This is a genomic window from Flavobacterium sp. 2755 (assembly GCF_031455715.1).
Taxonomy (GTDB): Bacteria; Bacteroidota; Bacteroidia; order Flavobacteriales; family Flavobacteriaceae; genus Flavobacterium.
The window spans coordinates 57,672-173,014 of the sequence record NZ_JAVDTG010000006.1 but is presented as its reverse complement, the minus strand read 5'-3'; the positions used below and the strand labels follow the sequence as shown (position 1 = coordinate 173,014).

Sequence of the window (115,343 nt, the reverse complement as noted above, 5' to 3'; positions counted from 1 at the left end):
AAACTAAAACCAACTCCGTTTACGGTGCTGCCGATTTTGATTATAAAAACATTGTATTTTTAAATGTAACAGGTCGTCAGGATTGGTTTTCTACTCTTTCAAAAGAAAACAATACGGTATTTTATCCTTCTATTGGAACAAGTATAATTGTTTCGGATATTATAACACTGCCGGAATTTGTTTCGTTTGCTAAACTAAGAAGTTCATGGGCAGAAGTGGGAGGCGCAACGCCAGATCCTTATGCATTGAACCAATCGTACTCAATGATTCAGGGCGGACATAACGGCCAGCAGGTTCAGGGACCAACAAGTTCAAGAGTTCCAAATGCAACTTTAAGTCCGTTGACTTCTACAACATTTGAGATTGGAACTGATTTAGGATTTTTCAACAATCGTTTAAATCTTGATTTTGCGTGGTACAACCGTGCTACTACAAATGATATTGTTGAAACTACAATTTCAACAGCTTCCGGAGCCAATACTGCTTTATTGAATTTAGGAAAAATGAGAAACAGAGGGGTTGAGTTTTTATTAAGCGGTAAAATCATCAATTCTGATAAGTTTTCTTGGGATGCAAGTTTCAACGGATCTTACAACGAAAATAAAGTTGAAGCACTTACAGATCAGTTAAACTCGATTACAATGGCAACTTCTGTAAACGGATATGTAACGATTACAAGTGATGTTGGACGTCCGTACAGCATTATAAAAGGTTACAGACCTCGTAAAGATGCTAACGGAAATACGGTTTATAATGTAAGCGGCGGATCTGCAACTATTGCACAGGGACCGCTTGAAGAATTAGGTCAGGGTGTTCATCCTTGGGCTGCGGGACTTAGCAATGAATTCAAATACAAAAATATTTCATTAAGCTTTTTGATCGATGGTAAATTTGGCGGAAGCTTATATTCTGGAACTAACTTGTACGGAACTCGTATGGGATTGACAAAATTGACGCTTGAAGGTCGTGAAAGCGGTTTGCCAATTAAAGGTGTTGACGTTAACGGAAATCCGGTTGATATGGTAATTGCTCCGGAAAACCTAAGAACGTATTATGATGGTTTAAGAAACATTTCTTCGGAATTTGTTTATGATGCAAGTTTCATCAAATTAAGACAAGTAATTCTGGGTTACGATTTACCTATTGAAAAAATAAAAGGATTATCAAAACTTCAGGGTGCTTCAATTTCATTTGTGGCAAGAAACTTATTCATTCTTTACAAGAAAACACCAAACGTAGATCCTGAATCTGTATTTAGTGCCGGAAATGCTCAGGGTGTAGAACAATTTGGAGTACCAAAAACAAGAAGTTTCGGTTTAAACTTAAATGTCAAATTTTAAGCTTGCTTTATTTCTAATAATTAAATTAAAAGACATGAAAAAGATAACCCTTTTATATATCGCAGGCTTACTTTTAGGAAGTATGACAGCTTGTACCGATGATTTTGAAGAAATCAATACGAACCCCAATTCAGTTGAAAAACCAGATCCGAATTTTATTTTCAGTAAAGCACAGCTTGACGGTTTAAACAACAATTATTTTGCAACTAATATTTTAGAATGCGGCGGAATGCTGCAGCATTATGCAACTTACAAAGAAGCATCTGGAGCTGGTGACAAATATTTGAGTAATGAAGTTTATTATTCTGCTTATTTTAATCAGGCTTATCCAACCGCTTTAAATGAAACGGAAGTTGTAATAAATGAGGTAAAAAACAATCCTAACGACAGTAATAAATTGAATATTGCGAGAATCTGGAAAGCGTATTTATACCACAGAATTACAGATTTATACGGAGATATTCCTTATTCTGAAGCTGCAAAAGCAAACAGCACACAAATCTTTCTTCCTAAATATGATTCTCAGGAATTTATTTATAAAGATTTATTGAAAGAACTAGACGAAGCGGCAGCGGCATTAGATCCGGCAAAACCAAGTTTCGGTAAATCTGATTTTATTTATGACGGAGATGTTGCGAAATGGAAAAAGTTCTCTTACTCGTTAATGCTTCGTTTAGGTTTAAGATTAACAAAAGTTGATGCTGCATTGGCACAAACATGGGTAAAAAAAGCGATTGCAGGCGGTGTAATTTTGAACACAGCCGACAATGCGATCATGAAATATACAGACGGGCCAAATGATTTTAATAGAAATCCTGTTGGTTTCGATTCAAGAAAACAGGATTTTACAGCAGGTTCTTACGGTACAAAAAATGTAGAAGGCGGAAAATTAGCTAAAACATTTATCGATTTATTACAATCAACTGCCGATCCTAGAATAAGTGTTTATGCGGGAGTTTGGCAGGGAACAACTCAAAATACAGCGCTTGCCGTTCAAAAAGGTTTCCCTAACGGAACTAAAATTGCCCCAACTCCTACTGAACAAGCAACGTATTCTGAACCTAACCAAAGTACTGTTTTTAAATACGATGCCCCGCTTGTTTTAATCAGCAATGCTGAGACTAATTTATATTTAGCCGAAGCCGCTGCAAGAGGCTGGTACGCCGCATCTGATAAAGATTTATATGAAAAAGGGGTTCAGGCTTCTTTCTTAAACATGGGAATTTATGGAGTAGCTTACACTATTCCAGATGCAACGCCATATTTAACAGCAAATCCGTATAATGCAGCAGGATCTTTTGAGGCTAAAATGAATCAAATTCATACTCAGGTTTATATTGCTTTATTTGTAGACGAGCAGGAAGTTTACGCCAACTGGAGAAGAACAGGTTATCCGGTTTTAATTCCGGTAAACTTTCCAGGTAACGTTACAAACGGCACAATACCAAGACGTTTCAAATATCCAACCAGCGAATATTCAGTGAATTCAACTAACTTAGCAGAAGCGGTTAAACGACAAGGTCAAGACCTTTTTACAACAAAAATCTGGTGGGATAAATAAAAATAATAACCGTTGGTATAATTAATTTAAACACATAGAGACATAGTTTTTGAAAGTCTTTAGAAAGGCGTTTCACTTGCATTAACAAACATAGTTACTATGTGTTAAAAGCTAGCTTTTTTTAACTCCTAATTCAAGTAAAAAAATCTATGTTTCTATGTGTTTAATAAAAAATTACTCTCAACGGAATTAATAATAAAAGATAAATGAGCATTTTAATTCTTACGGCATGCATTGCGTTTTTAATCATACAAATAGCTTGGCTTAAAATCAATCCGTTTATTGCCTTTATCATAACAGCTTTATTAGCAGGTCTATTTTTAGGCCTGCCCATAAGTACCTTGTCACAAACCGTTCAAAAAGGTTTAGGCGAAATGTTAGGATCTATTACGCTGATTATTGTTTTCGGAACCTGTATTGGGAAACTTACCGTTTCATCAGGCGCCGCCAATGTCATTGCCAAAACAGTCATGGGATGGACGGGCAGAAAATACGTTCGACTCGGCTTAATGATTACCGGATTTATTGTTGGGATACCTCTATTTTATAGTGTTGGATTTGTTTTGTTAGTACCTCTAATCTTTTCAGTAGCCCATCAATTTAAACTATCAAAAGTATATCTGGGAATCCCAATGCTGGCGTCGCTTTCAGTAGCACACGGTTTTTTGCCCCCACATCCGTCACCAATGGCTTTGAGCAGTATTTTAAATGCTGATATTGGACTCGTTTTAGTTTACGGAATTATAATTGCAATTCCGACTATTTTTATCGCCGGATTATTATTTTCCAATTTCCTTAAAAACATCAAAACCGAATCGGATCATGAAATTTTAAATGTTGAAGAAGTCGTAAACCACGGTAAACTTCCGAGTTTTTCCCTGAGTTTATTTTCGGCCTTATTTCCGGTTTTTGGTTTAACTATAACTTCAATATTACCTTTAATTTCAACTAATGAAACGTTGATTGAAGTTTGCAAAACAGTAGGAGAACCAAGTATGATTATGCTTATTTCTTTATTGCTCTGCACGTACACTTTAGGAATAAGAATGAACCGAAGTATCACATCTATAATGGACGATTACGCCGTTGCTATAAAAGATGTCGCTTTGATTGTTTTAATTGTAGGCGGTGCCGGAAGTTTGAAAGAAGTTATGATTGTAAGCGGAGTAAATGAAACTATTGTTGCGGCCTTAACACAAATAAACATTCATCCGTATTTATTGGCCTGGATGATGGCAGCGATTATTCGCGTTTGTGTAGGTTCTGCAACCGCAGCCGGATTAATGACTGCAAGTGTTTTATTACCTTTGTTACAAACTACCGGTCTCGATCCCAATCTATTAGTTTTATCTGTTGGAGCCGGAAGCTTAATGTGCTCGCATGTAAACGATCCAGGTTTTTGGATGTTCAAAGAATATTTTAATATCAGCCTGAAAGACACGTTCAAATCATGGACGGTTATGGAATCTTTAGTATCTGTTTTAGGAATTGTTTTCGTATTTATTTTAAACTCAATTATACATTAATATCATGAATTTATTACCACAAGAAAAATTTGAAACCCTTGGCCTTTCATTACCGCCAGCACCTCAACCTCTTGGTATATATAAACCTTATTTAGTCGACGGAAAATACTTGTATCTTTCTGGTCACGGTCCAGTTCGCGACGATAAATCTTTAATCATTGGCCGAATTGGCGATGACATGGATATCGAAGAGGGAAAACTGGCTGCAAGACAAGTTGGCTTAACGATGCTTTCAACAATTGTAACCAATTTTGGAAGTCTGAACAAAGTAAAACGAGTGATAAAAGTTCTTGGAATGGTGAATTGCAATGGCGATTTCCTAAGACATCCGTATGTAATAAACGGCTGCAGCGAATTGTTTGCTGAAGTTTGGGGACAGGAAAACGGAATTGGAGTAAGAAGTGCCGTAGGAATGGGTTCTTTACCGGACAATATTCCTGTTGAAGTTGAAGCTGTTTTCGAATTATTCTAAAAAATTAGGCCACAGACGATAAAGATTAAAGAGCAATCTGAATTGGTTAAGAAAATACTTTAGTCGTAAGTCTGTGGTTATGTAAAAATATATAGGCCACAGATTTCATAGATTAAAAAGGATTATTTTTTTGCCACGAATTACACGAATTTGCACTAATTTTTATATGCTTGACGTAAAAATTAATTCGTGAAAATTCGTGTAATTCGTGGCAAAAAGATTTAAGCATTATCCAAAAAAAAATCATTTTAATCTGTATAATCTGTGGCTAAAAAAAATTAAACATGAATACAAATATCCCACAAACAAGAATAGCAACATTTGGAGAATTATTACTTCGGATGAATGTTGCCAATGGAAACCGGTTTACACAAGCAGATGAAATAAAAATTCATGTGGGCGGTGCCGAAGCCAATGTTTGTGTTTTACTTTCCCAACTCGGAATCCAAACCGATTATATTTCCCGATTACCCGAAAATGATTTGGCACAACTGGCTTTAAACGAACTTCAGAAATACAAAGTAAATACTTCAAAATGTGTTTATGGCGGAGAACGTTTGGGCTTATATTTTGTTGAATCCGGAAATCAAATCAGACAATCGCAGGTTATTTATGACCGAAGCAATTCTTCATTTGCAACCATTCAAAAAGATCAAATTAACTGGGATAAAGTTTTAGAAGATGTTACGCATTTTCACTGGTCAGGAATAAGCCCGGGAGTTTCTCATGAAGCAAGTTTAGCTTGTAAAGAAGCAATTTTGACAGCGCATAAAAAAGGCTTACCCATTTCTTCTGATTTTAATTACAGATCGAAATTATGGCTGTACGGAAAACATCCGTCGGAAATTATGCCAGATTTATTACAATACAGCACGATAAACGTTGCCGATTTAGATGCGATTGAAATTTATTTCGGAATCAAAACCGATAAAAACGAATCCGATGAAAATCGCTTTCAAAAAACCTTCGAATTATTAAAAGTAAAAATGCCTTTTCTAAAAACATTGGCAATGAGTTTTAGAAAATCAGAGGGGCCGGCGCATTTGTACAAAGGTTTATTGCTGCATGAAGGTAATTTTTATCAAACGCCAGAACACAAAATACATATTGTAACCGACCAAATTGGTTCAGGAGACGCTTTCAATGCCGGATTATTATACGGATTATCCAACAAATTATCCGGACAGGAATGTATTGAATGGGCAATAGCCTGCGGCGTAATCAAACAAAGTATCCACGGAGATTTTGCCATAAGCAATCTCAACGAGATAAGTCATTTTATTAAAAACGGCTCAAGTAATAGAATTAATAGATAAATAAAGAATATGTACAGCATTTTAAAAACGCAAGGTGTACTTCCGTTAGTAACCCAAATCAACATTGAAACAGCCCAAATAGTATTGCAATCAGCGGCTGATGCTGGCATAAAAATTATCGAGTTTGCTGCTCGCGCCAATGATGCAAAAGAAGTTTTTACTCAAATGACAGCCTTTAAAAAAGCAAACAATCTGGATGTTAAAATAGCCGTTGGCTCTATTTTGTCTGTTGATGAAGCAGCAATATACCATCAATTAGGAGCAGACTGCATCGTTTGTCCGCATACTGATCCGGAAATTGGAGCGTATTGCCTTAAGAATAATATTTACTGGATTCCCGGGGCTGCTACTTTAAATGAAATATTACACGCCAATAAATTAGGTGCCGAGGTTGTAAAACTTTTTCCGGCTGATAAAATCGGTGGTCCCGGATATGTAAAAGCGATAAGAGCACCTTTCCCTAGTTTAAAAATAATGCCAACCGGAGGTGTAACGCTCGAAGAAAGTAATTTAAAATCGTGGTTTAAATCTGGAGTTGTCTGCGTGGGAATTGGTTCAAATTTATTTTCGAAAGAAATGCTTTTGAATTTAAATTATGAGCAGGCATTGCAGGCTTTTCAAAATTTAATTGAAGTTGTAGAAAAAACAAGAAACTAAATTATGCAGGAAAATTGGTGGAAAATTAAATCTGATATCAACATTGATACGCCATTTTTAGCCGCTTACGAAGATCGTATCCGGTTTAATCTTGAACGCCTTATTGGTTCAGTAAATGGTGACACACAAAAATTAAGGCCTCATATTAAAACCCATAAAATTGGCGAAATTTTGGAGTTGTTTAAAATTTACAACATCAAAAAAATAAAATGCGCCACAATTGCCGAAGCTGAACTAGGAGCAATTCATGAAATTCCAGATGTTCTTCTCGCCTATCAGCCTATTGGAATTAAAAAAGAAAGATGGATTTCGTTAATACAAAAATATCCTGATACGTCTTTTTCGACTATTGTTGACAATCTGGATTCGGCGAAAGCCTTAAATGAAATTGCTAAAGAAAATGATTTAAAACTGCATGTTTATCTGGATTTAAATACCGGAATGAACAGAACCGGATTTTCGATTTCAGAAGATTGGACGGCTTTAGTCGATAAAATTGTTAAGCTAAAAAACCTTCATTTTGAAGGTATTCATATTTACGACGGCCATTTAAAAGGAAGTGCCGAAGAACGAACGAATGTGGCTTCAAATTCATTTTCTGAAATAAAAGAAAAAACAGAAGCAATCAAACAAAAACTGGGTTATGAATTAAAAATTGTTGCCGGCGGTTCTAATACTTTTCCCTTTTATGCCACACAGGAAAATGTAGAATGCAGTCCGGGAACTTTTGTTTTTTGGGATTCCAATTATCAGATTCATTTGCCCGAACAAAAATTCAAACCTGCTTTGGTTATCGTTGGAACCATAATTTCAAAACCAACAAATGCAACGCTTTGTATTGATATTGGCTACAAAGCGGTTGCTTCAGAAAATCCAATTGAGAAACGATTAGTGATTTTAAATGATGAAAATCTAATCCCGACAGCACATTCTGAAGAACATTTGATTTTAGAAAATCGAGGAAAAAACGAGTATAAAATTGGCGACACTATTTATGCACTTCCTTATCACGTTTGCCCTACCTGCGCGCTTTATGATACGGTTCAGGTTGTAAATAAAGGACATCAAATTTGTGATCAATGGAAGGTTGCCGCCCGAAGCAGAGAAATTAATATATAAAATTTAAGTCAAAATATATGTTTATAATAGACGCCCATTTAGACCTGAGCATGAATGCGATGGAATGGAATCGTGATTTAAGAAATGATGTTCCCACTCTGCGCAGTTTAGAAAAAGGAATGACGGACAAACCTGATCGCGAACGCGCTACAGTTTCATTTCCTGATTTACGACGCGGCAATATCGGAATTGTTGTGGCAACGCAAATTGCAAGATTTGTAAAACCCGGCAGTATTATTCCGGGTTGGAATTCTCCTGAACAAGCCTGGGCGCAAACGCAAGGGCAATTGACCTGGTACAAAGCCATGGAAGAAGCGGGAGAAATAACGCCAATTACGGATAAAAAATCACTCCAGAAACAACTTGATGTATGGAACGACGGAACTCCAAACGATAAAAAACCTATTGGGTATATTTTGAGTTTAGAAGGCGCTGACTCTATAATTGATATTTCTTATTTAGAAAAAGCATACAATTACGGTTTACGAGCGATTGGTCCTGCGCATTACGGTCCAGGACGTTACGCAAACGGAACGGATGCAACGGGAAAAATGAATCAAAACGGAATTGATTTATTAAAAGAAATGGAACGTTTGAATATTATTCTGGATGCAACGCATTTGTGCGACGATGCTTTTTGGCAGGCTTTAGATCATTATAACGGGCCGGTTTGGGCAAGTCATAATAATTGCAGAAGTTTAGTTGATCACAATCGTCAATACAGTGATGAAATGATAAAAGCTTTAATTTCGAGAGGAGCTGTTATTGGCGGCGCATTAGATGCCTGGATGTTGGTTCCGAATTGGCAGAGAGGCGTTTCGATGCCTTTAGAAATGAATTGTGATTTAGAAACGGTTTTCAAACACATGGATCATATTTGTCAATTGGCCGGAAACGCAAATCACATTGGTGTAGGTTCAGATTTAGACGGTGCTTTTGGTACAGAACAATCTCCGTATGATTTAAATACGATTGCTGATTTACAAAAATTGGTTCTGATATTTAAAAACCACGGCTATTCTGATGAAGATTTAAATAAAATCTTTCACCAAAACTGGATCAACTTTTTAATGAAAAATTGGGATTAAATAAAAACTAAACTTGGAACTGCCTTCTTATACGATTGTAATTTTTCGTCGCTTGGATCAACTTCCGTCACAACATAATCTACCTCAGATAAGTTGGCAATTTTCATTTTTAGAACCGTATCCAGTTTTTCAGAAATCGTAAGAATCGCTGTTTTTTCTGAAGCCTGAATCATTGCTTTTTTTACCTGAACTGTTTCCCAGTCAGAATCTGAGAAACCGCCTTCAATATCTAAAGCGTTGGTTCCTAATATTAATAAATCGACTTTAATATTAGCAAGCTGATTATAAACATCGCCGCTCACACACATTTGGCTGTACGACGAAATGCTGCCGCCAATCATGATAATTTTAACGTTGGGTTTATCCAGAAGTTCAACCGCAGATAAAACGGTAACCGTAAAAATAGTTAAACTTAAATCGTTAGGAATTAAACGAATGAATTCACGAATTGTCGTTCCACCGCCAATTAATAAAACCATTCCGTCATGAAGAAGACCTAACGTTTTTTGCGCAATAATTTGTTTGGATTCGCCCGCATAAGTTTGATTAGAGGAAGAATGGTGATACGCTTTTGTCATCGCGCCGCCTTTCACTTTAATCAATAAAGATTCTGACTCAAGTTCATTTATATCACGTCTTACAGTATCTTCTGAAACAAATAATTTAGCCGAAAGGGTTTCAAAACTTACACGAGTATGCAAGTTAATCTCTTTTAAAATAAGATTTTTACGTTCTTCTTTAGTGTAATTAACCACTTCATTATCATTATTCATGCAAATTCGTTTTTGTAAGGACAAATGTAAACAATAAATGCAATATTCTTGCGAAACAAATTATAACACAACGTAATTAAAAAGTTAATTACGCTATTTTAAAGACATTTAAACGCTAATACCTTTTGCAAAAAAAATGCAGACTAATTTTACAAACCTTAAATTTGCTTAACAAAACAAAAAAGTAACCATGCAAAAAAGTATATTTCTCTTTTTGATTTTCTGTTTTTCTTTCGGAAATGCGCAAAGTACTTCAGATAATATTTCGATTATTCCCGCTCCAAATTTTTATAAAACAACCGGAGACAGCATTCGCATAAGCGGAAAAATTAAAATTGTATTTGATAAAAATAAATACAGCGCAAAAGAATTGAAAACAGCGCAGATTTTTGAGTCGGCTGTAAACTCGAATACGTCAAATAAAAAAAGCAATATTGAAGTTTTGTTTATTGCCGAAAAACCATCTTCAGCTTCAAAAAAAGAGGTTTATAAAATCAATATTTCTTCCAAAAAAATAACCGTAACCGGAAGTGAAGAAGGATTATTTTATGCTGTTCAGAGTTTATTGCAGCTTTTGCCGAATCAACCCAAAAATCAGGAAGTAAAATTACCTTGCATTTCTGTTGAAGACCAGCCCAGATATGACTACCGCGGGCTTCACCTCGATGTTTGCCGTCATTTTTTCTCGGTTGATGTTATAAAAGATTTTATTGCACAAATGTCTTATTATAAATTAAATAATTTCCACTGGCATTTAACCGACGATCAGGGCTGGAGAATTGAGATAAAAAAATATCCAAAACTGACCGAAGTTGGTTCGAAAAGAGCACAGACTTTAGTGGGCAATAAATTTGAAAGATTCCCTTATTTTTTTGACGGAAATCCATATGGCGGTTTTTATACTCAGGAAGAAATTAAGGACGTTGTGAAATTTGCCGAAGACCATTATGTAAATATTATTCCCGAAATCGAAATGCCGGGTCATGCAACTGCGGCGGTAACGGCTTACCCAAATTTATCTTGTTTTCCCGATCGAAATTATAAAGTTGTCGAATCATGGGGCGTTTTTGAAGATATTTTTTGTGCCGGAAAAGAGGAAACTTTTACTTTTTTGGAAGATGTTTTAACCGAAGTTATGGCTTTATTTCCGAGTAAATATATTCATATTGGCGGAGACGAATGCCCAAAAGCAAGATGGAAAGAATGTCCGAATTGTCAAAAGAGAATTAAGGACCTAGGTTTAAAAAACGAACATGAATTACAAAGTTACCTCACAACCCGAATTGAGAAATTCTTAAACGCAAACGGAAGACAAATTCTGGGCTGGGACGAAATGCTCGAAGGCGGACTTGCTCCAAATGCAGCTGTGATGTCATGGCGAGGCGAATCTGGCGGAATCAGCGCTGCAAGACAAAAACATTTTGTAATCATGAATCCGGAACAAGTTCTTTATTTAGATTATAATCAGGGTTATTCTCCTCAGGAACCTTTAACGATTGGACGATTAACAACGGTTGAAAAAATATACAAGTACAACCCAACGCCAGTAGACAGTTTAACGGTTGAGGAGCAAAAATATATTATGGGAGTTCAGTCTAATCTTTGGTCTGAATATTTGACAAGTCCGGCGAAATTAAATTATATGATTTATCCGAGAGTTTTTTCTTTAGCAGAAATTGCCTGGACAGAACCTCAGAATAAAAACTACAACAATTTTATTTTGAACAGAATTCCGCATCATTTACAAAAACTGGAAGCGCAAAAAAGAATGTATAAAGTTCCAATTCCTTTTGGAGCTGAAGAAACCGCTTTAATCGCATCAAAATATATTCTGGACTTAAAACCAACAATTAAAAACGGGCAGATTTTCTATACGATTGATGGTTACAATCCAGATGAAACGGCAGAACTTTATACTAAACCTGTAACGATAAATATTCCAAAAGGTGAATTCCGAATTATAAAAACGGTTCAGATTAGCCCGAGCGGCAGGAAAAGTTCTATCAGTAAAATATTGGTCAGAAACCCAGAGTTGAAATCAGCTTTAGCTGTAAAGCCAACCAAGAAAGGATTAAAATTCGATTATTTTACGGGAACATTATTTCAGCAAGTTCAGGATTTAGAATTGGCAAAACCTATTAATTCGGGCATTTTTGAAGGCAAAATAAGCAGTGAAAAATGGAAATCGAAAATCGAGCGTTATATCGGCTTAAAATTCGATGGATATATCTTTATTCCAGAAACTGCAAATTATACAATTTCGACCCTTTCAGACGACGGATCGAAGCTTTTTATAGATAATGAATTAGTTGTAAACAACGATGGCATTCATTGGCTCAACGAAGCTTTCGGAGTTGTTAAACTTGAAAAAGGGTTTCATAAAATCAATATTAGTTATTTTGACCAAATTGGAGGAACAACTTTAACTTGTTTTATTCAGCAGGAAGGAAAAGAAAAACAGGAAATTAGTGAATCACAATTGTATTACGAATAAAACATAAAAAACGCATTCACTAACCAAATGAATGCGTTTTTACTTTCTACTATTTATTAACTATTACTCTTTATTTTTAGTGTTCAGTTTTGTCTTTATTCTTTTCTCTTTACTCTCTCATTTCAAAACATCAAAAGCAACATTGTAAGTTTTACCTTCAAAAACTTCTTTCATTTCAAGTTTTCCAGTATTTAAACCACTTATTTCAAACTCTACTTCCTCATCTTTATCCAAAACCCACTCTGGAGATTTTATTTGGGTGATTATTATTTTAGTTTCGCTGGCATCCTGCCATTGCCATTTACCAAATTCTAAGTAACTTCCTTTTTCTTGAGATGTAATACTAAAATTCGTAAAACAAGTTCCGGCTTTAGAAAAATTTACTAAACTAACCGTATCTATAATAGTTTCTTTTTTGGTGAATTTCCAAGTATTATCGCATAACAAATCTGTTTTAGGCGTACTAGTAAACTCTGTTGCTTTAGTAACTTTTAGCTGATAAGTATACGTATCAGATCCTTCGTATTTAATTGAAAACGTAATATTATCAGGATCACTATCATCCACTTTCATGGAACCGAAATTAGAAAGGAGCAAAATATCTGTATCTAAAACTTCATAAGTACCAGAAACAATAATTTCGGCGTTCTTTTTTGAAGTTTTACTGGTTTCGTTTTTTATGATGATATAGTTTCCGTTTGTATCAAACTCAACCGATTCAAATTCTGTTGAATTTTGCACTATCCATTTTTTATTAATGTTTACTTTTTCTGTATTTTCTTTATTATTTTCATCCTGAGAACAGGAAAACAAACTAATTAACAGCAATAAAGAAACTATTATCTGACTGACTTTGTGCATTATTTGGGGTTTATTAATTGAATCCAAATTTATTGTCTTTGTTTTTAGCCTGCATCACTATTTATAGTGATTTAATATTTTCGAACCTTCAAGACGCAAGACATTTATCTGCTAAAATTTCTGGATTATAATTCTTAGCACTTTTATTAAGATGGAAACAAATATTAAAAAAGGCAAAAAATAACCGGGAAGTAAAAGGATTATCCAGCCGTCTCCGTTATGGGGTTTTCCATAATGTCCACAAATAAAAATCAGCAAGGCCCAAAAAAGAAATTGAACTATCGAAAGCAAAAACCAATGCAGTATAAACTGCCAGTAATGATCTATAAAAAATGAAATCAAAAAACTTATAATAATGCTAACTGCAAACACATAAGAGCCATATTCAATTACAAAAGATTCTGAAAAGCCTCCAATAAAAAACAACAGCAAAAACAAAATACAAGTAAACAGTAATTGATAATACAAATAATTATCATTAGTAAAAAAAGGCATATTGATCGTAAACATATTTGTTCCTTTTACTGCTTTAAGAACAGTTGTTATAATGGAATCAAATTTATTTTGAACGCTTTAATTACACATCACTATTTATAATGAAATAAAAAAAAAAACGCATCCAAATTAATGAATGCGTTCTTCTTGTATTTTAAAAAACTATTTACCGCTAATGGCTTTGCTGATTTTTTCAAAGTCATTATCCTTTAAATTATAGCTTGCTACTCCATAAAAATAATATACCGGATCGCCTGTTTTAGCATTAACAACCTGCAGATATTTATTTGCATTCATGCTTACATATCTTAAATAGTAAATCTCTTCATTATTTAAAATCTTCTTTTCTAAATCTTCATCTGTTATAAATTCATACTTATATTTATAATCTTCTAAAAGTTCTTTAAGATCTTTTTCGTCTCTTTCTTTTTCTGATATTCTCCAAGGGCTAAACTCCAGTTTATAAGCTTCAGGAATATATAGCGTATTATCTTTTAGATTTTTAATTTCGGGAGTTACAAAATCGTCATAAAGTCCGATGTTTTCTCCTTTAGTAAGCATTTTATTTATTTGCTGAAAATAGTTTTTCAGCATTCCTAAATTGGTATTTGTAAAAGATTTTTCGGTATACATTCTATCATAAAGAAGACCTGCTTTTTCATCTGATCTTGCTACCATTGCATCTGCTAAAAATTTAGAATTAACAGAAAGCGGGGCTCTTGCAACAAAAGATAAATTTTCATTAAAAAGACTTTTCAGTTTTCTGGTATATTTTTTATCATCTGATTTAAGCTTTGCAAAACCTTTATCAAATTTTTCCTGATCTAAAAGTTGTATTCCAAAGTTAGTATGAACATAAACAGTACCTTTTCCTGTTACCCTAATATCTCCAAAAAGCTCTGCAAATGAATAGGCATCGTCAGCATAACCTGTTATATTAAAATCTTTAAACTCAACCAATTTGTAAGGAGTTACAGTCCAGACTTCTTTTAAAATTTTTTCGTAATCTTCTTTTTGATTTATTTGAGGCAGTACAAAAATGGTAGTTGTAGCCTTAAACTTTTCTAACTCTCCTTTTTCAAATTTTTCGTTTGCTCCTCTATCAGACGGAGAAACCGAAACCTGAGAATAGTTTTTAATACTGAAAACCAGCATCATAACAAGTAAAATTCTTTTCATTAAATGATTTTGTTTTTGGTTATTATATCTGCAATAAATGTAGTACAAAAAAAACGCATTCAAATTAATGAATGCGTTTTTTAAATATACTAAATTGTTGTATTATCCTTTCAAGCTTGCTGCTAAATACTCACGGTTCATACGTGCGATATTTTCAAGCGAAATTCCTTTTGGACATTCGATTTCACAAGCTCCTGTATTTGTACAGTTACCAAAACCTTCTAAATCCATTTGGTGAACCATGTTTAATACACGGTCAACTGCCTCAACTTTACCTTGCGGTAATAATGCATATTGAGAAACTTTTGCAGAAACGAATAACATTGCAGATGAGTTTTTACAAGTTGCAACACAAGCCCCACAGCCAATACAAGCTGCAGCATCAAAAGATTTATCTGCATCGTGTTTGTTAATTGGAATAGTATTCGCATCAATTGTATTTCCTGAAGTATTTACAGAGATAAATCCTCCTGCGTGTTGAATTCTGTCAAAAGAACTTCTGTCAACAACTAAATCTTTAATTACAGGGAAAGCTTTTGCTCTAAATGGCTCGATAAAAATCGTATCACCATCTTTAAACATACGCATGTGTAACTGACAAGTTGTAACACCTCTGTCCGGTCCGTGTGCTTCACCGTTGATGAATAAAGAACACATTCCGCAGATTCCCTCACGACAATCGTGATCAAATGCTACAGGCTCTTCTCCTCTATTGATTAATTGTTCGTTAAGAACATCAAGCATTTCAAGGAAAGACATATCTGGTTCAATTCCATCAATAGGATATTCTACAATCCCTCCTTTATCTTGAGCGTTTTTTTGACGCCATATTTTTAATGTAAGTTTCATACCTTTTTCGTTTGAAAGTCATAAAGTCGAAAGTCGAAAGTCGCTTGGCACATTTTGCCTTTTGACTTTAAGACTTTGGGCTTTCGACCAAATTCTTATTTATAACTTCTTTGAACTAATTTAATGTTTTCGTAATTAAGAGGTTCTTTGTGTAATACTGCATCACTTGGTTTTCCTTTGTATTCCCAAGCTGCAACGTATGCAAAGTTATCATCATCACGAAGTGCTTCTCCTTCTTCTGTTTGGTACTCCTCACGGAAGTGACCTCCACAAGATTCATTACGGTGTAAAGCATCTTTCGCAAACAATTCTCCTAATTCTAAGAAATCGGCAACACGAGTTGCTTTTTCTAATTCCTGATTAAATTCGTAAGCGCTTCCAGGAACTTTTACATCTTTATAAAACTCTTCACGTAAAGCAGCAATTTCTTCGATAGCTTCAGTTAAGCCTTTAGCGTTACGAGCCATACCTACTTTATTCCACATGATTTTTCCTAATTTTTTGTGGAAATAATCTACAGAATGAGTTCCGTTATTATTGATAAATTTATTAATTTGATCAACAACCGCTTTTTCAGCTTCAACGAATTCTGGTAAGTCTGTAGAAATTTCTCCCATTTTAATATCCGGAGCTAAATAATCTCCAATAGTATAAGGAAGTACGAAATATCCATCAGCTAAACCTTGCATCAAAGCAGAAGCTCCAAGTCTGTTTGCTCCGTGATCAGAGAAGTTAGATTCTCCAATTGAGAAACATCCAGGAATTGTAGTCATTAAGTTATAATCAACCCAAGTTCCACCCATTGTGTAGTGAACCGCTGGGTAAATCATCATTGGTGTTGTATAAGGATCTTCGTCAACGATTTTGTAATACATCTGGAATAAGTTTCCGTATTTACTTTTCACGATTGCAGCTCCTAATTTAGTTACCAAAGCAGCATCTTTATCATCTAAACCTTTTACATAAGCATCTTCAGTTCCGTAACGTTTAATTGCTGCTGCGAAATCCAAGTAAACTGCTTCTCCAGTTTTGTTAACTCCAAAACCAGCATCACATCTTTCTTTAGCCGCACGAGACGCAACGTCACGAGGTACTAAGTTACCAAACGCCGGGTATCTTCTTTCTAAGAAATAATCTCTTTCTTCTTCAGATAAATCAGTTGCTTTTTTCTTTCCTTCACGAATTGCCTGAGCATCTTCTAATTTTGCAGGAACCCAAATACGACCGTCATTACGTAAAGACTCAGACATCAAAGTCAGTTTTGACTGGTGATCTCCTGAAACCGGGATACATGTTGGGTGAATTTGTGTATAACAAGGATTTGCGAAAAACGCTCCTTTTTTATGAATTTTCCAAGCTGCTGTTGCGTTACTTCCCATAGCATTTGTTGAAAGGAAAAACACGTTTCCGTATCCTCCAGAACCAATTACTACCGCGTGAGCAGAATGTCTTTCGATTTCTCCGGTGATTAAGTTACGAGCAATAATACCTCTCGCTTTTCCGTCAACGATTACAATGTCAAGCATTTCGTGACGGTTGTACATTTTAATTTTTCCACGACCAATTTGACGGTTCATTGCAGAATAAGCTCCTAACAATAATTGTTGTCCTGTTTGCCCTTGTGCATAAAATGTACGAGAAACCAAAGTTCCTCCAAAAGAACGGTTATCAAGAAGTCCTCCATATTCACGAGCCAATGGCACCCCTTGAGCCACACACTGGTCAATAATATTTGCAGAAACTTCAGCCAAACGGTGAACGTTTGCTTCACGTGCACGGTAGTCACCACCTTTTACAGTATCGTAGAACAATCTGTAAACTGAGTCACCGTCACCTTTATAATTTTTTGCAGCATTGATACCTCCTTGTGCAGCAATAGAGTGCGCACGACGAGGTGAATCCTGAAAACAAAATGCTTTTACGTTATACCCTAACTCAGCCAAAGTAGCCGCAGCAGAACCTCCGGCTAAACCTGTACCAACTACAATAATATCTAAATTACGTTTGTTAGCAGGGTTTACTAAATTAATATGATCTTTATAATTTGTCCATTTGTCCGCTATAGGACCATTTGGAATTTTTGAATCTAATGCCATTATAATTGATATTAATTATTGAAATGATGAAATAATGCGATAATTACGAAAGCGGCTGGTACCACAACTGCAAACCATAAACCAACTTTGCTTAAGAATCGAGAATATTTGTTGTGCATTCCCACTGATTGAAGTGAAGAAGCAAATCCGTGCCATAAGTGAAATCCTAAAAGGATAAAAGAAACACAGTACAATCCTGTACGTACCGGACTATGAAATTTATGAACTAACTCTCCGTAATACCTCGTAGCATCTGGAGCTGTTCCTGCAATATATTTATAGCCTAGTTCAGGAAACCAGAAATCATAAAAATGCAATCCTAAGAAAGCCAAAATAACCAATCCAGAAATAATCATATTTCTAGAACTCCAAGAAGCATTTGCAGCTCCGTTGTATTTCGCATAAGCAATTGGTCTTGCTGCGCTGTTTTGAGCAGTAAGAATGAATCCCATTACGAAGTGCAAAATTACTCCGAATGCCAAAACTGGCTGCATTACATATTGTATCAACGGATTGTAACCCATAAAATGAGAGACTTCGTTGAAAACGTTTTCACTCAAAATAGAAATAAAATTTAGGGTAACATGCAGCGCTAAAAACGTGATTAAGAATATTCCCGAAAGAGCCATAGCCACTTTCTTTAAGATGGAAGCATTCAACTGTGCAGATTGTGCCATAAGTGTTTAAGTAGTTTGTTTTAAAAAATTAGACAAAAATAACTCAATTACAAAAGAACTACAACCATTTCGTTGTTATTTATAATGATTTTAAAATAGGCTACGTATACGTATTTTTACGTATAAATTTATTTTTAATAATAAATAATTTAGTATGAAAAAGTATAAAAAACTGCTTTAGAGCGATTTCAGCCTAATTTCCATACTTATTAGATTCTTAAAAATTATCATATTGATATTTTATTCAAAGTTTTAATTTGTTTTCTTCAAAAGTGCCAGATCCATATAATTTTATCTAAGCAAAAAATTGTCATTCCATAACATAGTTTTACCTTTAGCGGCTCAAAAAAATAAGAATGAAAACAGGAATTGATGCTATCTCTTTTGATGTAGCAAACATACATTTACCCATAAAAACTTTGGCTGTTGCCAGAAATATTGAACCAGAAAAATTAGAAAAAGGTCTTGGATTACTAAAAATGACTTTTCCGGACGTTCATCAGGACGCAGTTGTTTTTGGAGCAAACGCTTTAACCAAGCTTATCTCTGACAATAAAATCAACCTAAACGAAATAAGCCGAATCTATGTTGGTACCGAAAGCGGAATCGACAGTTCAAAACCCATTGCTTCTTATTTAATTAATTTGATGGAGCAAAAATTTGGCGAAGATTCTTTGGCAGAATGTGATGTTGTCGATTTTACTTTTGCCTGTATTGGCGGAGTTGACGCTTTGCAAAACTGTCTTGATTTTGTAAAATTAAATCCGACTAAAAAAGCAATCGTAGTTACTTCTGATTTTGCAAAATACGATTTAAATTCGGGCGGAGAATACACACAAGGCGCCGGAGCGGTTGCAATGTTAATTTCTGCGGATCCAAAAATTATTGCTTTTGACGATAATTGGGCAACAAGCACAAAGGGCGTTTTTGACTTCTTTAAACCGTACAGAACTATCTCAAAAGAGGAAATTACAAAAAACACCAACAATGATTCCTGGTTTGACAATTTAGAAGCCGAAATCGAAATTCACAAAGACCAGCCGGTTTTTGACGGACAATATTCGAATCAATGTTATATGGATCGTACGCGAAATGCTTACTTTTCATTTAAAAAATTAAAAAACACTACTGAAACGTTATACAACACTTGGCATAGTATTGTAATGCACTTGCCGTATTCTTTCCAAGGAAGAAGAATGCTTTCTGAAATCTATGCTTTAGATAGTGCCGAAAAAATTATTGCCGATGATATTGCACCAGCAGATTATCAAACAAAAATTAAAGAAGTAGCAAAATCTGATGATTACAGAAGTTTTGTAACCGAGAAATTACAGCCTGCAGAATTAGCTTCTTCCTTAATTGGAAATCTTTACACAGGTTCCATTTTCATGGGATTGTTATCGACTTTGGCTCATTTTTATGATACAAATAAAGAAGTTGCGGGAACTAAATTTGGTTTCCTGGCTTACGGAAGCGGATCGAAATCGAAAGTTTTTGAAGGAACAATTCAACCAGAATGGAAATCGGCTTTAGAAAATGTGAAACTTTTTGAAAATTTGGCCGAAAGCGTAGAAATTGATTTCAACACTTATGAAAGTCTTCATAAAAAAGAACAAAAACAAAGTGTAAGAACTCCGAAAAACGAATGGGCTTTAGACCGAATTGAAAAAGAGATTCCAGTTTTGATTGGAGCGAGATATTATAAATGGGTGGATTAAAATTTCAATTTTTGAAATCCCAAATTCCAATAAAAAACCGAAGCTATTGCTTCGGTTTTTTGTTTTTATAACACAACGTTTGTCATCCTGAGCGAAGTCGAAGGACACGTTAGTAGCTCTACAAAGATTGTCGATTTTGCAAGCGGAGCTCCTTGCGTGTCCTTCGACTTCGCTCAGGATGACAAGATTGCGCCAAAAAAAACCTTTGTCAAAGTTTTAAACTTTGACAAAGGTCGTCACACATAAATTAAATTGCCTCCAGCTTTTGCTGGAGATTTAAGAAAGTTCAATATAAATGGCTTTAGCCTAAATATTTATTTTTGGCTAAAGCCTTCTCTTTTGTCTCAATGATTCCCCTAGTTAAAACTGGGGGCTATTGAAATATTTAATTACTTATAAATAGTAAACTTATTATGACTCAAAGTAAAACCCAGATTTTCATAAACCGCCACGTTTTCTAATCGTTTTTTATTTGTAGTTACTTCAATACTTTTTAAATTATTTTTATCTGCAAAATTTAAAATCTCATTTATTAATAATCTTCCAACACCTTGACCACGATGTTTTTGATGGATAAAAAATTCTTGGATTTCACCAACCAATCCGCAATGATGGAGAAGATTTTGGGTGTGAAAACTAATAAATCCTAAACCTTCATTTTCGTTTTCGGCAATTAGATACAGATTTTTTGGGTTTGAAATATTTTCATTGAAAATTTCTTCGAAAATTTTAAGATCTAAAGCTTCATTTTCGAGTTCGCAGATTGCTTTGTAGACGAAGTTTAGGTCTTGATTTTTTATTTTTCTGATTTTAATGTCTGAGTTCATAAAACTTATTGTTTCTAACACATATTTAAATCCCTTAATCGATCACCTTAATTAAACAATTTATCTATTATATAAGTAAGCAAATTTCTACGAATTTTTTTAGTTCTTTGTTCTCCTCTTTTAATTTCCCTCTTTTGTTCAGCAAATTTTTCTCTTTTAATTTGATCTAATCTTTTTATTTCGAGTTCTTTATTTTGTTGGTCAATTTTATCTTGTTTAACTCTTTCCTCCTCCTTAATTCTATTCTCACATTCAACTCTTTGATTATGAATTATAACATTTCTATTAACGGATTCTAATAACCAATCGGAAAAGGAAAAACGAGGTTTATTCTTTTTAGAATCGAACTCAGGATATACTTCATTATTTGAAGAAAAATCATCGACCCAAACATTACCATATTCATTTCCATTAATCACAATAAATGCAGTTGTACCACAACCATAACCTGCTATATGAATTTGTCCATTTGAATATCCTTTGTCAAAAATATCATAGTCTTCATCAAAAGTTATTTCATAAGGATAGGCTTCTTTATAATCAGAACCACTACTAAATACAACCTTATTGGTTAATTCAAAAGGAATTGAAGGATTGAATTCATTATCTTTATAAAAGAATTCTATAAAATCTATTTTTTCAATTAAATTAAAACCCCATTGATTTTTATTCACAATACCATTTGCAACATTCAATAAAAACCATCTATAATCTTCTGGTATTGTAACATTAAATTTACTCTCAAATATTTGAATGTCCTTTTCCAATGCAACAGGTAAAAACAAGTAATCCTCTTCTAAATTTTTTCTCGCATTCCCAATTATACCTAATATCTCGTCATGTAGATTATCCATACAATCTTATTCCCTTAAATTATTGCTATTATTTTCAGCAATATACAAAATCCGCGACTTTATGGCTTGTTTCTTTTTTCTAAAAACAGTAAACTTCTTCTGAAACCGTAAGCGTGAGGGATAGAGGCGGTATCCTTTTATGAAGCGGAGCGGAATAAAAGATATAGCCGAAAGCCCGACCCAGAGGGACACGCCCATATTAAGATTCTGAGATGCTAAGGTTCTAAGTTGCTGAGATTTTCTCAATATTGTCATTTCGACGAAAGGAGAAATCGTACCCGGGAATCTACAAAGATTGACGATTTTGATTGCGGAGTTTCTAGTGCGATTTCTCGTTCCTCGAAATGACAAGACTTTGAGGTTATTGATCTTTTTCGAGTTACAAAAAACCCAAAGTATAATTTTATACTTCGGGTTTTTATATTATTCTTTACCTTCTAATTCGATATTAAAGTGCCATGGGTGTGGGTTCCAAACCGATGCGTTTTTTACATCTTCCAGAGTAGTATTAGCACTAATCTTAGATTGTCCGGAATAGCCAGTATTAAAGCAAAATCCAGATCCGTTATTCGTATTACCTGAACTACCAGAATCAATACCTAATTTTTCTCCATCTACTAAATACCAATAAAAAACATATGTTTTACCAGCTTCAAGATAAAGATTTAATTTTTGCAGATCAAACGGAACAAAACCTCCATCAAATCCTCCTGAAACCTCTGTTGTTGTTGTCGCTAAAACATTAAGTTTTGGGTCTTTTATTATTAGTTTTAACGTTACTGATGAATAATATCGCTGGTTGTTTTCGGAATATCTAAATCCATCACTAAGATGAATACCAAAAGTATAAGGAACAAGATTTTTATCGACTACAATTGCTTGTCCGGTTCCTATATTTCTATCGTATGGCAAAATATCCGGAACATTAATTCTGTCATCTCCCCCAAACCATTTCCAGGCATTTGCTTCAGAACATGATCTTGATCTATAAGTATCCATATGCTCTAATTTTACTTGATAAATCTTTTCTGTACCAGATTCAGACGTAACAGCAAAACTTACTGGGGAAGAATAATCTTTTATTGTTTTAGGATCGGGCGTTATTGTAGCTTCTTCTGAAATTTTTAATTCGACATCTAGATTTTCAAGATCGTTACTTTCCGGCAGTCTTTTAGTTATTAATGCTGTTTGGTTATCAATATCACCACTTAGTAATAGATTTGGGGTTTTAATATTTAATTCTAAAATAAAATTATCGGTACTATCTGGCTCATTTTCTTCTGATGCACAAGATATCATCAGAACAGAAATGAAGAAAAAAATTGCAAATCGATTGATTTTTGCTTTCATAATTTTGGGTTAGTTTATCGGGCGCAAATATTGTTATTTCTAAAACAATTTCTTTACGGGAAACCTCATTTTTTTTATAAAATTTCAAATTAAAAAATACCAAATTCCAATTTATTCCTAATCTTGTGATTGCGTTGAAATGACAGAAACTTTGAGGTTATCAATTTTTGTCGAGTTACTTACGATCCTTCTACTTCGCTCAGAAAAACAAAATCAAATGTAAACTTTGTGTCTTAGCGCCTTCGTGGCAAACTCAAAACAAATAAGAAAACTTTAATAAATCAATTATACGCCACTTATTCAAAAATCACTAATTTTGAAATTCGAAGTTCAAAAACAATACAATTATGAAATATCATCAAATAAATAGCGCTCTTTTTGTAAAAAACCGCAAAAAATTCACGGCAGAAATGAAACCTAATTCAGTTGCCGTTTTTAACTCAAATGACATTTACCCAATTAGTGCCGACAGTACTTTACCGTTTGCGCAACACAGAGATATTTTTTATCTAAGCGGTGTAGATCAGGAAGAAAGTGTTTTGCTTTTGTTTCCGGATGCGCCTTATGAGCACCAAAGAGAAATTCTTTTTCTAAGAGAAACTAATGATCATATCGCAGTTTGGGAAGGTGAAAAATTGACTAAAGAACGTGCTTTTCAGGTTTCGGGAATTAGAACGGTTTATTGGTTACAGGATTTTCATAAAGTTTTGAACGAAATGATGACGTATGCCGATACGATGTACATCAATACAAACGAACATTATCGCGCAACTGTTGAAGTAGAAACTCGCGAAGCTCGTTTTGTAAAATGGTGGAAAGAACGTTATCCAGCGCATAATGTTGCGAAAAGCAATCCAATTTTACAGCGTATTCGTTCTGTAAAAGAAAGTGAAGAAATCGATTTGATTCAGCAGGCTTGTGATATTACGGAGAAAGGTTTCCGCAGATTGCTTTCGTTTGTAAAACCAAATGTTACAGAATATGAAATCGAAGCAGAATTAGCTCACGAATTTATCCGTAACCGTTCTAAAGGTTTTGCTTACACGCCAATTATTGCTTCTGGAAACAATGCTAATGTTTTACATTACATCGAAAACAATCAGCAATGTAAAGCCGGAGATTTAATTTTATTAGACGTTGCAGCAGAATATGCAAATTATTCAAGCGATATGACCAGAACGATTCCAGTTTCGGGACGTTTTTCTGATCGTCAAAAAGCGGTTTACAATGCTGTTTTAAGAGTTAAAAATGAAGCTACAAAAATGCTGACTCCGGGAACACTTTGGAAACAATATCATGTTGAAGTTGGTAAAATTATGACTTCGGAATTAATTGGTTTAGGTTTAATTTCTAAAGCCGATGTTCAAAACGAAAATCCAGAATGGCCTGCTTACAAAAAATATTTCATGCACGGAACTTCTCACCATTTAGGACTTGACACGCATGATTATGGTTTGCTTCACGAACCAATGAAAGCAAATATGGTTTTTACAGTTGAACCTGGAATCTATATTCCAAATGAAAAATTCGGAATTCGTCTTGAAGATAATGTTGTGGTTCAGGAAAAAGGAGAACCTTTTAACTTAATGCGCAATATTCCGGTTGAAGTTGATGAAATCGAAACTTTGATGAATTCTTAATTCACGATGAAAAAGATTTTTCTACTTGGATTTTTATTGTTTTTGGGAAACATTTTTGCCCAGACAGAAGGCTATGCAGTTAACGCTGACGGAAGTAAAACCTATTACAAAACTTTCGGAAAAGGCGAGCCGCTTTTAATTATAAACGGCGGGCCGGGAATGAACAGCAATGGTTTTGAAGATATGGCGAAAACTTTAGGCGAAAATCAACAAACGATTATTTACGATCAAAGAGGTACTGGAAAATCGAAACTCTCAAAATTAGATGCTAAGACCATTTCGATGAAAATAATGGCCGATGATATTGAATCGTTACGAAAACATCTTAAAATCAAAAAATGGAATATTCTGGGGCATTCTTTTGGAGGAATGTTAGGTTCATACTATGCAACGGTTTATCCTAATAGTATCAATAAATTGATTTTATCATCATCTGGCGGCGTAGATTTGACTTTATTAAAAAGTCCGAATTTGATTGAAGCTGGTTTAAGCAAAGCTGAAAAAGATTCTCTGGATTACTGGAATGATAAAATCGAAAAAGGCGATACGTCTCACAAAGCAAGACTAGGACGCGGAAGAGCAATGGCTCCGGCTTATGTTTACGACCGAAAATTTGTTCCAATAATTGCTGAAAGGTTAACGCAGGGAAATTCGACAATAAATGGTTTATTATGGTCTGATATGCAGAAAATGAATTTTGACTGCAAAGACAAACTAAAAACCTTCAAAAATCCGGTTTTGATTATTCAGGGAAAAGAAGATATTATTAGCAATGAAATTGGAGAATTGGCACATCGAACTTTTCCAAATTCTAAACTGATTTTATTAGAACATTCAAAACATTACGGATGGCTTGATGCGAGAGAAAAATACTTCTCGGATATTAATTCATTTTTAAAATCATAAAAATAAAAAAGCCCTTAATGTTATTAAGGGCTTTTTTATTTTATAAACGTTTATTATCCGATTTTTGAAATCTGAAGATCTAATTGAAATTTGCCATCAGCTTCGTTTCCGTTGATCAGTTCAAAAAGTTCTAAAGCTCTTCTTGCGTTTTTCTCCTCTTCTCTTTGCTCAGCCACATACCACATCATAAAATCCTCTGTAGCATAATCATTTTCAGCTCTACATTTTGCAATTACTTTATTGATTGCCTGAGTAACTGCAATTTCGTTTTGCAAAGCAATTTCAAATACTTCTTTAAAAGAAGCAAATTCCTGCTGCACTTCTGGAACAGATGGCGTAACTGCAATCCCTCCCATGTCTGTAATATATTTGAAAACTTTTAGAAAATGCTCTCTTTCTTCTTCGGCTTGCTTGTACATGTAAGATGCTGTATGTGCATAACCGTTTCTATCTAACCATGCAGCCATAGCTAAATATTTATTAGAAGCGTCGCTTTCTATTTTTGCCTGTAAGTTCAATATATTTTCTATTCCTTCAACTAATGAAGTACTTGTTCTTAGTAAATCTTTCATAACCTTTAATTTTTAGTATGTGTAAAATTACTAAAATTAAAGGAGGCAACCCTAAATGCCTGAAAATTTGGATTTAATCTAAGTAAGAATCTAAATAAGCTCTACGTTAACCGTATTACAAAGCATAGAATGTAAAGTGAGGGTAAATTTTGTTCCGTTTAATAAATCTCTTAACTGCACTATTTCGCAGATAGTAAGATTTCTGGAAAAATTTCTTTTAGTAGTTTCAATCAGCTGTGCATCTGACTGATCAGATAAATCATAAAGCATATTGAGAATGTCAACGCTATTAACCTTTCTTTGAAAAATCAAAAAATCATGAATTTTATAACTTGACACAGTATCAACAAAATTGATAATTATACTATTGGTCGAATCACATTGATAACTGTATCCTTTTTCGGTTTCAAATAATACTTTGGTGGTCAAATCACTAACTAATGCCATTTTGATAAAATATAATAACGGAGCAAAAATATAGAATTTAAAGCAATAAAAAACATAATTAAGACTAATTTAAAATAACAAACTCATTTAATGTTCTTAAAAACAGCTCAAGTGCACTCAAAGACTCCAATATTCTACATTATTATATATCTAATTTTAAAAACAAAAACGGCTTTCAAAAATGAAAGCCGTTTCTTTTTATCGCTTGTAAATATTATTGTTTTAAGACTTTAAAAGTTTGTGTTTTATTACCTGCTTTAATTTTTACAAAATACAATCCCTGACTGCCATTTATTGTTAAATCAAATTTTGATAAATCAACTGCTTTTTCTTCGCTTATTTTTTTTCCGTTTGCATCGTAGATCTGTACGCTTGCATTTCCGTCATAATTTTTTAAATCGACTGAAATCTTACCCGAAGTTGGATTAGGATATATAACAGCATTTGAAGTTTTTGTAAAATCCTCTGTTGATAATGTATTTTCATATTTAAGAATTCCGCAATCTTCATCAAAATGAACTACTGTTCCATCGATACCATTTGTAGTTAATTTACTGGCGAAAATGCTGTAATTATTTCCTCTAAAATTACTTGATAAATAAAACGATCCGTCTTCGGCTTTGAAAAAATCAAATTTTTCCATGTAAGGCACATTAACATGGTTTTTGTTATCTCCATTTGCTGTTATCTTTTTTAAATTACCTGATAAGTCATAAGTTGCTAAAAAGAAATCATAATTGCTAATCAATAAATTATAATACTTCCCATCGGCTGTAATAAAATTACCTCCATCTGCAGCATCACCAATAATATGCAATCTATCTTTGTCTTTAATTATTTTAGCTCCCCCGCCGCCGGTATATTGAGTTCCTGTTATCCACTCACATTTTCCAAGCGAATTAACTTTTGCTAAATAAAAGCTTCCAATACTTTTTTGTGTTATTGTTCCATCACTATTTTCAAAAAAATGAATCGCTTTTGGTTCATCGCACCCATTGCTTCCTGTAATATAACTGTCACCGTTTTCATCTGTAACCATTGATTTTATGGAAACGCCATTAAAAAAAGCATCTTTAGTATTACTTCTTACTTTCCATTGAAAAATTCCATCTTTATTATATTTTGCTAAAAAACCTCTGCTTCCGTAACCGCCATCTCCTTCTAGCGTTTGTACCGGAGCAGCATTTCCTGCTGAATAGAAACTAACGAACATTTCGTAATTACCTCCTAAATAAATATTATTATCGCGATCAAAACCAACATCCGTAAGTCCGCCTGCATTAACATATGAAATACTAATTTCATCGAACCATTTAACAGCTCCAGTTGGAGCTATTTTCATCATCATAAAACCACCAGCTAAAAGTTTTATGACCTCAGTTTTAACTCCGTTCAAATACAATTGGCCTCCGCTATATTGTGAATCAAAAGGACCTATTGTAACTAAGTTATTCTCTTTGTCTATATATAGTTTTTCTGCTACATAACCCAAAGTACTAAAAGATAATGTCCAGATAATTTTCCCTTTTTTGTCCATTTTCATCACATAGCCAGTATTTCGGTTTTCGCCAATTATTGGTTCTATTTTAATTCTATTGCCTGTGTTGTCTATAAAAATACCCTGATGTGTACCGCTTATGTATATATTACCATCATGATCTACTACAGAACAAAATATTTTATCTCTGTCACGAACCACTGGTTCATGTTCTGTACTAACCATCCATTTTACTACTCCATTTCGATCGTATTTGGTTAGAAAGCTCCCTTTTTTATTTTTAAAATTTGGTTTTATTCCAATTTTCGAATCAAATATCTGATCATTAAATCCTCCTGCAACCAAAAAACCGTCTTCTGTTTTAGTTAAACCATAATTACCTTCGTATTCATATCCATTCCAGTCAGAATCAACTCCATCATTAATTAGTGCCCAGCAATTATCAGAATTTTCAGGATCATTATAAATAAAAGGCCCTTCTTTCTCTATTTTATTATAGCAATCATTATCAGACCAAACTTCGAGGTCAATTTTTGTATCGCCTTCTTTTGAAAAACTAGTTTCTACTACTGCATCTGTTGAATTTGTTGTTGAAGCATTAGGACTAAAATTCCATTTATAATGTTGCGCCTCAATTGCTTTTTGATAAAATGATGTAGTTTCATTAGGCTTGGCATTTACTAAATCTTTATAAAATTCTGCTTTTGTATGCTCAACATCAATATGGAATGTATTTGTAAAACTAACTGTACAATTCGCATTTATATTTTTAGCTTCAAAATAATAATCTCCAGATTCGCTAATTAAATCACTTGTAAAAGAAAGTGTTTGTCCATTTCCTGCTTCACTCGTCCCAAATGTTGAAGAGCCTTTTCTCAATGTATAAACAACATCGATTTCAGAATTTTGAATTTGAACTGTTACAGGTTCGCTTTTACAAAGAATATTATCATTTATAATTACCGGTAAATTAATTTTTGGAATTGGGCTGACATAAATAGTTTTAGAATCTGTAGATTCAACACCAAAACTATTTGTAACCGTGTATCTAATATCATAATTTCCTGGTGTTTTAAAATTATACGTTAAATTTCCGCACACAGAATTAACCTGCACATCATTTACAAACCATTTACAACTTGAAACCCCGCCTACAAGAGGTTTTAGAGTTACATTACTTCCGGCGCAGCCGCCTGCCAATCTTGAAATGTTTACATAAGGAATTCTTGTACCTCCTCCATTTGTAGTTTTTAATATAACTCCCGAATTCCCACAGGCATAAAAAGCCGTATTAGCCATTTGTTTCCAAAAACAATTAATCCCATAATTCAAAGATGTTGACTGCCACTCTAATGCCTGACTACTGGCAACAAAATAAACTCCATGATCTGTTCCCACATATTCGCCTGTTGAGTTAGCCGAAATACATTTTGCGTTTAAAGGTCCATTATAAAAATTGGCATGATCATTATTTAGTGAATTATTAACGCTATAGTATGCGAATCTATTTCCTGCACAAAAAGTTACTCCGGTGCTAAATGTTCCATACCCATAAGTTATAGCCTTAATATCTGAACCAGGTGTTAAAACTGGCACAAAATTATATCCTAGATCAAAGTACTCAAAATAAAGTATTTTACCAGTCGTTGCTATTTTACACCTACTATGATAAAAAGCAACAGACAAAAAATTATCGGTACCGAGATTTTTAGTTCTTTGAACGCCCTCTGATGTAAAAGTAACAATTAGTCCATTTTCGCCTACTGCAAAATAGGATCTATTATACTCTGAATATGTAATCTGGTTTAAATTTGAGTTTTCCTCACCTTTATATATAATTTGATAGTTAAGCGATGGCAGTTCAATTTTCATTATAATAGCCTGTTTTGTCAATGCATTCTGTCCGCAGGCAAAAACAACTCCTTCAGAAGGCGAACCTGTTATATCTGAATAGCAATGACTAAAAACTGTATTATTATAGATATTAGCATTTTCACTTCCATCTGTTATCTCAAATCTTTTCCAGCTTGATGCTCCTTCTCCTCCATTTGAAGTATAGTAAAGTCCTTTTTTTCCAGAAACTAAACCATTATTACCAAAAAAAACAACACCAGTCAAATCGTCTGTCAAACCAGTATTTAAGTTCTCCCATTGACAAAAGGCAAACTGAACATTAAGTAAAAATAAAACATAGAGTAAAGTTGATCTCATATAATTTAATAGGTTAATTATTAAAAATTGTAGTAAAACTAGTCATTTTTTAACACTTTGCACGTCGATAAAAATGTTTTGTTAAAAACTGTAAAACAATTTATTAGAGAACCTGATCAACGCTTAAAATTACGAGCGTATTCACCCCCTTCTTTCACTCAAAAAATCCTATTGAAACAACTATTGGTCAATTAAAATTCAAAAGGTTATTTTTGTAAAAATTATAATGATGAAAAATATTCTATATAAAAACACCAAAATATCTTTTACTGACTCTGGAGAAGGAAATGCAATTGTATTACTTCACGGCTTTTTGGAAAACAAAAAAATGTGGACAGAATACGTTAATTTGTTTTCAGAAAAACATCGTGTTATTACAATCGATTTATTAGGTCACGGAGAATCTGATTCTTTAGGTTACGTTCATGAAATGGAAGAGAATGCAAGTGCTGTTTATGAAGTTTTGCAATCTTTAAAAATTGAAAAAGCAACAATTCTGGGGCATTCTATGGGCGGTTATATTGCTTTGGCTTTCGCCGAATTATTCCCGGAAAACATTAAAAAATTGGTTTTGCTAAATTCAACATCTAAAGAAGACAGTGCCGAAAAAAAACTAAACAGAACACGCGCCATTAAAGCCGTAAAACAAAACTATGTAAACTTTGTAAGCTTGGCGATTGCGAATTTATTCAGCGAAAATAACAGAACTCGCTTAGCTGCCGAAATTGAAAAAGTAAAAGAACAGGCTCTTAAAACACCTTTACAGGGAATTGTAGCTTCGCTTGAAGGAATGAAAATTCGAAAAGACCGCGAATGTCTTTTACACGAAAACAGATTTCCCGTTTTATTGATTTTAGGTAAAAAAGATCCCGTTTTAAACTACGAAGAAAGTCTTGCTCAAATTGAAGACACAACGGCAGAATTAATTTCGTTTGAAGACGGACACATGAGCCATATTGAAAATAAAGAAGAACTAAAACCAATCTTGTTGGATTTCTTTAACTAAAATAAAAGGTATTAAAAGCAAAAAAGGCCATTCGAAATTTCGAAATGGCCTTTTCTATATTTTAGCATCAAAACTTATAATTTTGAAATGATGTCTTTTTTGAATTTCCCTAAAGTCGCTCTTGTTAATCCAAGATTAGCTTTTTTAGCATCAACAGCTAAGTAAATAAAATACTGTCCGTCTTCAGAAACATCTATAATATGTATCTGATCAGTTAATGTAATTAAAATATCGTTTATTTTTTGATCTAATCCTAAAGCTTTAATGGCGTTTAATTTTGCTTTTACAACTTCTAGATTATAAGCAGATGCTAATTCCGGATCGAAATCTGGATTTACAGAAAGTGAGCAATAAGACATTCCTGTCTCAACCTCAGTTACTGAAACTGCAATAAATCCGCTAACATTCTCTCTTAAATCATTTTGAAAATTCTGTAAAAAATCTGACATGTTTATATATATTGGTTTAAATTAATTATTGAAAACGGTATCCATTCTTCTAAGCAGCAGACCCATTTTACTTATGTCTTTAGAAAGTAAGGCAACACAATTATCGTCCTGATCTTTATTTGCAACCACGATACCATCATTGTTTTTAATCATAACTTGTTTTAAGTCGCCATTATTAACATCTTCAGACATTTCTAAACACATTTTCAAAATCATTCCAATCATTGCGGCAACATTTCCGTCATATTCAAGGTTAACAGATTCTAATAAAATTCCGTCAATATTAAAGGTAATTCCAGACTCAGCGCCGGTTTCTTCAACCAATGTATTTAAATCAATCATAATGTTAAAATGTTTAAGAATGTCAAAGTTATTTTTAATAAATAGAATTGTTTGATGAACACTTGTTAAAAAAATAGAACACTCAACTACCTGACTCACTTTTATTTATACTATAATTTAACTCGATCTTTAAAAGAAAATCTTCAAAAATATTTAACAGAAAAAAGAGATTTACTCAAAATTGAAACATTTTAGTTCAAAAAATTCAAAACATAGGTTTGATAAGTACAGATAATCAGTTTAATAGAAGTTTTTCTTAAATTTGCTAAAAATTATTCCAATGAAAACAGTTGACGAATTACGCTTTGATTTAAATGTAAAACTGATGAAGTTTAGAAGATTTCGCTTTGAAAACGGACCAGTAAATACTCCGAATTCAAAAGAATCTGAAAAGAAAGGCTTCTTCAAAAAGATATTTAGTTAAAAACTACTTACAAAAAGCCGCAATAATTATTTAATAATTATCGCGGCTTTTTCCTTTATGCTGTGAAGCTTACATTTTGTTTGTAAAAAACAATCCTTTTTCATCAGGATTACATTTTCAAAATTGTCCTAAATAAGACTTATTCTTCCCTTTTCAATTTTTAGGCTCTTAAATTTAATCTCCAAATTTCAAACAATTTGCTTGGGAAATTCTTTCACGAAGCCAATTTAAAAGTATTGAAAAACGAATTTTTAATTGGTGATAAAGTTTTTTTATTCTGAAATCTTATTTTCACTTTTGATTTCAAATTACCCCAACAAACCGGCAAATGTTAAAAACAAGGTAATTTTGTTTAGCGATAGATAATTTGAGATTTTCTGAACAATCAAGTTATTGAGAATAAATTAATTTTGAGGCTAAAAACATTGTAAGTAACCAGTTACACTTTTTCTTCAAAAGGAATATTGCTATCAAATATTTCATTTAGCAATACAACTATTTCTTCTACATAACTATTTAAAATTGCCTTGCTTACTGTTATATCCAGATCTTTTTCTTCTTTAAATCCAAAAGGTAAAAACCCTGATTTCAAATTTTTAAAAGAAATAATTCCAACTTCTATTGGAGTATTTCCGGCATTTTCTTCAAACATAAATGCATAAGCTAAAACCTGAATAATTTTATCGTTTTTAAGCTCTTGAGTTAATCCGTTCCACGATTTAAGGATAACGTTTGTTTTTTCAACTTTTCCGGTCTTATAATCAATGATTCTTATTTTTCCGTTACGAAGTTCAATTCTGTCAACATTTCCTTTAATTAACACCGGAAATGATAAACGAGGATGAATAAGATTTCGTTGAAAAGTTTGTTCCAAAGCAATAATCTTAACCGCATCTCCATTTTTGATCGATTCCAATTCCATTTTCAAGAAATTAGACACATTTCGTTTTGCAACTTCAAAAGCTAAAAGATTACGCCCTTTTTTAATTTCACCTTCTTTATAAACAAGCTTAAATTGTTTCAATACTTCATCATCTAACAGTTTAAAACAGTTTAACAAATCAGCTTCTGAAATAAACTTTCCAATAAAAGGTTCGTAAAGTGTTTTTAATGTTTCGTGAATAATTGTTCCGAGTGTATTTAAAGCAATATTTTCCTCTACTTCTTCAACTTCACGAATACGCAGAATTTTTTGAAAATAAAATTCAATTGGATTTCTAATATAACTTGTCAATGCAGAAGGAGAAAAACCAACAGCTGCAATTTCTTTTAAACGCTCCATAACCGCTTCTGATTTCGGAATTACCATTGGCTGATATGCAGTAGTTGGTAATACTGGATTATAGATATCAAAAGTTAGGTTATGCTTTGATTTTTTTTCAACTTCAAGCTGAGTTATAAAACGGCTGCGTTCGCCAGCATCTAATCCGTCGTTTTCTGTATTATAAATTAGATAGATATTTTTTGCGCGCTGTAATAAATGGTAAAAGTGATAGGTATAAATAGCATCTTTTTCTTTAAAAGTCGGCAGACCTAATTCTTTTTTTACATCATAAGGAATAAATGAATTCTGAGATTTTCCTGCTGGAAATTTACCCTCATTCATCGAAGTCACAATTACGGTTTCAAAATCAAGAACACGGCTTTCAAGAACTCCCATAATTTGCAATCCTCGCAAAGGTTCACCTTCAAAAGAAACTTCAGCTACATCAATAATTTGTTTATAAATGGCGTGAAGTGTATCAATATTATCAATGTGCTTATGCTGCGAATAATAATTTATAAGTTTATTAATCACTTTAAAAACAGCATATACGAAAGTTTTAGCAATTTTTTCTTCCTCATTGTCATTGCTGAAATTCTGTTTTATCAAAAGTAATATTGTCGAAATATTTTCAAGAACCGCTACAGATCCGTTTTCCCATTTCTGAAACAATAAAGAAAATAATTCAGATGGATTTTGATTAAGTTCTAAAATCTTATTGAGAGTAATAAAAGTATAGTTATTCTCTTTGATTATTCTAACAATATGGTTCGTCTTTGCATACGGCTCAACTAAAGGATGTGTCAGAATATCCAGAACATCTTTATAATAAAAAACATAACTGCCGCCAACACGAGAAAGTGCATTAGTATGCATTTTGAAAAACTTAGCTACCAATATCTGCGATGGATTATTCTTTCCTGAATATCCCATTGTAATATTTAAAGCCCCAACCGAAGAAGGAAGAGAATATAGAACTGGAATTAAAAGATTTTCTTCTCCCAGCACTACTGCAACCTTATCCAGGGAAGCTGCTGGATTTTCATTAATCAAATTCTCGATAATGCTTCCGGCCAGTTTAGCCTGTCCAATTGTTTTTGGCGTACCAATTACCTGAATGTTTTTCGTTTGAGAAAAATCATCTACAATCCATTCAAAAGGATGAAATTTATAATGCTTCCAACTTTCTTTAAAACGACGAACAAAAAGTCCTGCATCATGAAAAGGGTCATTTAAAAATGCCTGATCTACATCCCAATAAATTTTAGCCTGATCTAAAGCCAAAAGATGCTGCACAATTTTTTCTTCCGCTGCATTTAAGGCATTGAATCCGGCAAAAATAAAATTACGATTTGAAATAGTATTTGAAAAATGATTCAGATTATTTACCGCTTCTCTATAAATCAAACCTTGATATCCAATTGATTTATTTAAGAGGTGATTGTATAATGAATCATAATACAGAGGCAGAAGTTTCCAAAAGTCGATATAATTTTCTAGAAGCTTAGTTTTATTTTCGACTTCTATTCCCCATTTTTTGATGTCCTCGATATCTTTTAAATAAGATAAGACGTGATTGGACTCCAGAAGATAACGATCAATTTCATTAAAGTCCTGCAAGAGTGTTTTTGCCCAATTAGCAAACAACTCAAAAGATTGCTGGTGCTGCTTTTCAGTAACAGATAAATAAACTTCGTAAAACTCAAACAGCAGCTCAATTGAATCTATAGATCTAATTGAAGCAACATCCTGCACAAAATCTTCAATGCTTATAATTTCAGGAGAAAGGAGTGTTTTTGAGGTTTCTTTTTTAAGCGCTTCAATTAAAAAAACCTTAGCTCTTTTGTTCGGTAAAACAATAGTAGTTTCTGCAAGTTTATCTGAATAATCCTGAATTACAACAGCTGCAATTTTCTCTAAGAAAGAAATATTTATCATTGTATAAAAATAAAAAAAGCCATTCAATTAAGAATGGCTTTTCAATATTATTTACAAAAGTAAATTATAGTTTACCTTGGTATTTAGAACCTACGTGTTTAATTTCAGTTCTTCTGTTTTGTGCTTTACCTGCAGCAGTTTTGTTACTTGCAACTGGTTGAGAAGATCCAAATCCTTTAGCTTCTAAGTTTTCAGCGTTAACTCCTCTTTCAACTAAAGCGTTTAATACCGCATTAGCTCTGTCTTGAGAAAGTTTATCGTTTACTTTAGCAGAACCTGTACTATCTGTGTGTCCTTCAATAGAGAATTTCGCATTTGGATAGTTTTTAAGGATTTCTTTAATAGCGTCTAATCTAGCTGGAGTTTCTTTGTCACCAGTTTTGAAAGTAGCTTTTCCTGAGTTAAAGTAGATTGCTCTAGCTTGAACTTTAAGATCTTCTAAAGCTTGAGAAGATACTTCAGGACATCCTCTGTTACTAGCTGGACCAGCAACTGTAGGACAATCGTCATCTTTATCTAATACACCATCTTTATCAGCGTCTAAGAAAGGACAACCACCATTTTCTTTAGGACCTGCAACTGTAGGACATTTATCGTCTTTATCAGCGATTCCGTCTCCGTCAGTATCAGGACAACCTTTTAATGCAGCTAAACCAGCAGTATCTGGACAAGCGTCATCTTTGTCAGCAACACCGTCTCCGTCTCTATCAGGACATCCGTTTAATGCAGCTAAACCAAATTCGTTTGGACAAGCATCAGAAGCATCAACGATTCCGTCTCCGTCAGTATCAGGACATCCGTTGAATTGTTTTAAACCAGCAACATCTGGACAAGCATCATCTTTATCGTAGATACCATCACCGTCTGTGTCTTTTCCACCAAATTTGAATACAAGACCAGCAGTGTGTTGGAAGTGAGAAGGAGCATCTGGAGTAACACCATCAGCTTCATCTCTATCACCGCTTACAGACCATTTGTATCTTGTAGCTAACTCAAGACCAATAGCATCAGTAAACCAGAAAGTAATACCAGCACCTGGGTTTACAGTTCCGTAGCTGCTATCTCCGAAGAAAGTATAACCTCCACCAACAGATAACGAAGGATCAATCACTTTAGATTTGATTAATTCCTGGAAGCTGTATTTAATAGTAGCATCAATTCCGTAGTACATTAAATCACCAGGATTAATTGTTTTATTACCTCTAGAATCAGAATCTGAAAATCGATTAAAAACAACGTATTTATCAATTTTGTTTACAGAACCCTGTAAACCAACAGAGAATCCACTACCAACATATCTTGACACACCAATGTAAGATAAAGAAGGAAGAATATTCCAGTTGTCTTTCACTTCAAATGGTTGCGAAAAGTGTTGATCAAAGAATCCACTTCCTGAACCAGAACTAGTTCTAGTATCAACGGCATTAACTCCAAAAGAGATAGCCCATGGATTGTTACTGTCTTGTGCGTGAGAACTTAAACCCATCACCATCATCACAGCAACTAAAAGTTTGTTAAGATGTTTCATACTTAATTTTTTTAATTACAATTTAGTTAATTACAAGCAAAAGTAACACCAAATTTTTTAAATACAAAATCAAATGTTAAAAAAAACCTACAAAAATTACTCGAATGTGGTAATTATATAACTTTTAACATTTTACCTGTTAATTTAAAAGCTTCTATTGCCTTGTCTAGGTGCTCTTTAGTATGCGCAGCGGAAAGCTGCACTCTAATTCTGGCTTTATCTTTTGGAACTACCGGAAAGAAAAATCCTATAACATAAATGCCTTGTTTTAAAAGTTCATTAGCCATAGTCTGCGATAATTTCGCATCATATAACATAACAGGTACAATTGCCGAATCACCATCAATTATATCAAATCCTGCTTTTTTCATTCCTTCCTTAAAGTAATTAGTATTCCATTCTAATTTATCTCTAAGCGTTGTATCTTTTTCTAATAATTCGAAAACCTTAATGGAAGCCCCTACAATTGATGGCGCTAATGAATTTGAAAACAAATAAGGTCTTGAACGCTGACGTAAAATTTCTATTATTTCTTTTTTAGCAGTCGTATATCCGCCCATTGCTCCACCCAATGCTTTTCCTAATGTCCCTGTTATAATATCAACACGTCCCATTACTCCTTTTGCTTCAAGCGTACCTTTTCCAGTTGCTCCAATAAATCCGGCAGCATGGCATTCATCCACCATAACTAGTGCATCGTATTTATCAGCCAGGTCGCAAATCTTATCTAGCGGAGCAACTAATCCATCCATAGAAAAAACACCATCGGTTACAATTAGTTTAAAACGTGTTCCCGCTTCGGCAGCTTTAATTAATTGCTGCTCCAGATCTTCCATGTTGCTGTTTTCATAGCGATAACGAGCTGCTTTACACAAACGAACTCCATCTATAATAGAAGCATGATTTAAACTGTCTGAAATAATTGCATCGTTTTCTCCTAACAAAGGTTCAAAAACCCCACCGTTTGCATCAAAAGCTGCAGCATATAATATGGTATCTTCTGTACCATAAAAATCTGCAATCTTTTTTTCCAGTGTTTTATGAATATCCTGAGTTCCGCAAATAAAACGTACAGACGACATTCCGAAACCGTGTGTATCCATTGCGTCTTTTGCAGCCTGAACCACTTCCGGATGTGACGAAAGACCTAAATAATTATTGGCACAAAAATTTAAAACTGTCTCTCCTGTCGAAATTGTAATCTCTGCGCCTTGAGCAGAAGTTATAATTCGCTCCTTTTTAAAAATTCCATTCTCTTCGATTGTCTGCAGCTCACTTTGCAGAAACTCTTTAATTTTACCGTACATTTTTATCCATTTAAAACGTTAAAAATTAACAACTTAACCCGTAAAAAGAGAAGTTATTTCTTTAACACCTGATTAATATTTTCACAAATTTACCACTTCAATTTCCGATCCTATATATACTAAAACCTTTTTTAACACTTTGTATCCTAAATCTTCAATAGCATCTTGATATTCTTGAATTTGTTGCTGATATTTTGAATTAATTGCTCCAGTTTTATAATCCAGCAAATAAGCTTCCTTATTATGAGTTAATACAACCCGGTCCGGTTTTAAAATTTTTCCTTCTTTTTGAACTATCGTCTGCTCATTTAAAACTTTATAATTACCATCAAAACAGATACTTAATTCTTCATGATTTACAATTTCATTAAGCGTTCTTAAAACCATTTCAGATTGATCAATCGTAATTAAACCATTTTCAAGTGCTTTTACAACCGCAAGATCTACATCTGACTTATCTTTTATAAAAGCTAAAATTTCGTGTACAATATTCCCATACGAAATCGCTTCCTGCTGGTGCGTTCCCCACATTAAGGCTTCACGCTGTGCTATTTTAATATTTTTAGGATTTAAAACTTCTTTTACAATTGGAATTACCTTTAATGTATTGACAGATTCTTCAGATTTAGAAAGTTTAGTTTTATTTCCAAATTCATATTCCAGCTTTTCAGGATCAAAAACTCCTTCATACATCAAAAATTTAATAAAATACGAAGCCATATTATTTGGAAATTCACCATCTTTCCTTTCTTTTAAAGATTGGGAAATAATATACAATTGTTCTTCTGCACGTGTTAAGGCAACATATAGAACATTAATATTATCCAGTAATTCTTCTTGTTTTTTTAAATTAAAAACTACCGAAGCACTTTCACCAAAACCTTCAACTGCACTACTATTATCAATTAAGGCTTTTGGCACTCCTAAATCAGACTCTTCAGTATCGAGCCATAATTTATCTTTTGGCTTTCTGTTATAATCTTCTTCTGCAAAAGGCATAATCACAACCGGAAATTCCAATCCTTTTGATTTATGAATGGTCATGATTCGAACTGCATTGTTTCCTTCCGGTGACGGAATACTGAATTTCTCAGCATTTTTATCCCAATAATTCAGAAAATCAGCTATTCCAGCCTGGTTTCGAATATCTCTTTCTAAAACAATATCCAGAAAAAACTGCACATAAGCATTTCCTTCTGACGGAGGTATAAATTTTGAAATGATTATTTCTACAGCTTCATAAAGCGATTTTTTTCGAACATTTTCAAAAGAAAGCGAAACATCAAATGTCAAAAGCCATTTTTCAAAATCTTCTTCAAATTTCTGTGCCATTCCCTGAGCAATAAAATCATGAATGGGCATTTCGATTTCTTTATTTTCTGCTAAAAAATGAAGAAAATAAGCTTTCGATTCTAAATCGGCATTATTGTTTAAATATCTCAAAAGATTAATTATCAAACGAACTTCTGTTGCATTTTGAATCATTAATGTTTCTGATGATAAAAGCGGAATATTTTGCTCTGTCAGATAATTTGCAATTGCAATTCCCTGATCTCTTTTTCTAGTTAAAACAACAATGTCTTTGTATTTAAAACCTTCCCCAAGTACTTTTTGAATTGTATTTAAAGTCGCTAAAACATATAAATCTGATTTTTCAACGACTTCTTCTTCATCGGCAAAATCATTTTTTTCGATTATTGGAAGAAAAGAAATATTTACATAACCGCCTTTTTTTGAATTTGTATTTTGAAAACTATGATTTTCATATAAATCTTTATAATCTTCATTTATAAATTCAGAAGAAATCAATTTAAAAAAGGCGTTATTAAAATTAATAACCTCGCTATAACTTCTGTAGTTTGTATCTAAATGTTTCAGCACTTTTTCATGACTAAAAAAAGAAACTTCTTCTTTTCCCAGTTCAATAAACTGCTCCGCTTTTCCTCCTCTCCATCTGTAAATAGATTGTTTTGGATCGCCCACAATCATCAACGTTCCTTTATTACCATAATCATCTTCACCAGAAAGCGAGTTATGGATTAATGGAATCAAATTCTGCCATTGCATTTCTGAGGTATCCTGAAATTCGTCAATAAAAAAATGACGATATCGCTCCCCTAAGCGCTCATAAATAAATGGCGCCGGCTGATTCTGAATTTCGCGATGAATTATCGCATTGAATTCTGAAATGGATAAAACATTTTGTTCTGATTGAATTTTTGCCAATTCATTACTGACTGTATTTAGCAAAGAAAGCGGTGTAATGTTTTTTAGAAAGGCTTTATAAAAATCTCGTTTTTCAAAATTCTTGTAAACCTTAACCAAAATTTGAAGTAATTCCGGAATTATATTTTCAATTAATGATTTGTCTTTTGCTGTTTTATTAATGGCAATATCATCAAATTCATGAAAAGTTTTATTTCGCGGATTAAATTTTCCGTCCCGAATATTTTCTAAGTGATTTGGAAATGTTCCTCTTGAAAATGACTTTAAATCAATTCCGTTTTTATCAATTAAGGAAAGTGCTTCTATTGCAAATTGCTCGTTTTCTGATTCCAGTTCTTTGCACAACGCGAGCATTTTCTTTTTAATCTCAATAAACTCTTCTATTGTTTTATCATTAAAATGAAGAATTTCATTTCGATTATTTTCATTCAAAACCAAGCGCCCGGTTTCAAGAATTTCTCTGGAAATATCCCAACTTTTATCATCGTCGGTTTTTTCCATTGTAAAATCGATCAGTAATTTGGTCAGCGTTTCGTCCTGACCGGCTTGTGCAATAATAGCATCAACGGCTTCTACCAATAAATTTTCGGTATCCAGAGTGACTTCAAAAGTCATTGGAAGATTTAAATCGTGTGCAAAAGCACGAATTACTTTGTGCGTAAATTTGTCAATGGTAGAAATATCAAAAGCAGCATAATTATGAATTAAATGCTTGATGATACTTTGCGCTTTTACTTTAATCTGAATAAGTGAAAGTCCAATATCTCGGGACAAATCTTCCATTAAATCGACGGCTTTTGCAGAAGGTTCGTCTTTTGCAAATTCAGATAAACTTCCCACAATACGGCTTTTCATTTCATGAACTGCCTTGTTTGTAAAAGTTATGGCTAATATATTACGGTAAGCATCGGGAGTTTTTGATGAAAGAATAATTTTTAAATATTCTTTGACCAAAGTATACGTCTTTCCTGATCCTGCAGAAGCATCATAAATAGAAAAAGACGGACTTTGCATAGGTTTGGTTTTTTGTATTGTAAAAATAGTACAATAATATCAAACCTCAATAATGAAAAATTCCAAATTCCAATATCTGCATACAATGAACGCTTCAAATATTGGAATTTGGAATTTTGCCCCGATGCTTCGGAATTGAAATTTTAAAAATTATTAGTGTTTTGGAAATGCTCTTTTATTAAAGACCAACAAAATTCCAACACCTGTAGAAATCGCCATATCGGCAACATTAAAAATAGCATTGAAGAACATAAAATGTTTTCCTCCAAAGATTGGAAGCCAACTTGGAAGATCACCTTCCCAAATAGGAAAGTAAAACATATCTACCACTAAACCATGAAACCAGGTTCCGTATGGATGCGGCGAGAAAAGTGTTGCCAGATTATGCGTGCTGTCATCAAAAATTACTCCGTAAAAAACAGAATCAATAATATTACCTGCGGCTCCGGCAAAAATTAAAGCTATTGAAACGATCAAATAAGTGGAGTGACGTTTCTTAACAGCGTCTGCAAGCCAGTATCCAATTCCGAATACGGCAAAAATCCTAAAAACGGTTAGAATCAACTTTCCGTATTCTCCTGGTATTTTTGTTCCCCACGCCATTCCTTCATTTTCAATAAAATGAATTCTAAACCAGTCAAAAAGCACCACTTCTTCACCCAGAACGAAGTTTGTTTTTACATAGATTTTAGAAAGCTGATCGACAATTAGAACTAAAAATATAAGGAAATACGCTTTTCTTAATGACATTTTATGATTTTTTGATGCGCAAAAATAACAATTAAATCAAAAAAAACGCTCCCTTGGGAACGTTAATTGTTTCGTAATAAAACTTAAACAAAATAATTTGCTTCTATTTTAGTTTTGGATCTATCTTTTTGCAACAGCATTTGCCGGGCTGTCTGTAAAGAATTCTGTGATAGATTTAAAAATACCTTTACTGGGCTTTCCAGCGGCAGCTCTCTTGGCTTCTGCTTTTTTTACTTCTGCCTTAAATTTAACGCGTAATTTTTCAAATTCCTTCATTCTGTGCTCAACATCGGAATTTACATCTTTGAATTTCAATACTTTAGCCATAGTGTAAGTTTTTTAAGTAAAAAAATAAAATATTTAACGATTTGGTTTTACAATAATACATAATTTAATTTATATTTGTTAAAAAGAATTAACAATTGTTTAGGAAGATTCACAACTACATTTGATAATATATACTAAAAACGAATTAATTTTAACTCTTTCCTCAAATCTTACAAAACTATGAATGAAATAACTACTATTCTAAACAAATTCTTGGTCGATACAAAAGCCAGTGCAGCATTAATTTTAAACGGAAAAGGAAAACTAATCACTTCTCTTAATCTGGATTACAGCGACAGTATTGCTGCAATGAGCGCAGGAATTTTATCTATGAGCGAAAAATTTCTAATTGACCTGGAAAAAGGCTCTTTAAAACAACTTTACTTAAAAAGTTCTGATGGGGTTGTCGTCGGAAATAAGATCAGCGGTTCAAACTTCGTGATTGCATTTTCACGAGAAGGAAGCAACCTTGGTATCTTAATGCATTCTACTGATGAATTATCTGTAGAATTAAGCAAAAATTCTCTATTAAAATAAACATACATCTATTAACCACAAACCCCAAGAACTATGAGTAACGATTTTTTAAACGTGTTTTTAAATGAAATGAAAACTAACGTAAACGGCTTTATAGCTGTAGCTGTAACAGAAATTGAAACAGGATTAAGCTTTGGTAATATTACCGTAGATTCAGCTTTTGATCCTGAATTGGCTGCCGCTTATAACCTGGAAGTTGTAAAAGCAAAATTGAATGCCGTAAAAGCGTTAGGTTTAAATCAGGATATCGAAGATATTTTGATTACTCTTTCAAACCAAATTCACATTATCGACATTTCGCCAAACAAAAAATTTATGATTTATCTTGCCGCAGATGCAACTAAGGCAAATCTTGGAATGACAAGAGCGGTGTTAAGAAAACACAAAGCAGATTTAGAAAAAAATCTAGCGTAACAATTCTACTTTAAAAAACCGCACCAAAAAGGGCGGTTTTTTTTGGGGTTTATTCCAAAACTTCTTAGGTAATTACACCTATTTTATTCTTACAAAATAAATTGTTTTTAAATCAATTTATTTTGACTAATTATAAATAATTTCTTTCAACCTATTATTCCTTCAGCGTAAACAAAAAAGGATAAACATTAAACAAAAAAAACGCTCCTAAAAGGAGCGCTTATTTCATTGTGTATTTTTATTATCTCTGCAAATTTTTAGCTTCGATACTCATTGTTGCATGAGGAACGATTTTAAGCCTTTCTTTGCTGATTAATTTACCTGTTACTTTGCAAATACCGTATGTTTTGTTTTCAACACGGAAAAGCGCGTTTTTTAGATCGCGAATAAACTTCTCTTGTCTAATAGCTAACTGAGAGTTTGCTTCTTTCGACATTGTCTCACTTCCTTCTTCAAAAGCTTTAAAAGTTGGAGAAGTATCGTCAGTTCCGTTATTCAAATCATTCATATAAGCACTCTTAATTAAATCAAGATCTGCTTGTGCTTTTTGTATTTTGCTTTGGATTATTTCTTTGAACTCTGCCAAATCAGCGTCAGAGTATCTTGTAATTTCATCTATCATGGTATTATACTTATTTTGAAATTAATATCAATGTTTTAATATCATCAAACTCAATTTCTGTGCCGTTTTCTAAAGCGTCAACAAAAACCAAATTATCTGTTAGTGTCTCAGACTTAATATAGTCTTCATTTTTAGAAACCGCTTCCTCTAATGGGCCGTTTCTTTTTATTTGTACTTTGATCTTATCAGTAACTTCAAATCCTGAATCTTTACGGATATTCTGAATTCTGTTTACTAATTCTCTCGCGATACCTTCGTTTTTCAATTCTTCAGATATTGTGATGTCAAGCGCTACTGTAATTCCGTTTGAATTTGCAACCAGCCATCCTTCGATATCCTGCGATGTTATTTCGACGTCTTCTAGTGATAAAGTTACATTATTTCCAGCAATAACAATATCTAACGTTCCCTGCTTGTCTAATTGATTGATCTGATCTGCAGAAAAAGCTTGTATTTCCTTAGAAATCAATCCCATATCTTTTCCAAAGCGTGGTCCAAGAGCCTTAAAATTAGGCTTAATCTGCTTAACTAAAATGCCCGAATCATCGTCTAAAAGTGCAATTTCTTTCACGTTTACTTCGGCTTTTACCAAGTCAGAAATCGCTTCGATTTCAGCTCTCTGATTCTCGTCAAGTACCGGAATCATTACCTTTTGCAGAGGCTGGCGTACTTTTATCATCTCTTTTTTACGTAATGATAAAACCAAAGATGAGATCGTTTGCGCCTTCTGCATTTTGCTTTCCAACGTTTTATTAACAAAGTTTTCGACAAATTTTGGGAATTCAGCCAAGTGAACACTGCTAAATTGCTCGGTTTGCGTTGAACTCGTTAAATCCCTGTATAATTTATCCATGAAAAAAGGAGCTACGGGAGCGCTTAATTTACTGATTGTTAACAAACAAGTATAAAGCGTTTGGTAAGCGGCAATTTTATCATGAGCATATTCACCTTTCCAGAAACGACGACGACATAAACGAACGTACCAGTTACTTAAGTTTTCCTGAACGAAATCAGAAATTGCTCTTGTTGCTTTTGTTGGTTCGTAATCTTCATAACATTCATCTACAAATTTGATTAATGAATGTAATTCAGAAATGATCCATTGGTCGATTTCCGGTCTTTCGTTTAACGGAATTTCTGCTTCAGCGTATTTAAACCCATCGATATTAGCATATAACGAGAAGAATGAATACGTGTTGTATAATGTTCCGAAGAATTTACGGCGAACCTCAGCAATTCCTTCAATGTCAAACTTTAAGTTATCCCAAGGATTTGCATTTGAAATCATGTACCAACGTGTGGCATCCGGGCCGTATTCTGCAATTGTTTCAAAAGGATCTGTTGCATTTCCTAGACGTTTAGACATTTTTTGTCCGTTTTTGTCCAGAACCAAACCATTCGAAACTACGTTTTTATACGCTACTTTATCAAAAACCAATGTTCCGATTGCATGTAAGGTATAAAACCATCCGCGAGTTTGATCTACTCCCTCTGCAATGAAATTTGCCGGGAAATCTTTATTCTCGTCAATTTTATCTTTGTTTTCAAAAGGATAATGCCATTGTGCATACGGCATTGCTCCAGAATCAAACCAAACGTCAATTAAATCACTTTCGCGTTTCATTGGCTTACCTGAAGCCGAAACTAAAGTAATTTGATCAACTACATTTTTGTGCAAATCAATTAAATCATAATTTGATTCAGACATGTTTCCGATTTCGAAACCTTTAAATGGGTTTTCTTTTTGAAAACCAGCTTCGATCGATTTTTCGATCGCATTGTATAATTCTTCAACAGAACCAATCAGAACTTCTTCTTTTTTGTCTTCCGTTCTCCAGATTGGCAATGGAATTCCCCAATATCTAGAACGAGATAAGTTCCAGTCGTTGGCATTTTTCAACCAATTTCCAAAACGTCCTTCACCAGTAGATTTAGGTTTCCAGTTGATAGTTTCGTTCAGGTCGAACATTCTATCTTTTACATCGGTTACTTTTATGAACCAAGAATCTAGTGGATAATATAACAACGGCTCATCAGTTCTCCAACTGTGTGGATAACTATGTACGTATTTTTCAACCTTAAAGGCTTTATTTTCTTCTTTTAATCGAATAGCAATTTCAACATCTACTGATTTCTCTGGGGCTTCGCCGGCATTGTAATATTCGTTTTTAACGTATTTACCTGCTAAATCTCCTAAATGTGATGTGAATTTCCCTTGTAAATCTACTAAAGGAACTGCTGTTCCGTTTTCGTCTAAAACCAACATTGGCGGAACTTCCGGTTTTGCTTCTTTTGCTACTTTAGCATCATCTGCACCAAAAGTAGGTGCTGTATGCACTACTCCCGTTCCATCTTCTGTAGTAACGAAATCTCCGGCAATTACTCTAAATGCATTTTCAGCATTTTCATATGGCAATACATAAGGCAATAATTGTTCGTAACGAATTTCTACTAAATCAACACCTTTTGCTTCGGTTAAGATTTTATACGGAAGTTTTTTGTCGCCGTTTTTAACGTTGTCAAAATCAGCATCGTCTTCACTTAAGAAAAATCCTTTTCCAAATTGTTTTCCAACTAAGTTTTTAGCTAAAACAACATTAATTGGCTCAAAAGTATATTGATTGAATGTTTTTACTAAAACATAATCGATTTTTGGACCAACTGTTAAAGCCGTATTTGATGGCAATGTCCAAGGCGTTGTCGTCCAAGCCAAAATGTGAATATCTCCAAAACCTTGTAAAAAGCTTGGAAGCGTTTCCGGCAAAGTTTTAAACTGCGCTACAATTGTAGTATCTGTAACATCTCTGTAAGCGCCCGGCTGATTTACTTCGTGAGAAGACAATCCAGTTCCTGCTTTTGGAGAGTATGGCTGAATCGTGTAACCTTTGTACAACAAGCCTTTATCGTAGATTTGTTTTAAAAGCCACCAAACAGATTCCATGTATTTTGGTTTATAAGTTACATATGGATCTTCCATATCTACCCAATATCCCATTTTTTCGGTCAAATCATTCCATACGTCGGTATAACGCATTACGGTTTTTTTACACGCTTCGTTATATTCTTCGATAGAAATTGTTTTACCAATATCTTCTTTTGTAATTCCTAATTCTTTTTCGGTTCCTAATTCTACAGGCAAACCGTGAGTATCCCAGCCTGCTTTTCTTTTAACCTGAAAGCCTTTTTGAGTTTTATATCTGCAAAAAATATCTTTAATCGCACGCGCCATCACGTGGTGAATTCCTGGTAATCCGTTTGCTGAAGGCGGACCTTCAAAAAATACGTAAGGCTCTGCACCTTCGCGAGTAGTTACACTCTTTTCAAATATATTTTCTTTCTTCCAAAAATCAAGAACTTCCGACGCTACAGTTGGCAAGTCAAGTCCTTTGTACTCAGTAAATTTTGTACTCATTTTATCCTTTTCTTAAACGAGGTGCGAAAGTAAGGAATTTTGAATTATTGTCCATCAATTTCTTTAAATTTCACAAACTTTTGTTGAGATAATGGGTACAAAAACAAAAGAATTGGTCAATTTTTGGCAGTAATCTCAAAATTTTGAGGCAGCATTCCAAAAATTAACCAATTCTAATTATTTTCTTTAGAAGAATAAAATCTTATTTAAATCCTCCGAAATAGACTTCTTTCATGAAAATTCTATTTCCAAAAACAGGATTTATTTCTACTTTTTCACGTACTTCCTGATAAATGGTTTCTCCGTTAAAATCTTCAATTTCGTAATTAATTTTATACGGGATTTTTCCTGAATTCAAAGCAGCTGTTGGGCGGTAATCGCCATAAAGTCTTTTTTCAAAAAAGCTTTTATTTCCGTTGTCAAATTCTGTTTTTTCTGTTGAAACGATATTGTAGTTTTCTTTATCAATAAAAACATGATAATCAGTTTTAGGAATTGTTCTGTTTCCTGTACTTAAGGTTTTTTCAAAATAGTTCAAGTGATAACATAGTTTTCCATCGTACATTTCATCTTGCAAAACCTCAAAATTATTCCACAAATCCAATCTTAAATCTGTAAGGAAATTAATTAAATCAACGTTTTTAGATAAGTTGTTGTAATCGTAAGTTGTCGATTTTGCCCATTTGGCATTTAAACCGCTTTCGCGATCGTCGTGACTCCAGGCTTCGGCACCATTTACAATTTCATAATAGGTTTCGGGCATTTTTTTCTTCAAAAGATAATTTGTGCTTGTAGCCCACTTTTCTTCCGTTTGAGGAATATTATTTCCTTCTATTGAAAGTTTAGAAAAATAATGTGCTTTTTCTACTTTTTTCAAAGCCTGGCTTCCGCCTAAATTATCTACTACTTTTGCCAGTAAATTAGCATTTGACTGATACGGAATAGAATCCAAAAGATTAAATCTTTGGTTTTTTGCTTTTTCTAAATAAGCCTCACGGCGTGCTTTTTCACTTTCCCATTCGGCATCTTGCTGCTGAATTTTTTCAAAAAAGGCTAATCTTTTTTCTTCTTTTTCTTCCGCAATTTTAAGCCCTAATTTTTGAAGATCGGCAAAACGTGTGGTGTGGCTTCTTATTTTTTTATCGACAAAAAAACCTCTATTTACACTTTTAACTATAGAAGTTCCTCTGGAATCCTGTTTGTCATTCTCAATAAGTAAATTGGCGTACAATAATGCTTTTTCTTTATTTTCAAGTAAAAAATAAGTTTCAGCTAAATTGTTTGTCACTATAAATCGGATGTTTTCGTTTGCAGGTGAAGGCGGATATTTTACTAATAAACTTTCCAGATATTGCAAATGCGGTAATAACGGTTTTTCGTCTAAACCTTTTTCTAAAGTTACTTTTGCCATTTGAGCGGTAATTTCGTTCTCAAATGCCAGCATCTGGTTGTATTCAGAATGTCCTTTAGATGTTACAAATTCAAACTTGACTTTGTCTTCGCCTGTTTTGTACCTTAATGTGTAGTTAAGATATCTTTGTATTGCTTCAACAGAACTATAAATTACTCGGTCTAATCCTAATTCTGCAACCGTATAATTATCGTCTTTCTCTGCTTCAGCAAGTTTTTTATTATTCATCTCAACTGCACCTTTCAAATTGTCTTTTTTAGAACCAAAGGCAAGTAAATAGGATTCTACAGTATTAAAGTCCTGAGTTAATAGAAGTTTATCTGCGCATTTCGCTTCCACTTTTATTTTTACACTATAATTAGAAAAAGCTTGAAATACCCAGCCATTTTTCTCTTTATCAAATATACTGTCGATTTTTGTTGCTTTAAATTGCGGCAGTTCAACAGTTAAATAAATTTTTAGTTTTCCGTTTGCAGGATCTTTTATAAAACCTTCTATATTGAAGAATTTTTTCTTCAATATTGGCTCTTCTTGTATCAACTGCTTATCCATTTGATAAAAAGTAGTCTGCGTTAACGCATTATCCAGAACAGGAAATTCTGAATATTTAATTACAGGTATATAAAATTTCTTCTTTTTTGAGCTTATTTTTTCTTGTGCCTGAATTGAACCAATTACAAGCAAAGTAATTAAGAGTAATATTTTTTTCATAGGCAAAAAAAAAGCCACCAGAAATAAATCCTGATGGCTTTGGGTTTTTATTTTTCTTATTTTTTATTAAAGATCTGAATAGATTTATCCGAAACATAAAAAATGTTTTGTGTTGCAGGATCTACTTCATAAATCGGTTTGTTATTGTTGAAAATAATTTTATCAACTTCAAGACCGTCAACTTTACTCACTTTTACAAGGATTTTTTCTCCAGAATCTGCTTTTGCAAAAATATAAGAGTAGTCTCTGTTTTGTTTCATAGCATTAAAACGAGAGTTAAATTTAGCCGCTACTATACCTAAAGCCGCTGATCCAGCTGCATAAGTTTTTGCCTGATCCTTATTTGTCTGATCTCCTTTTGCAACTACTGTTCTCATGTTACCGTCAGTATCACGATATGTCATGGTCAAATCAGCACCTTTAACTGAACTTACTGCAGAACCAACACCTAAACCAATACTTCCAACAATAGCAGCACTTTTAATAAGACGTCTTGTTCCTTCTCCAGGCTGTGAATAAGTAAGGTGGTATTTAACTGTACCATCCATATTAACCCCCATAACTTCAAGTGGTCCTGAAAGCACAACTCCCCAAGGGAATAATTCGATGCTATTTAACTCTTTTTCTTTTTTGATATTTACTTTAGCAAATGGCTCTGGTTTGTCGCTAATACTTGGATCAAATTTGTATAATTTCTCGTCATTATATACTAAGTAAGAATTTGTAGCTTCGTCATAAGTTGGTAAAACCGGACGATCTTTGTCAAACGAGATATTACGTTTCCAAAGTTTAACTCCTGTTTTATAATCTACCATGTTTCCGTAAGTTCCTGTAAGGTACATTACTTTTTCACCTACTTTTCCTAAGTAATAAATTGGGTCTTCTTTATCATCAGAGATTTCGATGAATTTTTTCCAAAGTTTTTCTCCGTCTTTGTTGATTAGCATCATTTCGTTTTCTGCAACGTATAAGAAATCCTGATCAATTGGGATTACTCTTTTCAATCCGTCTCCACGAGCATCTTTTTTCCAGATTTTTTCTCCTGTTTTTAAATCAAAAAAGTTAAATCCGCTGTAATGAGCCACTAATATTTTTGTTCCCCAATCTTCAAGGTAAACAACTCTTTTTGTTTTGATAGATTCTTTCCAGATACTTTTTCCTGTTTCTGTATTCAATACGTTTAAATATTGTTTATTTGAAAAAGTTCCGGTGTTATTTACTACAACAATATTTTTATCATTTTGAGTTAAAAAGAATTTTGAATAATCTTCTTCTCCTTTCCAGTTTAACTTTCCTGTCGCTCTGTCAAAAGAATATAATTTTCCGTACAGTAAATAATAAATTACTGATCCGTGAACTGTAGCAACGTTTGTATTTACAGATTCTTTGAAAGAAAAGCTAAATAATGATTTTGCTTTGTCTACTGTAGTAGTCCATTTTAATTCTCCGGTCGTCATATCCAATAATGCAATTGCCATGTCGCCATCTTTTTTCAAAGTAAGCAAATACTCATTTGTTTCAGGAATAAAATCTGATTGTGTTACCCAAAAAGATTCTTTTGATGAATTGTAAACTACTTTTCCAGTATCAGTATTAATGATAAGGTACTTGCTATTGATGTAAGCTTCAACATAAGGACTTCCGGCAACGTTTGTTAAAGTGCTTTTATCATCAAAAAGTTTTGTAAGATCTGTGTCAGCTATAATATCCACTGCAGATTTACCTCCAAAATCCTCTTTGGTCAAAGTCCACACCACTTTTTTAGTTTCAGGATCCAAACCTTTTACAGTTCCGCCTTCTTTAAAAACAACGATTCCTGTAATTCCGTTTTGTACTAAATCCTGTACGGCATTCTCTGTGTTAACAATTTCGTCGTATTTCCTTTGAGAAATGGCCGAAACGCTGACTAATAAAAGCAAAATAATCGAAAAAGTAATTTTCTTCATAGTGATTGATTCATTAAAAAATTAATATTTGTTTGAGGCTTATCGTTCGCGAATTAACTTATTAAAATAAAAATTAAGATTATTTTAATAAAAATTCGCTGCACAAATATATAAAAATAGGAATCAGTTTTAAGAAAATATTTCTTTCAAAACTTCTAGTGATTTCGGCTTCTTGAATCCTTCTAAATGAAAGCTGTAGTAATCAATTAAAACCTTCAATAAAATCTGTCTTTCGACTACGTGAAAGATTTTTTCAGTATTGTCAAACTTTAAATCGATTAGCTTTTTGAGTAAGCCGGTTTCGTGTTCGGAAAGTACATTTCCTTTATTGAAAAGCGTAAAAACACCATCATTCATTTCAAAATGAGGTAAATCTATTTCTGAAGTATCGGGGTAAAAACCTAAGTATTTTGTGATTTCTAAAAGTAAAATCAAATGAAAATTAGAAATTTCGTCATGATTATCAAGCCATGTCAATGCGGTTTCTAAAAACAAAAAGAGGGATTCGTTTTTTTCTTCTTCCTGAATAGAGTAATGAAGTATCTCTGAAAGAAACATTACCATTGTACTTTTTACAATATCAGTATGAATGGTTTGAAAAGGGATTCCGTTTTTTATCTCTTTAAAATTTTCAAGAGTGCCTTTGTTTTTATGTACGGCTTCGATTTCTAAAATAGACAACGGCTGGAAATAAGCAATTTTTTGATTTGCTTTTCTGCTCGAAAAAGCATCGCGGACAAAATAAGATTTCAGTCCGCTTGAAAGTGTAAAACATTTTACGATCAAGCTTTTTTCCTGAAATTTTAAAGATGAGATTACTATTGCTTTGGTTTTGACGAGCACAGAATTTTAGATTTTAGATTGCTGATTTTAGATTTTAGAAATCTAAATTTTAAACTGCCACTGAAACTGAAAACTATCGAATAATCATAACTTTCTTGACCTTGGTTTCGCCTCCGTCTTGTGCAGAAATAAAAACCATGTATACCCCAGAAGCTACTTTATATTTTCCAAAGGCTGTTGTGTCCCATTCTATCGTTCCACCTTCTGAAGTGGTTTCGTAAACTAAGTTTCCTTCGATGTCGGTAATTTTTATATTTGCTTTATCAATCAAACCAGCGACTTTCACGGTTCCGGAATAACTTGGACGAACTGGATTTGGGTACACATAAACATTATTTAAATTATCGTTTGCTCCGGTTGCAATTCCTTTAAAAGAAATCATTCCTTTATTGGTTGCTATAAAAACTTCTCCGGTTGCACTGTTAATTTTAATATCATTTATGGTATTACTTGGTAAAGGCGAATTATTAATTGTAAAATGATATTTGGTTTCCTGACCGTTTGGCGAAACCATAAAAATACCAGAATCTGCTGTACCAATCCATTTATTATTTGCACCGTCCACCACAATCGAAGTAATAAACTGCTCGTACATTAACTCCTGAGCCAGATTATCTTCCAGAATAATTATTGGATTTGCTTTTAACTGCGTTTCGGTCTGGAAATTTCCAACATTCGATAAAACTCTTAATCCTTTTGTGGTTCCTATCCAAAGCTGGTTTTTGGTATCGATTGCAACAGATCTTACATCGGCAATTGGTAAATTTCCTGCATCGGTTCCAAAGGTCATTTTTTTGAAAGTATTTGTGCTTTCGTTAAATGCAATTACACCTTCATTGCTTGTAGAAATCCACTTGACGTTATTTTTATCAATAACTATATTAGCATAGCTTGTACTTTCGGCATTACTTAAAATTGTGCTTGTGGAATAACTCTGCCATTGACCATCGGTTTTTAAAACTTTCAATCCGTTTTTAATTCGGCTGTTTGTTACCCATAAATTTCCTGTTCTGTCAAATGCAGTTCCGTTAATACGAACATCAATATAATTTGGACCTTCGTATGTCAAAGTTTCTAAACCGCTGTTTTTTTCATTGTATAAAAAATTGGGAATATCATCTTCAATTCGCAATAATCCAGAGAAAAAAGAGCTCGCATAAACTTGTTTTTCGTTACTTGGGTTTACAATAACACGAGTAATTGACTTTGCATCATAAACTTCTGAATATGGGATATTTAACCATTTTAAGTTATTAAGTTTACTTATGCCATAACTATCTAAGTCATAAGGATTATAATTAAAATCATAATCTCCATATACTGCCCAAAGAGAATTTGGCGTAACATCAAGTGAGAAAATATTATTTCGTGAAGGGCCTGCCGGAGTATTGTTTTCGAAAGTTCCAACTCCCGAAATTGCGCCAGAAAACAATCCTTTTTCTTTTGTTCCAATGTAAATTATATCGCCAACTGCCGATGCACACGAAAACGTCAGATTAATATCCGGAAGCTCCGTATTAACTATTTGACGAGTTAAAACCATTTGACTATTATAAACGTAAACTGAAGTTGAAGTAGTAACAAACAAATTGTGATTTACCGCCCGCATATCAACAGAAGGCTGCGAAAGCTGCAAGAAACTGACAAAAGTATTGGAGTTATATCGATGAATATTTCCCGTTGAATTAATTGCAATGAGTTCTACATCTAGCGTCGCTACACTTGCCCAATTTCCTGTATTTACAACAGTCCACTGGCTAAAATCAATTAAATTTGGGCTTGTGATATCTGCTCTTCTAATTCCGCTGGAAGTGGCTGCGAAAATAAATCCATTAAAAAAAGCGGTTTGTTTTATGCTGATTTCGGCACCATTATCTCCAATAAAATAAGTATCTCCAAATTGTGATGTTGTTAAATTAAACTGCACAATTCCAAAATCGCAGGAAACATACAATAAGCCGTTATGCTCCATTAAATGGTTAATCTTTTTAAGACTTGCCGATAATTGTTTATTAATGATGTCTACTTTTTTTATGATACTTCCGTCTGTTTCATTAATGATGATCATCAAACCATTTTCATAACCAACAATTGTTTTTTTGAAGGATTCGCTATGGTATACTGCAGAAATTGTCTGCCCCGAAAGTCCGTCGACAGTTGTTATTGTTTTTATAGCATTTGAAGCTGTATTGTTAGAAAACAAGGCATTTTCTGAAGCAGTAAAAACCGTTGTAGGAGATTCTGAAATATCTTTTATTTCATTAAACGAAAAATAGCCTTCCCATGACAATTGGCCTTGTGCAAAGCAAAATTGAGATAGTACTAAAAATAAAATGTAAAGAAACTTTCTTGTCATTGTTTACAAATATCGGATAGACAAATATACTACAAACGAAAGTATTTGATTTTTCTTCTTTAACGAAATAAAAAAATGCTCCCGATTTATCCTTATAAGACAAATGAGAGCATTCTTCAATTGTAATTAATCTTATACTACACCCTGAGCAAGCATAGCATCGGCAACTTTAACAAATCCGGCAATGTTAGCTCCTTTTACGTAGTTTACATAACCATCTTGTTCTGCACCATATTTTTTACATTGGTTGTGAATTCCAACCATGATATCTTTTAATCTTAAATCTACTTCTTCGCTTGTCCAGTTTAAACGAATAGAGTTTTGTGTCATCTCTAATCCAGATGCTGCAACTCCACCAGCATTTGCAGCTTTTCCTGGTGCAAAAAGTACTTTGTTATCTAAGAAAAGTTTAATAGCATCTAAAGTTGATGGCATATTAGCCGCTTCAGTCACACATAAAACACCATTATCAATTAATTTTCTGGCATCGTCTCCGTTCAATTCGTTTTGAGTAGCACAAGGAATAGCAATATCAACTTTTACTTCCCATGGACTTTTCCCTTTATGGAAAATTGCATTTGGATATTTCTCTAAATATCTCTCAGCTCTGTTATCTCCAGTTGCTCTCATTTCAACCATATGCTCAATTTTTTCTCCAGAAATACCTTCTTCATCCAAAATATAACCATCAGGTCCAGAAATTGTAACCACTTTTCCTCCTAATTCATTTACTTTTAAAGCTACACCCCAAGCAACGTTTCCGAATCCTGAAATAGCAACTCTTTTCCCTTTAATTTCGTGACCAATTGTGCGAAGCATTTGATCTGTAAAGTAAACTACTCCATATCCTGTAGCTTCAGGTCTGATTAATGAACCACCGTAAGCAAGTCCTTTTCCGGTTAAAACTCCAGTAAATTCATTTCTAATTCTTTTATATTGACCAAATAAATAACCAATTTCTCTGGCACCAACTCCAATATCTCCTGCAGGAACGTCTAAGTCCGGACCAATATGACGGCATAATTCAGTCATAAATGATTGACAGAAACGCATGATTTCTGCATCAGATTTTCCTTCCGGATCAAAATCTGATCCTCCTTTACCTCCACCCATTGGAAGTGTTGTTAAACTATTTTTGAAAACCTGTTCAAAAGCCAAAAATTTTAAAACTGATAGGTTTACAGTGTGATGAAATCTGATTCCGCCTTTGTATGGGCCAATCGCTGAGTTCATTTGAATTCTAAAACCTCTGTTTACGATTATTTCTCCTTTGTCGTCAACCCAAGGAACTCTAAAAATTATAGATCTTTCTGGTTCAGCAATTCTAAGAAGTAAATTTTTACCGTCGTATTTCTTTCTTTCTGCGATAAATGGAATTACCGTTTCTGCAAATTCCCTAACGGCTTGAAGAAATTCTGGCTCGTTTGGATTTTTTGACTCAACAAGAGCCATAAATTCATTTATTTTTTGTTCCATTTTACAATAAATTATTCAAATAATAGTTTTAAACTTAATCAATTACATAAGAAAATACGTTTTAAGAAAACGTTTTCGTTATAACATACAAAGATATAGCAAAATCAACATGATTTGTTATTTTTTTTTGTTTTTGGAGAAGAATTGTGTATTTTTTAAACAATCTTAAAAATACAATTTTACACCTGCGATTTTACAGCAATTTACCGCCTTTAAAGTCAGAAAATTAAGTGTTTTGTTATTAAATTTTTAATAGAAGTATATATTATTTTGATTCGACTATGTTTTTTTTATATTTGCCAATATTTTGAAAGCCCCAAGAGATGTTTAAACACCTATATTTCACAATTTTCGCCCTATTTGGCATTACCACTATTGCCAATGCTCAGTCTAATCTGGCACAAGAAGTAGGAATTATTTTCGGCCCTGTAGCATTTCAGTCCGATTTTGGAGAAAGACATAATTTCGATACCAATGTGGGAAACACCGGTTTTGGCGTAGGAATTGTTCACTTCATAAACTTTTCTGCAAATAATAACAGAGAAAGTTTCTTCACAGAACATTTTAAAGTTAGATCAGAATTATCTTTTAATACCACAACTCTTAACCATTTTGGCGGTTATATTGAAAGTGCTAAAAACAAATTGGCTGTTGCCCAGTTAAAAGCAATGAGTGGTAAATCTACTTTATTAAATCTTGGAGCTCAGTTAGAATTTTCTCCATTTATGAAAATTCATGATTTCGAAAATACAGCGGGCGGTTTTAGTCCGTATTTTAGTGTCGGATTCCTGGCAACTTATTATACTTCGAAAGTAAGCTCAACAATGGGTGAATTAGGACTTCCGTCAACAACTTTCCCTAAATATTTAACTCCTTCAGATGGTCATCAATATGGTTTTGCAAGTGAAAGCGGAGTAGCTTTAGCAGCAACTGCCGGTGTTGGATTCCACCTTAAATTAACTCAAATGAGCGATGTAATGTTTGAAACTCGTTTTCAAGCTTTTAGTTCAGACTGGATTGATGGTTTAAACCCGAACAAAGATCTTTATGAAGAAAACAAGGCTAATGACTGGCAGGTTTGGTTTAATGTTGGATACATTTATTACTTAGAATTCTAATTCTAAAGAAATATTAAAATAAAAAAAATCCCAAATTCCAAAATATTAAAATTGGAATTTGGGATTTTTTATTTGGAATTTAATTTACGCTAAAGCCTGCTCTAAATCTGCAATTAAATCTTCTGCATCTTCAATACCAACACTTAATCTTACTAAGTCATCAGTAATACCAACTTCCGCTCTTTTATCAGCAGGAATCGAAGCGTGTGTCATTAAAGCGGGGTGATTTGCAAGCGATTCTACTCCACCTAAAGATTCAGCCAGAGTAAATACTTTCAATTTCTCTAAAAACGCAATAGAATCTTCTTTTTTACCCGATTTGAATGTAAAAGAAACCATTCCGCCAAAAGCTTTCATTTGCTTTTTTGCAATTTCATGAAATGGATGATTTTCCAATCCAGGATAATAAACTGTATTTATTTTTGGATGTTTAGTCAAATACTCCACTACTTTTTCTCCATTTTCGCAATGTCTCTGCACTCTTAATGCCAACGTTTTAATTCCTCTCAAAACTAAAAAACTATCCATTGGCCCTAAAGTAGCTCCAGTCGCAAATTGTTGAAAGTGTAATTGTTCGCCTAAAGCGGCATCTTTTACAATTAAAGCTCCGGCAATAACATCAGAATGTCCGCCTAAATATTTTGTAGCCGAATGCATTACAATATCAGCACCTAAATCAAGAGGTTTTTGTAAATATGGCGTTGCAAAAGTATTATCTACAGCAAACCAGATTTTATGTTCTTTAGTGATTTTTGCCACTTCTGCAATATCAGCTAATTTCATTAACGGATTTGTTGGCGTTTCTACCCAAACCAATTTTGTATTTTCATTGATTAATGATTTCAATTTTGCAATATCCGTCATATCAACAAAATGGAATTTTATTCCTGAATCTTTATAAATTCTTGAAAACATACGGTAAGTTCCTCCGTATAAATCATCCATTGCAATAACTTCGTCGCCTGCTTTAAATGATCTTAAAATACAATCTGTAGCGGCTAAACCAGAAGAAAAAGCCAATCCGCGTGTACCATTTTCAATACTTGCTAAAGCCTCTTCAAGAGCTGTACGAGTTGGGTTCGATGCTCGGCTGTATTCATAATCTGCCAAAGGTTTTCCCGGACTTGTCTGAATAAAAGTTGACGTTTGATACACCGGCGGCATAACCGCTCCTGTACTTGGATCATGATGCTGACCACCATGTATTACTTTTGTATTGAATTTCATATAGTTATAAATTTTAAATCCATAATTGTCGCACAAATTTACCGCTTAATTTATTTTATCCTGATACAACTTCTTACCTTTGTAGATAATTAACACTTTTTGATATGAAAAATTACATATTTATAATCTTTTTGTGTTTGATTTTTACGAGTTGCAAAAAAGAGCTTTCATTTGAAAATGAAACGTTTGAAGAAAAATCTACTATTCCGTGCAAAAATGATTGCCCGAAAATCACAATAGAAGTCCCAATTGCTAAAAATAAAAAGATCATCGCGGACAGTATTAATAAAAAAGTTTTCAATGTAATAAAAGAAATCATTTATTTCGGTGAAGACTCAACAAAGGTCAACGATTATAAATCATTGTCAAAATCTTTTATTGCTTCTTACGAAGAAATGCATAAAAAATTTCCGCACGATACTTTTGGCTGGGAAGGAAAAATAACGGGAAATGTAGAGTTTGAATCGGAACAAATTTTAAACATCAAAATTGATCATTATACTTTTACCGGCGGCGCACATGGCTACCAAGGTTTTAGATCTTTATTATTTAACCAAAAAACCGGAAAAGTCATTTTTAACGATCAATTGTTTCAAAACGAAAAAGAGTTTAAGGCTTTCGCCGAAAAAGAATTCAGGCTTAAATATCAAATTCCCGAAAACGCCAACATAAACGCAACAGGTTTAATGTTTGAAAATGATAAATTTCAATTGCCTCAGAATATTTTTTATACTTCTGCAGGTTTGCTTCTTTATTACAATTCATACGAAGCTGCATCTTATGCCGATGGCCCAAAAGAAATTGTATTTCCGTATGATATAGTGAGTAAATATTTGAAATTTCAATAAGAAAAACAATCAAACATTAAAAAGAAATCTTTTTCTTACTTTTGTAGTTGTTTTAATTTATTTTTCATGTTAACTTTTAATCATTCTGGCTTATTAGTGCCAGACAATAAAATCACTTCTACAGTACAAGAGTTAGAAAATGAGTTTGTATTAAAAATTCCTTCTATAAAAAGAAAAGAAATTTTTGAAGCTTATGTTAAATATAATGAAGATTTCAAAAAAGTATGTAATTTAGACGAACTGCATCAATGGCTTAACGGATCATATGTAACAAAAAAACATAATCCCGGAGATATTGATTTAGTAACATTTTTAGATTACAAGATCGTTTCTCAATTAGGCTCAAAACTAGATGCGTTCAAATACCCTAATTCAGAAATTATTTATGGTGTTGATGCCTATATTATTGAAGTTTATCCCGAGAGTCATATTAATAATTTTAGATATATAAGCGACAAAGCATATTGGCTCGACCGATTTACAAAAACAAGACGAATTAGAGGAAACAGGTTATCAAAAGGTTTCTTGGAAATAAAATTTTAATCTGCAACAAAATGAAAGACAACAAATTATATCATATTCTAGATCTAATAGAAGAAATAAACAAAGTCAATAAAATGCTTATTTTACATAAAGATTCAGATTCTACTTTGATGTCAGACCAGTATAAAAATCAAAAGCTAAAACTAAGTAATTATTTGCTTAAAGAACTTTTAACCAATAGTGATAACAGAACTGAAGTTATGTATATTATCAAACTTTTTATAGAAAAATTCTACAATAATGAAATAAGTCATTTACATTTTGAGGAAAATGACAACTTAAAAAAAATTGAGAACGTTTTTATTGAAAATTACGCTTAAGAAATCTACTGAACATCATACTTCATCTTTCTCAAAACTCGTAAAGCTTCTTTAAAAGATAAATAAGCCTGCCCAAAAGGCTTTAAAAGTAATTTTGCGTCAATTAGTTTTTGCTTGGCATCATCAAAACCATTCAAGTAACAGATCATAAAAGTTGACGGAAGATTTTCAAGATCTTTTAATTCACGACCCGATAAAGAAATTCCTTTTTGTATTTTTTGAAGCAGCGCAATATTGGCGTTATAAATGTGGAATAACATTCGTTTATTAAATTCAGGAGGTTGAAAAAGCATTTTACGGTCAATTTTATAATAACCATTATCAAAAAAATGAATTGTTTGTTCTTCCAGCGGGTAATAACTTGTTTTATCATTTAATCCAAGCGGAACATATTCTGTAATTGTAAAAGTATCATCATCAAAGAAAATCGTAACCACATCCTGCGCCGAATAAAAAAGCTTAACTTGTTCATTAATTAACTCAATATCTACGCGGGATAAAAAGGTTTTATCTCTTGATTTTTTTGGAACTCCCGCCCAGCAGATTACAAACAATTCTTTAAAAACATTGTATTTTGGTGACATGTCTTTATGCCTGAAATTCATAAAATCGATTACGCCGTCCAGCGTATATTGAATACTGTTTCGGGAGCTATTTTCGATCCCAATTACGGTTTCTGTATTCTGATTATTTTTTTCGACTTCTTCATGTTCTTCCACAGGAATGGAATTACTGCCTCGTCTTATAAAAACACTATTGGCAAGAATGGTATGAATTCCTTTTTTAAAATAGGAAATTTTGCTTTTAGGCTTTATCGTAACCAAACCAATTACTTTATCTTTTGGAAGATTTGGAAATGGTACGTTTTCGTATTGAATTTTTGGAGGATTTTCCAGAAATGCATTTACGAGATTCTGAATTCGGCTGTCATCGAAGAAATCGTCACCTACAATTTCGTTATCCTGATCTTCTACTCCGACAACGATATAAGAATTATTCGCCGGATTTGAATTTGAAAGTGCACAAATGTGTTTTAAAAACTTTCCTTTTCCTTCTCGCGAATGTAAATTCAACTGCCTTTTTTTATCATAAAAACTGCTCTCGTCGTTGTGAGCAAGTAAATTCTTTATCAAAAGGCGTTTATTAATCATAGTCTAGTTTTTTCTGTCACTAATTTACACTAATTAAAAACTCGTAATCATTTTAATTGCATTTCATAACCTTAAAACGTAAAAAAGACGCACTGCTGTGCGTCTCTACGATAAAATTTTATCAGATATTTTTCTTGACAATCGTTGATGATGCCTGCGCGGTACTCATCACGACTAAATCAGCGATATTGACATGATATGGTCTTGAAACCACAAAATGAATAATATCTGCAATATCTTCTGCCTGAAGCGGATCAAATCCTTTATATACATTTGAAGCTCTTTCGGTATCTCCTTTAAAACGCACTTCACTGAATTCTGTTGCCACCATTCCGGGATGAATTGCTCCAACTCTAATTCCGAATGGATTTAAATCGATTCGCATTCCTGCTGTAATCGCATCAACGGCATGTTTTGTTCCGCAATATACATTTCCGTTTGGATACACTTCTTTGGCCGCAGTTGAACCAATATTAATAATATGTCCGGAATTTTTGGCTGTCATTTTCGGAATTACCGCTTTTGAAACATACAAAAGTCCTTTTACATTTATATCAATCATCGCATCCCAATCATCTAAATCTCCTGTTTGAATCGGATCTAAACCATGCGCATTTCCTGCATTATTGATTAAAACATCAACATCTGAAAATGCAGCTGGCAAAGCACCAATTTTTTCCAGAACATCATTTTTATCACGAACATCAAAAGAAAGCGAATGAACTTCTGTAAAAACAGAAAGTTCTTTTTCCAATTCTTCTAAACGATCTTTACGTCTTCCGCAAAGAATAATTTTATAGTTGTTTTTAGCTAGAATCTGAGCGGTAGCTTTTCCAATTCCGCTTGTAGCACCAGTAATTAAAACTGTTTTTTTCATTCTATATTTTTTGTTTTTTTTGCCCCCGGATTTTACTGATTAAACTGATTTACACTGTAATTTTTTTAAATCTGTAAAATCTGTGGGCTAATATTTTTATTTAAGCAACATCGTCACCCATGCTTTCAGTCCAGATCGCAAACCAGTCTTCTTTATCCATTTCTAATTCAGCGGCTTTTACTAAAGACTGAATTCTGGCAACGTTAACTGTTCCTGCAATTGGAATAACTGCTGCCGGATGTTTTAAAATCCACGCCAGTAAAAGTGTATCTGCACCAAGATGATATTTTTCAAGCAGCGTTGAAAATAACTTTTTCAAACGACGCGTTTTCTTGGTATCTTCTCTAAAAACAGTTCCAAGCGGATTCCATGACAATGGGCGAATTCCGTGTGTCTGCATATAATCTAAACTTCCGTCAACCATTGGTTCAAAATGAGTTGCAGAAAATTGTACCTGATTATAGCTTACTTCTGTTTTTTGACGAATTAACTCGGTTTGTGAACTTGTAAAATTCGAAAGTCCGAAATCAATAATTTTTCCTTCCGATTTTAATTTTTCAACTGCTTCTGCAATTTCATCTGCCTTCATTAACGGACTTGGTCTGTGCAGTAAAAAAACATCAACATAATCTGTTTTTAGTTTCTTTAAAGATTCTTCAACAGACCAAATGATATACTCTTTAGAATAATCGTAATGTTTGATTTTGTTATTACGGCTTTCTGTTACAAGCTGAATTCCGCATTTTGTAATTAATTGTAATTTTTCGCGCGAAATTTTGCTGGCTTTAAATGCTTTACCAAAATCGGCTTCGGTGGTATAATCTCCGTAAATATCGGCGTGATCAAAAGTTGTGATTTTGTTTTCGATACAAATTTGTATCATGTTTTCCATTTCTTTTGGTGAAAGGTTTTTATCCCAAACACCCCAATTCATAGTGCCCGAAATTATAGGCGATAATGCTGTTTTGCTCATGGTTATATTGAGTTATTTTTGCTAATAAATATGCTTTTATAAAACATAATCACCAAAGTTCTTAAAAATATAAAAATAGATTCACAATTCGTCCTTAAAATTAGGTGATTGGTCGAAGTTTTAACCATTCTTTAACATCTTACTTCTTAAAAAATATTCAATTTGCACTCTCAAAAATTAGGCGTAAAAATCAAGGTTTTAAAAATATTTATATGGAAGAAAATACAACGACTTTAGACATTAGAGCGATAAATGAAAAAATTGAGAGAGAAAGTGCTTTTATAGACCTTCTTACAATGGAAATGAACAAAGTTATTGTGGGCCAGAAACATATGGTCGAGCGTCTGTTAATTGGTCTTTTGGGTCAGGGACATATTTTACTTGAAGGAGTTCCTGGTTTAGCAAAAACTTTGGCCATTAATACTTTGTCACAAGCGGTTCAGGGTTCTTTCAGCCGTATCCAGTTTACGCCGGATTTACTTCCTGCCGATGTTATCGGAACCATGATTTACAATATTAAAGCAAACGAATTCTCTATTAAAAAAGGGCCAATTTTTGCCAACTTCGTACTTGCCGATGAGATTAACCGTGCTCCGGCAAAGGTTCAGTCTGCACTTTTAGAGGCGATGCAGGAAAAACAAGTTACAATTGGTGATACCACTTTCAAACTAGATCGTCCGTTTTTAGTTTTAGCAACTCAAAACCCGGTTGAACAAGAAGGAACATACCAGCTTCCTGAAGCACAAGTTGACCGTTTCATGTTGAAAACAGTAATTGATTATCCAAAAATTGATGAAGAACGTTTTGTAATTCGCCAAAACTTAAAAGGAAGCTACGAAAAGGTAAATGCCGTAGTTTCTGTAGAACAAATTTTACGTGCGCAAGAAGCGGTTCGTGAAGTTTATATGGATGAAAAAATTGAAAAATATATTCTGGATATCATTTTTGCTACTCGTTACCCAGAGAAATACAAATTAGCCGACTTAAAACCACTTATCAGTTTTGGAGCATCTCCACGTGGAAGTATCAACTTAGCAAATGCTGCAAAATGTTACGCTTTCATCAAACGTCGTGGTTATGTAATTCCAGAAGATGTTCGTGCTGTTGTGCATGATGTATTACGTCACAGAGTTGGAATCACATATGAGGCTGAAGCCGAAAACATTACTTCTGTAGACATTATCAACAAAATCGTAAACGAGATTGAAGTACCTTAAAAAAAGTGCTCAGTGTTCAGGTTTTAGTATTCAGTCAACAAACTGATACTTTTATCCTTGAACACTAATAAAAGATAGAAAGAACTTTTAGAATTTGAACTTTAACTGAACACTTTCTAACTGATCACTGAACACTAACAAAAATGGATACAAAAGAGCTTTTAAAAAAAGTACGGAAAATAGAAATCAAAACCAAAAGACTGAGCAATCATATCTTTTCGGGAGAATACCATTCTTCATTTAAAGGGCGCGGGATGACTTTCAGCGAGGTGCGCCAATACCAATATGGCGATGATATTCGTAACATCGATTGGAATGTAACCGCACGCTACAACGAAGCCCACGTAAAAGTTTTTGAAGAAGAAAGAGAATTGACCATGGTTTTAATGGTTGATATTTCGGGTTCTGAAGGTTTTGGTTCAAAAAGTCAGTTTAAAAAAGACATCGTAACAGAAATTGCTGCAACGATGGCTTTTTCGGCTACACAAAATAATGATAAGATTGGATTGATCTTATTTTCTGATAATGTCGAATTATACATTCCGCCAAAAAAAGGCCGTTCACACGTTTTGAGAATTATTCGTGAATTAATCGAATTTGAACCAAAAAGCCACAAAACAGATATCTCACAAGCCTTGAAATTTTTATCGGGAACACAGAAAAAGAAAGCGATTGTTTTTGTAATTTCTGATTTCATGTCTGAAAATTACGAACAGACTTTAAAAATTGCTTCTAAAAAACACGATATTACTGGTGTTCGTGTGTACGATATCCGTGAAGAAAAAATCCCAAATTTAGGAATGGTAACCATGCTTGACGCCGAAACGGGAAAAATTCAATTGGTAAATACAGGCTCAAAAACGGTGAGAATGAATTACGAAAAACATTATCAGGAACGCGTAAATTATTTCAAGGATATTTTTAGTAAATCTGGTGCGGGTGTTGTAAACACAAGAGTCGACGAAAATTATGTTACTAAATTACTTGGATATTTCAAGTCACGATAAATATAATTTTAGATTGTAGATTTTAAATTTTATTGTCTGCACTAATTATTCAAATAAAAAATCCGCTTAAATCTGTGTCATCCGTGTTCCAATTTTAAGCATTCATTTTAGACTAAAATCTGAAATCACAAATCAAATGAAATTAAAGTTTTACATATTTTTATTTTTGCTTTCTACGGCTGTTTTTGCTCAAAAACAAGTCGAAACCAGCATTGATACCACCAAAAATAAAATTGGCGCCGAGTTTAAGCTAACGCTGAAAACGGTTGTAAATGCTAATTCGAAAGTTGTTTTCCCTAAACTAAAAAGATTTGGTCCTTTAGAGGTTATTCAATCCTATCCGGTTGATACGGTAAAGAAAAACGACACTTACGAATTAATCAAAAAATATGGATTAACTCAATTTGATTCGGGAAGATACGTGATTCCGAGTGTTCAAATTTTAATTGATAAAAAACCTTATTTCTCAGATTCTATTCGTGTTGAAGTTGCTAATGTAAAAGTCGATACTTTACAGCAAAAAATGTACGACATTAAAGATGTTACCGCTGCTGATGGCGGAATTGGTGATTGGTGGAAATACGTTTTGGCACTGGTTATTATTTTAGCAATTGGCGCAGGAATTTATTGGTATGTTAAAAAACACCAGAAAAAGAAAATTGAAGAAGAAGTTTATAAAACTCCTATTGAAAAAGCGACAAGCTTATTAAACAATTTAGAGTCAAAAGAACTTGTTCAAAAAGGAGAAATTAAAGAATATTATAGTGAACTGACGGATATTGCCCGTAATTATATTGAAGAAGCGATTCATATTCCTGCAATGGAAAGTACGACTTCTGAATTAATTGAGGCCATTAGAACAGCTTCGACTAAAAAGAAAATGACTTTAACACCAGAAACAGTTGAAAATCTGGAACGTGTTTTACGTCAGGCCGATTTAGTAAAATTTGCAAAATCAAAACCCCTTGAATTTGAAATTACGGATGACAGAAATAAAATTCAGAAAGTAATTTTAACGCTTGACAATGCAATCCCAACAGAAGTTCCGGCTGAAGAAGAAGATCAATTGCTAAACGAAGCACAAAGACAAAAACAAATTCAGCTGCAGTTAAAAAAACAAAGAAACAAACGAATTGCCATTACAGTGGGTTCTGTTTTGTTTTTATTATTAGCAACTACAACTTTCTTTATTGCAACAAAAGGTTTTACTTATGTAAAAGACAATCTTATTGGGCATCCTACTAAAGAACTTCTAGAAGGTGAATGGGTTAAGAGTGAATATGGAAATCCGGGCGTTATAATTGAAACTCCAAAAGTTTTAAAACGAATGGATACTCAAAAAATGCTGCCAAAAGAAACTATGGCTTTGATTAAAGAAATGCAGCTTTTTATCTACGGAAGTATGATTGATAATTTTTATGTTACCGTTTCAACAAGCAAATTCAAAAACCCTGTTGATATTGATCTGCCTAAAGCTTTAGAAGGAACTTTAAAAATTATTGAACTTCAAGGCGGACAAAATATCATTGTTAAACAAGAAGATTTTCAAACCAATCAAGGTATTCAGGGAATAAAAGGATATGGAACAATGAGCATTATCGATCCAAACAGTAAAACAAGTACAAAATCATATTACGAAATCCTTCTTTTTAAACAAGATCAAGGTTTACAGCAAATTATGATTTTGCATAAGGAAGGCGATACATATGCAAACGACATTACAACCCGAATTCTAAATTCTGTTGAACTTAAAAAAGCAAGTAACTAATGAATAATCAGATCACTTTTTTAAATCCGGAATTCTTTTGGTTGTTTCTATTAATTCCAATCGCTATTGGCTGGTTTTTTTGGAAAAGAAATCAGCAGTCGGCTACATTAAAAATGAGTTCAACAGCAGGTTTTAAAAACAGCGAATCGTTATTGACCAAATTAAAGCCTTGTTTATACGTTTTCAGGATTATTGCTTTAAGTTCATTGATTATTGCTTTAGCAAGACCAAGAACCGTTGATATTAGCAATCAGACTAAAACGACAAAAGGAATTGATATTGTAATAGCAATTGACGTTTCTGGAAGTATGCTTGCAAAAGATTTAAAGCCAAACCGTATGGAAGCTTTAAAAAGAGTTGCTGCCGATTTCGTTGAGGAAAGACCAAATGACAGGGTTGGTTTAGTTTTATACGCTTCAGAAGCTTATACAAAAACACCGGTTACAAGCGACAAACCAATTATTTTGGAAGCTATAAAAGGTATTAAATACGATACGGTTTTACAAGACGGAACGGGAATTGGAATGGGTTTAGCAACGGCAGTAAACCGTCTTAAAGACAGTAAAGCAAAAAGCCGAGTAGTTATTTTAATGACAGATGGTGTTAATAATGCTGGATTTATTGAGCCGGAAACTGCTGCTGACATTGCAAAACAATACGGAATAAAAGTATATACAATTGGTCTGGGTACAAACGGAATGGCCGAATCTCCATATGCTTATGCACCAAACGGCGGTTTTTTATTCAAAATGCAGAAAGTTGAAATTGATGAGCAGTTAATGAAAAATATTGCCCGCAAAACAGACGGAACGTACTTTAGAGCAACAAGCAACGATAGATTAGCTGAAATATACAGTTCAATTAACAAATTAGAAACAACTGAAATTCAGGAATTAAAATTCTACGATTACGACGAAAAATACAGAGTTTTTGTTTTACTCGCAGCATTTTTATTACTACTTGAAATTGGTTTAAGAAATACAGTTTACAGAAGCTTTATTTAATATTTTAGTCGCAGTCACAGTTTTCAGTTTACAGCTGAAACTGCGACTGAAAACTGCGACTGAGAACTAGAATTAAAAAATGGAATTAGACGAAAAAAAATATTTATATCTCTTACTATTACTCCCAATTGTGGTGTGTATTTTCCTTTTCAATATGTATTGGAAAAGAAAAAAACAACGTGAATTTGGTGATTTAGACATGGTTAAAAAACTGAGTCCGGACCGATCTGTTTTTAAACCTGTTTTAAAATTATCGGTTTTGCTTTTGGCATTGGCGTGTTTAATTATCGGCTTGGTAAATCCGAAGATTGGAACAAAAATGGAAACTGTAAAACGTGAAGGAATTGATATCGTTTTTGCTGTCGACGTTTCTAAAAGTATGCTTGCCGAAGATGTGGCACCAAGTCGTTTAGAGAAAAGTAAACAATTGGTTTCGCAGATTATAAACTCTTTAGGAAGTGACAGAATTGGTATTGTGGCTTATGCGGGAAGCGCATTTCCGGTATTGCCAATTACATCTGATTACAGTGTTGCAAAAATGTTCCTTCAAAGCATGAATCCTGATATGGTTTCCTCACAAGGAACTTCTCTTGATGAAGCGATTAGATTATCAGCTAAATATTTTGACGAAAAAAGCAAAACAAGTAAACTTATAATTTTGATTTCTGATGGGGAAGATCATTCTGAAGGTGCTTCGGCGGCGGCAGAGGAAGCCAGTAAACTAGGAATAAAAATTATTACGATTGGTGTTGGAACAGAAAGAGGAGGAACAATTCCGTTAAGAGAAAATGGTATCGTTAAAAATTACCAGAAAGATCAAAACGGACAAACTGTTATTACAAAACTGAATCAGGAAGGATTAAAAACTCTTGCAACCAAAGGAAAGTATGTTTACGGCGGAAATACGAAAGAGGTTTTGGAATTCATCAAAAACGAATTAAACAAGATTCAGAAAACGGAATTTGAATCGACACAAATGGCCGATTTTCAATCGCAGTTTCAATGGTTTATTGGCTTTGGGTTCCTGCTTTTATTTGCAGATATTTTCCTTTTAGAAAGAAAAACAAACTGGATTAAAGAGTTGAATTTATTCAACGAAAAGAAATAAAGATTCCGCTCAAAATTCGGAACAAAAAATAAAAAAATTAGAATGAAAAATTTACTTCTTTATATTTTACTAACGCTTCCTTTTGCAGTTTCTGCTCAGGAAAAAGACAAGACATTGCCTGATGCCAATGAAGAATATAAGCAGAATAAATTTACTGAGGCTGAAGCTAATTACAGGATTTCGGCTTCAAAATTTTCAAAACGTGCAGCTGGCTCTTATAATTTAGGAAACTCGATTTACAGACAAAATCAGGCTTCTGAAGCAAAATATGCTTACGCGAATGCTATAAAGATTGCCAAAACAAGACCTGAAAAACACAAAGCTTTTCATAATCTTGGTAACGTTTTTATGAAAGAGAAAGATTATACGCAGGCCGTTGAAGCATATAAAGAAGCATTGAGAAATGATCCTACCGATGACGAAACGCGTTACAACTACGCTTACGCGAAACAGAAGCTAAAAGAAAATCCTCCTAAAAACGATAAAAACAAAGACAAGAATAAGGATAAGGACAAAGACAAGGATAAAAACAAAGATAAAGACAAGAACAAGGACAAAAACCAAGATAAGGACAAGGATAAAAAAGACGACAAAGGCGATAAGGACAAAGATAAAAAAGACGGTAAAAATGATCCAAAGAAAGACGATAAGTCTGACAACAAAGGAGAACCTAAACCGCAGCCTGGAGGAATTTCAAAAGAACGTGTTCAGAACTTGTTAGATGCTGTAAACAACGAAGAAAAGAAAATCCAAGATAAAGTAAACGCTCAAAAAATAAAAGGAAATCCTAAAAAACCAGAAAAAGACTGGTAGGATTTTAGGTTAATCGTTTATTTGTTAATCTGTTTATTCGGCAAAACTGTAACAATAAAACAGTAAAAAAAACGATTAAACAAATTAACAATTAAACAGTTAAACAAAAACTGACTAACAATTAATGAAAAGATATTTAATTCTATTACTGCTCACTTTTCAAGGGCTTATGGCTCAAGTTCAATTTGAAGCCAGAGTAAGCAAAAACACGCTTGGACTTAACGAAAGACTCCGCATTGACTTCATCATGAATGTCGATGGCGATAATTTTGACCAGCCTGCATTTGAAGGATTTAAACTTGTAGCCGGACCAAGCCAGCAAATAAGCCAGTCTTGGGTAAACGGCCGAAGCTCTTTTCAAAAAATATATTCTTATATTCTTCAGCCTGAAAAAAAAGGAACTGTTATTATTAAACAGGCTGCCATAGAATATAATGGACAGGTTTATAAAACAGCTCCAATAAAAGTTACGGTTACCAATGCTGTTGCGCAGGAAAGAGATCCTAATGATCCTAGACAACAAGGCGGCGGTTCTGGAAACGAATTATTACAATTAGTTGCCGAGGTTTCTAAAACAACTCCTTATGTAAATGAGCCTATAACGGTTGTTTATAAACTGTATTTTAATGAAATTGGTGTTACCGGATTTAGAGAAATTGCTAAACCAAAATACAATGATTTCTGGAATCAGAATATTGACATCACGCGATTGGTAATGGAAGAAGGAAGTTACCAGGGCCAGAGATGTCATTATGTAATATTAAAGAAAGCTATTTTATATCCGCAAAAATCAGGCAGATTAACAATCGCACCATTTTCATTAGATATTGGCGTGCAATTGCCAACAAATCGCCGCGATATGTTTGGCCAGATGATTATTGCTGAAGATAATAAAGTGGTAACAACAGGAGCCAGAACTATAAGCGTAAGACCGCTTCCTGAATCAGGAAAACCAGAAGGCTTTACCGGTGCAGTTGGAAACTTTAGTTTTAAAGTTACACCATCCAGAACAACGTTAAAAAGTGGCGAAGGTTTAGATTTACTTGTAAGCGCTTCAGGAACAGGAAACATGAAATTGTTTACGCTGCCAAAACCTGTTGTACCAAATGCATTAGAAATGTATGATCCTGTTCACGATGAAAAAGTAACTACTTCATTGTCTGGAATGTCTGGAAAAATATCAGACAAATACACTATTATTCCGCAGTACAAAGGAAAATATGCGATCAAGCCAATGACGTTTTCTTATTTTGACCTGAGTACAGGTTCTTATAAAACGATAACTTCTCCTGAAATTATGGTGGATGTTTTAGACGGCCCGACTTTGGCAGAAGCAAATCCTTCGACAGCGGCTAAAAACGTAATTATTAAAACAGAACAATTTAAATATATTAAGTCAAAAACGACTTTAGCATCAATTGCTAAAGATGATTTTTACGGCTCAGATTTGTATTATGCTTTATTGTTTTTCCCTTTTGCCATTATTCCAATTATAATTTTGGCTAAGAAGAAAAAAGAAGCAATTGACAGCGATGTAACCGGAAACAGAATTAGAATGAACAATAAACTTGCGAAGAAATATTTATCGCAGGCTAAAAAACAGCTTAATAATAAAGAGGCGTTTTATATTGCTCTGGAAAAAGCGATGCACAATTTCTTAAAAGCAAAACTGCATATTGAAACATCAGAAATGAGTAAAGACAATATTCAGGAACTGCTTTTATCAAGAAATTCAAATCCTGAAACGGTTCAGAATTTCATTAATCTGACCGAAAACTGTGAATTTGCACGTTATGCTCCGGCATCAAGCGCTTCTATTCAGCAGGATTATGACAAAGCTGTTTTGATTATTTCAGAATTAGAAAAACAGATCGTTTAATTTTTAACTTAAATTCAAACCCGACAGGTTTTAAAAAATTAATAATGAAAAATATATTATATCTCTTTTTATTAATCTCACAGGTTTTCTTTGCTCAAAGCAGCTTTGAAAAAGGAAATGCTTTGTACCAAAAGGGAGAATATCAGGAAGCTGTTCAGGTTTATGAAGATATTATTAAAGAAAACAAACAGCAGTCGGCAGAGTTGTATTTTAACCTGGCAAACAGTTATTATAAACTGAATAAGGTTGCGCCTTCTATTTACAATTATGAAAAAGCTTTGGTATTAAAACCAAACGATCCTGAGACTTTAAACAACTTAAAATTTGCCAAAAAACTAACAATTGATGAAATCAAGGAAGTGCCAAAAGTTGGTTTTGCAAAACTGATCCAGAACTTTACCGGCATTTTTGATTATAATCAATGGGCCAAGATTTCTGTTGCCATTGGTTTTGTGTTTTTGCTAAGTTTTATTGGATACTATTTTTCACAGCTTACAATTACAAAAAGAATTTATTTCATTGGAATGTTTATTCTTTTGGTTGCTTTAATTTTAAGTGTTTTTGCTGGAATGTCTGAAAAAGATCATTTTGACAACGATCGTCCGGCAATTGTTTTTGCTGAATTAAGCGAAGTTAGAAGTGAACCGCAAAAAGCGGGTTCAGCTATTATCCTGCTTCATGAAGGTGCAAAAGTTTATGTTATGGAAACGGTTGGAAAATGGAAAAAAATCGAATTAACAGATGGAACTGAAGGCTGGATTGATGGTACGACAATTAAGGAAGTAAAATAAAAGTTCAAAATATTTAAAATATAAAATCCCAAATTCCAACATAACAATTGGAGTTTGGGATTTTCTTTTTTGTAGAATTTCACCATATAAGTGAGATAAGAAAATTAAGTTTTGTGGTTAATTGGCGTTTTTATTTATAACACAGATTATCCATCCTAATGTTTCGTAGAGACGCACAGCAGTGCGTCTACTTCCAGCATATCGACAAACGTTACGCCAGACAAACTGTTTATTTTTGGAATTTAAAATAAAAATCTTTGTCGATCAACTTTGCGTAGACGCACTGCTGTGCGTCTCTACAGAATAAATTGTGCAAAAAATTCAAATAAAAAATCCCAAATTCCAAATAACAATTGGAATTTGGGATTTTCTTTTTTGGGATTTAAAATTAATTCACTGCATCAACTAATCGTACAAATTCTGCTCTGTAACCTTCGTCATCATTTGCTAAACCAGATTTTGCTAACTTTCTAATGTCTGCAGTAGACGAATTACTAATAAACTTTGAATCTTTCAATTTCAAACCAAACCATGCAACAGCCGTTGTAAATTTAAAATCAGAAGAACTATTATCTAATGAAATTTTTCGATTCGGAATTGTGTTTACGATTTCGATACTTTTATCACCATCAGGCTTTTTATAACGGAATTTAATTGTAGCCAATTCATCGCTGTAATTAGTTTCATCAGTTTTTACTTTTGTGTATTTTAAATCAGATGGAACATAATCGCTTTCAACACCAGTTGGAATAATTTCATAAAGAGCCGTTACCGTGTGTCCGCTTCCTAATTCTCCTGCATCAACAGCATCATTTTTAAAATCTTCGTCTTTTAATCTTCGGTTTTCGTAGCCAATTAATCGATATGCCTGAACATGTTTTGGATTAAATTCAATTTGGATTTTTACATCTTTTGCAATCGCAAACATCGAACCTTTAAATTCTTTTCCTAAAAAACGATTCGCTTCCTGAATATTATCAATATAAGCATAATTTCCGTTTCCTTTATCGGCAAGAATTTCCATTTTACTGTCTTTATAATTCCCCATTCCGAAACCCAAAACGGTTAGAAAAACACCCGATTTTCTTTTCTCTTCAATCAGTTTTTCCATATCATCATCAGTCGATGCGCCAACATTAAAATCACCATCGGTTGCAATTACAACTCTGTTGTTTCCTTCTTTAATGAAATTTTCCTGAGCTAATTTGTATGCTAATTCAATTCCTTCGCCGCCGGCTGTGCTTCCACCCGCGCTTAATTTATCAAAAGCATCCATAATTTCATCTTTTTCATCACCAGAAGTCGGTGATAAAACAACTCCGGCAGAACCTGCATAAACCACAATCGAAACTTTATCCTGCGGGCGCAGTTCTTTTACCAAAATCTTCATCGATTCTTTTAATAATGGCAGTTTATTAGGCTCATCCATAGAACCCGAAACATCAATTAAAAAAACAAGGTTTGAAGCAGGCATATTTGTCATTGGAATATTTTTTCCCTGTAAACCTATTTTCAACAATAAAGAATTTTTATTCCACGGACTTTCGCTTACTTCGGTATTGATAGAAAACGGATTTTGTCCTTCTGGCTGTGGGTATTTGTATTTAAAGAAATTCATCATTTCTTCGATACGAACGGCATCTTTAGGAACAGGCTGACCTTCGTTTATAAATCGGCGGATATTGGTATAAGATGCATTATCAACATCTATGGAAAAAGTAGAAAGAGGAGATTTTTTTGGAGACTCAAAAGGATTTTCTTCGAGTCCGGCGTAACTTTCAGTATTAAGTTCTGAAATATTTTCTTCAGGAATTTCATCAGAAGCAACAGCAGTCGAATCTACTGTTTCATAGGCCGCTGCATTGTATTTTTTACAACTTGTCAAAACAAGAAAAAGGAATGCTAACAAATAAAATGGTTTATTTTTCATTTAAAATAAATTTTAGGAATTAATAATTTGATTTTTTCTTTCAAATAACAACTAGCATTCCGGATGTACTAAGAAAATTATCTGCAATTTCCGGCAATCCAAATTTGATGCCAAGATTCCTAACAATTAAACATGAAGATATTTCACCATATAAGTGATATAAGAAAATTTAAGTTTGTTTGTGATTAAATTAATATTTTTATTTATAACACGAAGTATCATCCCGGCATATCGTAGAGACGCACAGCAGTGCGTCTACGCCCAGTATATCGGCAAACGTTGTATAAAACGCAAAATTAAAAGGTATAAATTTTCTCAGGTATAACGCAATAATCTAATTTTACATCAGATTCAAAAACGTCATCGATTTGATTTACGGATTCGAAAAAAGAAAGGCCAATTTTTATCGTTTCCGGTTTACAATTGGCTAAAAATTTATCATAAAAACCTTTTCCGTAACCAATTCTATTTCCACAAACATCAAAAGCCAAAAGCGGTACAAAAACAACATCAATATTTTCTACCGGAACAGGAAGTCCGTTTACGGGTTCAGGAATATTGTATTCATTTTTTTTGATTTTGGTATTATCTGTCAATAAAAAATGAGTCATTTCTCTGGTTTCAAAATCGCTTTTTGAGATCACGATTTCTTTATCTTTTCCGGAAAGTAAATGCAGAATAAACTCGGTATCAATTTCTTTTTGTTCCAAAATTGGAAGAAAAACATGATAATACGTTTTATCCCAAATGGGCAATTGAATTAAATTATTGGCTATAGCCAGACTTTTTTCTTCGATATCACTTTCAGAAAGTTGTTTTCGAAGATTTTTATATTCAAATCTTAATTCTTTTTTACTCGTCGTCATTTACAGGAGAATTTTTAGAAATGTGATAAATCGCATCGCCTTCATAAACAATTGGCGAGTGATTGGCATTAATAACATATCCGTCGTGCGGCGCTTTTACTTTTTGCTCAAACTTTCCAAACGGATCTGTAATAATCGCTAAGATAGTTCCTTTGGTTACAAATCTTCCAACCATATTATAATCATGAAGCAAACCGGAACATTTTGCACGAAGCCAAACAGAATATTTTATATAAATTGAAGATTCTAAAGCAGGTTCTACAATGTGTTTTGGATCGAGCATACCTAAATAATTCAGTAAACGCATTACTCCTTTTATTCCTTCATTGGCAACAGCATCATTTATATCAAGTGATTTTCCTCCTTCAAAGAGCAGCATTTTTATATTGGCTTTTTCACAGGTATTTCTAAAAGAACCTCCAATATTTTTAGAATATAAAGTAAAAGGAGCATTAAAAATATCAGCCAGTAATTTCAATTCCATATTATTTTCGGTAATTCTAATCTGCGGAACATTAAAACGGCTGGCGCCTCCAGCATGAAAATCGACAGCATAATCAATAATTGGTAAAATCTGCTCAACGATATGATACGCAAATCGGCTTGCGAGAGATCCTTTTTTACTTCCCGGAAAAACTCTATTTAAATCACGTCCGTCTGGAAACTCGCGGGATTTATTCACAAAACCATACATATTGATAATGGGAATGCAAATGATCGTTCCTCTTTGCGGACGATTTATTTTTTTGCTGATGATTTGCCGAACGACTTCTACTCCATTAATTTCGTCACCGTGAATTCCTGCCGAAAATAAAACAACCGGACCTTCAAGCTTGGAACGACGGACAATTACAGGAATATTAAGTTTTGTTGTAGTATGTAATCGCGCTATTTCGACGTTTATGGTTTTATGTTCTCCCGGCAAAATCGATTCGCCAAAAATAACAAGGGGCTTACTATTTTTCATGTAGAATTATAAAATCTAAATATAGAAATTATTCTTTTGATTTCGTAAATTTGAAACTAAATCACTGTTAAGCTTTTTTCAGAAACTAGAATGGTTTTTGAAAACGCTTTTCAACTATCTTCAGAAACAAAACAGAATGTCAAAACCGTCCTTAGATCTACAAATTCTCACCTTGCCGGACAATCCCGGTGTGTATCAATATTATGATAAAGACGGGAAGATTTTATATGTAGGCAAAGCCAAAAATTTAAAAAAAAGGGTTTCTTCCTATTTCAATAAAATTCACGATACGGCCAAAACAAATGTTTTGGTTCGAAAAATCGTGACTATAAAACACATTGTAGTTCCCACTGAAACCGATGCGCTTTTATTAGAAAACAATTTAATCAAAACATTACAGCCAAGATATAATGTTTTGTTGCGCGATGATAAAAGTTATCCCTGGATTTGTATAAAAAAAGAACCTTTTTCGAGAATATTTTTAACGAGAAGAATGGTCAAAGACGGATCTGAATATTTTGGTCCGTACACTAATTTCAAAATGGTTCATACCATTCTGGATTTAATTAAAGAATTGTATCCGTTAAGAACCTGCAATTACGATTTAAGCAAATCAAATATCGATTCGGGTAAATTTAAAGTTTGTCTGGAATATCATATTGGCAATTGCAAAGGTCCTTGCGAAGGTTTAGAATCTCTTGAAGATTACCAAAGACAAGTCGATGCAATTCGCGAAATCTTAAAAGGAAATTTTAAAGAAAGTTTGAAAGATTTTAAGCGTTTAATGAATCAATATGCGCAGAATTTACAATTTGAAGAAGCACAAAAAATCAAAGAAAAAATAGATGTTCTGGAGAATTACCAATCAAGATCAACGATTGTAAATCCGAAGATTACGAATGTTGATGTTTTTTCGATTGTTTCAGATGAAAGTGCGGCTTATGTCAACTTTTTACAAATTTCTCACGGTTCAATTATCCGTTCGCACACTTTAGAAATCAAGAAAAAACTAGACGAAAGCGACGAAGAATTATTAGAACTGGCGATTATAGAACTTAGAGAGCGTTTTCAATTATTATCAAAAGAAATTATTGTTCCGTTTGAAATTGATTTGGGCGAAAAAATAAAAGTAACCGTTCCGCAGCTTGGAGATAAAAAACAGATTCTGGATTTATCGATTCGAAATGCAAAATTCTACCGAATCGAGCAGTTGAAACAATTGCAGATTGTAGATCCTGATCGTCACGTTAATAGAATTATGGCGCAGATGCAGAAAGATTTACGTCTTCCGGTTGAGCCTCGACATATAGAATGTTTTGATAACTCAAATATTCAGGGAACAAATCCTGTTGCGGCCTGCGTCGTTTTTAAAGACGGAAAAGCAAGCAAAAAAGATTACCGACATTTTAATGTAAAAACGGTTGAAGGCCCTGACGATTTTGCTTCGATGACCGAAATTGTATATCGTCGTTACAAAAGATTATTAGATGAAAATGAACCTTTACCGCAATTAATAATTATTGACGGTGGAAAAGGACAATTGTCTGCGGCTTTAAAAAGTATTGATGAATTAGGTTTGCGAGGGAAAATTGCGATTATTGGAATTGCAAAACGTCTCGAAGAACTTTTTTATCCGGGCGATTCGATTCCGTTATATCTGGATAAAAAATCAGAAACATTAAAAGTAATTCAGCAGTTACGAAATGAAGCGCATCGATTTGGAATCACTTTCCATAGAGATAAACGAAGCAAAGCAGCTCTTAATTCTTCGGTAGAAAGTATTCCGGGAATTGGCGAAAAAACAATGCTCACGTTAATACAACATTTTAAAAGTGTTAAGAGATTGAAATTAGCTTCTGAAAAAGATATATCTGATGTTGTCGGCGTATCAAAAGCGAAAAAAATTGTCGAATTTTATCATCCAAAAGAAAATTAATTCATTTTGAAAAAGCTCTTTTTACCTATTTGTTTATTCTTCGTTTTTTCTATTTCGTATAGTCAAAATGAAGTTTCGGTTATACAAAAAGACAAAAGTAAATTTAAAATACGTTTTGAAGATGATTTTGAAACATTGAAAATAAAAAATTCTAAAACGGGGCAAATTCAAGTCATAAACAATCTTGAGGCTTCAATAACAGGAAAGCAATCCAGGCTAGAAGTTAACGATTTTAATTTTGACGGGTTTACAGATTTTGCTTCTTTTCATACAGATGATGGTATGGGAGTCTATACAATTTATGAGATTTTTATTTTTAATCCGAAGACAAAACAATTTGACAGTTTAAATTTTCCATCAAACTTTAGTCCTAAATGCGATATGTTTTGCGATGTGAAAATTGATAAAATTAAAAAGACACTTACATCAAGCTGCAGAGGCGGCGCAAGAAATCATACCGATGTTTGGAAATACGATAAAAACAAAAAATTAATACTTTCAAAAACACAATCATATTAAGATAAAATCTAGTATAAAGCCGAAAAAATTGCCGACTTTTACAAAACCAATTACTTATTTTTTATGCGCCTAAGCAAGCTGTTAATTTTAAAAACTCAGTCAACAGGATTTTCTCCCGTTCCGAAAAGTATCGGAACCATTTGGGGTGCGGCATTGTTATTTTTTGTGTTTTTATTGCTGCCCGAAAATTCATTTTCGCAGGAAATAAAACAAGACAGTGTAAAAAAAAGACCTAAAATTGGTTTGGTTTTAAGTGGCGGCGGCGCCAAAGGTTTTGCGCATATTGGTGTTTTAAAAGTTTTGGAAGAAGCCGGAATCAAAATCGATTATATTGGAGGAACCAGCATGGGTTCTGTAATTGGCGGATTGTATGCTTCTGGTTACAACGCTTCGCAGATTGATTCGATTTTCAAAAGAACTAATTTCGATGAATTAATAAACGATTATATTCCGCGTTCCTCAAAAAACTTTTACGGTAAAAAAAATGACGAATTATATGCGATCGTTTTACCGTTTAGCAATTTCAGAGTCGGTATTCCCGAAGCACTTTCAAAAGGAATGTACAATTATAATTTGTTGAGCAGTTTAACGAGAAACGTTCGTCATGTTCGTGATTTCAATAAATTGCCAACTCCGTTTTTATGTATTGGAACCAATATTGAAACGGGTGAAGAAGTACTTTTAAATAAAGGAAATCTGGTTCAGGCCATGATGGCAAGTGCTGCCTTTCCTTCCCTGTTTACTCCGGTTGAAATCGACGGAAATTTATTGGTCGATGGAGGCGTTGTAAACAATTATCCAATTAAAGAAGTTCGTAATCTGGGTGCCGATATTATTATTGGTGTTGACGTTCAGGACGATTTAATGAAGCGAAAAAACCTAAAAAACGCTACCAGAATCTTGGTTCAGATTACTAATCTGCAATCTATAGATAAAATGAAAAGCAAAATAAAGGATACCGATGTTTACATAAAACCGGACATTCGTGATTTTGGTGTAATTTCATTTGACAGAGGCGAGGAAATAATTCGAAAAGGAGAAGAAGCTGCTTTTGCCGTTTACGAAAAAATTAAATCGCTTGTAAACGAAGACAACTTTTATAAAAAACCGAAATTAAAAATCGCTTCAGATACTCTTGAAATCAAGAAAATAAATAGTGACCAGTTAGATAATTATACCAAAGAATACATTCGTGGTAAACTTCGTTTTAAGCCGGGAAGCACTATTACATATGATGATTTGAAAACCGGAATAAACAATTTGAATGCGACTCAAAACTTTAGTACGATTTCGTATTGTTTACAGCCAGACGGCAATCAGGATGATTTAGATTTGGTATTAAAAGAAAATCCAACGCAGACTTTTTTAAAGCTCGGACTTCATTATGACGGACTTTACAAAAGTGCTGTTTTATTAAACCTTACTCATAAAAAGACATTTTTAAAAAATGATGTTACTTCACTGGATATTATTTTAGGAGATAATTTTAGATACGATTTAAACTATTATGTCGAAAATGGTTTTAATATTAGCTTTGGTTTCCGTTCAAGATTGAATCAGTTTAACCGAAATGTAACCACAAGTTTAAGCGGACTGGTTTCAGAAAATCCAAATTTAAAACTGATTAATGTTGACTTTTTAGATTTGACTAATCAGGCTTATTTTCAAACCATTTTTGTACAAAAGTTTTTAATGGGCGGCGGTTTAGAATATAAATACCTAAAAATAAACTCGCCTACACTTAGTAATGAAGAAAACATAATAGACAAAAGCAGTTATATCAGTGCGTTTGCTTATTTAAAATACGATTCGTTTGACGATAAACATTTTCCAAATTCGGGATTGTATTTTTCTACAGATTTGCAGACTTATTTAGCTTCGTCTGATTATACCAACAAATTTAAGCCATTCTCGATTGCAAAAGCAGAAGTTTCTTTTGTTAAAACTGTATTTAGAAAAGCGACCATTAAAATTGGAGCCGATGCCGGATTTAATATTGGCAGCGACAGCGTTCCTTTTTTCGATTTTATACTTGGAGGTTTTGGATACAACAAGATTAATAACTTCAATTATTTCTACGGATATGATTTTTTAAGCATTGCCGGAAATAGTTTTATAAAATCAGATATTACTTTAGATTATGAGATCCTAAAAAAGAATCATATCAATATTACGGCAAATTTCGCCAACATTGGAGATGATATTTTTACGACAGTCGATTGGATTTCAATGCCTAAATATTCCGGTTATTCTGTAGGTTACGGATTAGAAACTATAATTGGCCCAATCGAAGTTAAACAATCCTGGTCGCCTGAAACTTCAAAAAGCTTTACATGGTTTAGTATAGGATTTGCCTTTTAAGCTGATTTTTTAGAAATATTTTATGTTATAAATAATATAATATGTAATTTTGATCAATAAAAATTACGACATTTGTCATAATGAAAACAAATTGGACAGGTTTATTAGAGTATCTTCAATTTCTTATCAAGAGAAATCCAGAGTAATGCCTCTATCGAATTGAGATAATTAGTCAATTGAAAAAATTGAACTGGTTATCTATTCTTCAATTCAAATTTTCGAATTATCTAATTTACAAATTATCTAATTGAAAAAGCCATGCCACTATACCATAAACTTGGGGATTTCCCTCAAAAAAGACACACTCAATTCGAAAAACCAAACGGCGGATTTTATTACGAACAGTTATTTGGAACAGAAGGTTTTCACGGACATTCGTCTCTATCTTACCATGTTCACAGACCAACGCAGGTTAAAGAAATTTTAAACTCTTATTCGGTTGAACCAAAAATTGCAATCGGAAAAAACATAAAATCACTTCTTTTTAAAGGTTTTGAATTAAAACCGGAAAATGATTTTCTTGACAGCCGCAAAGCCATGTTAGTCAACAAAGACTGTATTATTGGTTTGGCTGCGCCGAAGGAATCGCTTCGAAATTATTTCTACAAAAATGCCGATGCCGATGAAATGCTTTTCATCCATAAAGGAAAAGGAAAACTAAGAACCATGTTAGGAAATATTCCGTTTGAATATGGCGATTATTTAATTATTCCGCGTGGCATTATTTATCAAATCGAATTCGAAACAGAGGAAAACAGACTATTTTATGTAGAATCGTATTCTCCATTTTATACTCCAAAACGATATAAAAACCAGTCAGGCCAGCATTTAGAACATTCTCCATTTTGTGAGCGTGATTTTATTTTGCCTAGCGAATTGGAAACACACGACGAAAAAGGTGATTTTTTAATTAAAATTAAAAAAGAAGGTATGATTCACGAAGTGGTTTATGCAACGCATCCTTTTGATGTTGTGGGTTGGGACGGATATAATTTTCCATACGGATTTTCGATTCACAATTTTGAACCTATAACGGGACGTGTTCACCAACCGCCTCCGGTACACCAAACTTTTGAAACGGCAACTTTTGTCGTTTGTTCATTCTGCCCTAGACTTTACGATTATCATCCGAAAGCAATTCCGGCGCCATACAATCACAGCAATATAGATTCTGATGAAGTACTATATTATGTAGATGGCGATTTTATGAGTCGTAACAATATTGAGCAGGGTCATATCACTTTACATCCAAAAGGAATTCCGCATGGTCCAGCGCCAGGCGCAATGGAACGTAGTATTGGTCATAAAGAAACTCAAGAATTAGCCGTTATGGTTGATACTTTCAGACCTTTAATGGTAACTGAAGAAGCTATGGGTCTTGATGATGGACAATATTATAAATCTTGGACTGAATAGTTATTGTAATTAATCTAACGCAAAGTTCGCAAAGGATTTTCGCAAAGTTTGCAAAGTTTTTAATGACGTTTTACTTAAATGAGTTCGCAAAGCTTTGCGTTCTTTACAATTTTATAAAATCTCAGTAATAAAAATCCTTGCGCTCTTTGCGGTAAAAAAACAAATCTTAAAAAATAAATTTCGGTTCTAATCAATTAAACGATTAACCGATTAAACAAATAAACATTATGTCAAAAGAAGTAAAATCAGTAGAATACGGATTAGAAAAAATCTTTGAAGGAGCACAAGATTTCCTTCCATTATTAGGAACAGATTATGTAGAGTTTTATGTAGGGAATGCAAAACAATCTGCACATTATTATAAAACTGCTTTCGGATATCAGTCATTAGCTTACGCCGGATTAGAAACCGGAGTAAAAGACAGAGCATCGTATGTTTTGAAACAAGACAAAATCAGAATTGTTTTAACTACGCCTTTAACGGCAGATTCTCCAATTAACGAACATTTGAAAAAACACGGTGACGGAGTAAAAGTTGCAGCGCTTTGGGTTGAAGATGCTACAAAATCGTACGAAGAAACGATGAAACGCGGTGCACGTTCTTTTATGGAGCCAACTGTTGAGGAAGATGAATTTGGGCAAGTTATTCGTTCTGGAATTTACACTTACGGAGAAACAGTTCACATTTTTGTAGAAAGAAAAAACTACAATGGAGTTTTCTTGCCAGGTTATAAAGAATGGAAATCAGATTATAATCCAGAACCAACAGGATTAAAATATATTGATCACATGGTTGGAAACGTGGGTTGGAATGAAATGAATACTTGGGTAAAATTTTATGAAGACGTAATGGGATTTGTAAATTTCCTTTCTTTTGATGACAAACAGATTACTACAGAATACTCTGCATTGATGAGTAAAGTAATGTCAAACGGAAACGGAAGAATTAAATTCCCAATCAACGAACCAGCGGAAGGAAAGAAAAAATCGCAGATTGAAGAATATTTAGATTTTTACGGCGGACCTGGAATTCAGCATATCGCTATTGCTACAGATGATATTATTAAAACAGTATCACAATTAAGAGCACGCGGCGTTGAATTTTTATCAGCTCCTCCTCATACCTATTATCAGGCAATTCCTGAAAGATTAGGAGTTCATATGGATATGATGAAAGAAGATATTAATGAAATTGAAAAGCTTGCCATCATGGTCGATGCTGATGAGGATGGTTACCTTTTACAAATTTTTACGAAGCCGGTTCAGGACCGTCCTACCCTTTTCTTCGAAATTATTCAAAGAATGGGTGCAAAAGGATTTGGTGCAGGTAACTTTAAAGCTCTTTTTGAGTCAATTGAAAGAGAGCAGGAATTGAGAGGAACGCTATAAAAACGCATTATTTTTGCATTATGCAGAAAAATTCTCTGTAAAACGTTGATTTTAATGCAAATGTTATGTTAAACTTGACTTTTGCTATTTATTTTTTGAACTTTCTATCTATCTTTGCACTCGCAAATCAAGAAGGGGTGGTTTCCTTCTGAATTGATATAAATTTCATAATTTATAGTTTTTTGGTTAGTTAATAGCATAAAAACTCAGTCATCCTTGACTGAGTTTTTTTGTTTTGGTACATTTGGAATAGAATTTGCATTTATTTACCTTTATAATGAAATGTAAAAATTGTACTATGAAAAAGTTCATTCTCGCTATATTAATACTCTCTACTTTAGCTTTCGATACACAAAAAGAAAATGCTTTTGATACCGGGGAGTATTTCAAATTTAGAATACATTACGGAATCGTAAATGCTGGTTACGCAACTCTAGAGGTTAAAGATGCCACGATAAATAATAAAAAAGTTCACCACGCTGTGGGTAAAGGTTATACAACCGGAATGTCAAAGTTTTTCTTCAAAGTGGAAGATTTATACGAAAGTTATTTTGACAAGGAAAATGGAGATCCTTACCGCTTTGTCAGAAAAATTGACGAAGGCGGCTACACTAAAAATCAGGAAGGTTTTTTTAGTCAGAGTGAGAACAGGGTTTTGGTAAAAGATTACAAACGAAAGACTGAAAAAACGATTGTAATTACTGATAATGTGCAAGATATTGTATCTGCTTTTTACTACTTAAGAAACCATCCGAATATTGATAAATTAAAATCGGGCGAATCGATTACGATCGATATGTTTTTTGATGATGAAATCACAAAATTTAAGTTAAAATATGTAGGCCGTCAAGATATTACGACTAAATTTGGGACGGTTTCTACGATGGTTTTCAAACCACTTGTACAAACAGGAAGAGTTTTTAAAGAAAAAGAAAGTTTAACGCTCTGGATTACAGATGATGACAACAAAGTTCCGATTAGAATTAAAGCGGATTTGGCTGTTGGATCTCTAAAAGCAGATCTTGATGAATATAAAGGATTGAAAAATCCGTTTAAAGTTAAAAAATAATGAACCCTACTGATCATTCAGAATCAATTTTAAAAGAAATTGACCTTAAATTCCAAGCAATAAACCAAAAAACTGATGTTCAGTTAGAAGGATTACTTTGGTCAAAACCAATTACGTATTGGGATTACATTCAAACAGATGCTCTTTTAAATTTACAAATACAACGCACAACACTTCCTGATGAAATGGTATTTATTATGTACCATCAGGTTAATGAATTGATCTTTAAAATGATTTTGTGGGAAATCGATCAAATCGCCGATACACAAAATATTCAGGTTGATTTTTTCAGCGAAAGACTTTCCAGAATTACTCGTTATTTTGATATGCTGACGAATTCGTTCAGTATTATGGAAAACGGAATGGAAGTCGATCAATACATGAAATTTAGAAACACGCTTACTCCTGCAAGCGGATTTCAAAGTGCTCAATACAGATTAATTGAATTTGCTTCGACAGATGTTATCAATTTGACAGACAGAAGATACAAAGCAAACTTTGACGAAAATACAGATTTGGAAACTACTTTTGAACACCTTTACTGGCAGGCTGCCGGAAAAGATTATCATACGGGTGAAAAATCATATTTACTTCAGGAATTCGAAAACAAATATAAAGTTCAGTTTTTGAGACAAATGTCTACATTTAAGACTAAAAATATTTGGCAGAAATTCACACAATTACCTATTGAAGACCAGCAAAACCAAGAATTAATTCACGCAATGCGTCATTACGACAAAACGGTGAACATTACCTGGGTTATGCAGCACCTTAATACTGCAAGAAAATACATCTTAGAAAGTGGAAAAGGTAACGGCGAAGCAACCGGTGGAAGTGACTGGCAAAAATATATGCATCCAAAATACCAAAGACGCATCTTTTTTCCTAAATTGTGGACCGAAGAAGAATTGTCCAATTGGGGAAATGAAGACCTACTTTAATTTCCTGCAAAAAAAATTAAGAGTTTGAAAAAAGCATTCGTAATTATAATAGTATTATTTTCAATATTTTCGTGTACTAAAACAGAGGAAAAAGTTGAAATTAAAATTACAAAACCAAAAACCAAAAAAGTAGAGTTTGGTTTTAATTACGCTGATTTTAATGTTGTTAATGATACTATTTCCAAAGGAGATTCTTTTGGATCTATTTTGCAGAGTCAAAATATCGCCGACAAAAAAGTATACGACATTGTTGAACAGGTTAAAGACACTTTTGATGTAAGAACTATTCGTTACAACAAACCTTTTACATTACTTCGTTCAAAAAATAAAACAAATAATCTTCAGGTTTTTATTTATCAGCCAGATGCTTTAACTTATTATGTAATCGATTTACGTGACAGTATTGCAAAAGCCTATAAAAAAATAAAACCGGTTACTTTAAAAAGAAAAATTATTGGCGGCGTTTTAAAAACTTCATTATCTGAAACTTTAGGAGATGAAGATGTAGAAACTGCGCTTGCCAGCAGAATTACAAAAGTGTTTTCTTGGTCAATTGACTTCTTCAAACTTAAAAAAGGCGATCGTTACGGTTTAATTTTCACAGAACGTTTTATAAACGGAAAAACATACGACGGCGTTGAGGATCTTGAAGCTGCCTTTTTTGAATATAAAGGAAAAATCGTTTATGCTTTTCCTTTTGAAAAAGATACACTTTCCGGGAAAATAGAATATTATGATGATGAAGGAAAAACGTTGAAAAACTTTTTCTTAAAAACTCCAATTAAATTCAGCCGAATCACTTCTAGATTTACTATGAACAGGTTTCATCCTGTACAGCATACCTGGAAAGCACACAAAGGAACTGATTATGCGGCTCCAACCGGAACGCCAATTTCGACAACAGCATCTGGAGTGGTTGAAGCAACCGGATATACGGCAGGAAACGGAAACTTTGTAAAGGTAAAACACAACGGAACTTATTCTACTCAATATTTACACATGTCCAGAATTTTAGTGCGCCGCGGGCAACGCGTTACGCAAGGACAAACAATCGGGTTAGTTGGAAGTACAGGTTTAGCTTCTGGCCCACACGTTTGTTATCGTTTCTGGAAAAATGGTGTTCAGGTAGATGCACTTCGATTGAATTTGCCAACCGGAGAATCTTTAACCGGAAATGACAAAACCCGTTTCTTTAAACAAATCGAACCTTTGAAAAGAGAATTGGATAGTATTGGGAATTTGTAAATATCTGAAATCAAAAGCCGAATGAAAAATTCACGTCTTAAAGCAATTTACAATGATACTTTTTCAGGCTTAAAACTATATTACAGAGATACTGATTTACCTGAAAATTTAATATCAAATTATAAAATTGGGCAAATAATTCAGGAAAAAGGTTTTACAGATATGACTTCTATTGGCGGCGGACTTTCAGGCAATTTCAGATATTTAATTGCCAGCGCTCATGCCAAAGATTTATCAAAATTCAATCCAGACTCGGCAAAAATTGGTCATTTTCTTTTAGACACGATTGCTTATTTTAAAGTATTGGATATTCAGAAAATTGGTAACAAAACACAAGTTTTTCTTTTAAACATTCCAGACAATTCCATTTTGCTTTTAAAAAATTCATCATCAAATCTGGAAGATGAGATTATAGAAAAAGCAAGAAAAAAATTTGAATCTAAAATTCACTTAGCTTTAATTCCTGAATTACAAAAGGAAAGCTGGAAAGAAAGAACAAAATCTCCTCTCGGAATGAGTGATAACGGAGAATTGTTTTTTGATGATTCTAAGATTAAAGTTGAATCACCAAAAAGAATAGAAATCAATATCGAGAAGAAAACTATTGAAATTAATAAAAAGCCTTGGTGGAAGATTTGGTAATTAAAACCAATCGAATCTCATTAAATATAAAATCTCAAATATTCTAAATGGTTTCAATAAAAGACATACTAATCGAATTATGTATTGTATTCGTTTGGTTTTTTGGCAGTATTATAATTGGTGCTTTATTTGAACTTCCTTTTTTACTTCTTCCTTTTTTTATAGCTTTCGTAAGTTTAAAATTGTACTTAAAAAGAAGAAAAAGAATACTTGATTTTGTAAAAGATGATTTTCAAAAATTAGGTTATCAATTAAACTCAGAAAGACCAACCTCCTTTAATGAATATTTTAAAAAGACTGAATTAGAAGTTCTACCTGTCATTTTAATAAATGATGTTCCTTTAAAAAGATATAGATACATGAGAGGTTTTAGAAGAATTTTTACTGCCAGATCTAAAAATGGAAAATTATATGAGTTAAATACTTTCGTAATGCACAAATGGAATGGCGAGAATAAAATTGAAATTATCAATATCAAAAACCTTCCAAATTAATTTTTACAAAAAATCACTTGCAAAACTTCTTCCTAAACTCAGACGGATTCATTCCTTTATGTTTTCTAAAAACTTTATTTAAATGACTTTCGTCGGAAAAATTTAATTCATCTGCAATTTCGTTAATACGCATATCACTATTTAAAAGTCTGGCTTCAATCAATCTTAATTTATAGTTTGCAATATATTCTTGCAAGGTTTCTCCAGTTTGTTTCTTAAAATATTTCCCTAAATAATTAAGCGAAATATTAAATTGCTCGCTTACTCTTTCTACTTTTAACTGTTTTGGATTGTAGATATTTTCCTGAATATAATGCAGAATTTCCAAAACCATTTCTCCCGTTGTTTCTTTAATATTCTTCGGAAGTTTTAAGGCAATATTTCTCGCAACAATTGTAATTATAGTATTTACAATTTGCTCAATAATTTTTTGATGATAAATCTGCTGATTATTTAGTTCCTGAATTATACTTTCAATCAGCGAAGCAATTAAAGGTTTATCAATTGTATTTTTTAGAATACAGCCGGGACGATGACTTGCATTTTGAAGAATATATTCCATTCGCAAAACCGTTTCCGATTGTCCGTTTTGAGAATTTGCTTTGATATAATATTCATTAAACCGAAGAAAAAAGAATTTTGTTGGCGTTGAAATTTCAAACGAATGAACATCTTGCGGTGTTACAAGAAACAGATTTCCTTTTCGATATTGGAATTTATTATCATTAATAACCTGAATTCCCGTTCCGTCAACCACATAAATCAATTCAAAGAAATTGTTTTTCCGAATAGTTTTCGGGAACTGTTCCAATTCTTTAAAATCAACTTCAAAAGGAAGATATAAATTCTTGTTTGTCATTAGGCTAAAATACAATTTTAGTACCAATTAGTACAATTTTCGGCGAAAGCTAACCTCTTAATTTTGTTTCAGATAACAAATTAAAATCTAAAAAAATGAGAATACTTTTAATTGGAGCAAATGGAGAAATTGGCAAAATACTGAATCCGACTCTAGCAAAAAATAATGAAATTATTACGGCAGGAAGAAACAGCGGTGATTTTAAAATCGATTTATCAGATTCAAAATCGATAGAAAAATTATTCGACGAAGTCAAAAATATTGATTCCTGTATTTGTGTTGCAGGAGATTGTTATACGGGAGATTTGCATTCGCTTGACGAAGAAAAATTAAATATTGGTATTAAAAACAAATTGCTTGGGCAGATAAATCTGGTTTTAATTGGGCAAAAATATTTAAACGATAACGGATCATTTATATTGACTTCGGGAAAAATGGGCGATAAACCAGTGAAGAATAATATTAGTAAAGCAATTGTAAATGGCGGAATTAACAGTTTTGTGCTTTCGGCTTCGCTGGAATTAGAAAGAGGAATTAGAATAAATGCAATAAGTCCGGCAAAGGTTTCAGACATTCCGGCAGAAGATTTAATAAATGCTTATACAAAAAGTATTGAAGAAAATATAAATGGAGAAATCATTAAAGTAAACTATTAAATTTTTAAAGATGAAAAACACAACTTTGCTATTATTACTATTCGTTTTAAATTCGGCAATTGCGCAAAAAACGAAATCTGATTTTTTAGGTTCGTGGACTTTGGTTTCGGTTGAAAACAAAAATTCTGACGGAACAAAAACCCTTCCGTATGATGTAAATCCTAGAGGTGCTTTATTTTTTGATGAAAAAGGAAATTACGCCATTCAGATATATAAAAATGAAAGACCAAAAATAGTTTCGGGCGATAAAAACAAATGCACTCCGGAAGAAAATGCGGCAATTGTACAAGGAAGTAATTCGCACTTGGGAGAATATGAAATTGACGAAGCAAATAAGATTATTACTTTTAAAATAAAAACGGCTTCGTTTCCAAACTGGGAAGGAACTATCCAAAAGCGATCTTACACTTTGATAAATAACGAACTTAAATATGTTGTAACCAATACAACGCAAGGAGGAAAATCAGTCACTGCAGAAGTTGTCTGGAAAAAATTGTAGCGAAGATTCATAAAACGTTTTCGCAACTAATTGTTATATAATCATGAAGCGTTACCCTTTTAAAAGTTATTTCAGTATTTTTGTGTTTCTAAAAAAAACAATCTCAATAATAAAATAAAAATGGCTTTAAACACAACAAACCCAACCGGGACTGAAGCGTGGAAAAATCTGCAAAACCACTATAACGCAATTCACGGAACTACGATACAAGAATTATTTCAACAAGACAATGCGCGTGCTGAAAAGTTCAACTTACAATGGAATGATTTTTTAGTTGATTATTCTAAAAACAATATTACGTCAGAAACGCTTTCTCTTTTATTAGAATTAGCAAATTCAATTGGATTAAAAGATGCAATTGCTCAATATTTTGGAGGAGAATTAATCAATCAAACTGAAAACAGAGCCGTTTTACATACCGCTTTGCGTGCTCCGGAATCGGCAGTTATTAATGTTGATGGAGAAAACGTAATTCCAGAAGTTTATGAAGTAAAAAACAAAATCAAAAACTTCACTCACGAAGTTATTTCTGGAGAAAGAAAAGGTTTTACAGGAAAAGCTTTTACAGATATTGTAAATATTGGAATTGGTGGTTCTGACCTTGGTCCGGCTATGGCTGTTGAAGCTTTACAATTTTACAAAAATCATCTTAAAACACATTTCGTTTCGAATGTTGATGGTGACCACGTAAACGAGATTATTAAAAAACTGAATCCTGAAACAACCTTATTTTTAATTGTTTCTAAAACTTTTACAACTCAGGAAACTTTATCAAATTCTGAAACTATTAGAGAATGGTTTTTGAAATCGGCTTCTCAGGAAGATGTTGCAAAACATTTTGTGGCGGTTTCAACTAATATTCAAAAAGTAACTGAATTCGGAATTAATCCAGACAACGTTTTCCCAATGTGGGACTGGGTTGGAGGAAGATTTTCTCTTTGGAGCGCTGTTGGTTTAAGCATAGCTTTGGCAATTGGCTTTGATAATTATAACCAATTATTAGTTGGAGCAAATGAAACTGACGAACATTTTAAATCGGCTGAATTTGACCAAAACATTCCGGTAATTTTAGCATTATTAAGCGTTTGGTATAATAATTTCTTTGGTGCCGAAAGTGAAGCTTTGATTCCGTACACACAATATTTATCAAAATTAGCTCCGTATTTGCAACAGGCAACTATGGAAAGTAACGGAAAAAGTGTTGGCCGCGACGGAAAACCGGTTAATTACCAAACCGGAACTATTATTTGGGGAGAACCAGGAACAAATTCGCAACACGCATTCTTCCAATTAATTCATCAGGGAACAAAAATAATCCCTACAGATTTTATTGGATTTGTAAAACCACTTTACGGAAACGAAGATCACCACAATAAATTGATGTCAAACTTTTTTGCTCAGACTGAAGCTTTATTAAATGGTAAAACTGAAGCACAAGTTCAAGCTGAATTTGATAAACAAGGTTTATCTGCAGACAAAGCTTCTTATTTACGACCATTTAAAGTTTTCACTGGAAACAAACCAACCAATACAATTTTGATTCAAAAATTAACCCCTAAATCTTTAGGTTCATTAATTGCTTTATACGAACATAAGATTTTTGTTCAGGGTGTTATCTGGAACATTTTTAGTTTTGATCAATGGGGAGTTGAATTAGGAAAACAATTGGCAAATTCAATTTTAGATGAGATTAATTCTAAAACAGTAAAAAGTCATGATAGCTCAACTTCATTTTTGCTAAACCACTTTTTGAAGAATAAATAAGAATATTTTTCTTAACAATCTGAAACGCCTTGATTTATAAAAATTAAGGCGTTTTTTCGTATAAATTAGCTCTATATGATCTGTTTTTTACGAATAATTGCAAGTATAGCGCTACAACACTACTTGAAATATTATTATTTTAACAAAATACAGGTGTTTAAATTCAACAAAACGTTGTTTTATCTAAAGAAAAAAGAAAATTTCATTTTAATGTGCAGCACAAACCGTAAAACTTATTTTTCTTAACATTTTGATAACATTATCTGATTTAATTGTTATAATTTTGCCAAAAACAATAAACTCAAGAACAAATGAAGAAAATGAAAAATTGGTTACTTACTGGACTATTTTTTATGATAGTTTCAACCGTATTTTCTCAAGGAAAAGTTACTGGTACTATTACAGATGGTACTGGTTCATTACCAGGCGCTAACGTTGCGATCAAAGGATCTAACACAGCGACTTCAACAGATTTTGATGGTAAATTTACCCTCAATGCAACAACAAGTACAGGAGAAATTGTTATCTCTTACTTAGGTTACCAAAACCTAACTGTAAAATTTTCAGTTTCAAATGGTGCAACAACAAATTTAGGAACAATTGCTTTAGAAGCTAACTCAAATGAGTTAAGCGAGATCGTTGTTAAAAGTACAGTAGTGGATATTGCTAAAGACAGAAAAACTCCGGTTGCTGTTTCTACAATTAAAGCTGCTGAAATTCAACAAAAACTTGGTACTCAAGAATTTCCTGAAATTTTAAGAAACACTCCATCAGTTTACGTTACTAAATCAGGTGGTGGATTTGGAGATTCAAGAATTAACATTCGTGGTTTCAACCAAAACAACATTGCTGTTATGATCAACGGTATGCCGGTTAACGACATGGAAAATGGTTCTGTTTACTGGAGTAACTGGGCAGGTTTATCAGATGTAACATCTGCTATGCAGGTTCAAAGAGGTTTAGGATCTTCTAAATTGGCTACGCCATCTGTAGGGGGAACAATTAATATTGTTACTAAATCTTCTGACATGAAAGAAGGTGGATCTTTTTCTTCTGGATTCGGTAATGCAAGAAACTTCAAAATTCAAGGTTCATACAATACAGGAAAATTAGAAAATGGTCTTTCAGCTTCTGTATTATTATCTCAAACAATGGGAGATGGATATGTTAATGGTACTCCATTCGAAGGTTCTAACTATTTTATTGCTTTAGGATATTCTACTAAAAATGATAAACACGATTTTCAATTAACAGTAACAGGAGCGCCACAATGGCACAACCAAAGATCGACTGTTTCTACAATCGCTACATACCAAAAATATGGTTCTCTTGATGAGCCAAACATTAGATATAATGCTGATGCAGGATATTTAAACGGACAAGAATATAACATCAGAAAAAACTATTACCACAAGCCAATCGCTTCTGTTAACTGGGATTATAAAATTAACGAAACTACAAAACTTTCTACTGTTCTTTACGCATCTATGGGTCGTGGAGCTGGTGCTAGTGCTACTGGTGGTATTGGTGGAAATGTTTACAACGCTTCTGTTTTCTTAAACCCTGATGGGTCTGTAAACTACGACAAAATCCAAGCATGGAATTCTGGTCAAGGACAAGTTTTCTTTAACGGACAAAACAGAACTAGAACAATGATTGGTGGTGTTTACCAAAATAGTTCAAACACAGGTAGATCTGGAGCTGGAACTACAGCTTCTCCATATGTTTACAACACAACATCTGGTATCTCTCAAACATCTTCTATCAACTCTCATGACTGGTATGGTGCGGTAATTAATTTAAACAAAAAATTAACTAACACTTTAACTTTAGACTTTGGTCTTGATGCCAGAACTTATACAGGATACCACTTTACAGTAGTAAATGATTTATTAGGAGCTAGTGAATTTTATGATAATACTGTTGCTAGTTTAAAACCAGCAGGAAGACATATTACTGAAACTTACCAAACTGATGTTCAATGGAATGTTTTCGATAAGAAAAACTACGAAAAAATCTCATTTAACAGTACTGGAAAAGTTAGATGGTATGGTGCATTTACTCAATTAGAGTATTCTAAAGATAATTTAACTGCTTTTGTTCAGGGAGCAATTTCTCAACAAGGATTTAAAAGAGAAGATGACTTCGTATACTTACCAACAGATCCATTGGCTTCTACAGATTATGAAAACATCTTAGGAGGAAACGTAAAAGGAGGTGCTAACTACAACCTTAACGAAAAAAACAATGTTTATGTTAATGCTGGTTACTACTCAAGACAACCATTCTTTAACTCAGTTTATCCAAACAACAGATCTACAGTAAACCCTAACCTTACTAACGAGAAAATTATTGGATTTGAAGCTGGATATGGTTTCCGTTCTAGATTCTTTAATGCTACAGTAAACGTTTACAATACAACTTGGAATGACAGATACCTAAAAGGTAATGCATTACCAACTGACGCAACTACTTATACTGAATACTTAGGTCTTAACGAGGTTCACTCTGGATTTGAATTAGAAGCTAATTCTAACATTACAGAGAAATTAAAACTTAACGCTATGTTCTCTTACGGAATTTGGGAATATAAAGGAAATGCAACTGTTAACGCTTACTACCAAGCAGACAACACTCCAGTTGTAGGATATACTGCAACTCCAGTATACATGGACAAAGTAAAAGTTGGTGACGCTGCTCAAATGACAGCTTCTTTAGGAGCTTCTTACGAAGTTTTAACTAGAGTAATTGTTGATGCTAACTACAACTATAATGATAAATTATATGCTGGATTAAGCCCAATTAACTTCTCAGATCCAAACAACAAAGGAGCTTTAGAATTACCTTCTTACGGTTTAGTTGATGCAGGTTTCTCATACAAAATGTTAGTAGGTAAAGACAAAGACAAATCAGTTAACTTCAGATTGAACGTAAACAACTTATTTGACAAGATCTATATTGCTGAATCTAGAACAAACATTTTTGCTAGTGACAACGTAAGTTCAAATGCTGCTGCAGGAACTTATGCTTCAAACAACAGATTGTACAAAGGTATAGCTGATGCTAACCAAGTGTTCTTCGGTTTCGGTAGAACTTGGAACTTTGCTTTACGTTACGATTTCTAATATTTAGAATCTAAATAAATACTATAAACGGCATTGACTTTTAAGTTTAATGCCGTTTTTTTTTGACCAATTTTGCTATATTTGTTTTTAACAAAAAAACACAGTTTATGTATCATTTTATTCAAAAGCTTCATTCGGGCTGGGCATATCTAGCTTTACTGCTTTTATTGTTTGCAGTAATAAACGCTGTTATCGGCTTGACTTCTAAAAAAGAATTTACAGCAAAAGACCGCAAAATATCTTTATTTGCTTTAATTGGAACACATACACAATTATTGATTGGATTAGTCCTTTATTTTGTGTCTTCATTAGGCTTTGCACAATTGGGACAAATGACTAATGCAGAAGTAAGATTAACTTCATTAGAACATCCGCTTATTAATCTAATTGCTATAGTTTTAATTACTATTGGATGGTCAAAACATAAAAAACTAATTAATAGCGAGGCGAAACATAAAACCTTTGCTATTTATTACGGATTAGGATTAATACTTATTTTAAGTAGAATTCCGTGGAACCTTTGGTTCTAGAAAATACCAATTAAAGCCCTCCAAAAAAGGGCTTTTTTTATCTCGGCATATTATTTGTACAAACTCCCCAAGTCTGAAAAAAAATAAACCATGAGTAAAAAAAACTTTATACTTACCGCATTCGCAATAACTTTTTTGAGTTGTTTTACCTACGTAATAAGTCAAACAAAGCCAGTAATTGAGCCGAAAACCCCTCAGGACACTGTAAAAAATGCCAGACCAAACATTATTGCAATCCCAACTGATTCTGTATTTACAGACAACGGTTTAAAATTAAAACTATACAAAAAAACGGCACATGCTTCCTACTATGCAGACCGTTTTAATGGTAGAAAAACAGCTGACGGCAGCAGATTTAACAACAACAAATATACCGCCGCACACAAGAAACTTCCCTTTGGAACAAGAGTTAAAGTAACAAATGAAGCAAACGGAAAATTTGTAATTGTAAAAATAACAGATCGCGGCCCATTTGTAAAAACCCGCGAAATAGATCTTTCAAAACGAGCATTCATGGAAATCACAAAGCACAAAGGTGCCGGTGCGATGAAAGTAACAATCGAAAGAATAATAGAATAAAAAAATCCCGTTCTGAAATTTCAGAACGGGATTTTCATTTTTAGATAAATTTCTTAATGCCCATTATGATTCCGGTATGAATTCCTTCGTGATAACTCACAAAATCTAATGCATCCTGAACATTTTTGAGATCAAACCCCATACTAGTTGTGTATTTGTTATAATTTTTAAAAATATTGTCTTTATAATCCTTTTCTGTTTGAAGTAATGTTTTGATAAGCAAATCTCTAATTTCACTCACTTCTTCCTGAGAAACATCTGCTTCCGGTTTTGTTCCTTTTGAATATTTGGCAATAAGTTCATCCGAAACCTGCAAAGGCAGACCTGATAATTTATAGACTAAAATTTGCTGCGAAGCGATACAATGTCCGATGTTCCAAATCAAATTATTTTTAAATCCGTCCGGGATTTTATTTAATTGTTCCAATGAATGATGGTCTAAAATTTTTACAAGGATTTCCCTGATAGTCTTTTGTGTTTCAAAAACTGAACTCATAATTTTATTTTTTTTTCTAAAATTAGACAATTTTAAGTTTCAAATGAATTTTCTTTGCACTCTAACAAATTAGAAAAAACATGAACAAAATATATTATTTAGCCTCTTGTGACACTTGCCGTAAAATCATAAAAAGTCTTCCGAAAAATAATTTGGTTTTTCACGATATCAAACAAGATCCAATTACCGAAGCTGAACTGGAAGAAATGTATAAACTTTCAGGAAGTTACGAAGCTTTATTCAGCAGAAAAGCACAGTTATACAAATCAATGGATTTAAAAAACAAATCGCTGACCGAAGCTGATTTTAAAAAATACATCTTAGAACATTATACATTTTTAAGCCGTCCGGTTTTTATTATTGATGGCAAAATTTACATTGGCAACAGCCAGAAAAATGTAGCCGAAGTTATTCAGGCTTTGAGTTAGTTTTTTTTCTGCCACTAATTTCACGAATTTCCACGAATTTTATTTAGGCCTGAAAGTCTACAAACTGTAAAATTAATTTGCGGAAATTCGTGAAATTCGTAGCAAAAAAACTTTAAGTACTGATATACCTTACAGAATAGTATTTTACATCATAACACTGCAAACTTTTATTTATCTTTGCGCCTTTATACTCAATTATATGATACAATCTATGACAGGGTTTGGCAAAGCTTCTTTGCAATTGCCTACAAAAAAAATCACAGTCGAAGTAAAATCCTTAAACAGTAAAGGTTTAGATTTAAACGTAAGAATGCCATCGGTTTACCGCGAAATGGAATTAGGTTTAAGAACCCAAATCTCAACAAGACTGGAAAGAGGGAAAATTGATTTTGCAATCTATGTAGAAAGTACTGCAGAACAAACTTCGACAAAGGTAAATGTACCTGTTGTGAAAAATTATATAGCACAATTGAGAGAGGTTTATGCTGATGCTGATGAAACTGAATTAATGAAAATGGCAGTTCGTATGCCAGACACATTAAAAACAGAGCGCGAAGAAATCGATGAAAACGATTGGGAGCAAATTCAGGTTATTATAGATGAGGCTTTACAAAACATTTTAAGTTTTAGAAAAGACGAAGGAGAATCTCTTGAAAAAGAATTCAATCTTCGAATTGGAAATATTCGCCAATATATGAATGATGCTTTGGCACTTGATCCAGAACGCGTTCAGGCAATAAAAGATCGTTTACAAACCGCAATTGCAGAATTACAGGTTAATGTTGATGAAAACCGTTTCGAGCAGGAATTAATCTATTATCTTGAAAAATTAGATATCACCGAAGAAAAAGTTCGCTTAACGAATCACTTAGACTATTTCATCGAAACCTTAGGAGGAAGCGAAGCAAATGGACGTAAATTAGGTTTCATTACTCAGGAAATGGGTCGTGAAATTAATACAATGGGTTCAAAATCAAATCATGCGCAAATGCAGAAGCTGGTTGTGATGATGAAAGATGAATTAGAGAAGATTAAGGAACAGGTTTTGAATGTTTTGTAATTGCTCTAAGCAATAAGCCATAGGCAAGAATACCGCACAAATATTAAAGCTTAAAGCATATTGCTTAAAGCCTAAAGCATAAATTAATGAACAAAGGAAAATTAATTGTTTTTTCGGCACCTTCTGGATCAGGAAAAACAACTATCGTAAAACACTTATTAGGGCAAGAAGATTTAAATCTTGAATTTTCGATCTCTGCAGCTTCACGTGACCCACGCGGAGAAGAAGTCCACGGAAAAGATTATTATTTTATTTCGTTAGAAGAATTCAAAAAACATATTAAAGCTGAAGATTTTCTGGAATGGGAAGAAGTTTACCGCGATAACTTTTACGGTACTTTAAAATCTGAAATTGAAAGAATCTGGGCTTTAGGGAAAAATGTAATTTTTGACATTGATGTTGCAGGTGGTTTACGTATTAAACATAAATTTCCGGAACAAACTTTAGCTGTTTTTGTAAAACCTCCAAGCGTAGACGAACTTAAACGCCGCTTAAAAGAGCGTTCTACAGAAAGCGACGATAAAATCAATATGCGTATTGCAAAAGCGTCTGTAGAATTAGCTACTGCCCCGCAATTTGATGTGATTATCAAAAACTATGATTTACCAGTTGCTTTAGAAGAAGCGCATCAATTGGTTAAGGATTTTGTAAATAAGTAATTTTATTCCGCAGAGATTCACAAAGAAAAAATCACAGAGATTCGCAGAGTTCTAATTAAACTTTGCGAATCTTTGTGCTATCTTAGCGACTCTCTGAGAAACTCTAAAAAATGAAAATAGGTCTTTATTTCGGAACATACAACCCTATTCATGTTGGTCATTTGATCATTGCCAATCATATGGCCGAGTTTGCCGATTTAGATCAGATTTGGATGGTGGTTACGCCTCATAATCCGTTAAAAAAGAAAGCAACTTTGCTTGATGATCATCATCGTTTGCAAATGGTTTATCTGGCAACAGAAGATTATCCGAAAATCAAACCTTCGGATATTGAGTTTAAATTACCGCAGCCGAATTATACCGTAATTACTTTAGCACATTTACAAGAGAAATATCCCAATCATGAATTTTCTTTAATTATGGGAGAAGACAACTTGAAAACGTTTCATAAATGGAGAAACTACGAGGTGATTCTTGAAAATCATGATATTTATGTTTATCCGAGAATTTCTGATGAACCTGAAAACATAGAATTAAAATCGCATCCAAAAATTCATGTAATCGATGCGCCAATTGTAGAAATCTCTTCCACTTTTATTCGAAACAGCATTAAAGAAGGCAAAAATATTCAGCCTTTGTTACCGCCGAAAGTTTGGGAATATATAGATCATAATAATTTTTATAAGAAATAAAACTTTCATTGCGAGGAACGAAGCAATCTCACTTGCTAGGTTAATTAGTATATTGCAGTGAGATTGCTTCGTTCCTCGCAATGACAAATAAAAAAGCCTGAATTTACATTCAGGCTTTTTTGTTTTTTATGCTTCAACGTTTACTTCACTTTTTACTCGGTTTCGAATCTCACTTAGTGATTGATCAACTAAAAGTTTTCCATCTCTGAAAACCTCTTTCAATTCACCTTGTTTTTCTTCTTCCCAAGAAACATTATCAGTCAAATGATACTTCCCGTCGATTAAATTGATTTTCATCAATCCTTTAGCCGATTTTTTAGTTCCGTCATCTGTAATCGGATCTTTAAAGATAGCTCTTCCCTCTCCTTTTACTTCTCCATAAGTTGCTTTCATTGCAAAACCGAAAGTATCTCTTGTATTATATTGATACGTAAAAGAACCAATTCCTAAAACTACGTTTGTAGATGCGAATCCTTTTTCTTTTAATCTTTCGCAAATTTGAGTTGCTCTTGCTACGGTAATACTGTCACCATAAATTGCTCCGATTTGCGGAACTAATTCTTTAAATCCTTTGTTGTTTACAGAACCGCCAAAAACATCCCAAAGCAATTCAATAACACCTTTCTTTTCCTGTTCTGTTTTTCCGTTTGGATTTCCGCAGATAATATCAACCGGATCACCACTATCAGGACGAATTACCACTTTACCTTCTCTAGAAACAATATCTTCTCTTAAACGCGGTAAATAATCCGTTAAAACCTTCCATAAATCCCAAGTATCAGAAACGATAGAAACAATTCCTTTTGGATATACTTCTGTAATTAATCTTTTGAAAGTTTCATATTCCCCTTCTGTCGTTCCCATACACATTACAGAATGTTCTGTAGCAGCAACTGAGCCTGCAACTAATTCTGAATCAGAATTGGCTTTATAATATTCTTCTAAGAAATCAATTGCCGGAATTGTATCAGAACCTGTAAAACTTAACAAATGTCCGGCTGCAGAAGTTACTGCTGCTTCGATTCCGCCCATTCCGCGCATAGAGAAATCGTGTGCCTGCCAATCTACAAATTCAGGAACAGAAGAAGTTTCATCTGCATATTTATCCAATACTTTTCTATATTCTTTTGCGATTGTTGCTGAGTTACAAGGAAGCCAAATTACTGCTGAAAGTAAGGTTTCAAAATAATTCGTAAGCCAGAAAAATTCCGGAATTGTATTGTACATCGTAAACATAGGAACTCTCAGCGGAACACTTGCCCCTTCTGGCAAAGCTTTAAAAACCATCGGGATATATCCTAAATCATGTAAATCTTCGATATGTTTTGTTCCAACTTGGTTTTCGCCTAAATAGTTATTGATTCTTCTAGAATATTTCTTAACTACTTCTTCTTTTGGCTGTTTGAAGAAATATTGTTCAAAATCGTGAATGATATATTTTTTGATGAAATACTGCAATCCAAAAAACACAACTTCATCAAGATCTTCAATTCTTGATTTACGTGGCGTCCAGTTAGAATAAACTAAAGTGGTATTATCTGGGTATTGTCTTCTGTGGTCAACTTTGTAACCGTCGGTTAATAGTAATGGGTTCATATATTTTAATTTAATTTTTCTTCTAATCGCTCTGCTAAATGTTTTATATCATTGGATCTTACTAATTTTTCAATCCATTTTTCGGGAATATTCTCAATTCCATAATAAATCCCTGCCAATCCTCCGGCAATTGCTCCTGTCGTATCTGTATCTTCTCCTAAATTAACGGCTTTTAAAACCGTTTCTTCATAAGTCCCGGAATTCAAAAAACACCAAAAACTTGCTTGCAGACTATCCAATACATATCCTGAAGAATGAATATTAATTTCCGAGTATGTGGAAATGTCATTTTTTAAAATCCTGTCAAACAACTGAATTTCAAATTCATTATACTTTTTGTCTTCCAGAAATTTTGATAAAATACGCTGCATCTCTCTGTAAGCTTCAATTTTTTCTCTGCCTTTTAGAATTTCCAAACAATAAACGACATAAATAAAACAGGAAAAAACAGATCTAAAATGTGCATGTGTAATAGATGAAACTTGTTTAACTTTTTGATAAATTACCTCGATATCTTTTTCTTTTTGAAGATAAAAAACCAAGGGCAAAATACGCATTAATGAACCATTTCCGTTATCCTTTTCTTCAAAACCGCCACATAAATCCGGTTGATGCCCCTTTGCAATATTAAGAATTGCGCTTCTGGTTGCAATACCAATATCAAAAACTTCTCCATGCGGCGTCCATAAATCTGCACTATACCATCTAACAAAGTTTTTGGCAATATCATTTAAATCAAAACCGCTGCATAAACTTTCAGCTAAACAAAAAACAAGAGAACTATCATCGCTCCAGGTTCCTTCTGGCTGATGATGTGTACCAAAACCAAACATGTCAGAAACAGGATTTCCTTTCAAATAAGTTCTTGATTGAAAATCTACCGGAACACCTAAAGCATCACCAATTGCTAAACCAAATAAACCTGCTTTTATACTATTTTTCATCACTATTTATTTCTTCCTTTTTCATCTGGATAAAACGTTTGTACTGCATCACTCTGCCAAAATTTCTTTGTTTTTACATCAATGCAGGTTAATTTTCCATAAAAACCTGCTCCGGTATCAATATTCCACACATTACAGCCTTGCATTGGCACTTCAACATTATAATGAAGCGTTGGTGTATGACCAATATAAATTTCATTATAAAGTAATAATCTTTTCGGATACGAAAGTGAATCTTTTTTGATTCTCTTGTCCATTGTCAAAGCCATTTCCCAAAGTGTTCTGTCCCAAGAATAGTTTGTTTTGTAATGTTCTTTTTCTGGTCCGTGCATGGATGAAAAACCAGCGTGAATAAACAAATTATTATTTTCATCTACAAAGTAATCTTTCATAGTATTGAAAAAATGGCGATGTTTTTCTTTTTCCGAAGACTCAATATCAGTATAACTTTCTATCGTCGATTTTCCTCCATGCAGAAACCAAATATCATTTATGATATCTTTTTCTAACCATTCCTGACACCAGGCATCATGATTTCCTTTTATAAAAACACATTCTTGCTTTTGGGATAAATCAATAAGAAAATCAATTAATTGTTTTGATTCGCTCCAGCCATCGACATAATCCCCCAGAAAAATAAATCTGTCATTTTGGGAATAATCAATTCTTTCTAATAACTGAATTAATGCTTTTAATCCGCCGTGAATATCTCCAAAAACTAAAGTCTTTTTCATGATTTAAATTCGATATACTTTGCCGGAACTTCATCTGTCAACCAAACGTTATTTTCAGACAAATAAAATTTGAATCCGTCTCTGTGCATTTCGCCGCTTCTAACGGTTAAAATTTGTGGAACTCCGCGCCTGCTTCCTACTTTTATTGCCGTTTCTTTGTCTTTGGAAAGATGTACATGTTGACGGCTCATTTTTTTCAAACCTTCTTTCTGAATACTTTCCATAAACTTTGCAACGGTTCCGTGATATAAATATTCTGAAGGTTCGGTTTCTGCTAAATTCAATTCAACCGAAATGGAATGTCCTTGATTTGCACGGATTTTGGTTTTATCTTCGTTATAAGCAAAGCGCTTTTTATCGTTATTTTCTACAACGTAATCTAAAAGTTCAGCAGTCATCTGATTTTGACTTCCTTTTTTATTGCATTTTATAATTAATTCTTCTACATCTGCCCAGCCATTTTCATCTAGTTTTAATCCGATTTTTTCCGGTGAATGTCTAAGTACTAAACTTAGAAATTTACTTACTGTTTTTGCTATATTTTCATTCATTATTATTATTTTTTTCTAGAAGTCATATACAACGACTTCAACATCATTACTCGAAAGAGTTTTGAGAATAATTGGTTCAATCAATTCCCATTTTCCTCCAGCTAATCCACAACCAATTCTTGGCATGTGAATACTTCCATTATTCTCTTTTGCAAAAAATGAGATACTTTCTAATCCATTTTCAATAGCATTATATCGAATTGGAGCGTCTCCGTTTTCATCTTTATTGATTTTATGCTGACCAATTAAATTCGCTACCCATAAATCTTCTTCTACCTGAACAAATTGGACTTTTCCTAATTCAAATTCATCTTTAGATTTAAACCATTCACGGTATTTGTTTTCTGGTTCTTTCCATCTTTTTGAAATTGCCATTACAAATCCTTTTCCCCATCCCCCTATGTCATTGCAAACATGTACAATTATTTTGTTTCCTAATGTTTCTGGCGATGTTGCATCTCCTTTTATATATTGAATATCTTTCATTTTATATCTATTTTAATCAAACGTTCCTACGGAACGTAAATACAATTGGGCAATATATTATTCTACCGATGAAATGTTCCTATGGAACATCTTTGATATTCCATGATCTCCCTTTATTTCAATTCATCCCTAACTTCCATCAAAGCAAAACCTAAAAGATTCAATCCCTGCCATTTTTCAGGATTTGAAGCATTTGTATGATCACTTGCCATTCCAATTCCCCAAATTGGATCAACCGGACTTGCTTCAACTAAAACCCGATCTTTTGTATTTAGTAAAAAAGTTTTTAAATCTCGATTCTGACTGAACTTATGATAATTTCCCTGCTTTACAATCTCGTATCGGTTTTCTAACCAAAGTTTGTCGTCATAATTTCTAACTTCTCTGCCTAACTTTTTGGCTTCGGCCGGAGAATCTGCTTCTAGAATTTTTTCTAAGATTTCTTCATCCTGAAACAATTCTGCTTTTTTTGCCATCATCCAGTGTTCAGCCGTTTTATAGGTTACTTTTTCAACTTTAAAAGAACTTAACCACCATTGACTGAAACAGGTTTTGGTAATTTTTCCGTCTTTATTAGCCTGATGTCCCCAGAAAAATAAAAACTTACTTTCTGGAGCTATGGTATCTATATTGTATTTCATTTTTTTTTGTTTCAGGTTTCAAGTTTCACGTTCTCAAACTTGAAACTAATTAAACACATCTTCAAACTGCTTAAAGTTTGATTTCTTTTCAGAATTGTCAAATATGGCAAAAACTATTTTTTTAAAAGCTCCTGCATATTTTTCTGCAATAATTTCTTTGAACAAACGTGCCACATCTTTGGGTTCATTTCTAAAAACACCGCAACCCCAAGCTCCTAAAATAATTGTGTCGATTTTTTGTTTTAAAGCAATTGCCAATACTTTATCCATTCTGTTTTTTAAAACTTCTTCTATTTCGGCAATTTCTTCTTTCCTGTTATGCTGCAGCATTGCGCCTTTGTTTGGTGCTACTGCTGTAATTACGTCCGCAATTAATGGTTTCTCAAAATAATCTCCATTATCATCATTCCAAAACAAAACATTCGGGCTATAAATCATATAATCGGAATATAAAAACGAAGATTGATTTCTGTTAAAATCATACATCGTTTTGTTTTTGATTTGCGTTTCATAAAGGTTTGAAGACCTTGCCAGGCTTTCTTCCTGAGCAGAAGCTCCTCCTAAAAATCCTCCGCCCGGATTTTTTGCTGAAGCGAAATTCAAAACACAGATTTTACCATTTTTCTCCTGAGCAAGTGCTTCAATTGTAGAACAATTTTTGGCAACAATTTCTGTTTCAAACTTATTTTCAATTGGAGTTTTCAAGATTGTTTCCCAATCGTTTGGTGCAATTGTAAACGTATTTTTTATAGATTCTTCGAGTTCTTTTTCTATAACAATCTTTTTTCCTTTGTATTCATAAAAACCATTCTTTACGATTTCTAAGGTTTTATTTGCTATTTCTACTCGGTAATTTTTATTCATAATTCTAATTTTATAACCTCCACTTTTTCATTGTCAAAATCTTTGAAAGAATTTGTAGTGAAGATTTTATCAAAGCAATCCAGAACTTCAAAACCTTTATTGAAAATTCCGTGGCTTACGGCTAAGTATAATTTTCCGGCATTTTTCTTTTTTAATTCTTCGGCAAGTCCAACAAAAGTTCCGCCACCGTCGCAAATGTCATCTACAATTAAGCAGTCAATTCCGTTTAAATCGTCTTCATAAACTTTAAAACCAGATAATTTTCCTGTTTTCACATCTCGACTTTTGCTGCATTCTACCACATGAATTCCGCCTAAAAATTCAGAAACTTTGTAGATTTTCTTTAAAGCACCGCCATCCGGAGAAATTAATTTTACGTTTTCACCTATAACTTTTAAAATTTGCTGAATAAAAGTATGGTTCGGAATTACGGTACAATTGTTTACTAAAGCCGCAGTAACTTCAGAATGCGCATCAAAAACAAAAACTTTATTTAACTGAAGTCCGTTTATAATATCAGCATACACTTTTACAGATAAAGGTTCGCCGGGAATCATAACACGATCTTGTCTTGCAGCAGGGAAATACGGAATAAACAAATCGATGATTTTAACCTCCATTCTGCGTAAAGCATCAACTGTAATACACAACAAACCTAAATCGTTGAAAGAGTTTAATCTGTGTGTGATTGTTATTTTTTGATTGCTATCAAAATCGGGATTAATTTTTATATGTGGTTCTCCTCCAGAAAATGTAAAACTTTGAAATTTGATTTCTTCCTGATTTTGGAAAGGAGCGAATTTTGGGTCGAGATTTAGTATCATGGTTTTTAGTTTGCGTTAATTATACGCAAATGTAGAATTAAATTTTAAATAAACAATTTATTTTGTGTAAAAATTACGCAAACTTTATTTCGAAGTGAAAGCCTTTTTCAGTTAACTCATTATATTTCTGCTTATTAAACTTAAAAAGTTTAGCAGGACGACCTGTTTTTATTGGTGAAAATTTTTCTGTTTCCTCTAAAATATCAAAGCTTAAGATTTTTTTTCTGAAGTTTCGTCGGTCAATTTCTTTTTCTAAAATGGTGCAGTAAAGATTTTCAAGATCTGAAAACAGGAATTCTTCGGGAAGTAAATCAAAACCAATTGGTTCGTAAGTAAGTTTAGATTTTAATCTTGAAATTGCTTTTTCGAGTATTAAATTATGATCAAAAGCCAAAGCCGGAATTTCATCAATTTTACACCATTGTACTCTTTCCGCATCGGTACTGGCTTTGATATCTAAGTTTGAAGCATCGACTAAAGCATAATAAGCAACTGAAATTACACGGTTTCTGGAATCTCTGTAAATATCGTCTCCAAAAGTGTATAATTGTTCCATAAAAGTCAGCTGTACGTTTGTTTCTTCGTGCAATTCCCGAATAACAGCATCGCTCAAAGATTCAGAATTTTGAACCAAACCGCCTGGTAAGGCCCAATATTTTTCTGAAGTTCCAAATTGCTGTTCAATCAATAACACATATAAATCATTGTTTTTGTATCCAAAAACAATCGCATCGACAGCAATTCTAATATTTTGTAAATTTTCCATAATCCTAAATCATATCAAACAAATATAACGAATGAGAGCCAATTTTATAATCTAATGCACAAGCATAAATTATAAAATTGACTCTCAATATTTTTATCTTACTATTTTTCTTTAACCTTTTCTAATTCACCGTAATACTTTTCTTTGGACTGCTTGTACATTCTGAACTTCCTTCTTTTGTAGTAACATCTGCCTTTACCTCAAATGTGCCGGCAGCCGCATAAGTATGTGAAACATTCATTCCTTCACCAGAAGTTCCATCTCCAAAAGTCCATTTAACAGAACTTACTGTTTTTGTTCCGGCATATTCAATCGAATAATTAATTTTCTTCGAATTAGCTCCATCAACAGAATGTTTTAATTGAATTAAAATCGATTCTCCAAAACAATCTACTATTTCCTCGTCATCATGCTTACTGCAAGAAAAACTCAAAAAAGCTATAATAACAACTGCAAAAATTCTTTTAATCTTTTTCATAAGTTATTGATTTTAGGTTTGTTAAATCAAATTTATGATTTTAAAAGGGAAGCTCAAACAAAAAAAAGAAGAATTTTCATATATTTTATAACCGTTTCGGTTTTTAAAGAAAGCTTTTTTGGACAATATATTAATTCACCTGTACTTTTTTCTTTTCGATTACATTACAATTCTCTTGATCTTTTCTAACTGTAATATCCGCTTGAACTTCATAATTTCCTGCTGTTTCATAAGTATGCGTTACTCTTAAACCTTCAACAGTTGGTTTACCATCACCAAATGTCCATTTTATAGAATTTAAGGATCCTGATCCTTCATATTTAACTGAATACGTAATTTTCTTAGCATTGAGCGGATCTAAAGAATATTGTATCTCAACCTTAGAGGATTGTCCCCAACAATTTGTTATAGAATCTACTTGTTCTTCAGTGCAGGAATCACTAATAAAAATTACTGTTAGTAGTAATAAAATTTTCGCTGCTATTTTCAAAGGTTTAAGGGATTTTTGTTCGTTAAAGATATTTTCAGAATTAGTTACAATCTGTTGCCGTAAAACAATTTTAACTCTTTTGATATAATTTCAAAAAACGAATTCAAATTATTGTTTTTTGGTGTCAGCAGATATACAAATTCTTCCGGAACGTGGAAACTGTTCCAAACTAACTGCAATTTATTTTGTTTGATGTAATCTCTTGCATTACAATTCCAGGTAACAGCTACTCCTTCGTTTTTAGATAAAAGCCTAAGCATTTCAGATTCTGAAGGAATAATATAATTAGGAACCATCGACGGTCTCTTTTTATTAAAAGCATGTAGCCAAAACATTTTTATATGCGGAATTCTCGCATCATGACTGTACCATTTTTGTGCATTCAGCCATTGTTCTATTTCCGTAAAATTATCGGCTTTTAATCTTTGGCGGAATTCGGTTATATCTAAACTTGTTGGAGCAACCATTATCAGTTTAATTTTTCCAACAATTTCATAAGTCGTATCAAACGTATCAAACCTTTTTGTAGTAATGGCAAAATCAAGTTTTTTCGAATTAACTAATTCAAAAAGTTCGTCGTTTTCTGCAAAAGTAAAATCGATTAAATCAAACTTAGCAATTAAAAGATTACCAATACAATCGAAAAGATTTTTTGAAACCCCAACAGAAATTAATCGGTTGGCGTCTTCTGCTTTTGCCCTGAAACCTGTTTCAACACTTTCGAGTCTGTCGAGTGCGTCTATAATCAAATTATTCAGTAACTTAGCGTATTCGGTTGGCTCAACACCTTTTGATTTCCGATTAAACAATTTATTCCCCACATGAGCCTCGAGCATAGAAATCTGCTGACTTACTGCAGGCTGGCTCATAAATAATTCTTTTGCGGCAACTGAAAAATTGCCGTTTTTGTAAACTGCTTTAAAAGTTCTGTACCATTCTAGATTTACCATGATATAAATTTATTTATAGCAAACATAGTTTATTTTATTTTTACTAATATCACTTTCAACGTAAATTTGTTAAAAATTTTAAACGTATGAAAAAAATAGCATTACTCGCAATAATTGCATTTACCGCTGCAGGTGTTTCTGCTGTCGCACAAAAATCAAATAAAAAAGGGATGAAAAAAGTATTATTTGTTGTTACCAGCAACGATAAGCTGGGCAATACAGGAGAAAAGACAGGATTCTGGTCTGAAGAATTTGCTGCTCCTTATTATGAATTATTAGATAAGGGAATTGAAATTACAATTGCTTCTCCGCTTGGAGGGCAACCGCCAATTGATCCAAAAAGTGCAGATCCTTCATCGGCAACTGAAGACACAAAACGTTTTGACGCTGATAAAGCTTTACAGGAAAAATTAAAAAACACTTTAAAGCTATCAACTGTTAATCAAAAAGATTACGACGCGGTTTTTTATCCTGGTGGACACGGCCCGCTTTGGGATTTAGTTCAAGATAAAAGTTCTATTGCTTTAATCGAAGCTTTTTATACCAATAAAAAACCTGTCGCTTTTGTATGTCACGCTCCGGCAGTTTTAAAAAATGTAAAAGTAAAAGGTGAATATCTAGTAAAAGGCAAAAAAGTTACCGGATTTACAAATGACGAAGAAGAAGTCGTTGGATTAACTAAAGTTGTTCCATTTTTATTAGAAGATGCTTTAGCATCAAACGGAGCAATTTTTTCTAAAGGTGCAAACTGGCAGCCCTATGCTGTTGAAGACGGTCTTTTAATTACAGGCCAAAACCCGGCATCGTCTAAATTAGTGGCTGGAAAATTATTAGATCAATTAAAATAAATATAAGGTACTAAGATTCTAAGTTGCTATCCCGATATCTTCGGGACTAAGACTTTAGCAACTTGGTTATTAGTTAATAATGACATAGATGCGAAGCTTCTAAAATACTACGTTTAAAAAAAACTTAGCCGCTTAGAACCTTAGCATCTTAGAAACTCAAAAAAAATCATGCTAAACTTTGAATTATACAATCCGACAAATTTAATTTTCGGAAAAGGACAAATTGAAAAACTTTCGACTTTAGTTCCAAAAGATGCAAAAATCCTTTTGGCTTACGGCGGTGGAAGTATTTTTAAAAATGGTGTTTACGATCAGGTAATCGCAAACTTAAAAGGTTTTGAAATCGTAGAATTTGGAGGAATTGAGCCAAATCCGCATTTTGAAACTTTAATGAAAGCTGTTGAAGTTATCAAAGCAGAGAAAATTAATTTTATTCTTGCCGTGGGCGGAGGATCTGTAATTGATGGCGTGAAATTTATTTCGGCAGCCGTTAATTTCCAAGGAAATCCGATTGATATTTTACAAAAACGAATTCTGATTAAAGAAAACGCTGTACCATTTGGAACTGTTTTAACGCTTCCTGCAACGGGAAGTGAAATGAATTCAGGATCTGTGGTTACAATCGAAGCTACACAGGAAAAACTGGCTTTTGGCGGAAGCGCTTTATTTCCAAAATTTTCTATCTGCGATCCTACTGTAATTGAATCTTTACCAAAAAGACAAATCCAAAATGGTGTTGTAGATGCTTTCACACACGTAATGGAGCAATATTTAACGTATCCGCACGAAGGTTTTCTTCAAGACAGAATCGCCGAAGGAATTTTACAGACTTTAATTGAAGTTGGTCCAAAAGTGGTTGAAAATCCAAATGATTATGCTTTGGCTTCCAACTTTATGTGGAGCTGTACAATGGCTTTAAACGGATTAATTCAAAAAGGTGTTCCAAGTGATTGGGCAACGCATATGATTGGTCACGAATTAACAGCTCTTTACGGAATTGATCATGCAAGAACTTTGGCAATTATTGGCCCAAGTTTATATAATGTAATGTTTGAAACTAAAAAAGGAAAATTAGCGCAATACGGAAGACGTATTTTTAATCTTTCAGGTTCTGATGATGAAGTGGCAAAAGAAGCAATCAATAAAACAGTTGAGTTTTTCCATACAATGGGAATGGACACGAAACTTTCTCAATATACAGATGATTATACTAAAACTGCAGATTTTATAGTAAATCGTTTCGACGAAAGAGGCTGGAAAGGTTTAGGTGAAAATCAATTGGTAACTTTAGATAAAGTAAAATCTATTGTTGAACTTTCGTATTAGTCACAGTATTCAGTGCCAGTTTACAGTTTCAGCATATCACTGAAAACTGTGACCGTAAACTGTAAAACTAAAAAAGGCGTTCTTAACAAGTTTAGGAACGCCTTTTCAAAATACTAAAACAAAACTAACTAACTCAATTCTTGATAAATTCATTAAATTCTAATTTACAATTAGTTACAACGTACGTTTTTATTCTTTATTGTATACTTGTTAAAAATATTTTTTATTTTACCCAAACATGCTGAAAACCATTGAAATTAAAGACATTCATCAAATTTCTTAAATCAGATTTTGTATTATTACTACATTATTAAGTACTTTTGTTTTAAATTATTAAAATAATGAGCGGAAAATTAAAATTTGCAGTAATTGGAGGAGGAAGCTGGGCAACGGCAATTACAAAGATGTTATGCGTGAATCTTTCAGAAATTGCCTGGTATATGCGTAATGAATCTGCAATCGAACATATCCAAAAATACAAACACAATCCAAATTATTTAAGTTCTGTTGAGTTTGACACCAGCAAACTTAAATTAACAAGCAATATAAACGAGGCAATTCAATTTGCTGATTATATCATTTTTGCGATTCCATCTGCTTTCTTGGATGCCGAATTAAAAAACATGACAGTTTCCTTAGCTGATAAAATCATTTTTTCGGCCATTAAAGGGATTGTTCCTGAAACAAGTTTAATTGTTGGTGAACACTTTCACATTCAATACGATATTCCATATTATAATATTGGCGTTATTACTGGCCCTTGCCACGCTGAGGAAGTTGCTCTTGAAAGACTTTCATACTTAACAATTGCCTGCGGAGATCCCGAAAAAGCCCGTACGGTTGCAAAATCGCTTTCAGGAAATTATATTAAAGCTAAAATTTCTGATGATATTATTGGTACCGAATATGCTGCAATGCTTAAAAACATTTATGCCATCGCTGCCGGAATTGCTCACGGATTAGGTTATGGAGATAATTTCCAATCGGTTATGATGAGTAACGGAATTCGTGAAATGAAAAAATTCATCCGTAAAGTACATAAAATGAAACGTAACATTAATGATTCTGCTTATTTAGGAGATTTATTGGTTACAGGATATTCGGTTTTCTCCAGAAACAGAATGTTCGGAAACATGATTGGAAAAGGATATACTGTAAAAAGTGCCATGATGGAAATGAGCATGGTTGCCGAAGGTTATTACGCAACAAAAAGTGCTTATAAACTAAATCAGGGTTACGGAGCAAAAACACCTATTATCGACGCTGTTTATGCCGTTTTATATGATGGAAAGGATGCGAAGTCAGTATTTAAGAAATTGACGGAGTCTTTAGATTAAGTTTTAGAAAATAGAGGCAAGAAGCAAGAAAAAAGATTTTTCATTAAACATAAAAAAAGAGTCAAGACTTATTTAATTTCGTCTTGATTCTTTTTTATTTCAATTAAAACCTAAATCTTTTTATTCGCCCTTCTTTCAGTCAAATAAGGTTTTAAAGAAAAAAAGATCAATGATAATCCAATTATAAAAAACGGAAGAGGAATCATTAAAAAAGGAGTAATCGAAAAAGCAAAAGGGTCTAAACCTGCAACTTTAGATTCACCATTTAAATATTTAATTTGTAAAGTGTCATTAATTTTTAAATTAACAATTTTATCATTATCGAGAGTTCTAAATTTAGAATTTAATTCGTTCCCTTTCCATTTAAACTTATAACTAATAACCGTTGGATGATCATTATTTATAGTGATGTTTAAATTTTGCTTTATGTTAATTACTGTTCCTATAATATTAACTCCTTTTACTTCAATTTCATTGTATTTGTTACTTTCATAAGGTTCGCTTATTAAAAGCGGAATCATCATAATACAAAAAAAGAAGAACGTTGACAATATAACAATTAATAAACCTATAAGTAGTCTTGGGTGTTTTTTAAGCATATTTAAATTATTGAAACGTGAGGCTAATATAAAAAAAGTCCGTCTCTAAAATTTAGAAACGGACTTTTTTTATTGAAACTGTTACTAAAAACTGTAACTTAAACTTACTTCACCATTATCCCTTCAACAAACAAAATAGGCACTTCTTCCGTATTATTTTCGTTAATTAAATTAGATTTGAATATGAATTTCTTATCATACAAAGTATTGCCGATAAAGAACGTTACCATAAATTCATTATTTAAAACCAAAAGACTTTTTTCTATCATTTCAATCTTAACTACAGAAACTGCCGGAACTTCAACAAAAGCGTGACGTAAAACAGATGTTTTTTTCATTTCCCCATCAATAGTTCCAAAAGCTTTTGAAACTACCATAACGCTGTCTAAATTAAAGTCGCTGTCGTTTACAAGATAAGCGTACCATACTTTTTCCATAAAATCATCGCTCCATTCCTGCACCGCAGCAAGAAACACATTTTCAACTTCTGGAATTGTTATATCTTTTTTCATTTTTATTAAAAGCTTTAAAACCTTTGTTAAAGTCTAAACTTCAACAAAGGTTTATTATATTATGATAATAAATTAGACATTCGAATTAATCTAAAATCTACAGTCTAAAATCTAAAATTGCAACTTATATATTTGCTTTAAACTGCTCTAAGAAACGAACATCGTTTTCATAGAACATACGGATATCGCCAATTTGGTATAAAAGCATTGCAATACGCTCTACTCCCATTCCAAAAGCAAAACCGTTGAACTCGTCTGGATTAATATCACAGTTTTTCAAAACGTTTGGATCAACCATTCCGCATCCTCCAATTTCTAACCAGCCTGTACCTTTTGTGATACGGTAATCTGTTTCGGTTTTTAGCCCCCAATAAATATCAATTTCAGCACTTGGTTCTGTAAATGGGAAATACGACGGACGTAAACGAATTTTAGATTTTCCAAACATTTCTTTAGTAAAATAAAGTAATGTTTGCTTCAAATCGGCGAAAGAAACATCTTTATCAATATACAATCCTTCTACCTGATGGAAAATACAGTGTGAACGCGATGAAATAGCTTCATTACGGAAAACACGTCCCGGTGAAATAGTACGAATTGGCGGTTTATGATTTTCCATATAACGCACCTGAACAGATGATGTATGCGTACGCAGCAACACGTCAGGATTGGTCTGAATGAAAAAGGTATCCTGCATATCTCTTGCCGGATGATATTCCGGAAGGTTTAATGCAGTAAAGTTATGCCAGTCGTCTTCAATTTCCGGGCCTTCAGAAACGTTAAATCCAATATTGGCAAAAATA

Annotated in this window: 102 protein-coding genes (2 of these 102 cut by a window edge); 51 read left to right on the top strand and 51 right to left on the bottom strand. The window is 33.2% G+C overall.

All coding sequences use genetic code 11. The annotated features are described in order from the left end of the window. The 8 genes from J2Y38_RS15585 to J2Y38_RS15550 form a co-directional block, all read left to right on the top strand. Positions 1-1,340, top strand: partial view of a SusC/RagA family TonB-linked outer membrane protein gene (locus tag J2Y38_RS15585; protein ID WP_309844220.1) — the 3' end only. The gene continues 1,816 nt to the left of window position 1, outside the view; 1,340 of the gene's 3,156 nt are visible here — the last part of the coding sequence; its start codon lies beyond the left edge, outside the window; it ends in the stop codon at positions 1,338-1,340. 34 nt (positions 1,341-1,374) lie between these two features. After that, the gene (locus J2Y38_RS15580; protein ID WP_309844218.1) at positions 1,375-2,901 is read left to right on the top strand and encodes a SusD/RagB family nutrient-binding outer membrane lipoprotein; all 1,527 of its coding nucleotides are present in this window, start codon (positions 1,375-1,377) and stop codon (positions 2,899-2,901) included. A 206-nt stretch (positions 2,902-3,107) separates the two neighbouring features. Then, positions 3,108-4,427: a gluconate:H+ symporter gene (locus tag J2Y38_RS15575; protein ID WP_309844217.1), complete on the top strand. Its 1,320-nt coding sequence runs from the start codon at positions 3,108-3,110 to the stop codon at positions 4,425-4,427. 4 nt (positions 4,428-4,431) lie between these two features. Next, positions 4,432-4,899, top strand: a complete 468-nt coding sequence (locus J2Y38_RS15570) for a RidA family protein (protein WP_053473321.1) — start codon at positions 4,432-4,434, stop codon at positions 4,897-4,899. A 284-nt stretch (positions 4,900-5,183) separates the two neighbouring features. Continuing rightward, complete coding sequence (locus J2Y38_RS15565; protein ID WP_309844212.1) at positions 5,184-6,215, top strand: sugar kinase; 1,032 nt, start codon at positions 5,184-5,186, stop codon at positions 6,213-6,215. Between the two features lie 9 nt (positions 6,216-6,224). Further along, positions 6,225-6,872, top strand: coding sequence for an aldolase (locus J2Y38_RS15560; protein WP_053473323.1), 648 nt, complete (start codon positions 6,225-6,227; stop codon positions 6,870-6,872). Positions 6,873-6,875: 3 nt separating this feature from the next. Next, complete coding sequence (locus tag J2Y38_RS15555; protein ID WP_309844209.1) at positions 6,876-7,991, top strand: D-TA family PLP-dependent enzyme; 1,116 nt, start codon at positions 6,876-6,878, stop codon at positions 7,989-7,991. A gap of 17 nt (positions 7,992-8,008) precedes the next feature. Next, positions 8,009-9,079 carry a dipeptidase gene (locus J2Y38_RS15550; protein WP_053473325.1) on the top strand — a complete coding sequence of 357 codons (1,071 nt, stop codon included), beginning with the start codon at positions 8,009-8,011 and terminating at the stop codon, positions 9,077-9,079. Here J2Y38_RS15550 and J2Y38_RS15545 read toward each other — a convergent pair. Then, the gene (locus tag J2Y38_RS15545; protein WP_053473326.1) at positions 9,076-9,852 is read right to left on the bottom strand and encodes a DeoR/GlpR family DNA-binding transcription regulator; all 777 of its coding nucleotides are present in this window, start codon (positions 9,850-9,852) and stop codon (positions 9,076-9,078) included. The genes J2Y38_RS15550 and J2Y38_RS15545 overlap by 4 nt on opposite strands. 190 nt (positions 9,853-10,042) lie before the next feature. Here J2Y38_RS15545 and J2Y38_RS15540 point away from each other — a divergent pair, with 190 nt between their 5' ends. Beyond that, the gene (locus J2Y38_RS15540) at positions 10,043-12,346 is read left to right on the top strand and encodes a family 20 glycosylhydrolase (protein ID WP_309844206.1); all 2,304 of its coding nucleotides are present in this window, start codon (positions 10,043-10,045) and stop codon (positions 12,344-12,346) included. Between the two features lie 117 nt (positions 12,347-12,463). On the opposite strand, the gene J2Y38_RS15535 is transcribed toward J2Y38_RS15540, so the two are convergent. From J2Y38_RS15535 to J2Y38_RS15515, 5 genes are all read right to left on the bottom strand, one after another. After that, positions 12,464-13,207 (bottom strand): hypothetical protein, encoded by a 744-nt coding sequence (locus tag J2Y38_RS15535; protein ID WP_309844204.1) that lies wholly within the window; start codon positions 13,205-13,207, stop codon positions 12,464-12,466. 657 nt (positions 13,208-13,864) lie between these two features. Next, positions 13,865-14,881 carry a hypothetical protein gene (locus J2Y38_RS15530; protein ID WP_309844202.1) on the bottom strand — a complete coding sequence of 339 codons (1,017 nt, stop codon included), beginning with the start codon at positions 14,879-14,881 and terminating at the stop codon, positions 13,865-13,867. Between the two features lie 102 nt (positions 14,882-14,983). Then, positions 14,984-15,730 (bottom strand): succinate dehydrogenase/fumarate reductase iron-sulfur subunit, encoded by a 747-nt coding sequence (locus J2Y38_RS15525; protein WP_053473331.1) that lies wholly within the window; start codon positions 15,728-15,730, stop codon positions 14,984-14,986. 95 nt (positions 15,731-15,825) lie between these two features. Continuing rightward, the gene (locus tag J2Y38_RS15520; protein ID WP_053473332.1) at positions 15,826-17,826 is read right to left on the bottom strand and encodes a fumarate reductase/succinate dehydrogenase flavoprotein subunit; all 2,001 of its coding nucleotides are present in this window, start codon (positions 17,824-17,826) and stop codon (positions 15,826-15,828) included. A gap of 11 nt (positions 17,827-17,837) precedes the next feature. Beyond that, positions 17,838-18,503 carry a succinate dehydrogenase cytochrome b subunit gene (locus J2Y38_RS15515; RefSeq protein WP_309844200.1) on the bottom strand — a complete coding sequence of 222 codons (666 nt, stop codon included), beginning with the start codon at positions 18,501-18,503 and terminating at the stop codon, positions 17,838-17,840. A gap of 356 nt (positions 18,504-18,859) precedes the next feature. Between J2Y38_RS15515 and J2Y38_RS15510 the strand changes: the two genes are divergently transcribed. Further along, complete coding sequence (locus tag J2Y38_RS15510; RefSeq protein WP_309844198.1) at positions 18,860-20,221, top strand: hydroxymethylglutaryl-CoA synthase; 1,362 nt, start codon at positions 18,860-18,862, stop codon at positions 20,219-20,221. A gap of 389 nt (positions 20,222-20,610) precedes the next feature. Here the strand turns inward: J2Y38_RS15510 and J2Y38_RS15505 are convergent, their stop codons facing one another. From J2Y38_RS15505 to J2Y38_RS15495, 3 genes are all read right to left on the bottom strand, one after another. Continuing rightward, positions 20,611-21,048 carry a GNAT family N-acetyltransferase gene (locus J2Y38_RS15505; protein WP_309844197.1) on the bottom strand — a complete coding sequence of 146 codons (438 nt, stop codon included), beginning with the start codon at positions 21,046-21,048 and terminating at the stop codon, positions 20,611-20,613. A gap of 47 nt (positions 21,049-21,095) precedes the next feature. Next, a complete protein-coding gene (locus tag J2Y38_RS15500) occupies positions 21,096-21,902 on the bottom strand; it encodes an SMI1/KNR4 family protein (protein WP_309844195.1) in 807 nt (268 codons plus the stop codon). Between the two features lie 423 nt (positions 21,903-22,325). Further along, the gene (locus J2Y38_RS15495; protein ID WP_309844193.1) at positions 22,326-23,252 is read right to left on the bottom strand and encodes a DUF5018 domain-containing protein; all 927 of its coding nucleotides are present in this window, start codon (positions 23,250-23,252) and stop codon (positions 22,326-22,328) included. Positions 23,253-23,599: 347 nt separating this feature from the next. Here J2Y38_RS15495 and J2Y38_RS15490 point away from each other — a divergent pair, with 347 nt between their 5' ends. After that, the gene (locus J2Y38_RS15490; protein ID WP_309844191.1) at positions 23,600-24,892 is read left to right on the top strand and encodes an aminopeptidase P family protein; all 1,293 of its coding nucleotides are present in this window, start codon (positions 23,600-23,602) and stop codon (positions 24,890-24,892) included. A gap of 6 nt (positions 24,893-24,898) precedes the next feature. Continuing rightward, positions 24,899-25,798: an alpha/beta fold hydrolase gene (locus J2Y38_RS15485; RefSeq protein WP_309844189.1), complete on the top strand. Its 900-nt coding sequence runs from the start codon at positions 24,899-24,901 to the stop codon at positions 25,796-25,798. A 53-nt stretch (positions 25,799-25,851) separates the two neighbouring features. Here J2Y38_RS15485 and J2Y38_RS15480 read toward each other — a convergent pair whose 3' ends face one another. The 3 genes from J2Y38_RS15480 to J2Y38_RS15470 form a co-directional block, all read right to left on the bottom strand. Further along, complete coding sequence (locus J2Y38_RS15480) at positions 25,852-26,370, bottom strand: ferritin (RefSeq protein WP_309844186.1); 519 nt, start codon at positions 26,368-26,370, stop codon at positions 25,852-25,854. Between the two features lie 90 nt (positions 26,371-26,460). Then, positions 26,461-26,817 carry a hypothetical protein gene (locus J2Y38_RS15475; protein WP_309844184.1) on the bottom strand — a complete coding sequence of 119 codons (357 nt, stop codon included), beginning with the start codon at positions 26,815-26,817 and terminating at the stop codon, positions 26,461-26,463. A 214-nt stretch (positions 26,818-27,031) separates the two neighbouring features. Then, positions 27,032-30,526: a T9SS type A sorting domain-containing protein gene (locus tag J2Y38_RS15470; protein ID WP_309844182.1), complete on the bottom strand. Its 3,495-nt coding sequence runs from the start codon at positions 30,524-30,526 to the stop codon at positions 27,032-27,034. 229 nt (positions 30,527-30,755) lie between these two features. Here J2Y38_RS15470 and J2Y38_RS15465 point away from each other — a divergent pair, with 229 nt between their 5' ends. Then, positions 30,756-31,532, top strand: coding sequence for an alpha/beta hydrolase (locus tag J2Y38_RS15465; RefSeq protein ID WP_309844179.1), 777 nt, complete (start codon positions 30,756-30,758; stop codon positions 31,530-31,532). Positions 31,533-31,606: 74 nt separating this feature from the next. Here the strand turns inward: J2Y38_RS15465 and J2Y38_RS15460 are convergent, their stop codons facing one another. Together J2Y38_RS15460 and J2Y38_RS15455 are read right to left on the bottom strand one after the other, a co-directional pair. Continuing rightward, positions 31,607-31,981 carry a hypothetical protein gene (locus J2Y38_RS15460; protein ID WP_291147219.1) on the bottom strand — a complete coding sequence of 125 codons (375 nt, stop codon included), beginning with the start codon at positions 31,979-31,981 and terminating at the stop codon, positions 31,607-31,609. A 21-nt stretch (positions 31,982-32,002) separates the two neighbouring features. Next, positions 32,003-32,323, bottom strand: coding sequence for a roadblock/LC7 domain-containing protein (locus tag J2Y38_RS15455; RefSeq protein ID WP_291147222.1), 321 nt, complete (start codon positions 32,321-32,323; stop codon positions 32,003-32,005). Between the two features lie 280 nt (positions 32,324-32,603). Between J2Y38_RS15455 and J2Y38_RS15450 the strand changes: the two genes are divergently transcribed. Further along, entirely contained in the window at positions 32,604-32,747 is a 144-nt protein-coding gene (locus tag J2Y38_RS15450; RefSeq protein ID WP_165590703.1) for a hypothetical protein, read from the top strand. 439 nt (positions 32,748-33,186) lie between these two features. Here J2Y38_RS15450 and J2Y38_RS15445 read toward each other — a convergent pair whose 3' ends face one another. The 6 genes from J2Y38_RS15445 to J2Y38_RS15420 all read right to left on the bottom strand — a co-directional run bounded on the left by J2Y38_RS15445 (position 33,187) and on the right by J2Y38_RS15420 (position 43,101). Beyond that, the gene (locus J2Y38_RS15445) at positions 33,187-35,949 is read right to left on the bottom strand and encodes a PD-(D/E)XK nuclease family protein (protein ID WP_309844174.1); all 2,763 of its coding nucleotides are present in this window, start codon (positions 35,947-35,949) and stop codon (positions 33,187-33,189) included. Between the two features lie 64 nt (positions 35,950-36,013). After that, on the bottom strand, positions 36,014-37,477 hold the full coding sequence (locus J2Y38_RS15440; protein WP_309844170.1) for an OmpA family protein: 1,464 nt from the start codon (positions 37,475-37,477) through the stop codon (positions 36,014-36,016). Between the two features lie 113 nt (positions 37,478-37,590). Then, entirely contained in the window at positions 37,591-38,784 is a 1,194-nt protein-coding gene (gene kbl / locus J2Y38_RS15435) for a glycine C-acetyltransferase (protein WP_309844168.1), read from the bottom strand. Between the two features lie 81 nt (positions 38,785-38,865). Beyond that, a complete protein-coding gene (locus tag J2Y38_RS15430; protein ID WP_309844166.1) occupies positions 38,866-42,024 on the bottom strand; it encodes a UvrD-helicase domain-containing protein in 3,159 nt (1,052 codons plus the stop codon). A gap of 153 nt (positions 42,025-42,177) precedes the next feature. Next, complete coding sequence (locus tag J2Y38_RS15425) at positions 42,178-42,774, bottom strand: lipoprotein signal peptidase (RefSeq protein WP_073485592.1); 597 nt, start codon at positions 42,772-42,774, stop codon at positions 42,178-42,180. 120 nt (positions 42,775-42,894) lie between these two features. Beyond that, positions 42,895-43,101: a hypothetical protein gene (locus J2Y38_RS15420; protein ID WP_309844162.1), complete on the bottom strand. Its 207-nt coding sequence runs from the start codon at positions 43,099-43,101 to the stop codon at positions 42,895-42,897. A gap of 180 nt (positions 43,102-43,281) precedes the next feature. Between J2Y38_RS15420 and J2Y38_RS15415 the strand changes: the two genes are divergently transcribed. Both J2Y38_RS15415 and J2Y38_RS15410 read left to right on the top strand, forming a co-directional pair. Next, positions 43,282-43,638 (top strand): roadblock/LC7 domain-containing protein, encoded by a 357-nt coding sequence (locus J2Y38_RS15415; protein ID WP_309844160.1) that lies wholly within the window; start codon positions 43,282-43,284, stop codon positions 43,636-43,638. Between the two features lie 33 nt (positions 43,639-43,671). Then, positions 43,672-44,052, top strand: coding sequence for a hypothetical protein (locus J2Y38_RS15410; RefSeq protein WP_053473353.1), 381 nt, complete (start codon positions 43,672-43,674; stop codon positions 44,050-44,052). Between the two features lie 241 nt (positions 44,053-44,293). On the opposite strand, the gene J2Y38_RS15405 is transcribed toward J2Y38_RS15410, so the two are convergent. From J2Y38_RS15405 to gdhA, 7 genes are all read right to left on the bottom strand, one after another. Continuing rightward, positions 44,294-44,674 (bottom strand): TraR/DksA C4-type zinc finger protein, encoded by a 381-nt coding sequence (locus J2Y38_RS15405; RefSeq protein WP_017497677.1) that lies wholly within the window; start codon positions 44,672-44,674, stop codon positions 44,294-44,296. 10 nt (positions 44,675-44,684) lie between these two features. Next, positions 44,685-48,086: an isoleucine--tRNA ligase gene (ileS, locus tag J2Y38_RS15400; RefSeq protein ID WP_309844157.1), complete on the bottom strand. Its 3,402-nt coding sequence runs from the start codon at positions 48,084-48,086 to the stop codon at positions 44,685-44,687. Positions 48,087-48,288: 202 nt separating this feature from the next. Next, a complete protein-coding gene (locus tag J2Y38_RS15395; protein WP_309844156.1) occupies positions 48,289-50,208 on the bottom strand; it encodes a hypothetical protein in 1,920 nt (639 codons plus the stop codon). A gap of 56 nt (positions 50,209-50,264) precedes the next feature. Beyond that, a complete protein-coding gene (locus J2Y38_RS15390) occupies positions 50,265-52,154 on the bottom strand; it encodes a PQQ-binding-like beta-propeller repeat protein (RefSeq protein WP_309844154.1) in 1,890 nt (629 codons plus the stop codon). Positions 52,155-52,283: 129 nt separating this feature from the next. Beyond that, positions 52,284-52,997, bottom strand: a complete 714-nt coding sequence (gene recO / locus J2Y38_RS15385; protein WP_309844153.1) for a DNA repair protein RecO — start codon at positions 52,995-52,997, stop codon at positions 52,284-52,286. Between the two features lie 73 nt (positions 52,998-53,070). Beyond that, positions 53,071-55,353, bottom strand: a complete 2,283-nt coding sequence (locus J2Y38_RS15380; RefSeq protein ID WP_309844150.1) for a T9SS type A sorting domain-containing protein — start codon at positions 55,351-55,353, stop codon at positions 53,071-53,073. Between the two features lie 132 nt (positions 55,354-55,485). Continuing rightward, positions 55,486-56,829 (bottom strand): NADP-specific glutamate dehydrogenase, encoded by a 1,344-nt coding sequence (gene gdhA, locus J2Y38_RS15375; RefSeq protein WP_309844148.1) that lies wholly within the window; start codon positions 56,827-56,829, stop codon positions 55,486-55,488. A 323-nt stretch (positions 56,830-57,152) separates the two neighbouring features. On the opposite strand from gdhA, the gene J2Y38_RS15370 reads away from it, so the two are divergent. Next, positions 57,153-57,947 (top strand): THC0290_0291 family protein, encoded by a 795-nt coding sequence (locus J2Y38_RS15370; protein WP_309844146.1) that lies wholly within the window; start codon positions 57,153-57,155, stop codon positions 57,945-57,947. An 84-nt stretch (positions 57,948-58,031) separates the two neighbouring features. Here the strand turns inward: J2Y38_RS15370 and J2Y38_RS15365 are convergent, their stop codons facing one another. After that, the gene (locus J2Y38_RS15365) at positions 58,032-59,174 is read right to left on the bottom strand and encodes a cystathionine gamma-synthase (RefSeq protein ID WP_256636301.1); all 1,143 of its coding nucleotides are present in this window, start codon (positions 59,172-59,174) and stop codon (positions 58,032-58,034) included. A 104-nt stretch (positions 59,175-59,278) separates the two neighbouring features. Between J2Y38_RS15365 and J2Y38_RS15360 the strand changes: the two genes are divergently transcribed. The 3 genes from J2Y38_RS15360 to J2Y38_RS15350 all read left to right on the top strand — a co-directional run bounded on the left by J2Y38_RS15360 (position 59,279) and on the right by J2Y38_RS15350 (position 60,885). Continuing rightward, on the top strand, positions 59,279-60,022 hold the full coding sequence (locus J2Y38_RS15360) for a PdaC/SigV domain-containing protein (protein WP_309844143.1): 744 nt from the start codon (positions 59,279-59,281) through the stop codon (positions 60,020-60,022). 66 nt (positions 60,023-60,088) lie between these two features. Further along, on the top strand, positions 60,089-60,565 hold the full coding sequence (locus J2Y38_RS15355) for a DUF6932 family protein (protein WP_309844140.1): 477 nt from the start codon (positions 60,089-60,091) through the stop codon (positions 60,563-60,565). Between the two features lie 11 nt (positions 60,566-60,576). Continuing rightward, positions 60,577-60,885, top strand: a complete 309-nt coding sequence (locus tag J2Y38_RS15350; protein WP_309844139.1) for a hypothetical protein — start codon at positions 60,577-60,579, stop codon at positions 60,883-60,885. A 5-nt stretch (positions 60,886-60,890) separates the two neighbouring features. On the opposite strand, the gene J2Y38_RS15345 is transcribed toward J2Y38_RS15350, so the two are convergent. From J2Y38_RS15345 to J2Y38_RS15335, 3 genes are all read right to left on the bottom strand, one after another. Beyond that, positions 60,891-62,036 (bottom strand): ATP-binding protein, encoded by a 1,146-nt coding sequence (locus J2Y38_RS15345; protein WP_309844138.1) that lies wholly within the window; start codon positions 62,034-62,036, stop codon positions 60,891-60,893. Between the two features lie 121 nt (positions 62,037-62,157). Further along, positions 62,158-62,913 carry an SDR family NAD(P)-dependent oxidoreductase gene (locus J2Y38_RS15340; protein ID WP_309844137.1) on the bottom strand — a complete coding sequence of 252 codons (756 nt, stop codon included), beginning with the start codon at positions 62,911-62,913 and terminating at the stop codon, positions 62,158-62,160. Positions 62,914-63,013: 100 nt separating this feature from the next. After that, positions 63,014-63,886 carry an aldo/keto reductase gene (locus J2Y38_RS15335; protein ID WP_309844134.1) on the bottom strand — a complete coding sequence of 291 codons (873 nt, stop codon included), beginning with the start codon at positions 63,884-63,886 and terminating at the stop codon, positions 63,014-63,016. Between the two features lie 212 nt (positions 63,887-64,098). Between J2Y38_RS15335 and J2Y38_RS15330 the strand changes: the two genes are divergently transcribed. From J2Y38_RS15330 to J2Y38_RS15295, 8 genes are all read left to right on the top strand, one after another. Continuing rightward, positions 64,099-65,103, top strand: coding sequence for a MoxR family ATPase (locus tag J2Y38_RS15330; protein ID WP_053473368.1), 1,005 nt, complete (start codon positions 64,099-64,101; stop codon positions 65,101-65,103). Positions 65,104-65,246: 143 nt separating this feature from the next. After that, positions 65,247-66,110: a DUF58 domain-containing protein gene (locus J2Y38_RS15325; RefSeq protein WP_180855917.1), complete on the top strand. Its 864-nt coding sequence runs from the start codon at positions 65,247-65,249 to the stop codon at positions 66,108-66,110. Between the two features lie 136 nt (positions 66,111-66,246). After that, a complete protein-coding gene (locus tag J2Y38_RS15320; RefSeq protein WP_309844129.1) occupies positions 66,247-67,878 on the top strand; it encodes a hypothetical protein in 1,632 nt (543 codons plus the stop codon). Then, positions 67,878-68,882: a VWA domain-containing protein gene (locus tag J2Y38_RS15315; protein ID WP_309844127.1), complete on the top strand. Its 1,005-nt coding sequence runs from the start codon at positions 67,878-67,880 to the stop codon at positions 68,880-68,882. The genes J2Y38_RS15320 and J2Y38_RS15315 overlap by 1 nt, the downstream gene beginning before the upstream one ends. A 79-nt stretch (positions 68,883-68,961) precedes the next feature. Continuing rightward, entirely contained in the window at positions 68,962-69,990 is a 1,029-nt protein-coding gene (locus tag J2Y38_RS15310) for a VWA domain-containing protein (protein ID WP_309844124.1), read from the top strand. 42 nt (positions 69,991-70,032) lie between these two features. Beyond that, positions 70,033-70,803 carry a tetratricopeptide repeat protein gene (locus J2Y38_RS15305; RefSeq protein ID WP_309844121.1) on the top strand — a complete coding sequence of 257 codons (771 nt, stop codon included), beginning with the start codon at positions 70,033-70,035 and terminating at the stop codon, positions 70,801-70,803. Between the two features lie 124 nt (positions 70,804-70,927). After that, positions 70,928-72,682: a BatD family protein gene (locus J2Y38_RS15300; protein WP_309844120.1), complete on the top strand. Its 1,755-nt coding sequence runs from the start codon at positions 70,928-70,930 to the stop codon at positions 72,680-72,682. 44 nt (positions 72,683-72,726) lie between these two features. Continuing rightward, a complete protein-coding gene (locus J2Y38_RS15295) occupies positions 72,727-73,473 on the top strand; it encodes a tetratricopeptide repeat protein (RefSeq protein WP_309844118.1) in 747 nt (248 codons plus the stop codon). 388 nt (positions 73,474-73,861) lie between these two features. Here J2Y38_RS15295 and J2Y38_RS15290 read toward each other — a convergent pair whose 3' ends face one another. The 3 genes from J2Y38_RS15290 to J2Y38_RS15280 all read right to left on the bottom strand — a co-directional run bounded on the left by J2Y38_RS15290 (position 73,862) and on the right by J2Y38_RS15280 (position 77,236). After that, positions 73,862-75,403, bottom strand: a complete 1,542-nt coding sequence (locus J2Y38_RS15290) for a VWA domain-containing protein (RefSeq protein WP_309844116.1) — start codon at positions 75,401-75,403, stop codon at positions 73,862-73,864. Positions 75,404-75,699: 296 nt separating this feature from the next. After that, positions 75,700-76,269 carry a 5-formyltetrahydrofolate cyclo-ligase gene (locus J2Y38_RS15285; protein WP_309844114.1) on the bottom strand — a complete coding sequence of 190 codons (570 nt, stop codon included), beginning with the start codon at positions 76,267-76,269 and terminating at the stop codon, positions 75,700-75,702. Next, complete coding sequence (locus tag J2Y38_RS15280; RefSeq protein ID WP_309844112.1) at positions 76,256-77,236, bottom strand: succinylglutamate desuccinylase/aspartoacylase family protein; 981 nt, start codon at positions 77,234-77,236, stop codon at positions 76,256-76,258. The genes J2Y38_RS15285 and J2Y38_RS15280 overlap by 14 nt, the downstream gene beginning before the upstream one ends. A 136-nt stretch (positions 77,237-77,372) precedes the next feature. Between J2Y38_RS15280 and uvrC the strand changes: the two genes are divergently transcribed. The 10 genes from uvrC to J2Y38_RS15230 all read left to right on the top strand — a co-directional run bounded on the left by uvrC (position 77,373) and on the right by J2Y38_RS15230 (position 89,247). After that, positions 77,373-79,172 carry an excinuclease ABC subunit UvrC gene (gene uvrC / locus J2Y38_RS15275; RefSeq protein ID WP_309844111.1) on the top strand — a complete coding sequence of 600 codons (1,800 nt, stop codon included), beginning with the start codon at positions 77,373-77,375 and terminating at the stop codon, positions 79,170-79,172. A 6-nt stretch (positions 79,173-79,178) separates the two neighbouring features. Further along, a complete protein-coding gene (locus J2Y38_RS15270; protein ID WP_309844107.1) occupies positions 79,179-79,691 on the top strand; it encodes an XAC2610-related protein in 513 nt (170 codons plus the stop codon). Between the two features lie 63 nt (positions 79,692-79,754). Beyond that, positions 79,755-82,052, top strand: a complete 2,298-nt coding sequence (locus tag J2Y38_RS15265) for a patatin-like phospholipase family protein (RefSeq protein WP_309844105.1) — start codon at positions 79,755-79,757, stop codon at positions 82,050-82,052. A gap of 258 nt (positions 82,053-82,310) precedes the next feature. Next, positions 82,311-83,468 (top strand): homogentisate 1,2-dioxygenase, encoded by a 1,158-nt coding sequence (locus J2Y38_RS15260; protein WP_029270889.1) that lies wholly within the window; start codon positions 82,311-82,313, stop codon positions 83,466-83,468. A gap of 227 nt (positions 83,469-83,695) precedes the next feature. Then, the gene (gene hppD / locus J2Y38_RS15255) at positions 83,696-84,856 is read left to right on the top strand and encodes a 4-hydroxyphenylpyruvate dioxygenase (RefSeq protein WP_142451496.1); all 1,161 of its coding nucleotides are present in this window, start codon (positions 83,696-83,698) and stop codon (positions 84,854-84,856) included. 298 nt (positions 84,857-85,154) lie between these two features. Beyond that, on the top strand, positions 85,155-85,925 hold the full coding sequence (locus J2Y38_RS15250) for a DUF3108 domain-containing protein (protein ID WP_256636319.1): 771 nt from the start codon (positions 85,155-85,157) through the stop codon (positions 85,923-85,925). Then, a complete protein-coding gene (locus tag J2Y38_RS15245; protein WP_053473384.1) occupies positions 85,925-86,866 on the top strand; it encodes a tryptophan 2,3-dioxygenase family protein in 942 nt (313 codons plus the stop codon). The genes J2Y38_RS15250 and J2Y38_RS15245 overlap by 1 nt, the downstream gene beginning before the upstream one ends. A gap of 24 nt (positions 86,867-86,890) precedes the next feature. Continuing rightward, on the top strand, positions 86,891-88,111 hold the full coding sequence (locus J2Y38_RS15240) for a peptidoglycan DD-metalloendopeptidase family protein (protein ID WP_291147341.1): 1,221 nt from the start codon (positions 86,891-86,893) through the stop codon (positions 88,109-88,111). Between the two features lie 21 nt (positions 88,112-88,132). Then, a complete protein-coding gene (locus tag J2Y38_RS15235) occupies positions 88,133-88,753 on the top strand; it encodes a hypothetical protein (protein WP_309844095.1) in 621 nt (206 codons plus the stop codon). A gap of 47 nt (positions 88,754-88,800) precedes the next feature. Further along, positions 88,801-89,247, top strand: a complete 447-nt coding sequence (locus J2Y38_RS15230) for a hypothetical protein (protein WP_309844093.1) — start codon at positions 88,801-88,803, stop codon at positions 89,245-89,247. 13 nt (positions 89,248-89,260) lie between these two features. Here J2Y38_RS15230 and J2Y38_RS15225 read toward each other — a convergent pair whose 3' ends face one another. Further along, on the bottom strand, positions 89,261-90,106 hold the full coding sequence (locus J2Y38_RS15225; protein WP_309844092.1) for an AraC family transcriptional regulator: 846 nt from the start codon (positions 90,104-90,106) through the stop codon (positions 89,261-89,263). Between the two features lie 95 nt (positions 90,107-90,201). Here J2Y38_RS15225 and J2Y38_RS15220 point away from each other — a divergent pair, with 95 nt between their 5' ends. From J2Y38_RS15220 to J2Y38_RS15195, 6 genes are all read left to right on the top strand, one after another. Continuing rightward, a complete protein-coding gene (locus J2Y38_RS15220; protein ID WP_309844089.1) occupies positions 90,202-90,762 on the top strand; it encodes a short chain dehydrogenase in 561 nt (186 codons plus the stop codon). A 10-nt stretch (positions 90,763-90,772) separates the two neighbouring features. Further along, entirely contained in the window at positions 90,773-91,261 is a 489-nt protein-coding gene (locus J2Y38_RS15215) for a lipocalin-like domain-containing protein (RefSeq protein ID WP_309844086.1), read from the top strand. Between the two features lie 120 nt (positions 91,262-91,381). Beyond that, a complete protein-coding gene (pgi, locus tag J2Y38_RS15210; RefSeq protein ID WP_309844085.1) occupies positions 91,382-93,025 on the top strand; it encodes a glucose-6-phosphate isomerase in 1,644 nt (547 codons plus the stop codon). 311 nt (positions 93,026-93,336) lie between these two features. Then, positions 93,337-96,150, top strand: coding sequence for a TonB-dependent receptor (locus J2Y38_RS15205; RefSeq protein ID WP_309844083.1), 2,814 nt, complete (start codon positions 93,337-93,339; stop codon positions 96,148-96,150). A gap of 107 nt (positions 96,151-96,257) precedes the next feature. Continuing rightward, the gene (locus J2Y38_RS15200; protein ID WP_309844080.1) at positions 96,258-96,680 is read left to right on the top strand and encodes a hypothetical protein; all 423 of its coding nucleotides are present in this window, start codon (positions 96,258-96,260) and stop codon (positions 96,678-96,680) included. A gap of 90 nt (positions 96,681-96,770) precedes the next feature. Further along, positions 96,771-97,259 carry a septal ring lytic transglycosylase RlpA family protein gene (locus tag J2Y38_RS15195; RefSeq protein ID WP_056208801.1) on the top strand — a complete coding sequence of 163 codons (489 nt, stop codon included), beginning with the start codon at positions 96,771-96,773 and terminating at the stop codon, positions 97,257-97,259. A gap of 40 nt (positions 97,260-97,299) precedes the next feature. Here J2Y38_RS15195 and J2Y38_RS15190 read toward each other — a convergent pair whose 3' ends face one another. After that, complete coding sequence (locus J2Y38_RS15190; RefSeq protein WP_309844078.1) at positions 97,300-97,755, bottom strand: DinB family protein; 456 nt, start codon at positions 97,753-97,755, stop codon at positions 97,300-97,302. An 80-nt stretch (positions 97,756-97,835) separates the two neighbouring features. On the opposite strand from J2Y38_RS15190, the gene J2Y38_RS15185 reads away from it, so the two are divergent. The 4 genes from J2Y38_RS15185 (at position 97,836) to nadD (ending at position 100,594) form a co-directional block, all read left to right on the top strand. Continuing rightward, positions 97,836-98,183, top strand: a complete 348-nt coding sequence (locus J2Y38_RS15185; protein WP_053473396.1) for an arsenate reductase family protein — start codon at positions 97,836-97,838, stop codon at positions 98,181-98,183. A gap of 199 nt (positions 98,184-98,382) precedes the next feature. Then, the gene (locus J2Y38_RS15180) at positions 98,383-99,243 is read left to right on the top strand and encodes a YicC/YloC family endoribonuclease (RefSeq protein ID WP_180855948.1); all 861 of its coding nucleotides are present in this window, start codon (positions 98,383-98,385) and stop codon (positions 99,241-99,243) included. An 86-nt stretch (positions 99,244-99,329) separates the two neighbouring features. Next, entirely contained in the window at positions 99,330-99,902 is a 573-nt protein-coding gene (gene gmk / locus J2Y38_RS15175) for a guanylate kinase (RefSeq protein ID WP_053473399.1), read from the top strand. A gap of 110 nt (positions 99,903-100,012) precedes the next feature. Beyond that, a complete protein-coding gene (nadD, locus tag J2Y38_RS15170; protein WP_309844070.1) occupies positions 100,013-100,594 on the top strand; it encodes a nicotinate (nicotinamide) nucleotide adenylyltransferase in 582 nt (193 codons plus the stop codon). A gap of 126 nt (positions 100,595-100,720) precedes the next feature. Here the strand turns inward: nadD and J2Y38_RS15165 are convergent, their stop codons facing one another. From J2Y38_RS15165 to J2Y38_RS15110, 12 genes are all read right to left on the bottom strand, one after another. Beyond that, positions 100,721-102,190 (bottom strand): nicotinate phosphoribosyltransferase, encoded by a 1,470-nt coding sequence (locus J2Y38_RS15165; protein ID WP_309844067.1) that lies wholly within the window; start codon positions 102,188-102,190, stop codon positions 100,721-100,723. A gap of 5 nt (positions 102,191-102,195) precedes the next feature. Beyond that, complete coding sequence (locus J2Y38_RS15160; RefSeq protein ID WP_309844066.1) at positions 102,196-103,134, bottom strand: ADP-ribosylglycohydrolase family protein; 939 nt, start codon at positions 103,132-103,134, stop codon at positions 102,196-102,198. Between the two features lie 2 nt (positions 103,135-103,136). Continuing rightward, positions 103,137-103,868, bottom strand: coding sequence for a metallophosphoesterase family protein (locus J2Y38_RS15155; protein WP_309844064.1), 732 nt, complete (start codon positions 103,866-103,868; stop codon positions 103,137-103,139). Further along, positions 103,865-104,419: an RNA 2'-phosphotransferase gene (locus J2Y38_RS15150; RefSeq protein ID WP_309844062.1), complete on the bottom strand. Its 555-nt coding sequence runs from the start codon at positions 104,417-104,419 to the stop codon at positions 103,865-103,867. The genes J2Y38_RS15155 and J2Y38_RS15150 overlap by 4 nt, the downstream gene beginning before the upstream one ends. A gap of 15 nt (positions 104,420-104,434) precedes the next feature. Further along, the gene (locus J2Y38_RS15145) at positions 104,435-104,905 is read right to left on the bottom strand and encodes a macro domain-containing protein (RefSeq protein ID WP_309844061.1); all 471 of its coding nucleotides are present in this window, start codon (positions 104,903-104,905) and stop codon (positions 104,435-104,437) included. Positions 104,906-105,018: 113 nt separating this feature from the next. Beyond that, positions 105,019-105,546, bottom strand: a complete 528-nt coding sequence (locus J2Y38_RS15140) for an NADAR family protein (RefSeq protein WP_309844059.1) — start codon at positions 105,544-105,546, stop codon at positions 105,019-105,021. A gap of 45 nt (positions 105,547-105,591) precedes the next feature. Beyond that, a complete protein-coding gene (locus tag J2Y38_RS15135) occupies positions 105,592-106,410 on the bottom strand; it encodes a TIGR02452 family protein (protein ID WP_309844057.1) in 819 nt (272 codons plus the stop codon). Next, the gene (gene prs / locus J2Y38_RS15130; protein WP_309844054.1) at positions 106,407-107,234 is read right to left on the bottom strand and encodes a ribose-phosphate diphosphokinase; all 828 of its coding nucleotides are present in this window, start codon (positions 107,232-107,234) and stop codon (positions 106,407-106,409) included. Before prs ends, J2Y38_RS15135 begins: the two co-directional genes overlap by 4 nt. Positions 107,235-107,307: 73 nt before the next feature. Next, the gene (locus J2Y38_RS15125; RefSeq protein ID WP_309844051.1) at positions 107,308-108,000 is read right to left on the bottom strand and encodes an NrtR DNA-binding winged helix domain-containing protein; all 693 of its coding nucleotides are present in this window, start codon (positions 107,998-108,000) and stop codon (positions 107,308-107,310) included. Between the two features lie 121 nt (positions 108,001-108,121). Continuing rightward, positions 108,122-108,478, bottom strand: coding sequence for a PKD domain-containing protein (locus tag J2Y38_RS15120; RefSeq protein ID WP_309844047.1), 357 nt, complete (start codon positions 108,476-108,478; stop codon positions 108,122-108,124). 130 nt (positions 108,479-108,608) lie between these two features. Further along, positions 108,609-108,968, bottom strand: a complete 360-nt coding sequence (locus tag J2Y38_RS15115; RefSeq protein ID WP_309844045.1) for a PKD domain-containing protein — start codon at positions 108,966-108,968, stop codon at positions 108,609-108,611. A 44-nt stretch (positions 108,969-109,012) separates the two neighbouring features. After that, entirely contained in the window at positions 109,013-109,918 is a 906-nt protein-coding gene (locus tag J2Y38_RS15110) for a LysR family transcriptional regulator (RefSeq protein ID WP_053473411.1), read from the bottom strand. 86 nt (positions 109,919-110,004) lie between these two features. Between J2Y38_RS15110 and J2Y38_RS15105 the strand changes: the two genes are divergently transcribed. The 3 genes from J2Y38_RS15105 (at position 110,005) to J2Y38_RS15095 (ending at position 113,429) form a co-directional block, all read left to right on the top strand. Then, positions 110,005-110,766: a type 1 glutamine amidotransferase domain-containing protein gene (locus tag J2Y38_RS15105; RefSeq protein ID WP_309844041.1), complete on the top strand. Its 762-nt coding sequence runs from the start codon at positions 110,005-110,007 to the stop codon at positions 110,764-110,766. Between the two features lie 168 nt (positions 110,767-110,934). After that, on the top strand, positions 110,935-112,092 hold the full coding sequence (locus tag J2Y38_RS15100) for an iron-containing alcohol dehydrogenase (protein WP_256636342.1): 1,158 nt from the start codon (positions 110,935-110,937) through the stop codon (positions 112,090-112,092). A gap of 341 nt (positions 112,093-112,433) precedes the next feature. Then, a complete protein-coding gene (locus J2Y38_RS15095) occupies positions 112,434-113,429 on the top strand; it encodes an NAD(P)H-dependent glycerol-3-phosphate dehydrogenase (RefSeq protein WP_309844038.1) in 996 nt (331 codons plus the stop codon). Positions 113,430-113,539: 110 nt separating this feature from the next. Here the strand turns inward: J2Y38_RS15095 and J2Y38_RS15090 are convergent, their stop codons facing one another. From J2Y38_RS15090 to pheS, 3 genes are all read right to left on the bottom strand, one after another. After that, the gene (locus tag J2Y38_RS15090; RefSeq protein WP_309844036.1) at positions 113,540-114,028 is read right to left on the bottom strand and encodes a hypothetical protein; all 489 of its coding nucleotides are present in this window, start codon (positions 114,026-114,028) and stop codon (positions 113,540-113,542) included. Between the two features lie 104 nt (positions 114,029-114,132). After that, the gene (locus J2Y38_RS15085) at positions 114,133-114,540 is read right to left on the bottom strand and encodes a hypothetical protein (protein ID WP_053473414.1); all 408 of its coding nucleotides are present in this window, start codon (positions 114,538-114,540) and stop codon (positions 114,133-114,135) included. Between the two features lie 124 nt (positions 114,541-114,664). Continuing rightward, on the bottom strand, positions 114,665-115,343 hold the 3' portion of the coding sequence (gene pheS, locus J2Y38_RS15080; RefSeq protein WP_309844034.1) for a phenylalanine--tRNA ligase subunit alpha. 341 nt of this gene lie beyond the right edge of the window; 679 of the gene's 1,020 nt are visible here — the last part of the coding sequence; the start codon falls outside the window, past its right edge — the gene reads right to left on this strand; it ends in the stop codon at positions 114,665-114,667.

What these genes read in the sequence shown, in the direction of transcription:
- J2Y38_RS15160 (WP_309844066.1), bottom strand. Translation starts at nt 103,134, where the DNA reads ATGAAAAATAGTATAAAAGCAGGTTTATTTGGTTTAGCAATTGGTGAT.
- J2Y38_RS15330 (WP_053473368.1), top strand. Translation starts at nt 64,099, where the DNA reads ATGGAAGAAAATACAACGACTTTAGACATTAGAGCGATAAATGAAAAA.
- J2Y38_RS15370 (WP_309844146.1), top strand. Translation starts at nt 57,153, where the DNA reads ATGTTTAAACACCTATATTTCACAATTTTCGCCCTATTTGGCATTACC.
- J2Y38_RS15295 (WP_309844118.1), top strand. Translation starts at nt 72,727, where the DNA reads ATGAAAAATATATTATATCTCTTTTTATTAATCTCACAGGTTTTCTTT.
- J2Y38_RS15345 (WP_309844138.1), bottom strand. Translation starts at nt 62,036, where the DNA reads ATGATTAATAAACGCCTTTTGATAAAGAATTTACTTGCTCACAACGAC.
- J2Y38_RS15410 (WP_053473353.1), top strand. Translation starts at nt 43,672, where the DNA reads ATGAGTAACGATTTTTTAAACGTGTTTTTAAATGAAATGAAAACTAAC.
- J2Y38_RS15225 (WP_309844092.1), bottom strand. Translation starts at nt 90,106, where the DNA reads ATGACAAACAAGAATTTATATCTTCCTTTTGAAGTTGATTTTAAAGAA.
- J2Y38_RS15260 (WP_029270889.1), top strand. Translation starts at nt 82,311, where the DNA reads ATGCCACTATACCATAAACTTGGGGATTTCCCTCAAAAAAGACACACT.
- J2Y38_RS15520 (WP_053473332.1), bottom strand. Translation starts at nt 17,826, where the DNA reads ATGGCATTAGATTCAAAAATTCCAAATGGTCCTATAGCGGACAAATGG.
- J2Y38_RS15095 (WP_309844038.1), top strand. Translation starts at nt 112,434, where the DNA reads ATGAGCGGAAAATTAAAATTTGCAGTAATTGGAGGAGGAAGCTGGGCA.
- J2Y38_RS15575 (WP_309844217.1), top strand. Translation starts at nt 3,108, where the DNA reads ATGAGCATTTTAATTCTTACGGCATGCATTGCGTTTTTAATCATACAA.
- J2Y38_RS15395 (WP_309844156.1), bottom strand. Translation starts at nt 50,208, where the DNA reads ATGAAAAAAATATTACTCTTAATTACTTTGCTTGTAATTGGTTCAATT.
- J2Y38_RS15560 (WP_053473323.1), top strand. Translation starts at nt 6,225, where the DNA reads ATGTACAGCATTTTAAAAACGCAAGGTGTACTTCCGTTAGTAACCCAA.
- J2Y38_RS15335 (WP_309844134.1), bottom strand. Translation starts at nt 63,886, where the DNA reads ATGAGCAAAACAGCATTATCGCCTATAATTTCGGGCACTATGAATTGG.
- J2Y38_RS15290 (WP_309844116.1), bottom strand. Translation starts at nt 75,403, where the DNA reads ATGAAAAATAAACCATTTTATTTGTTAGCATTCCTTTTTCTTGTTTTG.
- J2Y38_RS15555 (WP_309844209.1), top strand. Translation starts at nt 6,876, where the DNA reads ATGCAGGAAAATTGGTGGAAAATTAAATCTGATATCAACATTGATACG.
- J2Y38_RS15365 (WP_256636301.1), bottom strand. Translation starts at nt 59,174, where the DNA reads ATGAAATTCAATACAAAAGTAATACATGGTGGTCAGCATCATGATCCA.
- ileS (WP_309844157.1), bottom strand. Translation starts at nt 48,086, where the DNA reads ATGAGTACAAAATTTACTGAGTACAAAGGACTTGACTTGCCAACTGTA.
- J2Y38_RS15340 (WP_309844137.1), bottom strand. Translation starts at nt 62,913, where the DNA reads ATGAAAAAAACAGTTTTAATTACTGGTGCTACAAGCGGAATTGGAAAA.
- hppD (WP_142451496.1), top strand. Translation starts at nt 83,696, where the DNA reads ATGTCAAAAGAAGTAAAATCAGTAGAATACGGATTAGAAAAAATCTTT.
- prs (WP_309844054.1), bottom strand. Translation starts at nt 107,234, where the DNA reads ATGATACTAAATCTCGACCCAAAATTCGCTCCTTTCCAAAATCAGGAA.
- nadD (WP_309844070.1), top strand. Translation starts at nt 100,013, where the DNA reads ATGAAAATAGGTCTTTATTTCGGAACATACAACCCTATTCATGTTGGT.
- J2Y38_RS15405 (WP_017497677.1), bottom strand. Translation starts at nt 44,674, where the DNA reads ATGATAGATGAAATTACAAGATACTCTGACGCTGATTTGGCAGAGTTC.
- J2Y38_RS15465 (WP_309844179.1), top strand. Translation starts at nt 30,756, where the DNA reads ATGAAAAATATTCTATATAAAAACACCAAAATATCTTTTACTGACTCT.
- J2Y38_RS15420 (WP_309844162.1), bottom strand. Translation starts at nt 43,101, where the DNA reads ATGGCTAAAGTATTGAAATTCAAAGATGTAAATTCCGATGTTGAGCAC.
- J2Y38_RS15185 (WP_053473396.1), top strand. Translation starts at nt 97,836, where the DNA reads ATGAACAAAATATATTATTTAGCCTCTTGTGACACTTGCCGTAAAATC.
- J2Y38_RS15135 (WP_309844057.1), bottom strand. Translation starts at nt 106,410, where the DNA reads ATGAATAAAAATTACCGAGTAGAAATAGCAAATAAAACCTTAGAAATC.
- J2Y38_RS15445 (WP_309844174.1), bottom strand. Translation starts at nt 35,949, where the DNA reads ATGATAAATATTTCTTTCTTAGAGAAAATTGCAGCTGTTGTAATTCAG.
- J2Y38_RS15195 (WP_056208801.1), top strand. Translation starts at nt 96,771, where the DNA reads ATGAGTAAAAAAAACTTTATACTTACCGCATTCGCAATAACTTTTTTG.
- J2Y38_RS15450 (WP_165590703.1), top strand. Translation starts at nt 32,604, where the DNA reads ATGAAAACAGTTGACGAATTACGCTTTGATTTAAATGTAAAACTGATG.
- J2Y38_RS15425 (WP_073485592.1), bottom strand. Translation starts at nt 42,774, where the DNA reads ATGTCATTAAGAAAAGCGTATTTCCTTATATTTTTAGTTCTAATTGTC.
- J2Y38_RS15155 (WP_309844064.1), bottom strand. Translation starts at nt 103,868, where the DNA reads ATGAAAAAGACTTTAGTTTTTGGAGATATTCACGGCGGATTAAAAGCA.
- J2Y38_RS15145 (WP_309844061.1), bottom strand. Translation starts at nt 104,905, where the DNA reads ATGAAAGATATTCAATATATAAAAGGAGATGCAACATCGCCAGAAACA.
- gmk (WP_053473399.1), top strand. Translation starts at nt 99,330, where the DNA reads ATGAACAAAGGAAAATTAATTGTTTTTTCGGCACCTTCTGGATCAGGA.
- J2Y38_RS15415 (WP_309844160.1), top strand. Translation starts at nt 43,282, where the DNA reads ATGAATGAAATAACTACTATTCTAAACAAATTCTTGGTCGATACAAAA.
- J2Y38_RS15305 (WP_309844121.1), top strand. Translation starts at nt 70,033, where the DNA reads ATGAAAAATTTACTTCTTTATATTTTACTAACGCTTCCTTTTGCAGTT.
- J2Y38_RS15540 (WP_309844206.1), top strand. Translation starts at nt 10,043, where the DNA reads ATGCAAAAAAGTATATTTCTCTTTTTGATTTTCTGTTTTTCTTTCGGA.
- J2Y38_RS15505 (WP_309844197.1), bottom strand. Translation starts at nt 21,048, where the DNA reads ATGAACTCAGACATTAAAATCAGAAAAATAAAAAATCAAGACCTAAAC.
- J2Y38_RS15300 (WP_309844120.1), top strand. Translation starts at nt 70,928, where the DNA reads ATGAAAAGATATTTAATTCTATTACTGCTCACTTTTCAAGGGCTTATG.
- J2Y38_RS15105 (WP_309844041.1), top strand. Translation starts at nt 110,005, where the DNA reads ATGAAAAAAATAGCATTACTCGCAATAATTGCATTTACCGCTGCAGGT.
- J2Y38_RS15570 (WP_053473321.1), top strand. Translation starts at nt 4,432, where the DNA reads ATGAATTTATTACCACAAGAAAAATTTGAAACCCTTGGCCTTTCATTA.
- J2Y38_RS15580 (WP_309844218.1), top strand. Translation starts at nt 1,375, where the DNA reads ATGAAAAAGATAACCCTTTTATATATCGCAGGCTTACTTTTAGGAAGT.
- uvrC (WP_309844111.1), top strand. Translation starts at nt 77,373, where the DNA reads ATGTCAAAACCGTCCTTAGATCTACAAATTCTCACCTTGCCGGACAAT.
- J2Y38_RS15315 (WP_309844127.1), top strand. Translation starts at nt 67,878, where the DNA reads ATGAATAATCAGATCACTTTTTTAAATCCGGAATTCTTTTGGTTGTTT.
- J2Y38_RS15490 (WP_309844191.1), top strand. Translation starts at nt 23,600, where the DNA reads ATGAAATATCATCAAATAAATAGCGCTCTTTTTGTAAAAAACCGCAAA.
- J2Y38_RS15090 (WP_309844036.1), bottom strand. Translation starts at nt 114,028, where the DNA reads ATGCTTAAAAAACACCCAAGACTACTTATAGGTTTATTAATTGTTATA.
- J2Y38_RS15500 (WP_309844195.1), bottom strand. Translation starts at nt 21,902, where the DNA reads ATGGATAATCTACATGACGAGATATTAGGTATAATTGGGAATGCGAGA.
- J2Y38_RS15150 (WP_309844062.1), bottom strand. Translation starts at nt 104,419, where the DNA reads ATGAATGAAAATATAGCAAAAACAGTAAGTAAATTTCTAAGTTTAGTA.
- J2Y38_RS15485 (WP_309844189.1), top strand. Translation starts at nt 24,899, where the DNA reads ATGAAAAAGATTTTTCTACTTGGATTTTTATTGTTTTTGGGAAACATT.
- J2Y38_RS15310 (WP_309844124.1), top strand. Translation starts at nt 68,962, where the DNA reads ATGGAATTAGACGAAAAAAAATATTTATATCTCTTACTATTACTCCCA.
- J2Y38_RS15280 (WP_309844112.1), bottom strand. Translation starts at nt 77,236, where the DNA reads ATGAAAAATAGTAAGCCCCTTGTTATTTTTGGCGAATCGATTTTGCCG.
- J2Y38_RS15350 (WP_309844139.1), top strand. Translation starts at nt 60,577, where the DNA reads ATGAAAGACAACAAATTATATCATATTCTAGATCTAATAGAAGAAATA.
- J2Y38_RS15265 (WP_309844105.1), top strand. Translation starts at nt 79,755, where the DNA reads ATGCGCCTAAGCAAGCTGTTAATTTTAAAAACTCAGTCAACAGGATTT.
- J2Y38_RS15565 (WP_309844212.1), top strand. Translation starts at nt 5,184, where the DNA reads ATGAATACAAATATCCCACAAACAAGAATAGCAACATTTGGAGAATTA.
- J2Y38_RS15535 (WP_309844204.1), bottom strand. Translation starts at nt 13,207, where the DNA reads ATGCACAAAGTCAGTCAGATAATAGTTTCTTTATTGCTGTTAATTAGT.
- J2Y38_RS15440 (WP_309844170.1), bottom strand. Translation starts at nt 37,477, where the DNA reads ATGAAACATCTTAACAAACTTTTAGTTGCTGTGATGATGGTGATGGGT.
- J2Y38_RS15140 (WP_309844059.1), bottom strand. Translation starts at nt 105,546, where the DNA reads ATGAAATACAATATAGATACCATAGCTCCAGAAAGTAAGTTTTTATTT.
- J2Y38_RS15085 (WP_053473414.1), bottom strand. Translation starts at nt 114,540, where the DNA reads ATGAAAAAAGATATAACAATTCCAGAAGTTGAAAATGTGTTTCTTGCT.
- J2Y38_RS15250 (WP_256636319.1), top strand. Translation starts at nt 85,155, where the DNA reads ATGAAAAAGTTCATTCTCGCTATATTAATACTCTCTACTTTAGCTTTC.
- J2Y38_RS15495 (WP_309844193.1), bottom strand. Translation starts at nt 23,252, where the DNA reads ATGAAAGCAAAAATCAATCGATTTGCAATTTTTTTCTTCATTTCTGTT.
- J2Y38_RS15200 (WP_309844080.1), top strand. Translation starts at nt 96,258, where the DNA reads ATGTATCATTTTATTCAAAAGCTTCATTCGGGCTGGGCATATCTAGCT.
- J2Y38_RS15230 (WP_309844093.1), top strand. Translation starts at nt 88,801, where the DNA reads ATGGTTTCAATAAAAGACATACTAATCGAATTATGTATTGTATTCGTT.
- J2Y38_RS15545 (WP_053473326.1), bottom strand. Translation starts at nt 9,852, where the DNA reads ATGAATAATGATAATGAAGTGGTTAATTACACTAAAGAAGAACGTAAA.
- J2Y38_RS15285 (WP_309844114.1), bottom strand. Translation starts at nt 76,269, where the DNA reads ATGACGACGAGTAAAAAAGAATTAAGATTTGAATATAAAAATCTTCGA.
- J2Y38_RS15530 (WP_309844202.1), bottom strand. Translation starts at nt 14,881, where the DNA reads ATGAAAAGAATTTTACTTGTTATGATGCTGGTTTTCAGTATTAAAAAC.
- J2Y38_RS15550 (WP_053473325.1), top strand. Translation starts at nt 8,009, where the DNA reads ATGTTTATAATAGACGCCCATTTAGACCTGAGCATGAATGCGATGGAA.
- J2Y38_RS15380 (WP_309844150.1), bottom strand. Translation starts at nt 55,353, where the DNA reads ATGACAAGAAAGTTTCTTTACATTTTATTTTTAGTACTATCTCAATTT.
- J2Y38_RS15120 (WP_309844047.1), bottom strand. Translation starts at nt 108,478, where the DNA reads ATGAAAAAGATTAAAAGAATTTTTGCAGTTGTTATTATAGCTTTTTTG.
- J2Y38_RS15235 (WP_309844095.1), top strand. Translation starts at nt 88,133, where the DNA reads ATGAAAAATTCACGTCTTAAAGCAATTTACAATGATACTTTTTCAGGC.
- J2Y38_RS15110 (WP_053473411.1), bottom strand. Translation starts at nt 109,918, where the DNA reads ATGGTAAATCTAGAATGGTACAGAACTTTTAAAGCAGTTTACAAAAAC.
- J2Y38_RS15190 (WP_309844078.1), bottom strand. Translation starts at nt 97,755, where the DNA reads ATGAGTTCAGTTTTTGAAACACAAAAGACTATCAGGGAAATCCTTGTA.
- J2Y38_RS15470 (WP_309844182.1), bottom strand. Translation starts at nt 30,526, where the DNA reads ATGAGATCAACTTTACTCTATGTTTTATTTTTACTTAATGTTCAGTTT.
- J2Y38_RS15215 (WP_309844086.1), top strand. Translation starts at nt 90,773, where the DNA reads ATGAAAAACACAACTTTGCTATTATTACTATTCGTTTTAAATTCGGCA.
- J2Y38_RS15205 (WP_309844083.1), top strand. Translation starts at nt 93,337, where the DNA reads ATGAAGAAAATGAAAAATTGGTTACTTACTGGACTATTTTTTATGATA.
- J2Y38_RS15455 (WP_291147222.1), bottom strand. Translation starts at nt 32,323, where the DNA reads ATGATTGATTTAAATACATTGGTTGAAGAAACCGGCGCTGAGTCTGGA.
- J2Y38_RS15510 (WP_309844198.1), top strand. Translation starts at nt 18,860, where the DNA reads ATGAAAACAGGAATTGATGCTATCTCTTTTGATGTAGCAAACATACAT.
- kbl (WP_309844168.1), bottom strand. Translation starts at nt 38,784, where the DNA reads ATGTACGGTAAAATTAAAGAGTTTCTGCAAAGTGAGCTGCAGACAATC.
- J2Y38_RS15430 (WP_309844166.1), bottom strand. Translation starts at nt 42,024, where the DNA reads ATGCAAAGTCCGTCTTTTTCTATTTATGATGCTTCTGCAGGATCAGGA.
- J2Y38_RS15220 (WP_309844089.1), top strand. Translation starts at nt 90,202, where the DNA reads ATGAGAATACTTTTAATTGGAGCAAATGGAGAAATTGGCAAAATACTG.
- J2Y38_RS15360 (WP_309844143.1), top strand. Translation starts at nt 59,279, where the DNA reads ATGAAAAATTACATATTTATAATCTTTTTGTGTTTGATTTTTACGAGT.
- J2Y38_RS15460 (WP_291147219.1), bottom strand. Translation starts at nt 31,981, where the DNA reads ATGTCAGATTTTTTACAGAATTTTCAAAATGATTTAAGAGAGAATGTT.
- gdhA (WP_309844148.1), bottom strand. Translation starts at nt 56,829, where the DNA reads ATGGAACAAAAAATAAATGAATTTATGGCTCTTGTTGAGTCAAAAAAT.
- J2Y38_RS15245 (WP_053473384.1), top strand. Translation starts at nt 85,925, where the DNA reads ATGAACCCTACTGATCATTCAGAATCAATTTTAAAAGAAATTGACCTT.
- J2Y38_RS15165 (WP_309844067.1), bottom strand. Translation starts at nt 102,190, where the DNA reads ATGAACCCATTACTATTAACCGACGGTTACAAAGTTGACCACAGAAGA.
- J2Y38_RS15515 (WP_309844200.1), bottom strand. Translation starts at nt 18,503, where the DNA reads ATGGCACAATCTGCACAGTTGAATGCTTCCATCTTAAAGAAAGTGGCT.
- J2Y38_RS15325 (WP_180855917.1), top strand. Translation starts at nt 65,247, where the DNA reads ATGGATACAAAAGAGCTTTTAAAAAAAGTACGGAAAATAGAAATCAAA.
- J2Y38_RS15475 (WP_309844184.1), bottom strand. Translation starts at nt 26,817, where the DNA reads ATGGCATTAGTTAGTGATTTGACCACCAAAGTATTATTTGAAACCGAA.
- J2Y38_RS15125 (WP_309844051.1), bottom strand. Translation starts at nt 108,000, where the DNA reads ATGGAAAATTTACAAAATATTAGAATTGCTGTCGATGCGATTGTTTTT.
- J2Y38_RS15355 (WP_309844140.1), top strand. Translation starts at nt 60,089, where the DNA reads ATGTTAACTTTTAATCATTCTGGCTTATTAGTGCCAGACAATAAAATC.
- J2Y38_RS15525 (WP_053473331.1), bottom strand. Translation starts at nt 15,730, where the DNA reads ATGAAACTTACATTAAAAATATGGCGTCAAAAAAACGCTCAAGATAAA.
- pgi (WP_309844085.1), top strand. Translation starts at nt 91,382, where the DNA reads ATGGCTTTAAACACAACAAACCCAACCGGGACTGAAGCGTGGAAAAAT.
- J2Y38_RS15180 (WP_180855948.1), top strand. Translation starts at nt 98,383, where the DNA reads ATGATACAATCTATGACAGGGTTTGGCAAAGCTTCTTTGCAATTGCCT.
- J2Y38_RS15480 (WP_309844186.1), bottom strand. Translation starts at nt 26,370, where the DNA reads ATGAAAGATTTACTAAGAACAAGTACTTCATTAGTTGAAGGAATAGAA.
- J2Y38_RS15390 (WP_309844154.1), bottom strand. Translation starts at nt 52,154, where the DNA reads ATGAAGAAAATTACTTTTTCGATTATTTTGCTTTTATTAGTCAGCGTT.
- J2Y38_RS15100 (WP_256636342.1), top strand. Translation starts at nt 110,935, where the DNA reads ATGCTAAACTTTGAATTATACAATCCGACAAATTTAATTTTCGGAAAA.
- J2Y38_RS15320 (WP_309844129.1), top strand. Translation starts at nt 66,247, where the DNA reads ATGAAATTAAAGTTTTACATATTTTTATTTTTGCTTTCTACGGCTGTT.